Source organism: Crossiella sp. CA198 (assembly GCF_052078295.1).
Lineage (GTDB): Bacteria > Actinomycetota > Actinomycetes > Mycobacteriales > Pseudonocardiaceae > Crossiella.
In genome coordinates this window covers 223,951-336,942 of record NZ_JBQJIM010000006.1, presented here as the reverse complement: position 1 = coordinate 336,942, position 112,992 = coordinate 223,951, and the positions used below count along the sequence as shown (strand labels likewise).

General features: G+C 71.1%; 105 protein-coding genes and 4 riboswitches (2 of these 109 cut by a window edge). Of the genes, 62 read left to right on the top strand and 43 right to left on the bottom strand.

Going from position 1 to position 112,992, the window contains the following annotated elements:
- The 4 genes in view from ACTOWY_RS12730 to ACTOWY_RS12715 are tightly spaced (each overlapping or abutting the next) and all read left to right on the top strand, a layout consistent with a single transcriptional unit that may run on beyond the window.
- Window positions 1-258, top strand: partial view of an ABC transporter permease gene (locus tag ACTOWY_RS12730; RefSeq protein WP_185001382.1) — the end only. 738 nt of this gene lie to the left of the window's left edge; 258 of the gene's 996 nt are visible here — the last part of the coding sequence; its start codon lies beyond the left edge, outside the window; it ends in the stop codon at window positions 256-258.
- Entirely contained in the window at window positions 258-566 is a 309-nt protein-coding gene (locus tag ACTOWY_RS12725) for an L-rhamnose mutarotase (RefSeq protein ID WP_441309797.1), read from the top strand. The genes ACTOWY_RS12730 and ACTOWY_RS12725 overlap by 1 nt, the downstream gene beginning before the upstream one ends.
- The gene (locus ACTOWY_RS12720; protein WP_441309796.1) at window positions 563-1,558 is read left to right on the top strand and encodes an aldo/keto reductase; all 996 of its coding nucleotides are present in this window, start codon (window positions 563-565) and stop codon (window positions 1,556-1,558) included. The genes ACTOWY_RS12725 and ACTOWY_RS12720 overlap by 4 nt, the downstream gene beginning before the upstream one ends.
- On the top strand, window positions 1,555-2,448 hold the full coding sequence (locus ACTOWY_RS12715; RefSeq protein ID WP_441309795.1) for an amidohydrolase family protein: 894 nt from the start codon (window positions 1,555-1,557) through the stop codon (window positions 2,446-2,448). Before ACTOWY_RS12720 ends, ACTOWY_RS12715 begins: the two co-directional genes overlap by 4 nt.
- On the opposite strand, the gene ACTOWY_RS12710 is transcribed toward ACTOWY_RS12715, so the two are convergent.
- Entirely contained in the window at window positions 2,398-3,072 is a 675-nt protein-coding gene (locus ACTOWY_RS12710) for a FadR/GntR family transcriptional regulator (RefSeq protein WP_247761477.1), read from the bottom strand. The genes ACTOWY_RS12715 and ACTOWY_RS12710 overlap by 51 nt on opposite strands.
- A gap of 235 nt (window positions 3,073-3,307) precedes the next feature.
- Between ACTOWY_RS12710 and ACTOWY_RS12705 the strand changes: the two genes are divergently transcribed.
- From ACTOWY_RS12705 to ACTOWY_RS12695, 3 genes are all read left to right on the top strand, one after another.
- Window positions 3,308-4,498: an N-acetylglucosamine-6-phosphate deacetylase gene (locus tag ACTOWY_RS12705; protein WP_441309794.1), complete on the top strand. Its 1,191-nt coding sequence runs from the start codon at window positions 3,308-3,310 to the stop codon at window positions 4,496-4,498.
- Window positions 4,499-4,640: 142 nt separating this feature from the next.
- The gene (locus ACTOWY_RS12700; RefSeq protein WP_441309793.1) at window positions 4,641-5,285 is read left to right on the top strand and encodes a type IV toxin-antitoxin system AbiEi family antitoxin domain-containing protein; all 645 of its coding nucleotides are present in this window, start codon (window positions 4,641-4,643) and stop codon (window positions 5,283-5,285) included.
- The gene (locus ACTOWY_RS12695; RefSeq protein WP_441309792.1) at window positions 5,278-6,036 is read left to right on the top strand and encodes a nucleotidyl transferase AbiEii/AbiGii toxin family protein; all 759 of its coding nucleotides are present in this window, start codon (window positions 5,278-5,280) and stop codon (window positions 6,034-6,036) included. The genes ACTOWY_RS12700 and ACTOWY_RS12695 overlap by 8 nt, the downstream gene beginning before the upstream one ends.
- A 24-nt stretch (window positions 6,037-6,060) precedes the next feature.
- Here the strand turns inward: ACTOWY_RS12695 and ACTOWY_RS12690 are convergent, their stop codons facing one another.
- From ACTOWY_RS12690 to ACTOWY_RS12665, 6 genes are all read right to left on the bottom strand, one after another.
- Window positions 6,061-6,936, bottom strand: coding sequence for an ornithine cyclodeaminase family protein (locus ACTOWY_RS12690; protein ID WP_441309791.1), 876 nt, complete (start codon window positions 6,934-6,936; stop codon window positions 6,061-6,063).
- An 87-nt stretch (window positions 6,937-7,023) separates the two neighbouring features.
- Window positions 7,024-8,079, bottom strand: a complete 1,056-nt coding sequence (locus ACTOWY_RS12685) for an SIS domain-containing protein (protein WP_441309790.1) — start codon at window positions 8,077-8,079, stop codon at window positions 7,024-7,026.
- Window positions 8,076-9,527 carry a glycoside hydrolase family 3 N-terminal domain-containing protein gene (locus tag ACTOWY_RS12680; RefSeq protein WP_441309789.1) on the bottom strand — a complete coding sequence of 484 codons (1,452 nt, stop codon included), beginning with the start codon at window positions 9,525-9,527 and terminating at the stop codon, window positions 8,076-8,078. Before ACTOWY_RS12680 ends, ACTOWY_RS12685 begins: the two co-directional genes overlap by 4 nt.
- A gap of 6 nt (window positions 9,528-9,533) precedes the next feature.
- Entirely contained in the window at window positions 9,534-10,367 is an 834-nt protein-coding gene (locus tag ACTOWY_RS12675; RefSeq protein ID WP_441309788.1) for a carbohydrate ABC transporter permease, read from the bottom strand.
- Window positions 10,364-11,347 carry a carbohydrate ABC transporter permease gene (locus ACTOWY_RS12670; RefSeq protein ID WP_441309787.1) on the bottom strand — a complete coding sequence of 328 codons (984 nt, stop codon included), beginning with the start codon at window positions 11,345-11,347 and terminating at the stop codon, window positions 10,364-10,366. The genes ACTOWY_RS12675 and ACTOWY_RS12670 overlap by 4 nt, the downstream gene beginning before the upstream one ends.
- A 4-nt stretch (window positions 11,348-11,351) precedes the next feature.
- Window positions 11,352-12,632: an extracellular solute-binding protein gene (locus ACTOWY_RS12665; protein ID WP_441309786.1), complete on the bottom strand. Its 1,281-nt coding sequence runs from the start codon at window positions 12,630-12,632 to the stop codon at window positions 11,352-11,354.
- Between the two features lie 225 nt (window positions 12,633-12,857).
- Here ACTOWY_RS12665 and ACTOWY_RS12660 point away from each other — a divergent pair, with 225 nt between their 5' ends.
- From ACTOWY_RS12660 to ACTOWY_RS12640, 5 genes are all read left to right on the top strand, one after another.
- Window positions 12,858-13,610: a GntR family transcriptional regulator gene (locus ACTOWY_RS12660; protein ID WP_185001392.1), complete on the top strand. Its 753-nt coding sequence runs from the start codon at window positions 12,858-12,860 to the stop codon at window positions 13,608-13,610.
- A gap of 44 nt (window positions 13,611-13,654) precedes the next feature.
- Entirely contained in the window at window positions 13,655-15,121 is a 1,467-nt protein-coding gene (locus ACTOWY_RS12655; RefSeq protein WP_441309785.1) for a DHA2 family efflux MFS transporter permease subunit, read from the top strand.
- Between the two features lie 124 nt (window positions 15,122-15,245).
- Window positions 15,246-16,175 carry a hypothetical protein gene (locus tag ACTOWY_RS12650; RefSeq protein ID WP_441309784.1) on the top strand — a complete coding sequence of 310 codons (930 nt, stop codon included), beginning with the start codon at window positions 15,246-15,248 and terminating at the stop codon, window positions 16,173-16,175.
- A gap of 356 nt (window positions 16,176-16,531) precedes the next feature.
- Window positions 16,532-17,656, top strand: coding sequence for a S1 family peptidase (locus ACTOWY_RS12645; RefSeq protein WP_441309783.1), 1,125 nt, complete (start codon window positions 16,532-16,534; stop codon window positions 17,654-17,656).
- Between the two features lie 238 nt (window positions 17,657-17,894).
- Window positions 17,895-19,046: a S1 family peptidase gene (locus ACTOWY_RS12640; RefSeq protein WP_441309782.1), complete on the top strand. Its 1,152-nt coding sequence runs from the start codon at window positions 17,895-17,897 to the stop codon at window positions 19,044-19,046.
- A 109-nt stretch (window positions 19,047-19,155) separates the two neighbouring features.
- Here ACTOWY_RS12640 and thiE read toward each other — a convergent pair whose 3' ends face one another.
- On the bottom strand, window positions 19,156-19,809 hold the full coding sequence (gene thiE / locus ACTOWY_RS12635; RefSeq protein WP_441309781.1) for a thiamine phosphate synthase: 654 nt from the start codon (window positions 19,807-19,809) through the stop codon (window positions 19,156-19,158).
- A 45-nt stretch (window positions 19,810-19,854) separates the two neighbouring features.
- A riboswitch (TPP riboswitch) is annotated at window positions 19,855-19,966 on the top strand.
- Between thiE and thiO the strand changes: the two genes are divergently transcribed.
- The 3 genes from thiO (at window position 19,961) to ACTOWY_RS12620 (ending at window position 22,020) form a co-directional block, all read left to right on the top strand.
- Window positions 19,961-21,061 carry a glycine oxidase ThiO gene (gene thiO / locus ACTOWY_RS12630; RefSeq protein WP_441309780.1) on the top strand — a complete coding sequence of 367 codons (1,101 nt, stop codon included), beginning with the start codon at window positions 19,961-19,963 and terminating at the stop codon, window positions 21,059-21,061. Its footprint overlaps the riboswitch before it by 6 nt.
- Window positions 21,058-21,258: a sulfur carrier protein ThiS gene (gene thiS / locus ACTOWY_RS12625; protein ID WP_185001399.1), complete on the top strand. Its 201-nt coding sequence runs from the start codon at window positions 21,058-21,060 to the stop codon at window positions 21,256-21,258. The genes thiO and thiS overlap by 4 nt, the downstream gene beginning before the upstream one ends.
- On the top strand, window positions 21,259-22,020 hold the full coding sequence (locus tag ACTOWY_RS12620; protein ID WP_441309779.1) for a thiazole synthase: 762 nt from the start codon (window positions 21,259-21,261) through the stop codon (window positions 22,018-22,020).
- Between the two features lie 224 nt (window positions 22,021-22,244).
- On the opposite strand, the gene thiD is transcribed toward ACTOWY_RS12620, so the two are convergent.
- The 4 genes from thiD to ACTOWY_RS12600 all read right to left on the bottom strand — a co-directional run bounded on the left by thiD (window position 22,245) and on the right by ACTOWY_RS12600 (window position 26,512).
- Entirely contained in the window at window positions 22,245-23,093 is an 849-nt protein-coding gene (gene thiD / locus ACTOWY_RS12615; protein WP_441309778.1) for a bifunctional hydroxymethylpyrimidine kinase/phosphomethylpyrimidine kinase, read from the bottom strand.
- Complete coding sequence (gene thiC, locus ACTOWY_RS12610; RefSeq protein WP_441309777.1) at window positions 23,090-24,742, bottom strand: phosphomethylpyrimidine synthase ThiC; 1,653 nt, start codon at window positions 24,740-24,742, stop codon at window positions 23,090-23,092. The genes thiD and thiC overlap by 4 nt, the downstream gene beginning before the upstream one ends.
- Window positions 24,734-24,865, bottom strand: a riboswitch (TPP riboswitch). (Overlaps the previous gene by 9 nt.)
- A 24-nt stretch (window positions 24,866-24,889) precedes the next feature.
- Window positions 24,890-25,903: a hypothetical protein gene (locus ACTOWY_RS12605; RefSeq protein WP_441309776.1), complete on the bottom strand. Its 1,014-nt coding sequence runs from the start codon at window positions 25,901-25,903 to the stop codon at window positions 24,890-24,892.
- Between the two features lie 36 nt (window positions 25,904-25,939).
- Window positions 25,940-26,512, bottom strand: coding sequence for a peptide deformylase (locus ACTOWY_RS12600; protein WP_441309775.1), 573 nt, complete (start codon window positions 26,510-26,512; stop codon window positions 25,940-25,942).
- 133 nt (window positions 26,513-26,645) lie between these two features.
- Here ACTOWY_RS12600 and ACTOWY_RS12595 point away from each other — a divergent pair, with 133 nt between their 5' ends.
- A complete protein-coding gene (locus ACTOWY_RS12595; protein ID WP_441309774.1) occupies window positions 26,646-26,978 on the top strand; it encodes a DUF3263 domain-containing protein in 333 nt (110 codons plus the stop codon).
- A 46-nt stretch (window positions 26,979-27,024) separates the two neighbouring features.
- Complete coding sequence (locus ACTOWY_RS12590; protein WP_441309773.1) at window positions 27,025-27,663, top strand: LytR C-terminal domain-containing protein; 639 nt, start codon at window positions 27,025-27,027, stop codon at window positions 27,661-27,663.
- Window positions 27,664-27,678: 15 nt separating this feature from the next.
- Here ACTOWY_RS12590 and ACTOWY_RS12585 read toward each other — a convergent pair whose 3' ends face one another.
- The 6 genes from ACTOWY_RS12585 to moeA all read right to left on the bottom strand — a co-directional run bounded on the left by ACTOWY_RS12585 (window position 27,679) and on the right by moeA (window position 36,837).
- A complete protein-coding gene (locus ACTOWY_RS12585; protein ID WP_441309772.1) occupies window positions 27,679-29,901 on the bottom strand; it encodes an AAA family ATPase in 2,223 nt (740 codons plus the stop codon).
- 10 nt (window positions 29,902-29,911) lie between these two features.
- Window positions 29,912-30,886 carry a CDP-diacylglycerol--serine O-phosphatidyltransferase gene (gene pssA, locus ACTOWY_RS12580; RefSeq protein WP_441309771.1) on the bottom strand — a complete coding sequence of 325 codons (975 nt, stop codon included), beginning with the start codon at window positions 30,884-30,886 and terminating at the stop codon, window positions 29,912-29,914.
- Between the two features lies 1 nt (window position 30,887).
- On the bottom strand, window positions 30,888-31,601 hold the full coding sequence (locus ACTOWY_RS12575; protein WP_441309770.1) for a phosphatidylserine decarboxylase: 714 nt from the start codon (window positions 31,599-31,601) through the stop codon (window positions 30,888-30,890).
- A 61-nt stretch (window positions 31,602-31,662) separates the two neighbouring features.
- Window positions 31,663-33,567: a M48 family metallopeptidase gene (locus ACTOWY_RS12570; RefSeq protein WP_441309769.1), complete on the bottom strand. Its 1,905-nt coding sequence runs from the start codon at window positions 33,565-33,567 to the stop codon at window positions 31,663-31,665.
- A 113-nt stretch (window positions 33,568-33,680) separates the two neighbouring features.
- Window positions 33,681-35,564, bottom strand: coding sequence for a M48 family metalloprotease (locus ACTOWY_RS12565; protein WP_441309768.1), 1,884 nt, complete (start codon window positions 35,562-35,564; stop codon window positions 33,681-33,683).
- A gap of 55 nt (window positions 35,565-35,619) precedes the next feature.
- Complete coding sequence (gene moeA, locus ACTOWY_RS12560; protein ID WP_441309767.1) at window positions 35,620-36,837, bottom strand: molybdopterin molybdotransferase MoeA; 1,218 nt, start codon at window positions 36,835-36,837, stop codon at window positions 35,620-35,622.
- Window positions 36,838-36,909: 72 nt separating this feature from the next.
- Between moeA and ACTOWY_RS12555 the strand changes: the two genes are divergently transcribed.
- The 10 genes from ACTOWY_RS12555 (at window position 36,910) to ACTOWY_RS12510 (ending at window position 47,894) form a co-directional block, all read left to right on the top strand.
- Entirely contained in the window at window positions 36,910-37,593 is a 684-nt protein-coding gene (locus ACTOWY_RS12555) for a TIGR00266 family protein (RefSeq protein ID WP_441309766.1), read from the top strand.
- Window positions 37,594-37,672: 79 nt separating this feature from the next.
- A complete protein-coding gene (locus tag ACTOWY_RS12550; RefSeq protein WP_185001414.1) occupies window positions 37,673-37,879 on the top strand; it encodes a cold-shock protein in 207 nt (68 codons plus the stop codon).
- Between the two features lie 28 nt (window positions 37,880-37,907).
- Entirely contained in the window at window positions 37,908-39,104 is a 1,197-nt protein-coding gene (locus ACTOWY_RS12545) for a protein kinase domain-containing protein (RefSeq protein WP_441309765.1), read from the top strand.
- 202 nt (window positions 39,105-39,306) lie between these two features.
- Window positions 39,307-40,929, top strand: coding sequence for a chaperonin GroEL (gene groL / locus ACTOWY_RS12540; protein ID WP_247761517.1), 1,623 nt, complete (start codon window positions 39,307-39,309; stop codon window positions 40,927-40,929).
- Between the two features lie 667 nt (window positions 40,930-41,596).
- Window positions 41,597-42,232, top strand: coding sequence for a TNT domain-containing protein (locus ACTOWY_RS12535; RefSeq protein ID WP_441309764.1), 636 nt, complete (start codon window positions 41,597-41,599; stop codon window positions 42,230-42,232).
- 44 nt (window positions 42,233-42,276) lie between these two features.
- Window positions 42,277-42,948 (top strand): copper homeostasis protein CutC, encoded by a 672-nt coding sequence (locus tag ACTOWY_RS12530; RefSeq protein WP_441309763.1) that lies wholly within the window; start codon window positions 42,277-42,279, stop codon window positions 42,946-42,948.
- Between the two features lie 260 nt (window positions 42,949-43,208).
- Entirely contained in the window at window positions 43,209-44,498 is a 1,290-nt protein-coding gene (locus tag ACTOWY_RS12525) for an extracellular solute-binding protein (RefSeq protein WP_441309762.1), read from the top strand.
- Between the two features lie 62 nt (window positions 44,499-44,560).
- Entirely contained in the window at window positions 44,561-45,469 is a 909-nt protein-coding gene (locus ACTOWY_RS12520; protein ID WP_441309862.1) for a carbohydrate ABC transporter permease, read from the top strand.
- The gene (locus tag ACTOWY_RS12515; protein WP_441309761.1) at window positions 45,466-46,308 is read left to right on the top strand and encodes a carbohydrate ABC transporter permease; all 843 of its coding nucleotides are present in this window, start codon (window positions 45,466-45,468) and stop codon (window positions 46,306-46,308) included. The genes ACTOWY_RS12520 and ACTOWY_RS12515 overlap by 4 nt, the downstream gene beginning before the upstream one ends.
- Complete coding sequence (locus ACTOWY_RS12510) at window positions 46,305-47,894, top strand: beta-N-acetylhexosaminidase (protein WP_441309760.1); 1,590 nt, start codon at window positions 46,305-46,307, stop codon at window positions 47,892-47,894. The genes ACTOWY_RS12515 and ACTOWY_RS12510 overlap by 4 nt, the downstream gene beginning before the upstream one ends.
- On the opposite strand, the gene ACTOWY_RS12505 is transcribed toward ACTOWY_RS12510, so the two are convergent.
- The gene (locus ACTOWY_RS12505; RefSeq protein ID WP_441309759.1) at window positions 47,895-48,125 is read right to left on the bottom strand and encodes a PspC domain-containing protein; all 231 of its coding nucleotides are present in this window, start codon (window positions 48,123-48,125) and stop codon (window positions 47,895-47,897) included.
- 98 nt (window positions 48,126-48,223) lie between these two features.
- Between ACTOWY_RS12505 and ACTOWY_RS12500 the strand changes: the two genes are divergently transcribed.
- Window positions 48,224-49,330, top strand: a complete 1,107-nt coding sequence (locus ACTOWY_RS12500) for a CapA family protein (RefSeq protein WP_441309758.1) — start codon at window positions 48,224-48,226, stop codon at window positions 49,328-49,330.
- Here ACTOWY_RS12500 and ACTOWY_RS12495 read toward each other — a convergent pair.
- Entirely contained in the window at window positions 49,299-50,159 is an 861-nt protein-coding gene (locus tag ACTOWY_RS12495) for a PaaX family transcriptional regulator C-terminal domain-containing protein (RefSeq protein WP_441309757.1), read from the bottom strand. The two genes, ACTOWY_RS12500 and ACTOWY_RS12495, sit on opposite strands and share 32 nt — an antisense overlap.
- A 55-nt stretch (window positions 50,160-50,214) precedes the next feature.
- On the opposite strand from ACTOWY_RS12495, the gene ACTOWY_RS12490 reads away from it, so the two are divergent.
- A complete protein-coding gene (locus tag ACTOWY_RS12490) occupies window positions 50,215-51,219 on the top strand; it encodes an alpha/beta hydrolase family protein (RefSeq protein ID WP_441309756.1) in 1,005 nt (334 codons plus the stop codon).
- On the opposite strand, the gene ACTOWY_RS12485 is transcribed toward ACTOWY_RS12490, so the two are convergent.
- Window positions 51,216-52,865 (bottom strand): hypothetical protein, encoded by a 1,650-nt coding sequence (locus tag ACTOWY_RS12485; protein WP_441309755.1) that lies wholly within the window; start codon window positions 52,863-52,865, stop codon window positions 51,216-51,218. The genes ACTOWY_RS12490 and ACTOWY_RS12485 overlap by 4 nt on opposite strands.
- A gap of 190 nt (window positions 52,866-53,055) precedes the next feature.
- Here ACTOWY_RS12485 and ACTOWY_RS12480 point away from each other — a divergent pair, with 190 nt between their 5' ends.
- Complete coding sequence (locus ACTOWY_RS12480; RefSeq protein WP_441309754.1) at window positions 53,056-53,715, top strand: glycoside hydrolase family 75 protein; 660 nt, start codon at window positions 53,056-53,058, stop codon at window positions 53,713-53,715.
- On the opposite strand, the gene ACTOWY_RS12475 is transcribed toward ACTOWY_RS12480, so the two are convergent.
- Window positions 53,708-55,369 carry a DNA repair helicase XPB gene (locus ACTOWY_RS12475; RefSeq protein ID WP_441309753.1) on the bottom strand — a complete coding sequence of 554 codons (1,662 nt, stop codon included), beginning with the start codon at window positions 55,367-55,369 and terminating at the stop codon, window positions 53,708-53,710. The genes ACTOWY_RS12480 and ACTOWY_RS12475 overlap by 8 nt on opposite strands.
- A 253-nt stretch (window positions 55,370-55,622) precedes the next feature.
- Between ACTOWY_RS12475 and ACTOWY_RS12470 the strand changes: the two genes are divergently transcribed.
- The 5 genes from ACTOWY_RS12470 to ACTOWY_RS12450 all read left to right on the top strand — a co-directional run bounded on the left by ACTOWY_RS12470 (window position 55,623) and on the right by ACTOWY_RS12450 (window position 61,255).
- Window positions 55,623-56,618, top strand: coding sequence for a Bug family tripartite tricarboxylate transporter substrate binding protein (locus tag ACTOWY_RS12470; RefSeq protein WP_441309752.1), 996 nt, complete (start codon window positions 55,623-55,625; stop codon window positions 56,616-56,618).
- The gene (locus ACTOWY_RS12465; RefSeq protein WP_441309751.1) at window positions 56,615-57,157 is read left to right on the top strand and encodes a tripartite tricarboxylate transporter TctB family protein; all 543 of its coding nucleotides are present in this window, start codon (window positions 56,615-56,617) and stop codon (window positions 57,155-57,157) included. The genes ACTOWY_RS12470 and ACTOWY_RS12465 overlap by 4 nt, the downstream gene beginning before the upstream one ends.
- Window positions 57,154-58,668: a tripartite tricarboxylate transporter permease gene (locus ACTOWY_RS12460; protein ID WP_441309750.1), complete on the top strand. Its 1,515-nt coding sequence runs from the start codon at window positions 57,154-57,156 to the stop codon at window positions 58,666-58,668. The genes ACTOWY_RS12465 and ACTOWY_RS12460 overlap by 4 nt, the downstream gene beginning before the upstream one ends.
- 80 nt (window positions 58,669-58,748) lie before the next feature.
- Window positions 58,749-59,714: a Bug family tripartite tricarboxylate transporter substrate binding protein gene (locus ACTOWY_RS12455; RefSeq protein ID WP_441309749.1), complete on the top strand. Its 966-nt coding sequence runs from the start codon at window positions 58,749-58,751 to the stop codon at window positions 59,712-59,714.
- Window positions 59,715-59,743: 29 nt separating this feature from the next.
- A complete protein-coding gene (locus tag ACTOWY_RS12450; RefSeq protein ID WP_441309748.1) occupies window positions 59,744-61,255 on the top strand; it encodes a tripartite tricarboxylate transporter permease in 1,512 nt (503 codons plus the stop codon).
- Between the two features lie 9 nt (window positions 61,256-61,264).
- Here ACTOWY_RS12450 and ACTOWY_RS12445 read toward each other — a convergent pair whose 3' ends face one another.
- Window positions 61,265-62,248: an ABC transporter substrate-binding protein gene (locus ACTOWY_RS12445; protein WP_441309747.1), complete on the bottom strand. Its 984-nt coding sequence runs from the start codon at window positions 62,246-62,248 to the stop codon at window positions 61,265-61,267.
- A 516-nt stretch (window positions 62,249-62,764) separates the two neighbouring features.
- Between ACTOWY_RS12445 and ACTOWY_RS12440 the strand changes: the two genes are divergently transcribed.
- The 4 genes from ACTOWY_RS12440 to ACTOWY_RS12425 are packed head-to-tail and all read left to right on the top strand — an operon-like array spanning window position 62,765 to window position 67,743.
- On the top strand, window positions 62,765-66,067 hold the full coding sequence (locus tag ACTOWY_RS12440; RefSeq protein ID WP_441309746.1) for a nitrate- and nitrite sensing domain-containing protein: 3,303 nt from the start codon (window positions 62,765-62,767) through the stop codon (window positions 66,065-66,067).
- Between the two features lie 37 nt (window positions 66,068-66,104).
- Window positions 66,105-66,527: a roadblock/LC7 domain-containing protein gene (locus ACTOWY_RS12435; RefSeq protein ID WP_185001434.1), complete on the top strand. Its 423-nt coding sequence runs from the start codon at window positions 66,105-66,107 to the stop codon at window positions 66,525-66,527.
- Window positions 66,528-66,551: 24 nt separating this feature from the next.
- Complete coding sequence (locus tag ACTOWY_RS12430; RefSeq protein WP_246492477.1) at window positions 66,552-67,157, top strand: DUF742 domain-containing protein; 606 nt, start codon at window positions 66,552-66,554, stop codon at window positions 67,155-67,157.
- Complete coding sequence (locus ACTOWY_RS12425) at window positions 67,138-67,743, top strand: GTP-binding protein (RefSeq protein WP_247797667.1); 606 nt, start codon at window positions 67,138-67,140, stop codon at window positions 67,741-67,743. The genes ACTOWY_RS12430 and ACTOWY_RS12425 overlap by 20 nt, the downstream gene beginning before the upstream one ends.
- Window positions 67,744-67,817: 74 nt before the next feature.
- Here the strand turns inward: ACTOWY_RS12425 and ACTOWY_RS12420 are convergent, their stop codons facing one another.
- The 4 genes from ACTOWY_RS12420 to ACTOWY_RS12405 all read right to left on the bottom strand — a co-directional run bounded on the left by ACTOWY_RS12420 (window position 67,818) and on the right by ACTOWY_RS12405 (window position 71,943).
- Entirely contained in the window at window positions 67,818-68,210 is a 393-nt protein-coding gene (locus ACTOWY_RS12420) for a type II toxin-antitoxin system VapC family toxin (protein ID WP_441309745.1), read from the bottom strand.
- Window positions 68,207-68,467: a type II toxin-antitoxin system VapB family antitoxin gene (locus ACTOWY_RS12415; protein ID WP_441309744.1), complete on the bottom strand. Its 261-nt coding sequence runs from the start codon at window positions 68,465-68,467 to the stop codon at window positions 68,207-68,209. The genes ACTOWY_RS12420 and ACTOWY_RS12415 overlap by 4 nt, the downstream gene beginning before the upstream one ends.
- Window positions 68,468-68,663: 196 nt before the next feature.
- On the bottom strand, window positions 68,664-69,398 hold the full coding sequence (locus tag ACTOWY_RS12410; protein ID WP_441309743.1) for a hypothetical protein: 735 nt from the start codon (window positions 69,396-69,398) through the stop codon (window positions 68,664-68,666).
- Between the two features lie 289 nt (window positions 69,399-69,687).
- On the bottom strand, window positions 69,688-71,943 hold the full coding sequence (locus tag ACTOWY_RS12405) for a helicase-associated domain-containing protein (RefSeq protein WP_441309742.1): 2,256 nt from the start codon (window positions 71,941-71,943) through the stop codon (window positions 69,688-69,690).
- A 73-nt stretch (window positions 71,944-72,016) separates the two neighbouring features.
- On the opposite strand from ACTOWY_RS12405, the gene ACTOWY_RS12400 reads away from it, so the two are divergent.
- From ACTOWY_RS12400 to ACTOWY_RS12385, 4 genes are all read left to right on the top strand, one after another.
- Window positions 72,017-72,202, top strand: a complete 186-nt coding sequence (locus ACTOWY_RS12400; RefSeq protein WP_247761532.1) for a hypothetical protein — start codon at window positions 72,017-72,019, stop codon at window positions 72,200-72,202.
- Between the two features lie 114 nt (window positions 72,203-72,316).
- Window positions 72,317-73,711, top strand: coding sequence for an NAD-dependent malic enzyme (locus ACTOWY_RS12395; protein ID WP_441309741.1), 1,395 nt, complete (start codon window positions 72,317-72,319; stop codon window positions 73,709-73,711).
- A gap of 26 nt (window positions 73,712-73,737) precedes the next feature.
- On the top strand, window positions 73,738-74,223 hold the full coding sequence (gene moaC / locus ACTOWY_RS12390) for a cyclic pyranopterin monophosphate synthase MoaC (RefSeq protein WP_441309740.1): 486 nt from the start codon (window positions 73,738-73,740) through the stop codon (window positions 74,221-74,223).
- Window positions 74,202-75,149: a molybdenum cofactor biosynthesis protein MoaE gene (locus tag ACTOWY_RS12385; protein ID WP_441309739.1), complete on the top strand. Its 948-nt coding sequence runs from the start codon at window positions 74,202-74,204 to the stop codon at window positions 75,147-75,149. Before moaC ends, ACTOWY_RS12385 begins: the two co-directional genes overlap by 22 nt.
- A gap of 73 nt (window positions 75,150-75,222) precedes the next feature.
- Here the strand turns inward: ACTOWY_RS12385 and ACTOWY_RS12380 are convergent, their stop codons facing one another.
- Window positions 75,223-75,897 (bottom strand): transglycosylase family protein, encoded by a 675-nt coding sequence (locus ACTOWY_RS12380; protein ID WP_441309738.1) that lies wholly within the window; start codon window positions 75,895-75,897, stop codon window positions 75,223-75,225.
- A gap of 1 nt (window position 75,898) precedes the next feature.
- A riboswitch (cyclic di-AMP (ydaO/yuaA leader) is annotated at window positions 75,899-76,055 on the bottom strand.
- Window positions 76,056-76,292: 237 nt separating this feature from the next.
- A complete protein-coding gene (locus tag ACTOWY_RS12375; protein WP_441309737.1) occupies window positions 76,293-77,159 on the bottom strand; it encodes a phosphatidylinositol-specific phospholipase C/glycerophosphodiester phosphodiesterase family protein in 867 nt (288 codons plus the stop codon).
- A gap of 133 nt (window positions 77,160-77,292) precedes the next feature.
- Between ACTOWY_RS12375 and ACTOWY_RS12370 the strand changes: the two genes are divergently transcribed.
- Together ACTOWY_RS12370 and ACTOWY_RS12365 are read left to right on the top strand one after the other, a co-directional pair.
- Window positions 77,293-80,502 (top strand): BTAD domain-containing putative transcriptional regulator, encoded by a 3,210-nt coding sequence (locus ACTOWY_RS12370; protein WP_441309736.1) that lies wholly within the window; start codon window positions 77,293-77,295, stop codon window positions 80,500-80,502.
- Complete coding sequence (locus ACTOWY_RS12365) at window positions 80,492-83,476, top strand: BTAD domain-containing putative transcriptional regulator (RefSeq protein WP_441309735.1); 2,985 nt, start codon at window positions 80,492-80,494, stop codon at window positions 83,474-83,476. The genes ACTOWY_RS12370 and ACTOWY_RS12365 overlap by 11 nt, the downstream gene beginning before the upstream one ends.
- 9 nt (window positions 83,477-83,485) lie before the next feature.
- Here the strand turns inward: ACTOWY_RS12365 and ACTOWY_RS12360 are convergent, their stop codons facing one another.
- Both ACTOWY_RS12360 and moaA read right to left on the bottom strand, forming a co-directional pair.
- Window positions 83,486-83,731 (bottom strand): MoaD/ThiS family protein, encoded by a 246-nt coding sequence (locus tag ACTOWY_RS12360; protein WP_308300980.1) that lies wholly within the window; start codon window positions 83,729-83,731, stop codon window positions 83,486-83,488.
- 11 nt (window positions 83,732-83,742) lie between these two features.
- Window positions 83,743-84,786 (bottom strand): GTP 3',8-cyclase MoaA, encoded by a 1,044-nt coding sequence (moaA, locus tag ACTOWY_RS12355; RefSeq protein ID WP_441309734.1) that lies wholly within the window; start codon window positions 84,784-84,786, stop codon window positions 83,743-83,745.
- A gap of 179 nt (window positions 84,787-84,965) precedes the next feature.
- On the opposite strand from moaA, the gene ACTOWY_RS12350 reads away from it, so the two are divergent.
- The 3 genes from ACTOWY_RS12350 to ACTOWY_RS12340 are packed head-to-tail and all read left to right on the top strand — an operon-like array spanning window position 84,966 to window position 87,056.
- Entirely contained in the window at window positions 84,966-85,454 is a 489-nt protein-coding gene (locus tag ACTOWY_RS12350; RefSeq protein WP_441309733.1) for a MarR family winged helix-turn-helix transcriptional regulator, read from the top strand.
- Between the two features lie 49 nt (window positions 85,455-85,503).
- The gene (locus ACTOWY_RS12345) at window positions 85,504-86,274 is read left to right on the top strand and encodes an HAD-IIA family hydrolase (RefSeq protein WP_441309861.1); all 771 of its coding nucleotides are present in this window, start codon (window positions 85,504-85,506) and stop codon (window positions 86,272-86,274) included.
- Between the two features lie 26 nt (window positions 86,275-86,300).
- Complete coding sequence (locus ACTOWY_RS12340; protein WP_441309732.1) at window positions 86,301-87,056, top strand: maleylpyruvate isomerase family mycothiol-dependent enzyme; 756 nt, start codon at window positions 86,301-86,303, stop codon at window positions 87,054-87,056.
- A 2-nt stretch (window positions 87,057-87,058) separates the two neighbouring features.
- On the opposite strand, the gene ACTOWY_RS12335 is transcribed toward ACTOWY_RS12340, so the two are convergent.
- The gene (locus tag ACTOWY_RS12335) at window positions 87,059-87,241 is read right to left on the bottom strand and encodes a hypothetical protein (RefSeq protein WP_247761540.1); all 183 of its coding nucleotides are present in this window, start codon (window positions 87,239-87,241) and stop codon (window positions 87,059-87,061) included.
- 134 nt (window positions 87,242-87,375) lie between these two features.
- Here ACTOWY_RS12335 and ACTOWY_RS12330 point away from each other — a divergent pair, with 134 nt between their 5' ends.
- Window positions 87,376-89,004: an AMP-binding protein gene (locus ACTOWY_RS12330; protein WP_441309731.1), complete on the top strand. Its 1,629-nt coding sequence runs from the start codon at window positions 87,376-87,378 to the stop codon at window positions 89,002-89,004.
- Here ACTOWY_RS12330 and ACTOWY_RS12325 read toward each other — a convergent pair.
- On the bottom strand, window positions 89,001-89,399 hold the full coding sequence (locus tag ACTOWY_RS12325) for an SSI family serine proteinase inhibitor (protein WP_441309730.1): 399 nt from the start codon (window positions 89,397-89,399) through the stop codon (window positions 89,001-89,003). The genes ACTOWY_RS12330 and ACTOWY_RS12325 overlap by 4 nt on opposite strands.
- A gap of 67 nt (window positions 89,400-89,466) precedes the next feature.
- The gene (locus ACTOWY_RS12320; RefSeq protein WP_441309729.1) at window positions 89,467-90,237 is read right to left on the bottom strand and encodes a PhzF family phenazine biosynthesis protein; all 771 of its coding nucleotides are present in this window, start codon (window positions 90,235-90,237) and stop codon (window positions 89,467-89,469) included.
- 32 nt (window positions 90,238-90,269) lie between these two features.
- Between ACTOWY_RS12320 and ACTOWY_RS12315 the strand changes: the two genes are divergently transcribed.
- Together ACTOWY_RS12315 and ACTOWY_RS12310 are read left to right on the top strand one after the other, a co-directional pair.
- A complete protein-coding gene (locus tag ACTOWY_RS12315) occupies window positions 90,270-91,271 on the top strand; it encodes a Gfo/Idh/MocA family protein (RefSeq protein ID WP_441309728.1) in 1,002 nt (333 codons plus the stop codon).
- A 101-nt stretch (window positions 91,272-91,372) separates the two neighbouring features.
- On the top strand, window positions 91,373-91,747 hold the full coding sequence (locus tag ACTOWY_RS12310) for a hypothetical protein (RefSeq protein ID WP_185001453.1): 375 nt from the start codon (window positions 91,373-91,375) through the stop codon (window positions 91,745-91,747).
- A gap of 18 nt (window positions 91,748-91,765) precedes the next feature.
- Here the strand turns inward: ACTOWY_RS12310 and ACTOWY_RS12305 are convergent, their stop codons facing one another.
- Window positions 91,766-92,236 carry an SRPBCC family protein gene (locus ACTOWY_RS12305; protein WP_441309727.1) on the bottom strand — a complete coding sequence of 157 codons (471 nt, stop codon included), beginning with the start codon at window positions 92,234-92,236 and terminating at the stop codon, window positions 91,766-91,768.
- Window positions 92,237-92,336: 100 nt separating this feature from the next.
- Between ACTOWY_RS12305 and ACTOWY_RS12300 the strand changes: the two genes are divergently transcribed.
- Window positions 92,337-93,185, top strand: coding sequence for a helix-turn-helix domain-containing protein (locus tag ACTOWY_RS12300; protein ID WP_441309726.1), 849 nt, complete (start codon window positions 92,337-92,339; stop codon window positions 93,183-93,185).
- Here the strand turns inward: ACTOWY_RS12300 and ACTOWY_RS12295 are convergent.
- Window positions 93,169-94,113 (bottom strand): R2-like ligand-binding oxidase, encoded by a 945-nt coding sequence (locus ACTOWY_RS12295; protein WP_441309725.1) that lies wholly within the window; start codon window positions 94,111-94,113, stop codon window positions 93,169-93,171. The two genes, ACTOWY_RS12300 and ACTOWY_RS12295, sit on opposite strands and share 17 nt — an antisense overlap.
- Before the next feature lie 3 nt (window positions 94,114-94,116).
- Window positions 94,117-94,719, bottom strand: coding sequence for a TetR/AcrR family transcriptional regulator (locus tag ACTOWY_RS12290; protein ID WP_441309724.1), 603 nt, complete (start codon window positions 94,717-94,719; stop codon window positions 94,117-94,119).
- An 83-nt stretch (window positions 94,720-94,802) separates the two neighbouring features.
- Here ACTOWY_RS12290 and ACTOWY_RS12285 point away from each other — a divergent pair, with 83 nt between their 5' ends.
- Window positions 94,803-95,501, top strand: a complete 699-nt coding sequence (locus ACTOWY_RS12285; protein ID WP_441309723.1) for an HAD family hydrolase — start codon at window positions 94,803-94,805, stop codon at window positions 95,499-95,501.
- A 238-nt stretch (window positions 95,502-95,739) separates the two neighbouring features.
- A complete protein-coding gene (locus ACTOWY_RS12280; protein WP_247761550.1) occupies window positions 95,740-96,129 on the top strand; it encodes a cold-shock protein in 390 nt (129 codons plus the stop codon).
- Between the two features lie 49 nt (window positions 96,130-96,178).
- Here the strand turns inward: ACTOWY_RS12280 and ACTOWY_RS12275 are convergent, their stop codons facing one another.
- The 3 genes from ACTOWY_RS12275 to ACTOWY_RS12265 are packed head-to-tail and all read right to left on the bottom strand — an operon-like array spanning window position 96,179 to window position 99,080.
- Complete coding sequence (locus ACTOWY_RS12275) at window positions 96,179-96,661, bottom strand: DUF2771 family protein (protein ID WP_441309722.1); 483 nt, start codon at window positions 96,659-96,661, stop codon at window positions 96,179-96,181.
- 9 nt (window positions 96,662-96,670) lie between these two features.
- A complete protein-coding gene (locus ACTOWY_RS12270) occupies window positions 96,671-98,287 on the bottom strand; it encodes an MFS transporter (RefSeq protein WP_441309721.1) in 1,617 nt (538 codons plus the stop codon).
- A 7-nt stretch (window positions 98,288-98,294) separates the two neighbouring features.
- On the bottom strand, window positions 98,295-99,080 hold the full coding sequence (locus ACTOWY_RS12265; RefSeq protein ID WP_441309720.1) for a glutaminyl-peptide cyclotransferase: 786 nt from the start codon (window positions 99,078-99,080) through the stop codon (window positions 98,295-98,297).
- 56 nt (window positions 99,081-99,136) lie between these two features.
- Between ACTOWY_RS12265 and ACTOWY_RS12260 the strand changes: the two genes are divergently transcribed.
- Both ACTOWY_RS12260 and ACTOWY_RS12255 read left to right on the top strand, forming a co-directional pair.
- Window positions 99,137-100,009 carry a DUF3027 domain-containing protein gene (locus ACTOWY_RS12260; protein WP_441309719.1) on the top strand — a complete coding sequence of 291 codons (873 nt, stop codon included), beginning with the start codon at window positions 99,137-99,139 and terminating at the stop codon, window positions 100,007-100,009.
- Window positions 100,006-102,936 carry a sacsin N-terminal ATP-binding-like domain-containing protein gene (locus ACTOWY_RS12255; RefSeq protein WP_441309718.1) on the top strand — a complete coding sequence of 977 codons (2,931 nt, stop codon included), beginning with the start codon at window positions 100,006-100,008 and terminating at the stop codon, window positions 102,934-102,936. The genes ACTOWY_RS12260 and ACTOWY_RS12255 overlap by 4 nt, the downstream gene beginning before the upstream one ends.
- Before the next feature lie 36 nt (window positions 102,937-102,972).
- Here ACTOWY_RS12255 and ACTOWY_RS12250 read toward each other — a convergent pair whose 3' ends face one another.
- On the bottom strand, window positions 102,973-103,254 hold the full coding sequence (locus ACTOWY_RS12250) for a DUF2530 domain-containing protein (RefSeq protein WP_441309717.1): 282 nt from the start codon (window positions 103,252-103,254) through the stop codon (window positions 102,973-102,975).
- A 54-nt stretch (window positions 103,255-103,308) separates the two neighbouring features.
- Here ACTOWY_RS12250 and ACTOWY_RS12245 point away from each other — a divergent pair, with 54 nt between their 5' ends.
- Window positions 103,309-104,766 (top strand): NCS2 family permease, encoded by a 1,458-nt coding sequence (locus ACTOWY_RS12245; RefSeq protein WP_441309716.1) that lies wholly within the window; start codon window positions 103,309-103,311, stop codon window positions 104,764-104,766.
- Here the strand turns inward: ACTOWY_RS12245 and ACTOWY_RS12240 are convergent.
- Window positions 104,763-107,426 (bottom strand): ricin-type beta-trefoil lectin domain protein, encoded by a 2,664-nt coding sequence (locus ACTOWY_RS12240; protein ID WP_441309715.1) that lies wholly within the window; start codon window positions 107,424-107,426, stop codon window positions 104,763-104,765. The two genes, ACTOWY_RS12245 and ACTOWY_RS12240, sit on opposite strands and share 4 nt — an antisense overlap.
- A 185-nt stretch (window positions 107,427-107,611) precedes the next feature.
- On the opposite strand from ACTOWY_RS12240, the gene ACTOWY_RS12235 reads away from it, so the two are divergent.
- Window positions 107,612-108,043, top strand: coding sequence for a MarR family winged helix-turn-helix transcriptional regulator (locus tag ACTOWY_RS12235; RefSeq protein WP_312986759.1), 432 nt, complete (start codon window positions 107,612-107,614; stop codon window positions 108,041-108,043).
- Window positions 108,044-108,145: 102 nt separating this feature from the next.
- Window positions 108,146-109,408, top strand: coding sequence for an MFS transporter (locus ACTOWY_RS12230; protein WP_441309860.1), 1,263 nt, complete (start codon window positions 108,146-108,148; stop codon window positions 109,406-109,408).
- A gap of 155 nt (window positions 109,409-109,563) precedes the next feature.
- On the opposite strand, the gene ACTOWY_RS12225 is transcribed toward ACTOWY_RS12230, so the two are convergent.
- Window positions 109,564-110,187 carry a superoxide dismutase gene (locus tag ACTOWY_RS12225; protein WP_441309714.1) on the bottom strand — a complete coding sequence of 208 codons (624 nt, stop codon included), beginning with the start codon at window positions 110,185-110,187 and terminating at the stop codon, window positions 109,564-109,566.
- A 114-nt stretch (window positions 110,188-110,301) separates the two neighbouring features.
- Window positions 110,302-110,439, top strand: a riboswitch (cobalamin riboswitch).
- A gap of 28 nt (window positions 110,440-110,467) precedes the next feature.
- On the opposite strand from ACTOWY_RS12225, the gene ACTOWY_RS12220 reads away from it, so the two are divergent.
- The 3 genes in view from ACTOWY_RS12220 to ACTOWY_RS12210 are tightly spaced (each overlapping or abutting the next) and all read left to right on the top strand, a layout consistent with a single transcriptional unit that may run on beyond the window.
- Complete coding sequence (locus tag ACTOWY_RS12220; protein WP_441309713.1) at window positions 110,468-111,445, top strand: ABC transporter substrate-binding protein; 978 nt, start codon at window positions 110,468-110,470, stop codon at window positions 111,443-111,445.
- A complete protein-coding gene (locus ACTOWY_RS12215; protein WP_441309712.1) occupies window positions 111,442-112,473 on the top strand; it encodes a FecCD family ABC transporter permease in 1,032 nt (343 codons plus the stop codon). Before ACTOWY_RS12220 ends, ACTOWY_RS12215 begins: the two co-directional genes overlap by 4 nt.
- Window positions 112,470-112,992, top strand: partial view of an ABC transporter ATP-binding protein gene (locus ACTOWY_RS12210; RefSeq protein WP_441309711.1) — the 5' portion only. 251 nt of this gene lie beyond the right edge of the window; the window shows 523 of its 774 coding nt (coding positions 1-523); its start codon is at window positions 112,470-112,472; the stop codon falls past the right edge of the window. The genes ACTOWY_RS12215 and ACTOWY_RS12210 overlap by 4 nt, the downstream gene beginning before the upstream one ends.

Genomic DNA, 112,992 nt, shown 5'->3' with positions numbered 1-112,992 from the left:
GTGGGCGCGCTCAGCGCGGGCCAGGGCGACCGGATGATCTTCACCGTGTTCGCCGCCGCGGTCATCGGCGGCATCTCCCTGGACGGCGGCAAGGGCACCCTGTTCGGCGCACTCACCGGCGTGCTGCTGCTGGGCGTGGTGGACAACCTGCTCACCGCGGCCCAGGTGCCCTCGTTCTGGATCCAGGCGGTCTACGGCGCGGTCATCCTCGGCGCGCTGATGCTGGCCAGGGTCACCAGTGGAAAGGCGCAGACCTGATGGAGACAGTGCTGCACACCCGGCTCAAGCCGGGCATGGAGGCCGAGTACGAGCGGGTGCACGCGATCATCCCGCCCGAGCTGGACACCGCGCTGCGCGAGGCCGGGGTCCGCTCGTGGCGGATCTGGCGCAGCGGGCTGGACCTGTTCCACCTGGTTGATTGCGCGGACTACGCGGCCATGCGCGCGTACCTGCGCGAGCACCCGGCCAGCGTGCCCTGGCAGGCCAGGATGGCCGAGCTGCTGGAGGTGTCCGACGACTACTCGGGCGCCGAACCCGAGATCCGACTTGTCTGGGAGCTGCCGTGAGGACCGCCACCCTCGGCCGGACCACCGTGCCGGTGACCGCGCTGGGCTTCGGCGCCGCGCCGATCGGCAACCTCTACCGCGCGGTGCCGGACGCGGACGCCTACGACGCGGTCCGCGCCGCCTGGGCCGCCGGGGTGCGCTACTTCGACACCGCGCCGCACTACGGCCTCGGCCTGTCCGAACGCCGCCTCGGCGCGGTGCTGGCCGGGCTCCCCAGGGCGGAGTTCGTGGTCTCCACCAAGGTCGGCCGCCTGCTCGCCGAGTACGAACCCGGCGGCGACGACCTGGACGACGGCTTCGACGTGCTGGCCACCCACCGCAGGGTGTGGGACTTCAGCGCCGACGGCGTTCGCCGCTCGCTGGAGTCCTCTTTGGACCGGCTGGGCCTGGACCGGGTGGACGTGGTGCTGCTGCACGATCCCGACAATCATTGGGCGGAGGCAGCTGGAAAGGGCTTCCCCGCACTGGCCGAACTGCGCGACCAGGGCGTGATCGGCGCGATCGGCGTCGGCATGAACCAGTGGGAGATGCCAGCCAGGTTCATCCGGGAGACCGAGATCGACGTGGTGATGCTGGCCGGCCGCTACTCGCTGCTGGAACAGCCCGCCGCGGCCGAGTTCCTGCCGCTGTGCCTGGAGCACAAGGTGTCCGTGCTGGCCGCGGGCGTGTTCAACTCGGGTCTGCTGTCCCGGCACGAGATCCCGGTGGGCGCCAAGTACAACTACGCCGACGCTCCGCCGGAGCTGGTGGACCGGGCCCGCGCGATCGCGGCGGTGTGCGAGCGGCACGGCGTCACGCTGCCGCAGGCCGCCATCCAGTTCGCCTTCGGCCATCCGGCGATCGCCTCGGTGGTGATCGGGGCCCGCACCGGCGCGCAGATGAGCCAGAACGCCGACCTGGTGGCTAATCCGGTGCCGCCCGCGCTGTGGGCCGAGCTGCGTGCACGGGACCTGCTGGCCGCCGACGTCTCCGGCCCCGGCGAGGACGCGTGAGGATCGACGCGCACCAGCACCTGTGGGACCTGTCGGTGCGCACCCAGGACTGGCTGGCCGGGCCGGAGATGGCGCCGATCAACCGGAGCTTCATCCTGCCCGACCTGCACCACGTCACCGCGGCCACCGGCATCGGGGCCACCGTGCTGGTGCAGACTGTCACGGTGGCCGAGGAGACCCCGGAGTTCCTGGTCTTCGCCGAGGCGTCCGAGATCGTGGCCGCGGTGGTCGGCTGGACCGACCTGACCGCCCCGGACATCGCCGACACCCTGGCGGGGCTGCGGGAAGGCCACGGCGGCCGGTGGCTGCGCGGCATCCGGCACCAGGTGCAGGGCGAGGCCGACCCGCGCTGGCTGTGCCGCCCGGACGTGCGCCGTGGGCTGGCCGCGGTGGCCGCCGCCGGACTGTCCTACGACCTGCTCACCCTGCCGCACCAGCTGCCCGCGGCCGTCGAGACCGCCCAGGCGTTGCCGGAACTGTCCTTCGTGCTCGACCACTGCTCCAAGCCGCCGATCGCCAGTGGCGAGCTGGAGCCGTGGGCGAGTGAGCTGCGGGCACTGGCCGCGCTGCCGAATGTGACCTGCAAGCTGTCCGGACTCGTCACCGAGGCCGACTGGGCACAGTGGACGGTCGAACAGTTGCGCCCCTACACCGAGGTGGTGCTGGCCGCGTTTGGCCCCGAACGAGTGATGTTCGGCTCGGACTGGCCGGTCTGCCTGCTGGCCGCGCCGTACGCCACCGTGCTGGAAACAGCCGAGGTACTGACCGATCGGCTCACGCCGACCGAACGGGCCGCCGTGTTCGGCGACACCGCCCGCCGGGTGTACGCGATCAGCCAGTCATCCGAGGTTGCGCAGCCACTGCTCGACACCGGCAACGTGCACGGTTGACCAGGAGCGGGCCAGCTCCGGCTCGTGCGCGGCCAGTGCGTCCACGATCGCCCGGTGCTCGGCCACGGTCCGGTCCACCGCGCCGCCCTGGGCGATGCCGCGCCAGATCCGGGCCCGCACGGTAGGGCCCGCGAGGGTGTCCAGCAGCTGGGCCAGGTAGGCGTTCCCGGCGGCCTGGGCGATCCGGCGGTGGAACTCCAGATCCAGCTCGACCAGGCGTTCCACCGAGTCGGAGCGTTCGGTCTCCTCGCACAGCTCGCGCAGCGCGGCGATGTCCTTCTCGTCGATGCGCACCGCCGCGATGGCCGCGCAGGCCGGTTCGAGGACCCGGCGGACCTCCAGCACCTCCAGCACGGATTCCTCGCCGCGATGCAGGTCCAGCACGAAGCTGAGCGCGCCGAGCAGCTCGTCCGCGCGCAGGCTGGAGACGTAGGTGCCATCGCCCTGCCGCACATCCAAGACCCGGACCAGCGACAACGCCTTCACCGCCTCGCGCAGCGAGTTCCGGGACAGGCCTAGCCGCTCGGCCAGATCGGCCTCCCTTGGCAGCCGGTCACCCGGCTTCAGCTCGCCGGAGACGATCATTTCCTTGACGCGCAAAATGGCGTCATCGGTGACGGCCACTGCCACCCCCGTTTCGCGAGCCGGTACACACCTCGGATGTTTCCGCCCAGTATGCGGCATCGAACCGGCTCAGTTGCGCATTGCTCCATTTGGCGTAATCTGGGCGCTGCCCGCCTCACCCCGCCCCCTCGGTGAGGCGGGCTCTGTCACGTCCGGGGGCCTTCCGCCCTTCGTAGCTGGACGAGAACGCACACGCCGGGTTACCGTCCTAATGGTCTAAACCATTGGAGGGTCATTGGACGCCGTAGTTGCTGCCCCGAAGGCGCTGTTGGGCAACACCATCTCCGGTCCGGTGACGCTACGCATCCGCGACGGCGAGATCGTCGAGGTCGCGGACAACCCCGGCTACCAAGGGGAAACCGAGGGCCTGCTGAGCCCCGGCCTGGTGGACGTGCAGATCAACGGCGCGGTCGGGGTGGACTTCGCCGACGTGGACGCCGACGGCATGGCCGCCGTCTCCGCCGCGCTGCCGCGCACCGGCGTGACCCGGTTCCTGCCCACCCTGATCACCGCCCCGGTGCCGGAGATCCTGCGCCAGGCGCACCAGGTCCTCGCCGCCGCGGCCGCCCTCCCGGCCGGGTCCGGCGCCCGCCCGCTCGGCCTGCACTTCGAGGGCCCGTTCCTGTCCCCGCTGCGGCACGGCGTGCACAACCCCGGCCTGATGGAACCGCCCAGCCCGGACCGGATCGAGCGCATCCTGGCCGACCCCGCGATCCGCGCCGCGCTGCGCCTGGTCACCCTGGCCCCCGAACAGCCCGGCGGCTTCGAGGCCGTCCGCAGGCTCACCGAGGCAGGCGTGCTGGTCGCCGTCGGCCACACCGACGCCACCGGCGAACAAACTCGCCAGGCAGCGGACCTGGGCGCCCGCATGATCACCCACCTGTTCAACGCGCAACGCCCGCTGGGCCACCGCGAACCCGGCGTCCCCGGCATCGGCCTGGTCGACCAGCGCTACACCCTGGGCCTGATCGCCGACCTGGCCCACGTCGACGGCGACATCTGCCAACTCGTCTTCAACGCCGCCCCCGGCCGCGTCGCCCTGGTCACCGACGCGGTGGCCGCCGCTGGCATGCCCCCCGGCCGCTACCAGCTCGGCGGCGAAGACGTCCTGCTCACCGAAGAGGGCGTCCCCCGCTCCCCAGCGGGCACCATCGCCGGCAGCGCCCTCACCCTGGACCGCGCGGTCCGCAACATGGTCGGCCTGGGCATCCACCCGGGCATCGCCCTGCACGCCGCCACCACCGTCCCCGCCGACGTCCTCGGCGAACCCACCCTGGGCCGCCTGACCCCCGGCGCCCGCGCCGACCTGGTGCTGTGGGACGCGGACCTGCACCCACGCAAGGTCTGGGTCGAGGGCGAACTGGTCTTCGACGCCGAACAATCCGCCCGCAGCACCGTCAACCGCCTGCCCGCCGCGGGCAACTGATCTCCCACTGGATGAGGTGGGGGCGAGAGAGAACACGAGGGCCTCTGCACCGCAACCCGGGCAGGGGCTCTCGCTTATTCCCGGCTTCCACTGCATCATGAGTGGCATGAGCGTAGGGTTGAAGCCTACGGAGGTGCCACTAATGCCCAAGCGTCAACCTGGCCGGTTGCCGTCCCCGCTGCTGCGTCGACCGGTGCGCCTCCTCCGGCCGCAGGACGCAGGCGACTTCTACGCCCACCCGCGTGCGGAGTTCGCGCGTCTGGTGCGGACGGGAGTCCTGCATCGCATCGCGACGGGGTACTACCTGCCCGTCCCCGATGATCACCTCGACCGCGCCTGGCTGCCGGAACTGGAGTCCGTCGCCCTGGGCGCCGCCGCGGCGGATGAGGGCATCGACTCGGTTGCCCTGATGGGGCTCAGCGCCGCCCGGATCCACGGGGCGCTGCCACGGGCCGTGGCGGTGGCCGTGGTGGCGGCATCCCGGCACCGGGCGCCCCTGCGACTGGCCGACCGTGATGCGACCGTCCTCTTCGTACGCCGGGACGTCGCGCGGCTCGACGTCGAGCGCCGTGACCTCGAACTGGGACAGGGCTGGGTGACCACGATCGAGCAGACAGTGCTGGATCTGGCCAGTCGTCCTGAACTCGGCGGCCTGCCTGCCGAAGCAGAGCAGGCGATCCGCGGCCTGTTGCCGATGGCCGATCGTCAGCTGCTGACCGAGCTTGCCACCGCGCAGCGACGGCGTGCCACGCTGAACCGGCTGCCAGGGGAGACCGGCGTTGCTTGATCCGGATGAGGAGTTCGCGGTCGCGCAGGGGTTCGGCGTCGCGCGAAGTCAGGTGCGCCGGGACCACCTGATCTCGCACCTGCTCGCCGCGCTCAGCGATCAGGTCGCCGATCAAGTCGTCTTCTTCGGCGGCACGGCGCTCTCGCGGAGTTTCGTGCCGGCCGGTCGGCTGTCCGAGGACATCGACCTGATCGCGGTAGGACGTCGACGGGACGTCGCCGATGCGGTCGAACGATGTCTCGTGCGGGGAACCCGCCGGGAGTACCCCGGGCTTGGCTGGCGGCAGCGCCTCAGCGAGGTGCGCGATGTCGAGCCCGCGGTGCTCAGTGCCCCGGATGGCACGACCGTGCGCGTACAGCTACTCGGCTCGGTGGGATATCCGCCTTGGCCGACCGCGCCCCGGCCACTTGAGCAGCGATACTCCGATGCCCCTCCGGCCACACTCGTCGTCCCGACACTCGCCTCCTTCGCCGGCTGGAAAACCACTGCCTGGATCGACCGCCTCGCCTCCAGGGACCTGTTCGACCTGTGGTCGTTGGCCGCTCTCGGCGCGATTGACGCCGCCGCCACCGAACTGTTCGCCCGGTATGGGCCGACGAACAGACCGCCGATTCCGGTGATGTTCTCGCGCTGCCCGGAGGAGACCGTGTGGCGCCGGGAGCTGGGCGAGCAGACCCGGCTCCAGATCACCGCCGCCGAGGCGCTGACCACAGTGGCAAAGGCCTGGCGAGACGCGGTCGCCGCGATCTGACGGACACCAGTGGGGCGGATTCGCTCACTTCAGCAATCGGGCCAGCAGGAACGGCTCCGTCCCCGCCAGTCCCACCGAGGCGTACAGCGTGACGTCCTTCGCCGCCCGCCGCCCCGCCCGAGCCCCACTCGCCACCGCCCCCAGCGACACCACCTCCCGCCCGGCCAGCACCGCCGCGGGCCGGTACCCGTCGAGCTGCGCGATCGAGTCGGTGAAGATCCCGGCCGCCCGCTCCGGCAGATCCGGCCCGAACTCCGCCCGCCCGGTCTGCTTCGGTCCCACGGTCGTCACCGCCGTCCCCGGCGAGATCCACCCGGCCGCCAGCACCGGCTCCCCGGCCGAGGTCGCCAGCACCACGATGTCCCGTTCCGCCACCGCCGCCCGCACCGAGTCCACCGCCACCGCGGGCACGCCCAGTTCGGCGGTGATCCGCTCGGCGAAAGTCCGCCGCCGCACCGGATCCCGGCTGAACACCCGCACTTCGGCCAGTGGCCGCACCGCACTGATCGCCCAGATCTGCGTCCACGCCTGCGATCCCGTGCCCACCAGCCCCACGGTCCGCGCCTCCGGGCGGGCCAGCAGATCCATCGCCAGCCCGCCCAGCGCCCCGGTCCGGTGATTGCCGAGTTCCCGTCCCACCGCCAGGCCCAGCAACTCCCCGGACGGCTCGGCGTGCACCGCGACGACCTGGGGGCCGTCCAGATGTGTGGCGTAGGAACGGTAGCCGTACCAGTGACCGGCCAGCCTGCCCGCGGTGAAGGTCTGCACGTCGGCGTGGATCCGGGGCGGGGCAACGAGTTCGCCGCGTTCGGCGGCCAGCACCGCGGCATGCATGGCGGCCACGGCGAGGGCGGGGGAGAGGCGGGACAGCACGGCGGCGTCGTCCAGGACGGTGGTCATGGTGGTGATGCTGCCGCCTCCAGTGTGCTGGAGGTCAAACGCGAACGCGGCGCACCCCGAGCCGGGACGCGCCGCGTTCGTGGGTGTTCAGCGGGTCTTGGTGACCTTGTTCAACCCACGCGGGTTGTCCGGATCCCCGCCCCGCGCCAGCGCCAGACCCAGCGCCAGTCGCTGCACCGGCAGGATCTCCAGCACCGGGGACAGCTCCTCCGCCGTGGCCGGCACGCCGATCCGGAACGCCGCCGCGACCTCATCCGCCGCGGAGCCGACCGCGCAGATGTCCGCGCCCCGGCCCTGCACGACCTCCAGCACCTCGCGCATGGCCGCGCCGCCCTTGCCCGCGCTGGTGATGGCCAGTACCGCGGTTTCGCTGTCCACCGCGGCGACCGGGCCGTGCAGCAGGTCGGCGCCGCTGTAGGCCCTGGCGGAGAGGTAACTGGTCTCGGCCAGTTTCAGGGCGGCCTCGGCGGCGGTGGCCGAGGAGTAGCCGCGGCCGGTGGTGACCACCCGGTTGGCGAAGCGGTAGCGCTGCACGGCTTCGGCGACCGCGGGCTCGGCCAGGGCCAGTGCCGAGTCGGCCAGGTCGCCGATGTTGACCGCGTGTTCGGCGTTGCCGCCGCGGACGGCGTCGATGAGCAGGTACAGGGCGAGCAGGGTGGCGCTGTAGGTCTTGGTGGCGGCCACCGCCAGTTCCTTGCCAGCGCCGATGTCCACCGACAGTTCGGTGACCTGGTTCAGCGGGGAGTCCGGGGTGTTGGTGACGCCCACGGTGAGCGCGCCCCGCTTCCGGGCCGACTCAGTGGCCTCGACCAGGTCGGGGGAGCCGCCGCTCTGGCTCACCGACACCCACAGCACGTCGGTGAGGTCGGGCTGGGCGCCGTAGAGCGTGGTGGTGGACGGGGACACCAGGCCTGCCGGGAGCTGCAGCAGCACCTCGGTGAGGTACTTGGCGTAGAGCGCGCCGTGGTCGCTGGAGCCGCGCGCGGCGAAGAGCACGAACCGCGGGCGGCGGCGCTCGATCTGCGCGGCCACCGCGGCGATCTCGGCCCGGTGGGCCAGCAGACCGCGGAACACCCCGGGCTGGGCCGCGATCTCGGCGGCCATGTGCGCGCCGGGCACGGTCTCGGCCGTAGTCGATGTCATCGCCTGTCCTCCCTCGCCGTGTGATCGGCGAGCAGTTCGGCGGCGGCGCGCAGGCACACGAACGCGCTGCCGTGGGTGTCGATACGGGCGACACTGCCCAGGTCGGGACCTGGCACGCCGGTTTCGACATGCACTAGGTCTAGACCAATGCTAACAAGTTCGACGACGAGTCGCCGCACTTCAGAGTGCCGGTGCGCGTCTCTGGTGACAACAACCACCGGGGAACCATTCACTGAATCGAGGATTTCCTGCTTGCCCTCCGGCCCGCGGCGCAGCACCCGGGTGCCCGGCAGCAGCTCGCTCAGGTGCGGACCGAGGCCCCAGGGCACCGCGCCGACCGCGATGCTCGGGTCCACCTCCAGGTCCACCACCAGCGGCGGACCGGTCAGCTTGAGGTCGCCGCGGACCTCGATCGCCCGCCGGGCGGCACGCAGGCCCAGGTCGCTGTCCGGGACCGGACCACCGGTGACCGGGCCGCCGAGCGAGGCCGCCAGCGCCGCCGCCTCGGTGAGCCGTTCCTCGCTGAGCCGTCCACTGTGGACCGCGGCCACGATCGCCTCGGCCAGCCGGTCCACCACCTCGGCGTCGGCCAGCTCGCCGCCGATGCAGAGCAGGTCCGCGCCCGCGCGCAGCGCCTGCACCGCGCCGTCGCTGAGCCCGGCGGTGCCGGCCACCGCGTTCATCTCCAGGGCGTCGGTGACCACCGCGCCGGTGAAGCCCAGCTCGCCGCGCAGCACCTCGGTCACCGCGTACCGGTTCAGCGTGGCCGGCAGTTCGCCCCAGCCGGGCACCACCAGGTGACCGGTCATCACCGAGCGCACCCCGGCCGCGATCGCGGCCCGGAACGGCACCAGTTCGACCGCGCGCAGCTGCTCCTCGGTCCGCGGCAGCACCGGCAGCTCCCGGTGCGAGTCCGCGGTGGCGGCGCCGTGCCCTGGGAAGTGCTTGGCGCAGGCGGCCACCCCGGCCTCCTGGATGCCCGCGATGAACGCGGCCACCTGCCCGGCCGCGGCCACCGGCTCGCTGCCGAAGGCACGCACGCCGATGATCGGATCCTGCGCGGCCAGGGTCAGATCCGCGCACGGCGCCAGGTCCAGGGTCACCCCGCAGGCGGCCAGCCTGGCGCCCAGTGCCGCGCCGACCTCCCTGGTCAGCGCCAGATCGCCGATGGCGCCCAGCGCGTGCGGACCCGGCAGCGCCGAACCACGCGCGGCGTCCAGCCGGGTCACATCGCCGCTCTCCTCGTCGATGGCCACCACCAGCTCGGGCCGTTCGGCCCGCAGCTGCGCGGTCAGCGCGCCCACCTGCTCGTCGTCGAGGACGTTGCGCCCGAACAGCAGCACGCCGCCGAGGCCGTCAGCGACCCGGCGGCGTACCCAGTCCGGCGCGCTCGTCCCGACGAAACCCGGCAGCAGCACGGCGTCGGCCAAGCGTCGCAGACCATCCACTGTGGACTATCCCTTCACGGCGCCGGCGGTGTTCCCGGCGACCAGGTTGCGCTGGACGATCAGGAAGTAGATGAGCACGGGCAGCGCGAAGACCACCGAGGCGGCCATGGTGCCGCCCCAGTCGGTGCCGAAGACCGTGCTGAACGTGGACAGCCACACCGGCAGCGTCTGGTTGCTCTGGTCCCGCATCAGCACCAGGGCGAAGAGGAACTCGTTCCAGGCGGTGATGAAGGAGAACACCGAGGTGCTCACCAGCGCCGGGCCCAGCAGTGGCAGGGTGACCCGGCGGAAGGCGCCCCAGCGGGAGCAGCCGTCCACCATGGCCGCCTCCTCCAGGTCGACCGGGATGCCGTTGACGAACCCGCGCAGCGTCCAGATGGTGAACGGCAGCGTGGTGGCCACGTTGACCAGCAGCAGCGCGGGCAGCATGTTGAGCAGGCCGACATCGCGCATCAGCAGGTACATCGGGATCAGCAGCGCCTCCAGCGGCGCCAGCTGAGCCACCAGCACCAGCAGCACGAACCCGCGCCTGCCCTGGAAACGCAGCCGGGACAATGGGATCGCGGCCAGGATGCCCGCGGCCACCGCGCACAGCATGGCGCCGACCGCCACGATCAGGCTGTTGGTCAGGAAGTTGGTGAAGCCCGGCCTGGTCACCGCGGTGACGAAGTTGTCGAAGGTGATCGAGGTCGGGAACAGGTCGTACTCGGTGGTCAGGTTCGAGTTCGTCGGCCGCAGGGATGAGTTGAGCATCCAGTAGGTCGGGAAGAAGAACAGCCCGGCCAGCAGCAGCGCGACCGCGGTGAGCAGCGTCCGCTGCGCACGGTTCTTGGTCCTCACAGCGCACCCTCCTGACGCCGGATGAGCAGTCGCATGTACTGCCCGACCAGCAGGGCCAGCACCAGGATCATCAGCACCGCGACCGCGGCGGCCACGCCGAAGTGGCTGCCGGAGATGCCCTTGATGTACTGCAGCACCGACAACGTGGTGCTCTCCCCGTCCGGGCCGCCCTGCCGGATCGCCCACACCTGGGTGAAGACCTTGAAGTCCCACAGGATCGACTGGAAGGTGGCCAGGCCGACCATCGGCGCCAGCGCGGGCCAGGTGACCGCGCGGAAGCCCTGCCAGCCCGAGGCGCCGTCGATGCCTGCCGCCTCGTACAGGTCGCCGGGCACCGAGAGCAGGCCCGCGTACAGGGTGAAGGCGACGAACGGCACCGCCTGCCAGACGATCAGCAGCCCGATCACGGTCAGCGTGGAGGCCCCGGTGGAGAACCAGGAGAAGCCCTGGAAGGAGTCGAAACCGAACAGCACCAGGGTTTTGTTCAGGATGCCGAAGTTCTGGTCGAAGATCCACTGGAACACCGTGGTGGCGGCCAGGATGGGCATCGCCCAGGCCAGCACCAGGCTGATCTGCAGCACCAGCCGGACCACCGGCCCGATCTGGCGCATCAGCAGCGCGATCAGCAGGCCGACCCCGACGGTGGCCGCCACGCAGGCCGCGGTGAACAACACCGTGCGCAGGGTGATCACCCAGAACTCGGGGTCGCCGAGGATCTCCGCGTAGTTGTCGAAGCCGTTCCAGACGATCTCGCCACGGACCAGTTCGCCGAGGTCGAGCTTGCGGAAGCTGATCAGGATGACCTGGATCGCCGGCCAGCCCAGCAGGGCCAGCAGGGCGATGATCGCGGGCGCGATCAGCAGGTAGGGCAACAGGATGTCGCCGAGAGGTCGCCGGCGCGCGCGCCGACCGGGTCCAGCCGCAGACGGTGCCGGCGGGGTCGCCCCCGCCGGCACCGTGGTGTCCACTGTCGCGGTCATCGAGCTACTTGCCCGCGAGCGCCTGCTGGATCGCCGTGTTCGCGTCCGAGGTGGCCTGGTCCAGGCTCTTCACCCCGGTCAGGTACGCGGTCAGCATGGTCTTGATCGGGTTGGCGCCCGCCTCGACCGAACCCCAGTTCGGGCTGGCAGGCACGGCCTTGCCGGAGAGCGCGCCCTTGGCCATGGCGGCCGAGACCGGGTCCTTGTCCAGCGCGCTGGTGTTCTTGGACGAGCCGGGGATCATGCCAGCCCCGACCAGCAGCTGCTGGTACTTCTCGGTGGCCAGCAGCTTCAGGTAGTCCTTGGCCAGGTCGGCGTTCTTGCTGCCGGCCGGGACGGCCAGGTTGGACCCGCCCTGGAACACCGGCGCGGTGCTGCCGGCCTTCTTGCCAGGGATGGCGAAACCGCTGGTCAGGTTCTTGATCTCGGGGTTCTCCTTGGCCGCGGTCGCGACCTCCCACGGCAGGCCGACGATCATGCCGACCTTGCCCTTGCCGAACACACCGGCCTGCGGGGGCTTCTCCTCGTCGGCGTCCTTGGGCGCCTTGGTGCCGGAGACCTCCACCAGCTTCTTGTAGAACTCCAGCCCGGCCTTGGCCTCGGGGGTGTTCAGCGTGGCGGTGAACTTGGTGCCGTCCTGCTTGGCCACGTCACCGCCCTCGTCCCAGATGAAGGACAGCAGGGTGTACCAGTTCTGCCCGGCCAGGTAGAGCGGCTGGAACTCCGGGTCGTCCTTGTTCGACGCCTTGAGCTTCTCGATCGCGCTCAGCCACTCGGCCTGCGAGGACGGCGGCGAGGTGATGCCCGCCTTCTCGAAGAGGTCCTTGCGGAAGAGCACCAGCCGGTTGGCCGCGTAGAACGGCACCGCGTACTGCTTGCCGTCCCAGGTGCCGGAGGCCTTCAGGCCCGCGCCCCAGTTCGCCCCGCCCAGGTCCGCGGAGTTCGCGGTCAGGTCGGTGAGCACCTTCTGCTCGGCGAACTTCGGGGACTGGGTGTTGCCGATCTCCAGCACGTCCGGCGGAGTGGTGCCTGCCAGGGCCGTGTTCAGCTTGTCCTGGATGCCGGTCCACTGCTGGATCTCGTACTTGACCTTGACGCCCGGATGGGCCGCCTCGAACTCCTTGTGCAGCTCATCCGTCATGGCTGTCGGCGCGGAGCCGCTCATCAGCCATACGACGAGTTCCTTGCTACCCCCCTGGCCCGAGTTGCCACCCGAACCGGCACAACCAGACACCGTGAGTGCCGCTGCCACAGCACTCACAGCTACCTTTGTCCAGCGCTTCACCATCGCCGCCCTTCTGAGCCCGGCCGTACCGTGTCACGCTGGCCGGGCGCGCTGAAGTGGTGTAGACCAATGCGCTGAAGAGTGGTCCGGACCACATGTCCTGTCAAGACAGTTGCCAAGACGTTGTAAAGACGTTCCGAGGGCTGGGCGGCCTCGTTATCCGGGCTAAGGGCATGCTTGGAGCACTAGGAAAGGTATGGGGGCGCCAATGCCGAGGAGGAGGACATGCTGGACGTGACGTCGGCTGAGGCGGGCGTGAACCCGCGCACCCAGCGGGAGCCGAAGTACTGGGGTCTGAAGCGACACCTGCTCGATCTGCTGCGGTCGCTGCCGCCGGGTTCGCCGATCCCGACGGAGCGCTCGCTGGCCGCGGACTTCGACGTGTCCCGCACGACGGTTCGGCAAGCGCTTGCCGAGCTGACCGTGGAGGGCAGGCTGCTCCGGGTGCAGGGTAAAGGCACCTTCGCGGCCGCGCCCAAGGTCGCGCAACGACTGCAACTCAGCTCGTACACCGAGGACATGCGGGCCCAGGGCCGCCAGCCGGCCTCCAGGTTGCTGGAGGCCAGCGAACAGCCAGCCGAGGCCGAACTGGCCCGGATGCTGGGTGTGCGGCCGGGGGCCAAGGTGCTCCGGCTGCGCCGGTTGCGGCTGGCCGATGGCGAGCCGATGGCCATCGAGCTGACCCATCTCGCACTGGGCCGGTTCCGCGGGCTGCGGCGCTACATCGGCGCAGGTGGCTCGCTGTACCAGGTGCTGCGCGAGCGGTTCGGGGTGGAGATGGGGCACGCGGACGAGACCATCGAGACCGCGCTGGCCACCCCGGAGGAGGCGGAGCTGCTCGGCGCCGACATCGGCCTGCCGATGCTGCTGCTGTCCCGGCACTCCTTCGACACCGACAACAAGCCGGTGGAGTGGGTGCGGTCGATCTACCGGGGCGACCGGTACAAGTTCGTCGCCCGTTTGAACCCTCCCGGCTGAGCCGGGGCCGGCATTGTGCGTTTCAGGGCCACCGCGGGCGCACAATGCCGGGCATGGAATGGAACAGCAGGCAGGCCCGCGCTGTCCTGGCCACCACCATCCTCGGCTCGGGGATGGCGATGCTGGACGGCACCATCGTCAACGTGGCCCTGCCCGCGATCGGTCGCGAGTTCGGGGCCTCGGTGTCCGGGCTGCAGTGGATCCTGGACGGCTACCTGCTCGCGCTGGCCGCGCTGATCCTCATCGCCGGCGCGCTCGGCGACCGCTACGGCCGCCGCCGGGTGTTCCTGATCGGGGTGGTCTGGTTCGGGCTGGCCTCGCTGCTGTGCGGGGTCGCGGTCAACACCGAGCTGCTGGTGCTGGCCAGGGTGTTGCAGGGGGTCGGGGGAGCGCTGCTCACGCCCGGTTCGCTGGCCATCCTGCAGGCCAGTTTCCCGCGTGAGCTGCGGGCGCGGGCGATCGGCGCCTGGTCCGGGCTGGGCGGGCTGGCCGCGGTGTTCGGACCGCTGCTGGGCGGGCTGCTGGTGCAGGCCGGGTCCTGGCGGCTGGCCTTCCTGATCAACCTGCCACTGGCCGCGGCCTGCGTCTGGCTGGCGATCAAGTACGTGCCCGAGACCTCCTCGGGTGAACACGAACGGGTGGACTTCCTCGGCTCGGCCATGGGCGCGCTCGGCCTGGCCGGGATCACCGCGGCCCTGGTGGAGGGCCCGTCCAGGGGCCTGGCGGATCCGCTGGTGCTCGGCTGCCTGATCATCGGCCTGACCGGGATGACGATCTTCGTGCTGCTGCAGGTCCGCGGCAGGCACCCGCTGGTCCCGCCCGCGATGTTCGCCAACCGGACGTTCGTGCTGGCCAACGGCCTGACCTTCCTGGTCTACGCGGCACTGGGCGGGGTGATGATGCTGCTGGTGCTCCAGCTCCAGGTCTCCCTCGGCTACAGCCCGACCGCCGCCGGCCTGGCCGGACTGCCCATCTCGCTGATCATGCTGCTCTTCTCCGCCCGCTCCGGCAGGCTGGCCCAGCGCCTCGGCCCACGCCTGCAACTGATCATCGGACCGCTGCTGGTCGCGGCGGGCATCCTGCTGTTGCGGCTGGTCGTGCCGGGTGCGAGCTACGTGTTCGGGGTGCTGCCCGGGGTGCTGCTCTTCGGCGCCGGGCTGGCCCTGGCGGTGGCCCCGGTGACCGCGACCGTGCTGGCCGCCGCGCCGGACGCGCACGCCGGGGCGGCCTCCGGGGTGAACAACGCGGTGGCCCGCACCGGCGGCCTGCTCGCGGTGGCGGTGCTGCCCGCGCTGGCCGGGCTGCACGGCGCGGAGTACGCCGATCCGGCCGCGCTCACCGCTGGCTGGCAGATCGCGCTGCTGGTCTGCGCCGGACTGTGCGCGGCTGGCGGGCTGTTCGCCATCGGCATCGACAACCGGGTACTCGCCGAGGAGAAGCCCGCGGACTGCCTCAGTTGCGGGGTGGACGCTCCGCCAACGCATGCCAACACCGCGTCACAAAACGCGTGATTCTACTGTGGACTGTCCATTGAGGACAGTGTGTCGGTCCTCACCATGTGGCAACCCAAGGAGTGTCCGGTCCGTCGTCAACGTTGGCAGGAAGTAACCGGGAAGAGCTAGGCGCAAGGGAAAGATGAGCGGCGAGGAGAAGCGGAACCGTCCGGATGTCACCTTCACCCAGGTGATCGCAGGCGCGCTCGCGGCGGTGACCGCGGCGGCGGCGGGCGCACAACTCGGGGTGGCGGGAACCATCATCGGGGCCGCGGTGGCCAGTGTGGTGAGCACCGTGGGCAGTGCGCTGTACCAGCACTCCCTGGAACGCAGCCGGGCCGCGGCCAAGGCCCTGCGCACCGCCGCCGCACCCACCGCGCTGGCCACCGCGGCACTGGCCGCGCAGGCCGCCGAGCGGACCGACCGGGAGGGCCCGGCGGAGGCCGGGAAGTCCGGCCCGGACGCCCCGGCCAAGCCCGGCTCCGGCGCGCCGACCGCACTCCCGGCCAAGCCTGGCCCGGACGCGGAGACCGTCCTGCTGGCCAAGTCCGGCCCGCACGCCGAGACCGTGCGCCTGGCCAAGCCCGACCCCGCCGCGGACGCCGAGACCGTGGTCCTGCGCAAGCCCGACTCCGCCGCAGACGAGCGCGAAGCCGCGCCCGAGCCGCAGCGGCGGCCCTGGTACCGGCGCTGGCAGCTGGTGGCCGCGGTGACCGCGCTGGTCTTCGCCCTGGGCATGGGCGCGGTGCTGGCCATCGAGCTGGCCACCGGCGCGCCGCTGTCCGGCAAGGACAACGGCGGCCGGACCACCGTCGGCGAGCTGTTCGGACCGGGTGACCGGAAATCGACCCCGACCCCGGGCAACCCAACACCGTCCAGTTCCGTCTCCACTACCGAGAGCACCACGACGCCCGAGGCTCCGACCAGCTCCAGCCAGGTTCCGCCGACCAGCACCTCCGCCCCGCCGCCGAGCACGACGTCCGGCTCTCCCCCCACGACGACCTCGCCTCCGCCGCCGAGCAGCGCGGCGCGCTCGACCACGGGCACGCAGCCCACGCAGACCACGCCCTGATCATCCGTTGGTCAGAACGGCCCAGTCTCGTTACTGCATGTCGCCCACTACCGAGGTCGTGATGTGACACGACACGCCCACGTATGGCCCAGAGCCGACACGTGTTCCTCCTTTCGGCGGATGCCTCGGGTAGGTCTGTGTCTTTAACGTCCCCCAAAAGTGATTCGCGATGACGCACAGTCACTAATGGTCACTGGCGGAGAGGACGGTCCGATGGACCACTCGTTCCCGGTCATGCAACCGATGGCGTCCCGCCGGTGGCCCCACGTTCGTTGAGTTCGACCCCCCACGGGCCGTCGCCCCTGTACCCCCTGCCTGCGACGGCCCGGTGTCTCACCAACACGAGAGGGCTACGAATGAAGATCGCAGTCGCAGCACGCGCCGCCGGCGTGGCGTTGCTGGCCACCGGAGCGGTCGTCGTGGGCACCCTGCCCGCCGCGGCGGAGGGTTTCGCCTCCCCCGAGATGCTGCAGGCCATGCAGCGTGACCTTGGTCTGACCGCCGAGCAGGCGGCCGACCGGGTGAGCAGTGAGAACAAGGCAGCGCAGATCGAGAACTCGGTGCGCGAGGCCGTCGGCGCCGCCTTCGCCGGCGCGCACTTCGACGCGGGCAGCGCCAAGCTGGTGGTCAGCGTGACCGATGCGGCCAAGGCCGCCGCGGTCGAGGCCGCTGGCGCCACCGCCAAGGTCGTCTCCCGCGGCGTGGCCGCCCTGGACGGCGTGAAGTCCGCGCTGGACGCGGCCGAGGCCAAGGCCCCGGCCGGGGTGACCGGCTGGTACGTCGACGTCAAGAGCAACAACGTGGTGGTCAACGTGCAGCCCGGTGCGGCAGCGGCCGCCCGTGCGCACCTGGCCACCCTGCCGGACGCCTCCGCGATCAAGGTCGTGGAGACCGAGGAGGCCCCGGTCCCGCTCTATGACGTGCGCGGTGGCGACGCGTACTACATGGGCGGCGGCCGCTGCTCGATCGGCTTCTCGGTGCAGGGCGGCTTCGTCACCGCCGGGCACTGCGGCCGGACGGGCACCGCGACCCAGGGCTTCAACCGGGTCGCCCAGGGCACCTTCCGCGGCTCGACCTTCCCTGGCAACGGCGACTTCGGCTGGGTGGCCACCAACGCGAACTGGACCCCGCGGGGCGTGGTGAACCGCTACAGCGGCTCTACCACCGTCCGGGTGACCGGCTCGGCCGAGTCCGCGGTCGGCGCGTCGATCTGCCGCTCCGGCTCCACCACCGGCTGGCGCTGCGGCACCGTCCAGGCCAAGAACCAGACGGTGCGCTACCCACAGGGCGCGGTGACCGGCATGACCCGCACCAACGCCTGCGCTGAGCCGGGTGACTCCGGTGGCTCCTGGCTGACCGGCACCAACGCCCAGGGTGTGACCTCGGGTGGGTCCGGCAACTGCTCCTCCGGCGGCACCACCTTCTTCCAGCCGGTGAACGAGATCCTCAGCGCGTACGGGCTCCGGCTCGTCACGAGCTGACCGTAAGGGTGAGGTGGGCCGGCGCCCTGCAAGCCGGCCCACTCGCACCCGCCGGAAGGCGCCCGCGGGATCCCTGCCCCGCGGGCGCCTTTCACTTCGAATTCTTCGAATCACGTTCGTTTGACCCTGGGCAAACTCACAATCCGTCGCTAGCTTTCCCCCGTCTGGCCTAGTGAGGTGGCCCGATAGAGGGAAGGGCGTTCGGATGAAGCGACGTTCCGTCACTGGTCTTGCTGCGGTGGCACTGCTAGCCGGTGGCCTGCTCACGATCGGTGCGCAGTCCGCCTCGGCCCTGCCCGGCGGCCTGACCGCGGCGATGGGCCGCGATCTCGGCCTCAGCCCCGCGCAGGCGAGCGAGCGCCTGCACCGGGAGCGGCTGGCCGAGCGGATCGCCGCCGGACTCCGGGACCGCCTCGGCGCCCGTTTCGCCGGCTCCTGGTTCGATCCGGGCACCGGCGCCGCGGTCATCGGCGTGACCGAACCCTCCGCACTGGCCGCCGTGCGCGCCACCGGCGCCGCCGCTCGCCTGCACACCCACTCGCTGGCCGACCTGGACGCGGCCAAGGCCGCCCTGGACACCCGGCAGGCCCCGCGCGAGGTCACCAGCTTCTACGTGGACGAGCCCGGCAACCGGCTCGTGATCACCACGACTCCCGGCGGCCGGGCCGCCGCCGAGCGCTTCGCCTCGGGCACGCAGGGGGTGCGGGTGGTGGAGAGTTCCGCCGCGGCCACCCCGACCGGCGATCTCGCCGGCGGCGGCGCGATCTACATGAGCGGTGCGGCCGGTGGCCGCTGCTCGGCCGGGTTCACCGCGACCAGCGCCGACGGCCAGCCCCGGCTGCTCACCGCCGGGCACTGCGCGGACGGCGGCAGCCTGGTCAACGCGCTGGGCAACGTCAAGATCGGCGACTTCAGCCGGGTCAACTGGAAGGACCAGAACGACTTCGCCGAGGTGACCGTGGACCCGGCGGCGGGCTGGACGCTGCTGCCCCAGGTCAGCACGCACGACGGCGGCGCGGTGACGATCAAGGGATCCACCGAGGCCGCGGTGGGCGCGAGCCTGTGCAAATCCGGCTCCACCACCAGGTGGACCTGCGGCGTGGTCACCGCGCGCAATGTCACGGTGAAGTACGGTCAGATCGACGGCTCCGCGATCACGGTGCGCGGCCTGGTGCAGCACAACGCCTGCGTGGAACCGGGCGACTCCGGCGGTTCCACCGTCTCCGGCGACCAGGCCCAGGGCATCACCAGCGGCGCCAAGCTCTACGACGCCAACGGCGACGGCCGCAACGACAGCTGCCTGGCCAAGCGCGGCGAGGAATCAGTGTCCTGGCACCAGCCGGTCAACGAGGCGCTCAAGGTCTACCGGCTGACCCTGGCCACCGGCTGAGGCTTCCCGGCGCGCGGTGTGTTGTCAGCCCCCCGACCGCACCGCACCGGGTTGGTAAGACGACAGCGGCGTTCCCGCCTTTCCCGGCGGGAACGCCGCGGTCGTCAGGTCAGCCGAGCCGGGCCTTCAACCGGGCCGCGGCGGCCGCCGGGTCCGCGGCCTCGGTGAGCACCCGGACCACCACGATCCGGTCCGCCCCGGCGGCCAGTACCTCGGGCAGCCGGGTCTCGTCGATGCCGCCGATGGCGAACCAGGGCCGGTCGTGCCGGGCGGCCGCGGTGTGCCGCACCAGGTCCAGGCCGGGCGCGGGGCGACCGGGTTTGGTCGGGGTCGGCCAGCACGGGCCGGTGCAGAAGTAGTCCACGCCCGGCTCGATCGCCGCGGCGTCGGACTGCGCGTTGTCGTGGGTGGAGCGGCCGATCACCACCTGCTCGCCGACGATCCGCCTGGCCAGTGGCACCGGCAGGTCGTCCTGACCCAGGTGCAGCACATCTGCGCCGGCGGCCAGCGCGACATCGGCGCGGTCGTTCACCGCGAGCAGCACGTCGTGCTTGGCGCAGGCCGCCGCGAAGACCTCCAGCAGCCGCAGCTCCTCGGCGGCCTCCAGGCCCTTCTCCCGCAACTGCACGATGTCCACGCCGCCGGCCAGCGCGGCGTCCAGGAAGGCCGGCAGGTCGCCGCGTTCGCGACGGCCGTCGGTGCACAGGTACAGCCGCGCCGCGCGCAGCCGCTGGCGAATCTGATCTCCGTCGAGTCCGGGCACGGTAAGCGAGCCTATGCGCCCCCAGTCCCGGCTGCTACGGTGGAATTCGGTCCGCACGGGAGCCCGGGAGAGCACTGGGCTGAGAGGGAGTCTGCTGACTCCGACCGTCGAACCTGATCCGGGTCATGCCGGCGCAGGGAGCGTGAGATTCGTGTCGAAGGCAGTCGTCGTCGTGGGTGGCGGCGTTATCGGTCTGTCCATTGCCTGGCGAGCCGCCGCGGCCGGATTCCGGGTCCGGGTGGTCGATCCGGCTCCGGGTTCCGGCTCGTCCTGGGTGGCGGGCGGCATGCTCGCCCCGGTCACCGAGGCCTGGCCGGGGGAGGAGGACGTGCTCGCCCTGGGCGCGGCCTCACTGCGCCGCTGGCCGGAATTCGCCGCCCGGCTACAAGCCGAGGCGGGCCGCGATCCCGGCTTGCACACCGCGGGCACCCTGGCCGTTGGGGTGGACGCGGCCGACCGGGACGAGCTGTCCCGGCTGGCCGGATACCTGACCTCGCTGGGCCGGGAGGTGCACCAGCTCACCGGCCGGGAACTGCGCAGGCTGGAGCCCGCACTCGGCCCGGCCGTCCGCGGTGGCCTCAACGTGCCCGGCGACCTGTCCGTGGACAACCGGCTGTTCCTGGCCGCGCTCCGGGCCGCCTGCGCGGCCAACGGGGTCGAGTTCATCGCGGTGGCAGCGGCGGAGACCTTGCCCGGCAAGGTGCTGCTGGACAACGGGTCCATTTTGGACAGTGAGGTGACGGTGCTCGCCGCCGGAGCCTGGAGCGCCCGGCTCTACCCGGGCCTGGCGGGCCTGATCCGCCCGGTCAAGGGCGAGATCCTGCGGCTGCGGCACCGCCGTGGCGCGCTGCCGCCGCCCACTCGCACCGTACGCGGCTCGGTGCGCGGCAAGCCGATCTACCTGGTTCCCCGGCCGGACAACGGTCTGGTGCTCGGCGCGACCCAGTACGAGGCCGGGTTCGACACCGATGTGGTGGCCGGTGGCGTGCGCGATCTGTTGCTGCACGCCGAGGAACTCATGCCATCGATCGCCGAGTACGCCCTGGTCGAGACCGCCGCGGGCCTGCGTCCGGGCAGCATGGACAACCTGCCGTTGCTGGGCTGGCTGGAACCCGGCCTGCTGGTGGCGGCCGGACACCACCGCAACGGCGTGCTGCTCGCCCCGGTCACCGCCGAGGTCGTGCTGGACCTGTTGGCGGGCAAGGAGATCACCCCCGAAGCGAAAGCAGCCGACCCCGGGAGGAGCAGATGAAGGTACGGGTCAACGGCAACGACCATCAGCTGGCCGAGAGTGCCACGGTGGCCGAGGTGCTGACCCTGCTGGCCGCACCCAGCACGGGCATCGCGGTCGCCCTCGACGGCGCCGTGGTGCCCCGCGCGAGCTGGGCGGAGACCAGGTTGCGCGAGGGTTCGGTCGTGGAAGTGCTCACTGCGGTACAGGGAGGTTGAGTGGACGGCCAGCTGGTGATCGCCGAACACGAGTTCGGCTCAAGACTGGTGATGGGCACCGGCGGCGCGCAGAACCTGTCCATCCTGGAGCAGGCCCTGGTGACCTCCGGCACGGAGCTGACCACGGTGGCCATGCGCAGGCTGGACAGCGAGGGCGGCACCGGCGTGCTGGAGTTGTTGCGGCGCCTGGGCATCCGGCCGCTGCCCAACACCGCGGGCTGCAAGAGCGCGGCCGAGGCGGTGCTCACCGCGCGGTTGGCCAGGGAAGCCCTGGAGACCCGCTGGGTCAAGGTCGAGGTGGTCGCCGACGACCAGACCCTGCTGCCCGACCCGATCGAACTGCTGGATGCCTGCGAGCAACTCGTGGCCGACGGCTTCATCGTGTTGCCCTACACCAACGACGACCCGGTGCTGGCCCGCAAACTCGAGGACATCGGCTGCGCGGCCGTGATGCCGCTGGGCTCCCCGATCGGCACCGGCCTGGGCATCCGCAACCCGCACAACATCGAACTGATCGTCTCCAGGGCGAGCGTGCCGGTGATCCTGGACGCCGGGATCGGCACCGCCTCCGACGCCGCACTGGCCATGGAACTGGGCTGCTCCGCGGTCCTGCTGGCCACCGCGGTCAACCGCGCCCAGCGCCCGGAGTTGATGGCCGCGGCCATGCGCGCCGCGGTCGAGGGCGGTCGGCTGGCCCGGCGGGCCGGCCGTATCCCACAGCGATTCTGGGCACACGCCTCCAGTCCGGTCCAGGAGTCCTGAGTCCGCACCAACGGGGAAGACGACGGTCGGCTGTCACATTGGCGCGCTCCGCGCGCGGGATTTTTCGCTCCCCAAGTCGCCTCGCCGTGCATCCGCCCCACGCGAAGCAAGCTTCGGATGGGTCGGACGCACGGCAAGGCGACGCGAAAAATCAACCCCGCCGCTGGCGAACTGCTCGCCGTGTCGCTGGCGCGCCACGCCTTTTCGCAACAAGTGGGCTCTGGTCAGACCTCGTCGATGTCCTTGATCCGCCACAGTCCGGACACCGGTCCGACGCCCCCGCCGAGCGGGTAGGACTGCCGGACCGCTTCCCGCACATAGCGTTTGCCGAAGCGCACCGCCTCCACCAGGTCCCAGCCCTTGGCCAGTGCCGAGGTGATCGCCGAGGCCAGGGTGTCGCCACCGCCGTGGGTGTGCACGGTGTCGTAACGCGGACCGGGCAGCTCCAGGAACGTCTGCCCGTCGTACAACAGGTCCACGCACTGCGGATCGCCGCTGAGGTGGCCGCTCTTGATGAGTGTCCACTGTGGACCATAGGCGTGCATGGCCACCGCGGCGTCCCTGAGCTGGTCCCGGTGCTGGACGTCGATCCCGGTCAGCAGCCGCACCTCGTCCAGGTTCGGCGTCACCAGCGTGGCCCGCGGGAACAGCTCCCGCTTGAACGCCTCCAGCGCGTTGTCCCGCAACAGCGGATCGCCGTGCATGGAGGCGGCCACCGGGTCGACCACGAACGGCGAGCGGCCATCCCGGCCGATGCCGGCCTTGTCAACGGCCTTGGCGATGGCGGTGATGATCTCCGCGTTGGCCAGCATGCCCGTTTTCGCCGCCTGCACACCGATATCGGTGGCCACCACCTCGATCTGGGCGGCCACCGTCTCCGGCGGGATCTCCACGATCCCGGTCACCCCGAGCGAGTTCTGCACGGTGATCGCGGTGATCGCGGTCATGCCGTGCACCCCGCACCCGAGGAAGGTGCGCAGATCGGCCTGGAGTCCGGCCCCGCCACCGGAATCCGAACCGGCGATGGTCAGTGCCCGGGGCGGGGTCGGCGCTCCTGCGTGCTGATCCGTCAACGGTCCACCACAGGCAGGTAGACCTTGTTGCCCTGCTCGGAAAACTCGCCCGATTTCTCCTGCATACCCGCCTCGATCGCCTCCACAGAGGAAAGTCCGTGCTCCTCAGCGTACTTGCGCACGTCCTGGGTGATCTTCATGGAGCAGAACTTCGGCCCGCACATCGAGCAGAAGTGCGCGGTCTTGGCCGGTTCGGCCGGCAGCGTCTCGTCGTGGAAGGAGCGGGCGGTGTCCGGGTCAAGCGACAGGTTGAACTGGTCCACCCAGCGGAACTCGAAGCGCGCCTGGGACAGCGCGTCATCGCGTTCCTGCGCCCGCGGATGCCCCTTGGCCAGGTCGGCCGAGTGCGCGGCGATCTTGTAGGTGATCACGCCGACCTTCACATCGTCCCGGTTGGGCAGGCCGAGGTGCTCCTTGGGCGTGACGTAGCAGAGCATCGCGGTGCCGTGCCAGGCGATCTGCGCCGCGCCGATGGCCGAGGTGATGTGGTCGTAGCCGGGCGCGATGTCGGTGGCCAGCGGGCCGAGGGTGTAGAACGGCGCCTCACCGCACAGCTCCTCCTCCAGCCGCACGTTCTCCTTGATCTTGTGCATCGGCACGTGACCAGGGCCCTCGATCATCACCTGCACATCGAGCGCGCGGGCGATGTGGGTCAGCTCGCCCAGCGTCTTCAGCTCGGCGAACTGGGCCTCGTCGTTGGCGTCGGCGATCGAACCGGGCCGCAGGCCGTCACCAAGGGAGAAGGTGACGTCGTAGCCGCGCAGGATCTCGCACAGCTCCTCGTAGTGGGTGTAGAGGAAGCTCTCCTTGTGGTGCGCCAGGCACCAGGCGGCCATGATCGACCCGCCGCGGGAGACGATGCCGGTGACCCGCTTGGCGGTCAGCGGCACGTAGCGCAGCAACACGCCCGCGTGCACGGTCATGTAGTCCACGCCCTGCTCGCACTGCTCGATCACGGTGTCCCGGTAGACCTCCCAGGACAGCTTGGCCGGATCCCCGTCGACCTTCTCCAGTGCCTGGTAGATCGGCACCGTGCCGATCGGCACCGGCGAGTTGCGGATGATCCACTCACGGGTCTCGTGGATCCGCTTGCCGGTGGAGAGGTCCATCACCGTGTCGGCGCCCCAGCGGGTCGCCCACACCATCTTCTCCACCTCGTCCTCGATGGAGGAGGACACGGCCGAGTTGCCGATATTGGCGTTGATCTTCACCAGGAACTTCTTCCCGATGATCATCGGCTCCGCCTCGGGGTGGCACCGGTTGAGCGGGATGACCGCCCGGCCGATGGCGACCTCGCTGCGCACCAGTTCCACATCAACGCCCTCGCGCACGGCGATGTAGCGCATCTCCGGGGTGATGATGCCCGCCTTGGCGTAGGCGAGCTGGGACACCGCGCCGTTGACCGGCTCCCGCCCGGCCACCCAGTCCGCGCGCAGCTTCGGCAGTCCGCTGTGCACGTCGATGGCGGCCGTGCTGTCGGTGTACGGGCCGGAGGTGTCGTACACGTCGAGGTGTTCGCCGTTGGTCAGGCCCACGCGCCGGAACGGCACCTGGAGCCCCTCCGGTCCCTCGATGTAGACCTTGCTCGACCCCTCGATCGGGCCGGTGGTGACGGTCGGACGGACATTCCGATCGGCAAGTGCCGTCATGGCAAAGCTCCCTACGCCGGCATTACCCGGTCAGGTTCAGGCGGTCGACAGCCCCAGGGTCGAAAAGCCGACACCTAGCTGCCCTCTCAGCCCGTTTCGGTACGAGCTCCCGCGTGTTTTGTTGTGGTGGTGGACCGCACGGGCCCTCTAGGCACCATAGTGAGCGATCGGCGTGCTGACCACACCGCTCGCCGGGTGAAATGTGCGCAGGGTCCCCTCGACCAGCTCGGCGAACCCGCCGGTCGCCGGGTTGTGCGCGGTGGGCCGGATACCCTCCACCAGTCCGATCCGCCGCCCACTCGCCGGATCCCAGGTCTCCAGCCCCCCGGCCCCGCTGACGTGCAATTTCCCCTGGTAGGCCCACATCGGCCCGTCCAGTCCGCGCAGCTCGCCGGTCTTCTCACCGGAGGGCGCGTCGTACAGCTCGGTGGCGGCCGCGGTGCCCGCGACGGTGAGCCGTTGCAGCGCAACGGTGTTGTCGTCCAGCCAGGTCACCGGCATGTCCCACATGCCGTCGGCGCTGTCCAGCCCGCGGTACCGCTCGGGCGCGTGCGTGTGCCCACCCAGCCAGGCCGTCACATCGATCAGCGCGGGCAGCGGGAACGGGTGCCACACCCAGCCGTTGGTCAACAGCCACCGCCCGGACGGACTGGGATGCAGCGACCCGTGGAAATCGCTGATGTGGTTCTCCGGCTCGGGCCCGTCCCGCGGCCACTCGGTGGTGATCTCACGCCCGGTCAGCAACTCACCCCCGGGCAGCGCGAAGGCGTCCACCCGGTTCCAGTCGGTCTGCGCGATCAGCGTGTTGTCCGGCAGGAAGGCGACCCCGTACGGCACGGTGAAGACGTCCCAGCCATCGTCGCGGTACAACGGGAACACCTCGTGACCCGCCGCCAGATCCACCAGCGACCCGTGCCACCCGTAGTCGTCGGTCACCGCCGCGAACCGGCCATCCGCCGAGGTGTGCAACCCGAAGCCCCGCCGCCGGCCCATCCAGACCTCGGGCTCCGTCGCGTACTCCCAGGACACGAAGTCGGCGACCACCTCCGCCGCGCCGGTCTCGCGCAGCCGGACCAGGTGGTCGTTGGCCTCGTTGATGGTCAGCCAGCCATCCGGCAATGGCGCCAGTCGCCGGTGGGTGTGCCGGATCGGGTAGTCCACCAGGTCATAGTCCCGTGGCGGGCCAGCGAATATTCGTCAGTGGCCGAAGGGGTCCTCGACCTCGCCCGGCATCCAGCTCAGCCCGTCCACGCCCCAGCCGTTGGCCTTGAGGGCCTTCTTCGCGGCGCGCTTGTGCCGGCCGGTCAGCCGGTCCAGGTACAGGTAGCCGTCCAGATGGTCGGTTTCGTGCTGGAGGCAGCGGGCGAAGAAGCCCTTGCCCTCGACCTCGATCGGGTTGCCGTCGCCGTCGAATCCGGTGACCTTGGCCCAGTCGGCGCGGCCGGTGGGGAAGGCCTCGCCGGGGGCCGACAGGCAGCCCTCGATGTCCTCTTCCTCATCGGGCATGCCCTCGGGGATCTCGCTGGTCTCCAGCACCGGGTTGACCACGACGCCCTTGAACCAGTTGCCCTCGTCGTCGTGGCAGTTGTAGACGAACAGGCGCTGGTCGACCCCGATCTGGTTGGCCGCGAGACCGACGCCGTTGGAGGCGGCCATGGTCTCGTACAGGTCGGCGATCAGGGTGCGCAGCGCGTCGTCGAACTGCTCGACTGGGCGCGTCGGGTTGTGCAGCACGGGGTTACCGGCGATGACGATGGGGTGCACGGCCATGCCGGAAAGCCTATCGGCGTGTCGGCCGGACGCGCCGGGCTGTGCCCCAGCCTGTGTCAGGGTTACGTGGTGTAATGAGTTAACCGGAAATGACAGCCGTGGGATTCGCTGATCGGTGAGTGCGAGGAGCCGGATGGACGCCGCAGAGGTCAGGGCGCGGTCCTGTGACCAGGACAACGACCCGGCGGCGAAGGCCGGGCGGCCGCCTGCCGACGGGCTGACCGAGCGGGACCACGAAGTGCTCGCCTTCGAGCGGCAGTGGTGGAAGTACGCGGGCGCCAAGGAACAGGCCATCCACGAGATCTTCGACATGTCCGCCACCCGTTACTACCAGGTGCTCAACGCGCTGATCGACAAACCGGCGGCGCTGGCGGCCGACCCGATGCTGATCAAGCGCCTGCGCCGGTTGCGCGCCAGCAGGCAGCGCACCAGAGCCGCTCGGCGGCTGGGCATCGAACCGATCTGACAGTTCTTTCCGCCACTGCTGAAGTCAGCGTTCTCGGAGGCAATGCATGAGCTCGGTGGAGCCGTCCAGCGCATCCCGCCCACTGCGGGTCGCGGGGCTGGCGGCCCTAGGCGTCGCGGCGGTGGCACTTGTGCTGGGCGTGGTGACCCTGTTCGCCAACGGCTCCGAGGATCCGCAGAACGGCGCCCAACCCGGGCCGTCCAGCACCACCTCGGCCGACCCCGCACAGCCGACCACCAGCAGTGAACCGGTGCCGCCGACCAGCACCTCCGCTGAGCCGCCGCCCACCACGACACCCAGCAGCGAGCCGCCGCCCAGCACCTCGGCCCAGCCGCCGCCGGTGACCAGCGCGCAGCCGCCGCCCGCCCAGCCGAAGGCCGCGGTCCGGGTCTACAACAACTCCAACATCAAGAACCTGGCCGATCACGCCGCCACGGACCTGCGGAACGCGGGCTACCCGGTCGAGGAGGTCGGCAACTACTCCTCCGGGATCATCCCGACCACCACGGTCTACTACCGGCCAGGCACCGACGAGGAAGCCGCGGCCAAGGCGCTGGCCAGGAACTTCGGCATCCGGGCCGAGGCGCGTTTCGAGGGCCTCAAGGACGCCAAGCCGGGCCTGATCATGATCGTGACCAGGGAGTACAAGGCAGGCAGCGGCAAGGACGGCGGCAACAGCAAGTAGCCGCCGCCCGGTGGCTCAGCCGCCCTGGCGATGCCGGTCGGCGTAGGCGGCCAGGTTGGCCAGCTGGACCGGGTCCAGGGACGGGCGGACCGCCTTGCGTGCGCTGTCCAGGTGTGCCGGGGTGACCTCGGCGGCGTCCAGGGACTCGCGCATCGCGGTCAGCGCGGCCTCCCTGATCAGCGCGGCGCAGTCGGCGGCGGAGTAGCCGTCGAGTTCCAGGGCCAGTGCGGTCAGGTCGACCTCGGCGGTCAGCGGGGTGTGCCGGGCCGCGGACTTGAGGATCTCGGTGCGCGCCTGCGCGTCCGGCGGCGGCACGTAGACCAGGCGCTCCAGCCGTCCGGGCCGCAGCAGGGCCGGGTCGACGAGTTCGGGCCGGTTGGTGGCGCCGATGATCACCACGTCGTTGAGCGGTTCGACCCCGTCGAGTTCGGTGAGCAGCGCGGCCACCACCCGGTCGCCGACCCCGGAGTCCGAGGACTGGCCGCGGCGCGGGGCGAGCGCGTCCACCTCGTCCAGGAACAGCAGGGTGGGCGCGGCGTCGGCGGCCCGGCGGAACAATTCGCGGACCGCGCGCTCGGATTCGCCGACCCACTTGTCCATCAGCTCGGCGCCCTTGACCGACATGACGTTGACCCGCCCTGACCCGGCCAGCGCGCGCACCAGGAAGGTCTTGCCACACCCTGGCGGCCCGTAGAGCAGCACGCCGCGCGGGGGCTGCACGCCGAGCCGGGCGAAGGAGTCCGGGTACTGCAACGGCCACAGCACCGATTCGGTGAGGGCCTGCTTGACCTCGGTCATGTCGCCGACGTCGTCCAGGGTCAGCCCGCCGGTCGCGAGGGCGTCGGAGGCGGACATGGAGATCGGCCGCACGGCCTGCGCCGCGCCGAGCAGATCCTCCTGGCCGATCCGCGGTTCGGCGGTCTCCCGCTGCCGCAGCGCGGCCCGGACCGCGGCGTCCCGGCGCAGCGCGACCAGGTCGGCGACCACAAAACCGGGGGTGCGTTCGGCGACCACGGACAGGTCGACGCCGTCTTGGAGGGGGGCCTCGCGGAGCAGCACGCGCAGCAGTTCGGTGCGGGTGCGGGCATCCGGCGGCGGCACGGTCAGCTCGCGGTCGACCAGGTCGGGATCGCGCAGCTTGGGGTGGGTGCCCTCGGGAGATGCGGTGGTGGCCACGATGGCCAGGCCGGGGGTGTCCACCGCGGCGTGCAGCGCGTCGAGGACCACGGTGGCCAGCGGCGGCGGGTCGTTGGCCGGCAGCAGCGCCTCGATGTCGGCGATGAGCAGCACGCACGGGGTGCTGCGCCGGGCCTTGGCCACCGCGGCGCTGATCGCGTCGTGCGCGCGCTGACTGGCCGCGGCGGGTTCCAGGGCGGCGGCGCTGGGCGCGATCAGTTCGATCACCTCGGCCTCCACCGCGGCGGCCACCGAGCGCACCAGGGTGGACTTGCCGACCCCTTCCGGCCCGCTGACCAGCACGCCGAGCCTGGCGGACGCGCCGAGCCTGGCGAGCAGTTCGGGGCGGCGGAAGGAGAGTTCGAGCCATTCGGTGAGCCGCCGGGCCGCGTCCTGCGCGCCCACCAGATCGGCCACCGGCACCGGCGGCGCGGCGGGCATGGGCGGCGCGATGGCCACCGGCGCGGGCAGCGTGGGCCGGGCGGCGGCGGGTGGTTCGCCGGTGCGGGCGCCGTCCCGCCAGCTGACCACGGTGGAGGGCTGCACCGCGACCACGCCGCCGGGTTCGGTGGCGGTGATGGTGAGCAGTTCGTTGGTCCAGGTCAGCCCGATCGCCAGGGACAGCTTCCGCCGGGCGGTGCTGACATCGGCTTCGGGCGGCGGGGCCAGGTCCTGGGGCAGCAGGGACACCGCGTCACCGGTGGTGATGACCTTGCCGATCAGCGCCAGCCGCACCGTCTCCGGCGACACCCCGGTGCTGGCCAGCCGGGACCCGGACACGGTGACCGCGCGGGCCGCGGCCACCTGCACCGGCGCCACCACCACCTCCGAGCCCTCGGTCAGGCCCAGGTTGGACATGGTGATGTCGTCGGTGAGCAGCACGCCGGTGGGCACGCCCGCATCGGCGGCCGCGGCCAGCGCCGCGGTCACCCTGGTGCCGGTGAGCCGGACCGCGTCCCAGGCCCGCAGCCCGAGCGCGTCCAGCACCTCCGGGTGCAGGCGCACCACGCCACGGCGGGTGTCCAGGGCAGACGGGGAGTGCCGAACGGTCAGCGTGATCACGCCGCCGAGCCTAGTCGGGCCGCGAGTCCCGGCGTCGGCGTTCGGTGCGGCGCAACCCGAGCTGTCGCCAGTTGCCACGCTGCCCGTCCGGGGGATCCGGGGTCACCAGCAGATCGCCGTCGGCGTTGCGCCTGCCGCGCCGGACCGCCTTGGCCGCGGCGCCCGCCACCCGGCGGCGCAGCGGTGGGCGCAGGCCCAGCCGCCGGGTGCTGCGCCGGATCGCCCGCCGCTCCTTGGCCGGGACGTCCCAGGCCTCGGGGTGACCGGCCAGCCAGTGGTAGCGGTAGATCGCGTACGGCACGTGCGCCAGGTACACGATCGCGGCCACCGCGAGCAGCAGGAACGGGTAGTTGATCACGATCGCGGCGGCGATGCAGACCAGCGCCAGCAGCGGCGCGATGGCCTTCGGCGAGACCTTGACCGTCTTCAGCGACAGCGTGGGCACCCGGCTGATCAGCAGGCCCGCGATGAAGACCATCCAGATGTAGAGCGCGACCGGATGGGTCCACCAGCCCTTGTAGGTCTCCAGCGAGACCACCAGCGGCAGCATCGCCACCAGCGCGCCGGCCGGGGCGGGCACGCCGACGAAGAACTCCTTGGTGAACGGTGGCTGCTCGGTGTCATCCAGCAGGGTGTTGAACCTGGCCAGCCGCAGCACCATGCACACCACGTAGACCAGGGCCGCGGTCCAGCCGGTCGGGTTGCCCTCGAAGCCCCAGACGAAGAGCACCAGCGCGGGCGCGACGCCGAAGGAGATGGCGTCGGCCAGCGAGTCCAGCTCGGCGCCCATCTTGGAGGTGGCGTCCAGCATCCGGGCCAGCCGACCGTCCAGGCTGTCCAGGATCGCGGCCGCGCCGATGGCGATCACCGCGAAGTGGAACTGCTTCTGCAGGGCGAACTGCACCGCGGACAGGCCTGCGCACAGCGCGAGCACGGTGATCGCGTTGGGTAGCAGCCGCACTCCGGGTGCGGTGCGCGCGGGCATCTCAGGCGCCCGCGGGAAGTTCGGCCAGCACCGTCTCCCCGCCAATGGTGCGCTGGCCCTGGGCGATGAGCACCTTGCTGCCCTTGGGCAGGTAGACATCCACCCGGGAGCCGAACCGGATCAGGCCGTAGGTCTGGCCGGCCTCGACCCGCTGACCCGCGTTGACCTGGCACAGGATCCGGCGCGCGACCAGCCCGGCGATCTGCACCACCACGACCTCGGCGCCGGCGTCGGTGCGGATCAGCAGCGAGTTGCGCTCGTTGTCCTCGCTGGCCTTGTCCAGGTCGGCGGAGAGGAACTTGCCGGGCCGGTAGGCCACCTGCCGGATCTCGCCTGCCACCGGCGCGCGCTGCACGTGCACGTCGAAGACGGACAGGAACACGCTGACCCGCTGCACCGGCTCGCTGCCCCAGTCCAGCTCGGCGGGCGGCACCGCGGTGTCGACCAGGTACACGGTGCCGTCCGCGGCCGCGGTGACCACGTCGGTGCGGGCCGGGGCGACCCGCTTGGGCTCGCGGAAGAACCAGGCCACCCAGGCTGTGACGATCATGCCGAGCACCCCCGCCTTGCGGGAGAACCGGCGCAGCAGCAGCGAGGCGAGGAACGCCCCGGCCACGAACGGCCTGCCACCCGGGTGCATCGGCGGGACCGTGCTCTTGGCCAGATCAAGGAAGTGGGCGATCGTGCCGGAGCGGGGTCGCGAATCGTCAGTCATCGGTGTCGGCTCGTCCTGGTGTCGGTGGCGTGGGGACGCCAAACGGTAGCCGAACCGACATTTACGACGTCCCGGCGGCCGCTTCCGCCACCTGCGCCCGGTGGGCGAGCAGGGCGCCCAGGCCCTCATACGGCTCGCCGTGGTCGTTGGTGTCCGTGGTGCTGCGCACACTCAGCTCACCGCCGGTCAGCTTCAGCTCCACCGTCCAGCCCCACGGGCGCGGGCCGAGTTTGCCGCTGACGATGTCCTCGATGCCGATCCACCGGCTGTCCGGGCGTTCCCGCAGCTCACTGAAGCCCTCGGCGAGCAGCGCGTCCAGCCGCTCGGACTCCTGTTTGCCGCCCCGGCCCAGCGCGTCGGTCAGGCCGCGGGTGAGCGCGCCCGCCCGTTCCAGCGGCACCAGCAGCAGGCCGTCGTCGCAGACGAACAGGTCGAACCGGCCGTCGCCGGACTTGACCGCGGTGAACAGCCCGAGCACCTTGGGGCGCAGCTCGAAGTCGACCTGCTCCACCGCCTCGGTCAGCGGCACGCCCAGTCCGGTCAGCCAGTCCCGCAGCCCGGCCAGGTCGTCCTCGGCCAGCGCGGTGACGATCCGCTCGTGCACCTCCAGCTCGGTTCCGTCGGCGTGCCGGACCACCCACTGGCTGCCCCAGTCCAGCTCGAAGCTGGCCTTGCCCTGCCGGACCAGCAGCGTCAGCGCGGTGTCGCCGAGCAGCTGGATCAGCGTGCGCTGGGCCGCCGCAGGTCGCTGACCAGGCGAGAGGCCCTGGCCGAGCAGCGGGTCGACCAGCTGCGCGCCCTGCCCGCGCCGCACCACCTCGAGCAGTTCGCCCAGCGCGCCGGAGGTGGTGAACCCGCCGTCCAGCGCGACCTTGGCCAGCACCCCGGCGTTGCCGGTGACGTGCTTGGTCCCGGCCAGCTCGACGATCTCCGCCCAGCTCGCCCGCGGGCCGAGGCCCTCGGCCAGCAGCTCCTGTTCCAGCACCGGCACCCACTCCGCCGCGCCGAGCAGCGCCCAGGCCGGCCGGACATCGGTCATCGGCGGCACGTCCGGCAGCTTGGCCAGCGCGGCCACCCGGACCCGTACCGGCGGGTGGCTGTCGAAGACCGAGCTGGACTCGGCGTCGATGAGCTGGTCCTGGAACTCGGCGATCCGCTGCTTGCGGTGCTCGTCGCCGAGATAGGCGCGGAACCCGACGAGCAGCTCCGGCGTGCGTCCGACCGGGGGAGCCATGGACACGTAGTCCTCCCGGTAGCCCTCCCAGGCCACGTCCAGCACCGGCAGCCTGCGCAGCGCGCTGGCGGTGGCGCCCTTGCCTGCCGCGGTCACCGAGGCCGCGTCGGCCTGGAGTTCCTGCGCCCGGTTGGAGGCCCCGGCGACCATCGCGTAGAGCCGGGCGTAACCGGAGAGCACCCAGCGCACCGGGCCGTTGCCGAGTTCCTCGACGGTCTTCTCCAGCGCGCCGGTGGCCCGGTAGGTCAGCGCGGACAGCTTGGTGTGCCCGTGGCTGTAGTGGCCCAGTTCGTGCGCGAGCACCGCGCGCAGCTCGGCCACGTTCAGCCCGGCCAGCAGCGGCAAACCGATCATCAGGTACCGGGTGCCGGATTTGAGGCCGAGCAGCCTGCTGTCCTCCCAGACCGCGGCGTTGACCTCGGGCACCAGCCGGATGTCGTCCGGACCGCGGGTGTCCGCGGCCACCGCCAGTTCGTCCACGGTGCGCCACAGTTCCGGGTAGTCCGCGCGCGGCAGCTGGGCGCCGTAGGGCTCGTTGCGCACCTTGAGCACGGTGCGCACGGCCGCGCCGACCGCGATGGCCACCGCGGCCGCGGCGAAGCCGACCTTGATCCCGGCCGGTCCGTGACCACCGGCGAAGAGCCAGATCGCGAACGCGGCCAGACCGACAGTCAGCGCGAGGACCAGGACGAAGAAGCCGACCAACAGCACGAGCGCCGCCGCGGCGCGCATGGGCACACGCACCTGAGACCTCCGGGAGCGGGCAGAGTGACAGGGAGTTCGCCAGCCCCCGATGTACTGGCTGGGGCAGTGTGCCGTCCCGCCGCCGCGCTGGGCAAGTCCTGCTACACAGCGGCCTTGGCCTGGAAGAACGCCCGCAGGCCCGCGTGCGCGTCGCCGTAGTCCTCGGTGAAGTTGGTGATCGCGAACCGCAGCGGGGCGCCCTGGGCGAACTCGATGTTGAGCTGGCCGACGGTGCGCTTGGTGGTGAAGGAGCCGCCGGAGACCTCCTCCAGCGAGATCCAGTCCGCGCCCTTGGCTTCACACAGCGCGGGATGGCCGCGTTCGGTGAGCAGTGCGATTCGCTTGCGCTCCATCCGTTCCGAGCCGCCGATCAGCCCGGCGAACCCGCGTTTGAACCAGACCCAGCGGGACAGCGGCAGCACCAGCAGGCCGCTGGCGTAGACCAGCAGGTCCTTGGGCGCGCGGCCGAGTTGCAGTGAGCTGAACACGCCGACCAGCGCGGGCTCGGTCTCCCGCACCTCCTCCTCCGGGTCGAGCGGGCAGACGAACTGCGGCGGCACACCGAGGGCTTGCAGGTTGCGGCCCAGCGCGTCCACCAGGTTCCGGTCGGCCACCGCCGGGCCGGTCAGCCTGGTCGCGTCGAAGCGGCGGCCGTCGGCCAGCCGCACCTGCCAGGGCCCGCCCCAGTCCAGGTCGTGATAGGCCCGGCCGGACTCGATCAGCGCGGTGACCACCACATCGGCCAGCAGCTCGGCGACCACCTCCTCATCGGTGGCGCCCGGCCAGCGCACCGGCTCGGCCAGCTCCGCCACCCGGCCCCGGCGCAGTGCCTGCACCACCTCGCCGATCGCGCCGGTGCGGCCCTGACCGCTGTCCACCACCGCCTTGGCCAGCAGTCCGGCCCCGTGCCGGGCGTCGGCCGCCCCGGCCAGCCGCACGATGTCGGTCCAGCTGGCCCTGGGTCCCAGTTCGCGGGCGATCAGCGCGGACTCCAGCGTGGGCACGGTGGTGCGCGGTTCGGTGAGCAGCGCCCAGGCCGGACGGGCGTCGGAGTCGTAGGACTGCTCCTCGGCGTCCGCGATGGCGGCCAGTCGGCGGCGCAGGCTGGGATGGGTGTCGAAGGGGGACTCTGGTTCGTTGTCCAGCACCTGTTCGACCAGCTCACCCAGCCAGTCGCGCTGCGCGGGGTGCACCAGGAAGGCGTGGAAGCCCAGCAGCAGGTCCGGGGTGCGGTCGGTCTCGATGGCCAGCCGGGCGTAGCGGCGGTTGAACGCCGCCCAGGCCGGGCCGAGCGTACTGACCGCGCGCAACGCGTTGGCCGTGGCCTCCCGGCCCGCGGTGGCCACCATGACCTGGTCCGCCTGCAACTCCTGCGCGCGGGTGGCGGACTTGGCCACCAGCGCGTACAGCCGGGCGTAGCGGTCGAGCACCCAGCGCACCGGGCCGCGGTCCAGCCGGGCGACGGTGCGCTGCAGTGTCTCCGCGCCGCGGTAGGTGACCGCGGCCAGCCGGGTGTGTCCCCGGCCGTAGTGGCCCAGTTCGTGCGCGAGCACCGCGCGCAACTCGGCCACGGTGAGCCCGGCCAGCAGCGGCAAGCCGATCAGCAGGTGGCGCCTGCCCGCGCGCAGGCCGAGCAGTCTGCTGTCCTCCCGCACGGCCGCGTTGACCTCGCCGACCAGCGTGATCTCATCCGGCGGCCGGGTGCCGGCCAGTTCGGCCAGGTCCGCCACGGTGCGCCACAGCTCGGGCTGGTCCCGCTGGGTCAGTTTCGGCCCGTTCGGCGCGGCCAGCCGGGTGCTCAACGCGCTGACCAGCGCGAAGCCCAGGGCGATGAGCACACCCAGGCCGAGCAGCGCGATCTGCGCACCGGGCCGCCCACCTACCGCGACGCCCGCCGCGACCCCGCCCGCACCCACCCCGACGACGACGAACGGGAACGCCAGCAGCAGCGTCACCGACAGTCCGGCTCGAAAAGCAGCATGCACCCGGCGGAGTCTGGCCCTCACCCTTTCGGGGGACAACCCCGGCGTTAGCAGTCCTTTATCTGGTGAGCAGCACGGTCACCGGATCGCCCGCGGCCAGTTCGGTGACCTCCTCCGGCACGTCGATCAGGCAGTTGGCCTGCGCCATCGCCGAGAGCAGGTGCGAACCGGGACCGCCTGCCATGGCCACCGTGCCCGCCGCCGCGTCGTAGCGGCCGCGACGGAACTGCCGACGTCCGGCGGGTGCCTTGAGCCCCTCGGCCAGCCGGGCGGTCAGCTGCGGCCGCTCGGTGTCCACCGCCCCTCGGGCGGCCAGCAGCGCGGGCCGCAGGAACACCTCGAAGGAGACCAGCGCGCTCACCGGGTTGCCCGGCAGCGAGACCACCGGCACGCCGCGGTACCAGCCGGCGCCCTGCGGCATGCCGGGCTGCATGGCCACCTTGGTGAACTCCACCCCGTGCCCGCTCAGCGCGTCCTTGACCACCTCGTACGCGCCCGCGCTGACCCCACCGGAGGTCAGCACCAGGTCCACCGTGGACAGGTGCGGGGCGAGCGCGGCGTGGAAGGCGTCCACGTCGTCGGGCACGAACCGCAGCAGCTCCGGCTGCCCGCCTGCCTGGCGCACCGCGGTGGCCAGCATGATCCCGTTGGACTCGTAGATCTCGCCGTGCCGCAGCGCCCGGCCCGGCTCCACCAGCTCCGAACCGGTGGAGAGCACCAGCACCCTCGGCGGCCGGAACACCGGCAGCGCGGACACCCCGACCGCGGCGGCCAGCCCCAGCTCGGCGGCGCCCAGCAGCGAGCCCGCGGCCAGCACCCTGGTCCCGGCCAGCACGTCCTCGCCACCGCGGCGGATGTTCATGCCGGGCCGGACCTCGCGGTGCACCCGGACCCTCGGCATGCCGCCGTCGGTCCACTCCACCTGCACCACCGCGTCCGCGCCCGCGGGCACCGGCGCACCGGTCATGATCCGGTGCGCGGTGCCGCCGAGCAGGGACAGCTCGTCGGTGCGCCCGGCCGGGATGTCCTCGGCGACCAGCAGCTCCACCGGTGCCTCCGGACTGGCCCCGGCCAGTTCGCCGGAGTGCACGGCGTAGCCGTCCATGGCCGAGTTGTCGAAGGGCGGCAGGGCCACCGGGGACAGCAGTTCCTCGGCCAGCACCAGGTCGAGGCACTCGGCCAGCGGACGGCGCTCCACCGGGGTGATGCCCAGCAGCGAGCAGACCCTGGCCTTGTGCGCCTCGACCTCGACCAGGGCTGCGGATGACGTGCTCACGTGCTCATCCTTACCTCTCGGATCTCCATCCGGCGAGCCGCCCGGGGTCTGTTCGTGCCAGACTCGGATCTCGTGCAGGTCCGTACTCGTCACACTCCGTATTTCGGCGTCGCCCGGCTGTTGCTGGCCCCAGGCGAGGTCGTGCTCGCCGAACCGGGCCGGATGGTGGCGACCAGCTACGGCATGGCGATCGACGCCCGTGCTCATGGCGGCTTCCTGAAGTCGCTGACCAGGGCCGCGCTCGGGACCGAGGGCCCGGCGGTGGCGCTCTACACCGCGCCCGCCCAGGGCGGCTGGGTCGATCTCGCGCCGAGCCTGCCCGGCGACCTGCACGTGCTGGAGCTGGACGGCAAGATCGGCTGGTGCCTGAGCCGCACCGCCTGGCTGGCCGCCCCGGCCACCGTGCAGTTCGACCCGGAGTGGACCGGCCTGCAGGCGCTCTTCGGCGGCGAGGGCGGTTTCCTCACCCACGTCCTGGGCCAGGGCCCGCTGGTGCTGGCCGCCTGCGGCGCGCTGGAGGTGGTCACGCTCAAGGCGGGCGAGTTGATCACCATGGATCCCGGGCACGTGCTGGCCTACGCCGACACCGTGCAGGTCCGGCTGCGCGCGGCCACCCACAACGGCAGCCAGTCCATCCGCACCGGCGAGGGCCTGGTGTTCGACTTCGCCGGACCGGGCGAGGTGCTCGCGCAGAGCCGCGACCCACGTGGGCTGGCGAGCTGGTTGCGTGGTGCCGCAACGGTTTCCCGCGGTTGAGCCGGTTGTTCTGGCACTGACACCCAGGGCCGTGCTCCGGTAGCGTTGACCGGGTTCAGCGCGTGGCCGGGAGGATCTCGTGGCTTTAGGCACGGTCAAGTGGTTCAACGCGGAGAAGGGCTACGGCTTCATCGCCACCGACGGCGGGGCCGACGTCTTCGTGCACTACTCCGCGATCCAGATGGACGGCTACCGGTCCCTCAACGAGGGTGACCGGGTCGAGTTCGAGGTCAAAGCCGGGCGCGACGGACGCCAGCAGGCCGAAGAGGTACGCAAGGCTACCTAGTTCTGACCTAGCGGCTAGGCTGCGCCCTGTGTCGGAAGACCTCACCGGACGCCGTCTCGGCCATTACCGCATCGACGGAGTCATCGGCCACGGTGGCATGAGCACCATGTACCGGGCCACCGATGTGCGGCTCGGGCGCAAGGTCGCGCTCAAGGTGATCGCCGACCATCTGACCGTGGACGCGGAATTCCGCGAGCGGTTCGTGGACGAGGCGCGCAACACCTCGGCCATCGACCACTCGCACGTGGTGCCGCTGTACGACTTCGGCGAGACCGACGGCTTCCTCTACATCGCCATGCGCTTCGTCGACGGCGCCGACCTGGCCAGCCTGATCAAGGACGGCCCGATCGCGCCGGTGCGCGCGCTGACGTTGCTGCAGCAGGTCGCCGAGGCACTGGACAACCTGCACGGCAAGGGCCTGGTGCACCTGGACATCAAGCCGGCCAACGTGCTGGTCACCACCCGCGAGTCCTCCGGCGAGCACGTCTACCTGGCCGACTTCGGCCTGACCCGCCGCGGCGCCACCGGCCACCGGACCAGGGGCGGGGACTTCCTCGGCTCGCCGACCTACGCCGCGCCGGAGCACCTGCGCGGTGAGCCGGTCGACCCGCGCACCGACGCCTACTCGCTGGCCTGCGTGCTCTTCGCCTGCCTGACCGGCCGCCCGCCCTACCAGGGCAAGGTGCCCGAGGTGATCCAGGGCCACCTGGCCACCGAGGTGCCAGCGGTGACCGGGCTGGTCGTGCTGCCGCCGGCGATCGACGCGGTGGTGCGGCGCGGCATGTCCAAGGATCCGGCCAAGCGCTTCGCCAACTGCCGGGAACTGATCTCCGCCGCCCGTGGCGCGCTCGCCGCGGTGGCCCAGCAGAGCACCCCGCCGCAGGTCCGGGCCCCGGGCAGTGTTCCGCAGCAGGTCACGCCGACCGGCGCGCACCAGGCCCTGCGGCCGCCGACCGGGCCGGTCCCGGTGCAGCAGCAGCCCGTGCACCCGCCCACCGGGCCCAACCCGGTGCAGCCGCCGCCCGCCTACGCCATGCCGCAGCCGGGCTACCGGCCGCCTGGCCAGCCCGCCGAGCCGGTGCGGCTGCGCCCGCCGATGGCGGCGGGGCCGACCGCCTTCGGCAACAGCAGCTCCCGGGAGGTCGGCGGACGCTGGCTGATCCCGGTGCTGGCGGTGGCCGCGCTGATCGTGGTCGTCGTGGTGATCGTCCTCGCGGTGGCCTGAGCTGGGCGAACAGCCCGGCGGCTTGCACTCGCTCCGGTCGAGTGCTAAACACGAACTTGGCACTCGCCGACAGTGAGTGCCAGGTCGGGACGGTGAGGCCGTCGGCATCCCCACCACTGGGGCGCTGCCGTCAGGTCGTCCGTCGCGGGCACCGAGCCTGGCCGTGCACCCGTGTCATCCACTACCGGAGGACCACACCGCAATGGCCAAGATGATCGCGTTCGACGAGGACGCCCGCCGAGGACTCGAGCGCGGCATGAACACCCTCGCCGATGCCGTCAAGGTGACCCTCGGCCCCAAGGGCCGCAACGTCGTGCTCGAAAAGAAGTGGGGCGCGCCGACGATCACCAACGATGGTGTTTCCATCGCGAAGGAGATCGAGCTTGAGGACCCGTGGGAGAAGATCGGGGCCGAGCTGGTCAAGGAAGTAGCGAAGAAGACCGACGACGTCGCCGGTGACGGCACCACCACCGCCACCGTGCTCGCCCAGGCCCTGGTTCGCGAGGGCCTGCGCAACGTGGCGGCCGGCGCCAACCCGATGTCGCTCAAGCGCGGCATCGAGAAGGCCGTCGAGGCTGTCGCCGAGGCGCTGCTGAAGTCCGCCAAGGAGGTCGAGACCAAGGAGCAGATCGCGGCCACCGCGTCCATCTCCGCGGCCGACACCACCATCGGCGAGCTGATCGCCGAGGCCATGGACAAGGTCGGCAAGGAAGGTGTCATCACCGTCGAGGAGAGCAACACCCTCGGGCTCGAGCTTGAGCTGACCGAGGGCATGCGCTTCGACAAGGGCTACACCTCCGGCTACTTCGTCACCGACACCGAGCGTCAGGAAGCGGTCCTGGAGGACCCCTACATCCTGCTCTACGGCTCGAAGATCGCCTCGGTGAAGGACCTGCTCCCGCTGCTGGAGAAGGTCATGGGGACCGGCAAGCCGCTGGTCATCATCTCCGAGGACGTCGAGGGCGAGGCCCTGGCCACCCTGGTCGTCAACAAGATCCGCGGCACCTTCAAGTCCGTCGCCGTCAAGGCTCCGGGCTTCGGCGACCGCCGCAAGGCGATGCTGCAGGACATGGCCACCCTGACCGGCGGCCAGGTCATCAGCGAGGACGTCGGCCTCAAGCTCGACAACGCCGACATCTCGCTGCTGGGCAAGGCCCGCAAGGTGGTCGTCACCCGTGACGAGACCACCATCGTCGAGGGCGGCGGCGACGCCGACGCGATCCAGGGCCGGGTCAACCAGATCCGCGCCGAGATCGAGAAGAGCGACTCCGACTACGACCGCGAGAAGCTGCAGGAGCGCCTGGCCAAGCTGGCCGGCGGCGTTGCGGTCATCAAGGCGGGCGCGGCCACCGAGGTCGAGCTCAAGGAGCGCAAGCACCGCATCGAGGACGCCGTCCGCAACGCCAAGGCCGCCGTGGAAGAGGGCATCGTCGCCGGTGGCGGCGTCGCGCTGCTCCAGGCCGCCGAGACCGCCTTCGCGGGTCTTGGGCTTGAGGGCGACGAGGCGACCGGCGCGAACATCGTCAAGGTCGCGGTCGAGGCTCCGCTGAAGCAGATCGCCATCAACGCCGGCCTTGAGGGTGGCGTCGTGGTGGAGAAGGTCAAGGGCCTGAAGCCGGGCGAGGGTCTGGACGCCGCCACTGGCGAGTACAAGGACCTGATCAAGGCCGGCATCATCGACCCGGCCAAGGTCACCCGCTCCGCCCTGCAGAACGCCGCGTCCATCGCTGGTCTGTTCCTGACCACCGAGGCCGTCGTCGCCGAGAAGCCGGAAAAGAACGCCGCCGCTCCCGCCGCCCCCGGCGGCGGCGAGATGGACTTCTGATCCAGCCTCGCTGAACAACTGAACACAGACACACCAAGCAAGCCCCCGGTCCACCTGCACTGCGACCGGGGGCTTGCTCACGCCCAAACCCGAGTGTTGGCCGATCTCGTACACCGAGTTGGCCGTTCCGGACGCCGAGTTGGCCCAAGTCGTACGCCACGTTGGCCGTTGTGGGACGCCGTGCGAGCACTGCTCTTCGCCTTTGAGTTTCAACCCGAAGATCAAAAAAGGATGGCCTCGCCGGCCGGGCAGACCACCGGAGGGGTGGGGCAGATCAACACCCGGGTGAGCGGGTTGCGGGGCGGGGTTTGGGCTGCCGGGGCCTGATCCAGCGTGGCTCCGAGGGCTCGCGTGTTCTCCGTACGGCCTTCCGCCAGCCAACCACACCCCGATGAGCGGCCCCGGTCGCGTGGGGAGGCTAGGGCGGCGGATTGTGTTGCAGGGGCCGCTCGGTGAGGTGTGGTCTGCATGCTCCAGGCCGTACGGAGAACACGCGAGAACCCTCGTCGTGGGGTTTTCACCCCCAACCCCCCACCCCACCTCTTGCCTGGCGGCGTCGTTCCCCCGCCCGAGTGGTCTTCCCCCTCCGTGTGACCTCATGCACCTCCGTGCCATCCCCGCCCCGCCAGGATGAGCCCGTCGTGATCGTCTTCCAGAAGGAGCGCCTGTGCGGGGTCGTCGATTGCTTGCCACCTTCCTCACCGCCCTGCTCACCAGCCTCACCGTCCTGCTCGGCGCGGCGTCCCCAGCCCTCGCCGACGCGCCACTGGCCTGCGCGGGCACCTACCAGGGTGACAACCGGCTCGGCCCGGAAACCCTGCCCCGGGTAGCGGAACACCCGGTCGGCCGACTGGTCGCGGGCTACCAACGGTTCGGCAAGCTCGACTCGGCCGGCTTCCTCGCCAAGTACTGGGACACCGCAGCCACCAGCTGGAAATACCCGCCGCAGGACGGCTTCCTGCTCCGGTCCGACGGCACGCCCATCAAGCGGGTGCACCGGCTGCTCCCGGGTTACAAGCTGGACCGCTTTGGCAGTGAGGGCGGGCTGGCGCCGCGGGGTGCGCACTACAGCCAGCGGGCGTTGCCGCCGCAGAGCTTGTTCACCTTCGACGCCGCCTACCGGTGCAACTACCACACCTACCAGGTGCGCAAGGAGTTCCCGGTGTGGCAGGGGACCATCGCGCCCTGGTTCGAGCAGCGGGGGCGGGGCAGCCAGATCAAGCTGGATCGGACGTTGTTGCCGGGGGAGGGCCACCTCAACGTTGCCTGGCTGATCGCCAACGGCTACCTCGTTCGCAGCTGAACGGTCGATCCGCGGAAGGTCTAGACCACGTTAGGCTGTCCGGCATGACGTTGCTGGAGGTCATCGCGCTGGACGCCCGGGACGCCGAGGCCGCGCAGGCGGGTGGGGCCGATCGGCTGGAGCTGGTCTCCGGGATGGACGCCGGGGGGCTCACGCCCAGCGCGGCCACCGTGCGTTCGGTGCTCGCGGCCACCGATCTGCCGGTGCGGGTCATGCTGCGGGACGCCCCGGGATACGCGCCCGCGGATCTGGACCGGTTGCGCCGGGACGCGGCGGAACTGCGGGCGGCGGGGGCGACCGAGTTCGTGCTCGGGTTCCTCGACGCGGACGGCGCGGTGGATCTGGTGGCCTGTCAGGCGTTGCTCGGTGAGCTGGCCGGGGCGGCCTGGACCTTCCACCGGGCGCTGGACAACGCGGCCGACTCGGTGGCGGCCTGGGCCGTGGTGGCGGGGCTCGGCTGCGACACCGTGCTGGCCGCGGGCGCCCCTGCTGGCGTGACCGACGGGTTGCCGCTGCTGCGGGAGCTGGCCGACCGGCAGGCGGCCGACGGACTGGCCCTGCTGGTCGGCGGCGGGCTGAAGCAGCAGCATGTGCCGGAACTGCTGGCCGCGGGGGTCAGCCACTTCCACGTCGGCGGACCCGCCCGCGCCGGGGGCTGGGACAGTCCGGTGGACGCCACCGCGGTCGCCGGGTGGCGCGGCCTCGTCGACGGCTGAGCCGTCATCAGGACGACCGACGGCTGAGCCGTCATCAGGGACGACCGACGGCTGAGCCGTCACCCGAACCACCACCCGAACCACCACGTGCGCCCGTGGGACGAACCCTCGTCCCGCGGGCGCGCTGCTGTTCCGGGGCAATTGGGATGGTCTAGACCCTTGTTCGAGCCTGTTTCGGGCCATACCATCGCCTGCATCTCGTTGCTTTATGCGAAATGACCATTGCGCATTTTGCAACATCGCCAGGTGTGGAGGTCTTCATGACGATCAGACGGCTTGCGGCGGTGGCCGCGCTGGTCGGGCTGGCCACGGTCGGCTGTGCGCCGGTGCAGTCCGGTCCGACCGGCTCGGCGAAGGACACCAAGGACGGCACCCTGCGGGTCTGGCTCTTCGACGAGGTCAACCGGGCGCCCAAGGAAGCGGTGGTCAACGAGGCCATCAAGGAGTTCACCGCCTCCCACGCCGGTGTCACCGTCGACGTGCAGTACATCCAGGTCAACAGTAGGGCCGAACGCTTCAAGGCGGCCTTCAGCGACGCCAAGAGCGCCCCGGACGTGGCCGAGTTCGGCAACACCGACCTGGCCAACTACGTGGCCGCCGGTGGCTTCGCCGATCTCTCCGGTGACCTCGGCAGCTGGTCCGAGGCGGCCGATCTGGCGCCCAAGATCCTGGACACCGGCAAGGTCGAGGGCAAGACCTACGGCGTGCCCTGGTTCGTCGGCGTGCGGGCGCTCTACTACCGCACCGACGTCTTCACCGAGCTGGGCCTGCAACCGCCGAAGACCCTGGCCGAGCTGGCCCCGCTGGCCCGGCAGATCCGCAAGGCCAAGCCCGAGCTGTACGGCATCTCCGTCGGCGGCAAGTACACCTACGGCATGCTGCCCTTCGTCTGGTCCGCCGGCGGCGACCTGGCCAAGGCCGACGGCGGCAAGTTCTCCTCGGCCATGGACAGCGCGCAGAGCCGGGCCGGACTGGGCCGCTACGCCGAGCTGATCAGCGACGACATCTGCCCGCCCTCGGCGTGCGCGCCCAACGGCGGCGACGCCAGCGTGCAGGCCTTCGTCTCCGGCAAGGCCGCGATGACCATCGGCGGTGACTTCAACCGCAAGGCGGTGGAGGCCGGTGCGGTGAAGGGCAAGTTCGCCGTGGTCCCGCTGCCGGGGGAGACCGCCGGGTCGATCGCGCCCGCCTTCGCCGGCGGCAACCTGCTCGGCATCACCCGCTCCACCGAGCGGCGCACCCTGGCCAAGGACTTCCTGCAGCTGCTGGCCGGCAAGAAGTACCAGCGCCAGATGTACACCGCGATGGGCAACCTGCCGACCTTCACCGACGTGCAGCGCGAGGTCTCCGGCAACGATCAGTTCACCAAGCCGTTCATCGCCACCTTGGAGGCGGGCACCCGCTTCGTGCCGGTCACCGCGGCCTGGGCCAAGATCGACGCGCAGACCGTGCTGCCCAACATGATCCAGCAGGTGGTCACCAAGGCGAAGACCGTCGACGATGCCACCGCCGAGGCGGCCAAGCTGATGAACACGGCCTTCACTTCGTGAGCCAAGGCACCCTGACCCCGGTGACGGCAGCCGCCCCGCCACCGGGGGCCGCGGGGAAACCTGTGCGGCGCAAGGGAAAACGGGACGGCCGGGCCGCGATCGGCTACCTGCTGCCCACCCTGCTGGTACTGGGCGGGCTGCTCGGCTACCCGATCTACCAGCTGGTGCTGATCTCGCTGTTCGACTACGGCCAGGAACAGGCCAGCGGCGGGGCCGCGCTGGAGTTCCTCGGCCTGGGCAACTACCAGGCGCTGCTGGGTGATCCGCAGTTCTGGCAGGTGCTGCTGCAGACCGTGCTCTTCGCCGGGTTCTGCGTGGTGGCCACGCTGCTGGTCGGCGGGGCGCTGGCGCTGCTGGCCACCAGGGTCCGCGCGGTGCCGCGGATGATCCTGTTCCTGGCCGCGATCGGCGCCTGGTCCACCCCGGCGGTGGCCGGATCCACGGTCTGGCTGTTCCTCTTCGACACCGATTTCGGGCTGGTCAACGAGATCCTGACCGGTGTCGGCCTGGACGGGTTCGCCAGCTACTCCTGGACCTACGACAAGTACGTGGCCTTCGGCCTGGTCGCCGCCCAGGTGGTGTGGTGCTCGTTCCCGTTCGTCATGGTCACCCTCTACGCCGGGATCAAGGCGATCCCCGGTGAGGTGCTGGAGGCCGCGGCGCTGGACGGCGCGTCCACCGTGCGCACCATGACCAGCGTGATCCTGCCGTTGCTGCGGCCACTGCTGATCATCGTGACCATCCAGTCGATCATCTGGGACTTCAAGATCTTCACCCAGATCTACGTGATGACCGGCGGTGGCGGGGTGGCCGGGCAGAACCTGGTGCTCAACGTCTACGCCTACCAGAAAGCCTTCGCCGCCAGCGAATACGGCCTCGGCTCGGCGATCGGCGTGGTGATGACCGTGCTGCTGCTCGGCGTCATCGTGCTCTACCTGCGCGCGCTGCGCAGGAGCGGGGAGGAGCTGTGAAACGACCCGGCCGCACGGTGGCCGAGATCGTCACCGTGCTGATCGCGCTGGTGGTGGCCTTCCCGCTGTACTGGATGGTGCTCTCCGCGCTCAAACCCACCAGTGAGGTGCTCTCCACCTCGCCGCGCCCGTGGACCTTCGCGCCCAGCCTGGAGAGCTTCACCAAGGTCCTCACCGTGGAGAACTTCGGCCGCTACTTCCTCAACAGCGTGGTGGTCGCGCTGGTGGTGGTGACCGTGGCGCTGCTGTGCTCCTTCCTGGCCGCGACCGCGCTGACCCGCTTCCGCTTCAAGGGCCGCACCACGCTGCTGGTGATGCTGCTGGTGGCGCAGCTGGTGCCGGTGGAGGCGCTGACCGTGCCGCTGTTCTTCCTGATGCGCCAGGTCGGCGACGTGGCCCCAGCCTTCGGCCTCAACCACCTCGGCTCGCTGATGCTGGTGCACCTGGCCTTCGGCCTGCCGTTCGCGATCTGGATGCTGCGTGGTTTCGTGGCCGCGGTGCCGGTGGAGCTGGAGGAGGCGGCCACCCTGGACGGGGCCAGCCGGTTCCGGTTCACCTGGCAGGTGCTTTTTCCTTTGGTGGCACCGGGTCTGGTGGCCACCAGCGTGCTGTCGTTCATCCACGCCTGGAACGACTTCCTCTTCGCCAAGACCTTCATCATCTCCGCCGAGGAGAACCAGACGCTGCCGCTGGCCATCCTCACCTTCTTCAAGCCGGATCAGAACGACTGGGGCGCGATCATGGCGGGCTCCACCCTGATGACCATCCCAGTGCTGATCTTCTTCATCTTCGTGCAACGACGGCTCGTCTCCGGCCTGGCCGGAGCGGTGAAGGGATGAGTGTGACCCCGTCCTTCGACGTGCTGCTGCCCCGACCGCACGAGTCCACCCGCGCCCCCGGCGAGTTCGAGCTACGCCCCGGCGCCGCGATCCGGGCCGACCCGGCACTGGCCGCCGCCGCGAACTGGCTGCGGCACAACCTGGGCGCGGCAACGGGTTTCCCGCTTGATTCCGCCGATGTGGACGGTCCGGAGATCCGGTTCGGCCTGGACGAGCGGCTCGGCGCGGAGGAATACACCCTCGACATCACCGAGAAGGCGGTGGACGTGCACACCGGCGCGCTGCCCGGCGCCCGGCACGCCGCGCAGACCCTGCGCCAGCTCTTCGGCCCGGCCGCGTTCCGCCGCTCCACTGTCCACAGTGGAGCGTGGTTGCTGCCCAACGGTCAGCTGCGGGACCGGCCCCGGTTTGGCTGGCGCGGCTGTTTACTCGACGTGGCAAGGCATTTCCTGCCCAAGGACGGGGTGCTGCGCTTCCTCGACCTGCTCGCCGCGCACAAGTTCTCCGTGCTGCACCTGCATCTCACCGATGACCAGGGCTGGCGGATGGAGATCGAGCGCTACCCGCGGCTGACCGAGGTCGGCGGCTGGCGGGAGCGTTCCGGCGTCGGGCCGTGGCAGCGCGGCAACTACGACGCCCGCCCGCACGGCGGTTTCTACACCAAGGACGACCTGCGCGAGATCGTCGGCTACGCGGCCGGACTCGGCATCACGGTGGTGCCGGAGATCGACGTGCCCGGCCACACCCAGGCGGCCATCGCGGCCTACCCGGAGCTGGGCAACCTGGACCAGCCGATCGGGGTGTGGACCCGGTGGGGCATCAACGACAACGTGCTCAACGTCCGCGACGAGACGGTCCAGTTCTTCCGGAACGTGCTCGACGAGGTGATCGAGGTCTTCCCGGCCGAAGTGATCGGCATCGGCGGCGACGAGGTGCCGCTGGTGCAGTGGCGGCGCAGCCCCGAGGCGCAGCGCCGGATCGCCGAACTGGGCCTGGCCGATGAGGCAGGCCTGCACGGCTGGTTCCTGCGTCAGCTCGCCGAGCACCTGGCCGGCCATGGCCGCAAGGCGTTCGGCTGGGACGAGATCACCGAGGTCGGCGAGGTGCCGACCGGTCTGGTGGTGGCCTCCTGGCGCGGCGAACAAGCCGGCGCCACGGCGGCCAAGGCCGGGCACGACGTGGTGATGTGCCCGGAACAGAAGGTGTACCTGGACCATCGGCAGTCCGATCATCCGGAGGAGCCGATCCCGGTCGGGTTCGTCCGCACGGTCACCGATGTCTACGGCTACGAGCCGGTCCCGGCCGGGCTGGACCCGGACGCGGCCGCGCACGTGCTGGGCGCGCAGGCCCAGTTGTGGACCGAGCACCTGGACTCGCCCCGGCGGCTGGACTACGCGGCCTTCCCCAGGCTGGCCGCGTTCGCCGAGGTGGTGTGGAGCCCCGAGGCCCGCGACGAACCGGGGTTCCTGCGCCGCCTCACCGAGCACCACCTGCCCAGGCTGGACGCGCTGGGGGTGGAGTACCGACCCCTCGACGGCCCTCGACCCTGGCAGCGCCGGCCCGATGTGCAGGGCTGGCCGAGGTGATCAGGCGGCGGTCTCTTCGGGCATGACGATCCAGCAGATGAGGTAGATGACGGCGCCGGTGCCGAAGCCCAGCAGGGTGGCGGCCACCAGCACGATGCGGATGATCGCCGCGTCGATGCCCAGCAGCTTGCCGATACCGCCGCACACACCGGCGAGCATCTTGTCGGTCCGGCTCCGGCGCAGCTTCTTCACGGGCTGTCCCGTCTCGCGGTAAGTCGTGTTGTCGAACATGACTCAAGGTTCGCCCGCCCGGCGTTCCGGCGGATCAGGGAGACCCCCGAGCCCGCCCCGGAACCGGCCCGGATGCGGTCAGGGGCTAGCGTCGTGAAATGCGCGGACCCCTGACCGCCGCCCTCGCGGCCGCCACCCTGGTCCTGACCGCTTGCGGCAGCGACGCGGCGCCCCCGCCCGGTTCGACCTCCGCGCAGCCGACCAGCTCCGCCGCGGCCGCCGCCCCACCGCCGCGCGCCTTCACCGTCGCGGCCACCGGCGACGTGCTGATCCACCCGGCGCTGACCGCCCAGGCCACCACCGACGGCAACGGCAGCCGCGACTACACCAAGCTGTTCGAGGGCGTGAAAACCGCGATCAGCGGCGCCGACCTCGCCATCTGCCACCTGGAAGTCCCCATCGCCGCCCCCGGCGGCCCGTTCAAGGGCTACCCCGACTTCAACGCTCCGCCCGAGGTGGTCACCGCGCTGAAGACCACCGGCTACGACACCTGCTCCACCGCCTCCAACCACACCCTGGACCAGGGCCCCGACGGCGTGAAACGCACCCTGGACGCCCTGGACGCGGCAGGCCTGAAGCACACCGGCTCGGCCCGCACCGCCCCCGAGGCGGCCAAACCGGTGATCTACGAGGCCAACGGCGTCAAGGTCGGCCACATCTCGCACACCTTCGGCTTCAACGGCCGCAAACTCCCGGCCGACAAACCCTGGCTGTCCAACCAGATCTCCGCCGAAGCGGTCCTCAAAGCGGCCCGCGCCACCAAGGCGGCAGGCGCCGAGGTCGTCCTGGCCAGCCTGCACTGGGGCACCGAGTACCGCCACGACCCCACTAATGAGCAGAAACAACTGGCCGCCAAACTCCTGGACGACCCGGCCATCGACCTGATCATCGGCCACCACGCGCACGTCGTGCAGCCCATCGCCAAGGTCGCGGGCAAGTGGGTCGCCTACGGCCTGGGCAACCACATCGCCAAGCACGAGGAACCCCGCGGCGTCACCGAGGAAGGCGTGCTGGCCCGCTTCCGCTTCGCCGAGTCCAACGGCGCCTGGCAGGTCACCGCCGACTACCTGCCGACCCTGGTCGACCTGGGCCCGCCGATCCGGCTGCGCACGCTGAAACCGGGGGAGAACGAGGCGGCCAAGCGGATCGACCGCATTGTGCGCAGCGCGGGCGTCACGCCGGCCGACCTGCCGGTGGGAAGCTAGCCCCGGCGTAGGTGCGGAACAGGATCGGCGGCGTCCCGCCGGCCTCCCCCTCGCGCAGCGCCGTCCAGCACCGGGCGAACAGCTCGCGGGCCTGCGCGCCTGGCCACGGGCGGGGCAGCAATTCCGGTGGCAGCAACGGATCCGGCTCCAGCACCCTGGTGAGTTCGGCCGCCAGTTCGATCGCGATGACCAGGAGTTCGTCCGGGGAGAGCGCGGTGGTTCCGGTGAGCCGGGCCAGCCGGGGCTCGGCGATCCGGCTGAGTGCGCGGTAGCCCTCCGCGATCTCCTGTCGCGGCCAGAGGGCGGCGGCGAGTTCGACCGGATCGCTGATCTCGCCGCGGCGCAGGTCGGTCGTGGTGCACAGGGTCAGCGAGTCCGGCACGCCGAGTTCAGCCGCCGCCGCCAGCAGGTAGGGCTCCCAGGCGTTGGCACAGACGTACAGCCCGCCCTGCAGGGGTGCGCCGCCGAGGCGGAGCAGCTGTTCGCGCAGCGCGTCCCTGGCCGGGCGGGCCGATTCGGGCACCGCGAAGGCGGCCAGGTGCCAGCGCCCGTCCCAGGGTTCGAGGCCGGCGTCCTGGCGGTAGGCCAGTCGCAGGAAGTCGAGTTCGGGGGCGAGTTCGCGCAGGGTGTCCGCGCCGGCGTGCAGCACGGCCTTGCGGCCGCGGCCCTGGTGGGTGAAGCGGCCCTCGCCCACCAGGCGTTTCACGCACAGCCGGACCTGCTGCTCGGTCATCCCGAACAGCTCCGCCACCCGGTACAGCTCATCGGCGTCAACCGTGCCGTCCACCCGGATCAGCGCGTGCACCAGCAGCCTGGTGGTCACCTGCATGCCGGTAAAACTATCACATTCACAACGGTCGTATCGCAGGTGATAGTTTTTGCCCATGGGTGTCAAAGTGCTGATCACGGTCCTGGTCGTGGCCCTGGGCCTGGGCGGGCTGCTGCTGTGGCAGCACTCCTACGACCTGCACGAGCAGCAGGTCACGATCGAGCAAGACGGCCACCGGTTGCACGGCGTGCTGGCCACTCCGAGGGACGGCCGGCCGCGGCACGGCCTGGTGGTGCACCTGCACGGCGACGGCCCGGTCGAGGCCACCCACGACGGTGACTACCGGCCGATCTGGGAGGCCAACGCCAAGGCCGGCTACGCCACCCTGTCCTGGCACAAACCCGGCGTGGCCGGCGCGCCCGGCAACTGGCTGGACCAGTCCATGGCCGACCGGGCCGCCGAAGCCCTAGCCGCCATCGCCTGGGCCCGAGCCCGCCCGGACATCGACGGCGACCGGATCGGCCTGTGGGGCGCCAGCCAGGCGGGCTGGGTGCTGCCGAAGATCGCCGCCCAGACCCGGCCGCGCTTCGTGCTGGCCGTCTCACCCGCGATCAACTGGCTCCAGCAGGGCCGCCACCACCTGCTCGCCACCCTGCGCGCCGAGGGCGCCACCGAGGCCAGGATCAAAGCCGAGGTCGCCCGGAGCGACGCCATCCGGACCCTGCTGGCCAGGCAGGCAAGCTATGCGGAATATGCCAAAGCGATGGGCGAGGACCCGAACACCCTGACCCCGGACCACTGGCGCTTCATCACCAGGAACCACACCGCCGACGCCACCCCGGACCTCCCCGCCCTGCGCGGCATCCCGGTCCTGCTCACCCTGGCCGGCCACGACCGCAACGTGGACACCGCGGACACCGAACGCGCCTACCGGGCCGCCCTGTCCGAAGCCGGCGCCCTCACCGTCCGGCACTACCCCGACGCGGCCCACTCCCTGGTCAAGGACAGCATCGAGCGCTCAGACGTCCAACTCACCCTCACCGCCCTGTTCGCCCCGCGCGCCCTGTTCGCCCCTGGCTTCCTGACCGACCAGCAGCGGTTCTTACGCAACCTCGGCTAAGCCGCCTCCGCTCCCCGCTTCCGCAACAGGTCCACCAGCGTCAGCCCGGTGTCCTCGCCGACCAGCGTCTTGGTCAGTTCCGCCCGCGCGGCAAGATCCAGCGGGCCCAACCCCTCGCCAAAGTAGGCGTGCGCGATCCGGTCCAGTCCGGCCCCGAGCAACGGCGCGGCCGTGCGCAGGGTGGCGTCCAGGGTGACGCTTGAGGTCGAGCCACCATGCAGCACGATGTTGCGCGCCCGGTAGAGCCGTCGGAGCGTGATCCGCACTACCGCCGCCAGTTCCCCGACCACCCGCTTCGGCTCGGCCACACACGCCGCCAACCGCTGCGCCGCGACCCGATCGCCGTGCCGCGTGCGCCCGTGGAAACGCAGGTTGGTCACGCCGTTCCTGGTGATCTCGTCGAACAAGACCAGGGCCTGCGCCCTGCTGGTGGTGCAGACGTCCCGGCGCTGGGACAACTCGTCCAGCTCGTCCTTGCGGCCATGCCTGCGCACCAGGGTGGTCAGCTCCGCGCGTGGCCAGGAGCAGGCCACGATCGCGGCGAGGCGGTCCGCGGCCACGGCCTTGCCGCTGCGTTCACCCACGGGGATGGGGTCGCCAGGATGGCAGAGCAGCGACTCGATCGCCGCCCACGCCCCGGCCAGCGCGGTGCCGGGGGCACCGGTCTGGTTCACCGGCGAGGCCAGTTCCAGAGCGTCGTCGACGGGGTTGCGTGGCCGCGCGACGTCGTAGAGCTGACCCTGGTGCGCGAGCGAGAGCACATCCGCATGCCGGGCCGGGCCGACCAGGGGAAGGGGCTCGGGATGGCCGCTGACCCACAGCGTCGGGTAGGCGGTGACCTGGCCCCGGTACCGGCGGGAGAAGAGTGAGCGCGCGACAATGCGTTCGAACAGCTGCCGCGCCTTGTCTGCGGCGCCGTGGTGATCTTGTGCGGAGATCCGGTAGAGGAAACCGCCCTGCGCTCGAATCCCGCTCGTGGAATGCCCTTCACGCTTGAGCCAGTTGATGACCTCTGAATTATTCAGCCAGTCAGGGGTATTTTCTGCGCTCGACCGGTTTGGCATTGAGTTGAGCAGCAACAGAACATGAAAGTTTCGTGGCGGGATGCGAGCAAGTCCGGCCGCGCTGGCAATAATCGCCTCTGTGTGGGTATTTTTCGAACGCAACCCGGACAACCATTGGGTGGCCAGGAACTGCGCGGTGTAGCCGAGGTCGAGCAGATGCGCGGAGAGTGTGCGGGCCAGGCGCTCGGGCTTCACCTGGGCGCCCTCGGCCACCCGGTCGGCCCATCGGTCCAGGTAGCCGTCGCGCGCGTGATCGATCAGCTCCCGCAGCCGCCGGTGCCCCGGACTGGGGTCGGTCAGGGTGTCCGAGTCGAGCAGCTGGACCATCTCCCGGCGCAGTGCCTTGTCGCCCATGCCGAGGTCCGGTCCGAGCAGGCGGGCGAGCTGATGTCGCTGCCAATCAATGGCACTGCCGGAAATGACCTTCCGGGACTGCCAGGTCGCTGATTCCCACAGCTCCTCCAGTGTCAAGATCGATCCGATGTCCCACAGTCTTCTGGTCCACAGCACGCCATCGACTTGGCAGAAGTCGGTGAGGCGGGCGAGCACGTGCTGGGCGTATTCGGGGTTTGCCGGTTGCACGGGATTGAGGTTAGCGGGTATAGTGAGCATCACCCACGGGGGGTCCTCGCCGAAAGGCCAGGCCCCCCGGTTTTTTTATGGGTTCACCAAAGCTGATGCCGGGCTGTTGCGTGCCTGGCTGTCAACAAGCAACCATCTGTGCGCTGAAGTGGTTAGTGATTGCCAGTCCCTGCCAGTGCTGGAGGTCATCATGCGCACAGCCCTGCTCGCCCTAGCCGCCGTGCTCGCCCTCATCCCGGCCGCCCCCGCCCACGCGGCCACCGCCGCCCCACCCACCGCGGCCCAGCTCAAGGCCGCCGTGGCCGCCTGCACCAAGCAGGTCTCCAACGGCAAGTACGCCCACGACGCAGGCGGCGCCCGCACCGTCCCGGTCTGCGCCACCCGCACCGCCGTGCACTGGCGGGCCGATCTGGACATCGACTGCGACGGGCAGCGCACCGCCAAGTGCAACCCCAGCACCGATCCCTACTGGCAGAACGCCACCGCGTTCCCCCAGTCCGACGGCAAGCCGCTCAACGCCGAGACGTTGCCCTTCATCGTGTTGCCGCTGGCCAGCTCGACCTGGAACTACCGCAACTCCGGCATCACCGGCGGCACGGTCGCGGCCGCGGTGTACCGGGACAAGGTGGTCTACGGGGTGGTGGGGGACCTCGGGCCGAGCGCGATCATCGGTGAGGCCTCCTACCGGATGGCGCAGTTGCTGGGCATCAACCCGCATCCGAGCACCGGGGGAGTCAGCGGGGCCGTGGTCGACTTCGTGGTCTTCCCCGGGGTCAAGTCGGTGCCGATCCAGAACAACGCGACCGCGGTCCGCCTTGGTCAGCAGGCCGCGGCCGCGCTGGTCAGCTGATCTCCGGTAGTGCCGGGCCGAGCAGGTCGTCCGCGTCCACGATCTTGTACGCGTAGCCCTGCTCGGCCAGGAACCGCTGGCGGTGGGCGGCGTAGTCGGTGTCCAGGCTGTCCCTGGCCACCACCGAGTAGAAGTGCGCCTGACGGCCGTCGCCCTTGGGGCGCAACAACCTGCCCAGGCGCTGGGCCTCTTCCTGGCGGGAGCCGAAGGTGCCGGAGACCTGCACCGCGACCGACGCTTCCGGCAGGTCGATGGAGAAGTTGGCCACCTTGGAGACCACCAGGGTCCTGACCTCGCCGCGGCGGAAGGCGTCGAAGAGGGCCTCGCGCTCCTTGTTGCGGGTGGAGCCCTGGATGACGGGGGCGTTGAGCGCCTCGCCCAGTTCGTCGAGCTGGTCCAGGTAGGCGCCGATGACCAGGGTCGGTTCGTCCGGGTGGCGGTCCAGGATGGCGCGGACCACCGGGGCCTTGGTGCGGGCGGTGGAGCACATCTTGTAGCGCTCCTCCGGCTCGGCGGTGGCGTACTGCAGGCGCTCGTTCTCGGTCATGGTGACCCGGACCTCGATGCACTCCGCGGGCGCGATCCAGCCCTGGGCCTCGATGTCCCGCCACGGCGCGTCGTAGCGCTTCGGGCCGATCAGCGAGAACACATCGCCCTCCCGGCCGTCCTCGCGCACCAGGGTGGCGGTCAGGCCGAGTCGGCGGCGGGACTGCAGGTCCGCGGTCATCCGGAACACCGGGGCGGGCAGCAGGTGCACCTCGTCGTAGACGATCAGGCCCCAGTCCCTGGAGTCGAACAGCTCCAGGTGCCGGTACTCGCCCTTGGTCTTGCGGGTGATCACCTGGTACGTGGCGATGGTGACCGGGCGGATCTCCTTGCGCTCGCCCGAGTACTCGCCGATCTCGTCCTCGGTCAGCGAGGTGCGCGCGACCAGCTCCCGCTTCCACTGCCTGCCCGCGACCGTATTGGTCACCAGGATCAGCGTGGTCGCCTGCGCCTCGGCCATCGCGGCCGCGCCGACCAGCGTCTTGCCCGCGCCACACGGAAGCACGATCACGCCGGAGCCACCGGCCCAGAACGCCTGCGCGGCGTGCCGCTGGTAGTCGCGCAGTGTCCAGCCGTCCTCGGCCAGTGCGATCGGGTGCGCCTCGCCGTCGACGTAACCGGCCAGGTCCTCGGCCGGCCAGCCCGCCTTGAGCAGCAGCTGCTTGAGGTGGCCGCGCTCGCTGGGGTGCACCACCACGGTGTCCGGGTCCAGCCGGTCGCCCAGCATCGGGGCGATCTTCTTGTTGCGCATGACCTCCTCGAGCACCGCCCGGTCCACCGTGGACATGACCAGGCCGTGCGCGGGGTGGTTGGTCAGCTGCAGCCTGCCGAAGCGGCCCATGGTGTCCACCACGTCCACCAGCAGCGGCTGCGGCACCGAGTAGCGCGAGTAGCGGACCAGCGCGTCCACCACCTGCTCGGCGTCGTGCCCGGCCGCGCGCGCGTTCCACAGCGCCAGCGGGGTCACGCGGTAGGTGTGCACGTGCTCGGGGGCGCGCTCCAGCTCGGCGAAGGGCGCGATCGCGATGCGTGCCTCGTCGGCCAGCTCGTGGTCGACCTCGAGCAGCAGGGTCTTGTCGGACTGGACGATGAGGGGTCCGTCGGTCACGGGGTATCGGGCTCCTGGGCCTCGGCGGAGGGCGGGTGTGCCTTACCAGGGTAGTGACCCCGGTGCCCAGGTGTGTTCTGGCTGGTCCAGCAGGGAAGTGGATCAGAGAAGTTCTGATACTTCCTCGCGTTCGGCGGTAGTGGTATAGGGCGCGGGTGTGCTGGAATGCTCGCCGTTCGTAGCCAGAACATCACTGGGTATCTGAACCGCACTTCCAACCATGCAACTTCCCTCCATGGAGGAAGGACCCCCGATGCTTCGCCAGATCCCGCGACGGCGCGTAGTCGCCGCCGGTGTCGTGACCGTGGTCGCCACCCTGCTCACCGGATGTACCGGCGGCTCGAGTGGCGGAGCGAATCAGCCGGTCACCGGGCTACGACTGATGGCTCCGGCCAAGGCAGGCGGCGGCTGGCACCAGTCCGCGCAGGCCATGCAGGACACCCTGCTCAAGGAGAAGCTGGCCACCGGCGCCCAGGTGTTCAACGTGGAGGGCGCGGGCGGTGTCACCGGCCTCAAGCAGCTGGCCGGGGAGAAGGACGACAAGCTGCTGATGGTCATGGGCCAGGTCATGGTCGGCGGCATCCTCAACGCCAAGTCCGACAAGACGCTCAAGGACACCACCCCGATCGCCAAGCTCACCGGCGAGGCGCTGGTCATCGTGATCCCGTCCAGCCAGCCCGAGGTCAACCTTGAGCAGTTCCTGACCGCCTGGAAGCAGAACCCCAAGGGCACCGTGATCACCGGTGGCTCGGCGGGCGGCGCGGACCAGATCCTGGCCGGACTGGTCGCCGACGAGGTCGGCATCGACCCCGGTCAGGTGAACTACGTGGCCAACTCCGGCGGTGGCGAGGCGGTGGCCAAGCTGCTCTCCGGCGAGGTCAAGGCCGGCATCTCCGGTGTCTCGGAGTTCTCCGAGCACGTCAAGTCCGGCAAACTGCGCGCGATCGCGGTCAGCGGGGACAAGCGCTCCACCCTGCTGCCGGACGCCAAGACGCTGCGTGAGCAGGGCGTGCCGATCTCCTACCTGAACTGGCGTGGCGTGGTCGCCCGTCCTGGGCTGTCCGACAGCGCCAAGCAGACCCTGGTGGACATGGTCACCAAGATGCGTGACAGCGCGGCGTGGAAGCAGACGCTCAAGGCCAAGGACTGGGAGGACGCCTGGTCCACCGGCGCGGACTTCGTGAAGTTCATCGAAGAGGACGAGGCGCGGGTCAAGAAGATGCTCGCCGAGATCGGCGCGGTGAAGTGACCGCTGGCACTGACGAAAGCCCGGCGCTCGGCCGTCCCGGATCCCGGGGCGGCCGAGCCCGCGTCAGCGGCGAGCTGCTGCTGACCGCGCTGCTCGGCGGGCTCGGGGTGTACGTGCTGATCGAGACCCCGACGATCATGGTGCCGCCTGCCGCCGCGGTGGCCGGGCCACGGCTGTTCCCCTACCTCATCGGCGGGCTGCTGCTCGGCGTCGCGGTGCTGCTGACCGTGCAGGTGCTGCGCGGCCAGCAGGCCCCGCCCGAGGAGGGCGAGGACATCGACCTCAGCCAGCGCAGCGACAAGCGCGCGGTGCTGCTGCTGGTCGGCCTGTTCGCCGGGCACGCGGTGCTGATCGAGCCGATCGGCTGGCCGCTGGCCGCCGCGCTGCTCTTCGCGGGCACCGCGGTCATCCTGGGCGCCCGCCGCTGGTGGGTGATCGTGGTCAGCGCGCTGGGCCTGGCGCTGGCGCTGTGGGCGATCTTCGTCTTCGGACTTGGCGCCTACCTGCCGGGCGGGCCGTTGCAGGGACTGATCGGGTGAGCGCGCTGATCCAGGGGTTCGAGAGCGCGCTGGCGCTGGAGAACCTGCTCTTCGCCCTGCTCGGGGTGCTGCTGGGCACCCTGGTCGGGGTGCTGCCGGGGATCGGTCCGGCGATGACGGTGGCGCTGCTGCTGCCGATCACCTACCTGGTCCCGCCGGCCGGCGCGCTGATCATGTTCGCCGGGATCTACTACGGCGGCATGTACGGCGGGTCGACCACCTCGATCCTGCTCAACACCCCCGGTGAGTCCGCCTCCATCATCACCGCGCTGGAGGGCAACAAGATGGCCAGGGCGGGGCGGGGCGCGCAGGCGCTGGCCACCGCAGCCATCGGCTCCTTCGTCGCGGGCACCATCGGCACCCTGCTGCTGTCCCTGCTGGCCCCGCAGATCGCCGAGTGGGCGATCAAGCTGACCTCGGCGGACTACTTCGCGCTGACCGTGCTGGCCTTCTGCACCGTCTCGGCCATGCTCGGCGCCTCCCCGCTGCGCGGCGTCGGCTCGCTGGCGCTTGGCCTGTTCCTCGGGCTGATCGGCACCGAATCGCTGACCGGGCAGAGCCGGTTCGACTTCGGCGTGGACGAGCTGGGCCGCGGTGTGCCGGTGGTGGTCGCCGCGGTTGGCCTGTTCGCCGTCGGCGAGGCGCTCTACGTGGCCTCCCGGATGCGGCACGGGGTGCCCGAGGTGATCCCGGTGAACAAGGTGTGGTGGCTGCCCAAGGAGGACTTCAAGCGGTCCTGGTGGCCCTGGCTGCGCGGCACCGCGATCGGCTTCCCGATCGGCGCGGTCCCGGCCGGCGGCGCCGATGTCACCACCTTCCTCTCCTACGCGGTGGAGAAGAAGCTGGCCAAGAGGCCGGAGGAGTTCGGCAAGGGCGCGATCGAGGGCGTGGCCGGACCGGAGGCGGCCAACAACGCGGCCGCGGCCGGGGTGCTGGTCCCGCTGCTCACCCTTGGCCTGCCCACCTCGGCCACCGCGGCGATCATGCTGGCCGCCTTCACCAGCTACAACATCCAGCCCGGTCCGCTGCTGTTCGAGACCGAGCCGGTGCTGGTGTGGACGCTGATCGCCTCGCTGTACGTGGGCAACGTGATGCTGCTGGTGCTCAACCTGCCGCTGGCCGGGCTGTGGGTGAAGATCTTGCGAGTTCCGCGGCCGTACCTGTACGCGGGCATCCTGCTGTGCGCCTCGCTGGGCGCCTACGCGGCCAGCAGCGCCTGGCAGGGCCTGATCGTGCTCGCCGGGATCGGCCTGCTCGGTTTTGTCATGCGGCGCTACGGCTGGCCGGTCGCGCCCGCGGTGCTCGGACTGATCCTGGGCCCGGTGGCCGAGACCAATCTGCGCAAGGCGTTGCAGATCAGCCAGGGTGACCTCGGCGCGCTGGTGCACACCCCGTTCTCCATCGTGGTGCTCGGCGCGGCGGTGCTCGCGGTCGGCCTGCCGCTGGTGCTGCGGGCCAGGGCGACGCTCAAGAGCCGGTCGAGTCCGGCTGAATCCCCATCGAGATATTGAAAGTTGGTTCTTTTCCAACGTCCTGTCGCGCTATCGCTGTTTGTGGTTGGTTGCTCGCCATGCGTGTTCAACGAGGAACGATGGCCGCGAGCGCGGCACTGCTCGCCGCTGGACTCATCGCGGGCTGTGGTGGCGCGGGCGCCGCCGGGCCAGGGGCGCCGGTGGAGCAGCTGCGCCTGATGGTGCCCGCCAAGGCGGGTGGCGGCTGGCACCAGACCGCCGAGGCCGTGCGCAACGTGCTGCAACGGGACAACCTGGCCACCGGCACCGAGGTGTTCAACGTGGCCGGGGCCAACGGCATCACCGGGCTGAACCAGCTCACCGGCGAGCGCAACGACAAGGTGCTCATGGTGATGGGCAAGGTCATGGTCGCCAGCGTGATCAACTCGAAGTCGGCCAAGACGCTCAAGCACACCACCCCGCTGGCCCGGCTCACCAGCGAGAGCATGGCGCTGGTGGTGCCCGCCAAGTCGCCGTACACCAACCTGCAGGAGTTCCTGACCGGCTGGAAGCAGGACAGCAAGGGCACCGTGGTCACCGGCGGCGTGGTGGCCGATGTGGACCACATCCTGGCCGGGCTGGTCGCGGATGAGGTCGGCATCGACCCCAAGATGGTCAACTTCCTGCCGAACCAGGGCGGCGGCGGCGAGTCGGTGGCCAAGCTGCTCTCCGGCGAGGCGAAGGCGGGCATCCCCGGCGTCTCCGAGTACGCCGAACAGGTGAAGGCCGGGAACCTGCGCGCGCTCGCGGTCTCCGGTGAACGGCGGTCCAAGCTGCTGCCCGACGTGAAAACGTTGAAGGAGCAGGGGGTGCCGATCGCCTACGTCAACTGGCGCGGGATCGTGGGCACCCCGGACCTCGCCGACGGCTCCCGGCAGGATCTGGTCGCCATGCTGACCCGGCTCAAGGACAGCTCGGGCTGGCAGCAGATGTTGCGGGACAAGGACTGGGAAGACGCTTTCCTGGCCGGTCCCGAGTTCGACACCTACATCGAGGCGGAGAGCGCCGCCGCGAAGAAGGTGCTCACCGAAATCGGGCTGGTCTGACCAGCACTCCTTGAGGCAGAGGCAGGGCATTGAGCACGTTCGACTACGTCATACAGGGGTTCGCCGCCGCGGTCACCCCGGAGAACCTGCTCTTCGCCCTGCTCGGGGTGCTGCTGGGCACCCTGGTCGGGGTGTTGCCGGGCATCGGACCCGCGATGACCGTCGCCCTGCTGCTGCCGATCACCTACTCGGTGCCGCCCGCGGCCGCGCTGATCCTGTTCGCCGGGGTGCTCTACGGCGGGATGTACGGCGGGTCCACCACGTCCATCCTGCTCAACACCCCTGGCGAATCAGCGTCGGTGATCACCGCGCTGGAGGGCAACAAGATGGCCAGGGCGGGGCGCGGGGCGCAGGCGCTGGCCACCGCCGCCATCGGCTCCTTCGTGGCGGGCACCATCGGCACCGTGCTGCTGGCCCTGCTCGCCCCGCAGGTCGCCGACTGGGCGGTGCACCTGACCTCCGCGGACTACTTCGCGCTGACCATGCTCGCCTTCTGCACGGTGGCCACCATGCTCGGCGGCAGCGCGGTCCGCGGCTTCGCCGCGCTGGCCCTTGGCCTGGCCCTCGGGCTGGTGGGCCTGGACCCGATGTCCAGCCAGGAACGCTTCACCATGGGCGTGGGCGAGCTGGCCAACGGGGTCGACCTGGTGATCGCCGCGGTTGGCCTGTTCGCCGTCGGGGAGGCCCTCTACACCGCCTCCAGGCTGCGCCACGGCACCCCGGAGGTGATTCCGGTCAACCGGGTCTGGTGGCTGCCCAAGGAGGACCTCAAGCGCTCCTGGAAGCCCTGGCTGCGCGGGGCGGCCCTGGGCTTCCCGCTCGGCGCGGTGCCCGCGGGCGGCCCGGTGATCTCCACCTTCCTCTCCTACGCGGTGGAGAAGAAGCTGACCAAGCACCCGGAGGAGTTCGGCAAGGGTGCGATCGAGGGCGTGGCCGGGCCGGAGGCGGCGAACAACGCGGGCGCCGCGGGCATGCTGGTGCCGCTGCTCACCCTGGGTCTGCCCACCTCGGCCACCGCGGCGGTGATGCTGGCCGCCTTCGGCAGTTACAGCATCGAACCCGGTCCGCTGCTGTTCCAGACCCAGCCGCTGCTGGTCTGGACGTTGATCGCCTCGCTGTATCTGGGCAATGTGATGTTGCTTGTCTTAAATCTGCCGCTTGTTGGCATCTGGGTGAAAATTCTGCGGATTCCGCGTCCATATCTTTATGCGGGCATCCTGGTCTGCGCCTCGCTCGGGGCGTACGCGGGCAGTCAGCAGTACTCGGGTCTGCTGGTGCTGCTGGCCCTGGGCGTGGCCGGACTGGCCATGCGCCGTTACGGCTGGCCGGTGCTGCCCGCCATCCTGGGCCTGGTGCTCGGCCCGATCGCGGAGGAGAACCTGCGCAAGGCGCTGCAGGTCAGCCAGGGCGATCCGGGGGTGCTGGTGGCCAGTCCGTTCGCCAAGATCGTGCTCGGGCTGGCGGTGCTGAGCCTGCTGGTCCCGCTGGTGCTGCGCGGCCTGCGGGCGGCACGCGCCCGCTCGGCCGCGCCGGTCAGCTGACCAGCTCGCTCAGTTGACCGGGCTGGAGGGCGGCAGCAGCTGGAGCACGTCGAGCCGGGTGTTGAGCATCCGGGTGCTCTCCATCATGTCCGCGACCCGCTGCAGCCGGACCGGGTTGATCGACACCGGGTAGGTGCCCACCGCCACCAGGGCCGCGGTCAGGTTGTCCAGCTCGGCGTACTTGACCAGCACCTCCTGCACCTTCAGGTGGTTGGTGCCGAGCAGCTGGGCGTCGGCGAGCACCTTGCGGAAGGCGGCGAAGGTCTTGGGGCTCTCCTCGGCGGACTTGCGGATCGCGGCGTAGCCCGACATCGGGAAGTCCAGGGTGCCGCCGCGGGCGGTGTCGCTGAGCACGACCGCGCCGATGGTCTTCTGGATCCGGGTGATGTGCGGCTCGACCATCCAGGCGGCGTCGATCTTGTTCGCGACAAGCTCGGACTCCATCTTGCTGAAGTCCATCGGCTTGAGGTTGAAGTTCGGCGCGCCCGCCGCGTTCATCACGCTCTTGGTGGTCAGCGCGCCGATGCTGTCCAGCGCGTCCACCCCGATGTTCGGCTTGCTCACGCCGCGGTTGAGCGCGACGAAGTTGGAGTTCTTCAGCGTGACCAGCGCCATGGTGTTGGTGCCCGCCTGGTACGCCTCGCCCTGCAACTGCAGGTCAGTGCCCTCGGAGGCGGCCTTGAAGAAGGTCACGTGGCTGGCGAAGGCGATGTCGATGGTCCCGTTGCGCAGGGATTCCATCGCCTGCTTCTCGTTGTCCTGCGGGATCGCGTCGATGTTGAGGCCGGCGGCGGCGAACTTGCCGTCCTCCTTGGCCATGTACAGCGGCGCCACGTCCACCAGCGGCAGGATGCCCACCCGCAGGTTGGTCTTCTCCAGCACCGGCTTGGTCCCGGCGCCGTCGCCCCCGAACAGCGAGCAGCTCGCCGTGACCGCCACCATCGCCGTGCTCAGCGCCACTGCCATGCCACGTCGCAGCGTCTTGTTCGCCATCGGGAGAGCCTCTCGCCGTCCTGCCTTCGTGCCGCATACCACCACGGCTGACCTACACCGCGGCGCACGCTCTGTCTGTGCGCAGTGTCGCAGTGTGCCGGAAGACGATGCTATCGAGGTAAGCGCCACCCACAAGCAGGACTTCAGATAGAGCTTTGGACACGTTCCGCAATCTTGCCCTTTCGCGCTGTGGGGGATTCCCACTAGGCTCTCCGGCCTAGCCGCTGGTGGTTCAGCTCTGCCACGCGTGTGCTCGGCGCCAACCCCCCTGGCGTCCCGAGTAAGAGCTGTGCTGCAATTCGGCCCGATTCGCGAGTCCAACCTCGGTCCGGGGAGGGACCGGGACACTGCTGCTGGAAGAGGAAGCCCAGGGTGGCCCGTCGAGAGAAAGGTCCCAGCCAGCGTGGCGCGGGGGAAGCCCCGCGCTCGGAGACCCCCGAAAAGGGTGATGAGGCGGCTTCGAAGAGTAACGGGGCCACGCAGGAGCGGGGAACCGCGACACCGGACTCCACACCGGTGAGCACGGGCAAACCGTTGCAGTCCAGGTCGGTCCAGGAGGCGGGCACGGCCCGCTGGCGCCTGCGCAACTGGCGACTGCGGAGCAAGCTGCTCGCTGTCCTGCTCATCCCGACGGTGGTCGCCCTCGTGCTGGGTGGCGTCCAGGTGATCAACGAGATCGACCAGGCCGGCCGGCTGGCCAGGTTGGCGACACAGGCCCAGTTGCAGGGCAGTGTGTCCACGCTGGTGCACCAGATGCAGCGCGAGCGGGACCTCACGGTCCGGTTCGTGGCCTCGTCCACCGACGAGCGGAACGATCAGTCCCCGGTGCTGGACCGTCAGCGCAAGCGCGTCATCGACGCCACCGAGGTGCTGCGCAACCAGCTCAACGAGGTCGGGCCCTCACTGGATGAGACCACCCGGCGCTCCTACATCACCGTCGTACAGCAGCTTGAGCGGCTCAACCGGCTCCGTCAGGTGGCCGGGCTCACCGCGTACCCCGAGACCGAGATCCTGCGCAACTACACCGAGTCCATCCAGGCCCTGCTGGACCTGGGTGAGATCGCGGGCACCCAGGCCGACCAGCCGGAGCTGATCCGGCTGCAGCTGGCCGCGGTCGCCCTCGGCCGGGCCAAGGAGCAGGTCTCCCGCAAGCGCGCGATCCTGCTGGACATCCTCCAGCAGAAGAAGTTCGAGCAGAACCAGACCAGGCAGATCCTGGCCGCGGACGCCGAACTGGAGGCCGCGCGCAACGACTTCCGCAAGTCGGCCACGCCCGAGCAGCGCAGGCAGTACGACGACACCGTCACCGGTCTGATCGTCGACGTGGCCAACAACCTGCAGGAGGCGGTGCTCCAGGTCGCGGCCTCGGCGCAGACTCCGCCCGCCTCGGCCTTCGCCAACCTGCAGACCGACAACTGGGACATGGCAGCGACGCTGACCATCAACCTGAACCAGCGGGTGCAGAACTCGCTCATCGAGCAGTTCAAGGCGGACACCGCGGCCGCGGCGGCGGAGGTGCGCGCCTCGGCGACCACCCGCTCCATCCTGGTGCTTGCCGCGCTCGCGCTGGCGGTGTTCCTGGCGATGCTGGTGGCCTACTCGCTGCTGCGCCCGCTGCGCATCCTGCGCCGCACGGCGCTGGAGGTGGCCGACCGCAGGCTGCCCGAGGCGGTCGAGCGGATCCTGGCCGCGCCGGATCCGGCCGAGGCGGCCAAGACCGCCATCGAACCGGTGCCCATCCACACCCGCGAGGAGGTCGGGCAGGTCGCCCGGTCCTTCGACGCGGTGCACGGCGAGGCGGTCCGGCTGGCGGCCGAACAGGCCCTGCTGCGGGACAACGTGAACGCGATGTTCGTCAACCTCTCCCGCCGCTCCCAGGCCCTGGTGGAACGCCAGCTCAGCCTGATCGACCGGCTGGAGCAGGACGAGCAGGACCCGGACCAGCTCTCCAGCCTGTTCGAGCTGGACCACCTGGCCACTCGAATGCGCCGCAACAGCGAGAACCTGCTGGTCCTCGCGGGCACCGACCTCACCAGGCGGCTCACCCGCCCGGTGCCGGTGGCCGAGGTGGTCGGCGCGGCCGTGTCCGAGGTCGAGCAGTACGCCAGGGTGCAGGTCACCGCGGTCCCCGACCTGGCGGTGATGGGCCGCGCGGTCAACGACGTGGTGCACCTGGTGGCCGAGCTGCTGGACAACGCCACCGCGTTCTCCGACCCGAACACCAAGGTCACCGTGCGTACCGCGCGCACCCGCAAGGGCGAGCTGGCGATCGAGATCAGCGACCGCGGTGTTGGCATGCCCGAGCAGGAGATCAACGACTACAACCTGCGGCTCGCCGAGCCGCCCGAGGTCGACGTCGCGGTCTCCCGCCGGATGGGCCTGTTCGTGGTCGGCAGGCTGGCCCAGCGGCACGACATCCGGGTCCGCCTGCGCAACAACGAGGACATCGAGGGCGGCACCACCGCGCTCGTGGTGGTCCCCGCCGAACTGATCCAGCCGCTCAGCTCGCCTGCCGCGAGCCGCACCTCGGCCGGATCGCTGTTCACCCAGTCGCACACCGGCTCGCTGCCGCCGGTGGTCTCGCCCTACCAGCAGACCGCCGCGTCGGTGATCAACACCGGCGAGCACCGTTCGCTGTTCACCGCGGCCAACGACCCGGTGGAGCAGAGCCAGCCCTCGTTGCCGCCGATCCCACCGGTGGCCGAGCCGGAGCTGCCCGCCGAGATCAGCGCACCGGTGGCGGCCGAGCCCGCCGAGCACACGGACCTGTCCGTGCAGGTGTTCACCAGCCGGGGCGAGCAGGATCCGGCGGCCCCGCCGGAGCTGTCCGCACCGAGGGACATCTTCCAGCCGGTGGTCCCGCCCGCGCCGCAGCCCGAACCGGCGCCGGAGCCCGAGCCCGACCCGCTCGCCGAGCGGACCCAGGCCGGGTACAGCAACCCGATCGTGCCCAGGGCCTCGATCACGCCGCCTGCCTACGGCGCGCTGAACGGGACGGGGGAGCGGCCCAAGGGCGTCGAGTACGACCTGGACGCGCCCACCGAACGGCTGCCGATCTACGAAGCGGTGCTCTCGCAGTGGTTCCAGGCGGTGGACAGCGAGCCGGTCGGCGGGGCAGCCCCCTACCTCGGCTCCGACCGCGGCGACCTGGGCCTCGGCCCGGTCCCGCCGGTGAAGAAGCAGTCCGGCACGCCAGCCCCGGAATCCAGGCCGGAGCCCAGGACCGAGCAGGCCCGCCTGCCCGAGCCGAAGACCGAGCAGGTCCGGCTGCCCGCGCCCGAGCCCAAGACCGAGCAGGTCAAGGCGCCCGAGCCGCAGCGGCCGGTGGAGCCGGAACGTCCGGTGGAGCGCTCGGCGCCGCAGCCCGCGGTGCCGGTGGCGAAGGCCGAGCCGGAGCCGGCAGCGGCCCCGCAGCGACGCCCGGCGGTTGAACGTCCGGCCGCTCGCCTCCAGGATGAGACGGTGACCGCGCACCGGCCCGCCACCGACTGGCACTCGCCAGGCGATGACGGCTGGCAGGCCGCGCAGGCGGTGCTGAGCAGCGCCAACTCGCTGTCCGCGCAGACCACGGCCGGCCTGCCCAAGCGGGTGCCCAAGGCCCACCTGGTACCGGGTTCGGCGGCGCCTCGTCAGCAGTTGCCGTCGAAGGCGCCGGCGTCCGGTCGCTCCGCGGACAATGTTCGTGGGAGGATGTCAAGTTTCCAGCAGGGAATCCGCCGGGGACGACACAGCAGGATCGACGTCCTGACCAACGAGTCGGCACCGAACGATGACGAGACCCGCTCCAACGGGCAGGCGAGGAACGAGGAGCAGCCGTGAACGAGCCAGCCGTGACGGCCCTTGAGGAGGAGTCCGCGTGACCGAGTCAGTCCAACAGCCAGGCAGCTTCGGTTGGTTGATCACTGACTTCGTGCGCCGGGTGCCCGGTGTCGCCCACGCGGTCGTGGTCTCCGCCGACGGTCTGATGCTCGCCGGATCGGAGGGCCTGCCCAGGGACCGGGCGGAACAGCTCTCCGCGGTCTCCTCCGGCCTGATCAGCCTGACCGCGGGGGCCGCGAGGTGCTTCGAGGCCGGTGAGGTGGCCCAGACGGTGGTCGAGATGGAGCGGGGTTACCTGTTCCTGATGTCGATCAGCGACGGGTCCTGCCTCTCCGTGCTCGCCGCGCCGAACTGCGACATCGGCCTGGTGGCGTACGAGATGACCTTGCTCGTGGAGCGGGTCGGCCAGCAACTCACCCCCGAACTGCGCGCCCAGCTCCACGGCGTGGTGCGCAGATAATGAAGCGATGGGGGTGACACAGCGATGACCACAGGTTCAGGCTTCACTGGCGACCGGTTCGACTACAAGGAGTGGGCGCTGGGCGGCTTCGGATACAACGAGCCGGACGACGACGGCGAGCTTCGGGGCGAGCACCCGGACACGCTGTCGCCGCGCGGCGGGCTGGACGGGATGGGTTCGGGCCTCTTCGGCGGCCCTGGCGCGGATCTGTTCGGCGGCGGGATGGTCGAGGACTCCCCCATCCCCCAGCAGGCCGCGCCGGGGGCCGCCTCGGCCGAGCCGGACCCCTTCACCGAGACCGGTTCGCTGGTGCGCCCCTACACCCGGACCGGCGGGCGTACCCGCCCCGACTACGACCTGGCCATCGAGGCGCTGGTGTCCACCAGTGACCACGGCCGGGACGCCGCGGTGCTGCCCGAACACCGCTCCATCTGCGGGCTCTGCCTGGACGCCCGATCGGTCGCCGAGGTGGCCGCGCACCTCCGCCTGCCCCTTGGCGTCGTGCGGGTGCTCATCGGCGACATGGCGGGGCTCGGGCTTGTCACGATTCACCAGGGCGGCTTGGTAATGGGGGACCGGCCGTCGCTTGCGTTCCTGGAAAGGGTGCTCAGTGGCCTCCGCAGGCTCTAATCCCCGCAACACGCCGGACACTCGGCGGGCCACCACCTCGGCCAAGATCGTGGTGGCCGGCGGGTTCGGTGTCGGGAAGACGACATTCGTCGGCGCGGTGTCCGAGATCGTGCCGCTGACCACCGAAGCGGTGATGACCGAGGCCAGTGTCGGGGTCGACGACCTCAGCGCCACGCCCAACAAGGTCACCACCACGGTGGCGATGGACTTCGGTCGTGTCTCACTGGACAGCGACCTCATCCTCTACCTGTTCGGCACCCCCGGTCAGCACCGGTTCTGGTTCATGTGGGACGACCTGGTCCGCGGCGCCATCGGCGCGGTGGTGCTGGTCGACACCCGCAGGCTGGCCGACGCCTTCGCCTCGATCGACTTCTTCGACGACCGGCAGCTGCCCTACGTCGTGGCGATCAACTGCTTCGACGGGACGCTGCACCACCGCGTCGAGGACGTGCGCGAGGCCCTCACCATCGAGGAGGGCGTGCCGATCATCACCTGTGACGCCCGTAGCCGGGAGTCCACCAAGCAGGCGCTGATCCACCTGGTGGAGCACGCCATGCGGCAGTGGATGGCGGTTCGCGCGGGCTGATCAGGCCCGGACAGCACGAAGGCCCCGGCTGGAGCAGCCGGGGCACTTCGGGCTACCGCGTGCCTGGCGATTGGTCACAATGCCGCCATCACATCGGTGTGCACGAAGTCGTTTCCCTTGAACAGCAGTGGTTCCCGATGCTCTCGCGCCAGCGCGTAGGAGAAGCAGTCGCCGAAGTTCAGTCCGGCCGGGTGTCCGCTGCCCTTGCCGTAGTCCCAGTAGGCCCGGCGGGCGATCAGCGCCTGGTTGGCGGTGACCGCCATGATCTCGATGCTCATCCTGGCCAGCAGGTCGTCAAGCAGGCGGGAGGCAACTGGGTCACGGGTGCGTTCAACCACAGCACCCAGCTCGACGTAGGTCGCGGCTGACATACGGCGTTCGGCGGCGCTCTGGATGGCCTTCGCGAACGAGGGGGCATCCGGCTCGCTGTTGAGGATGGCGACGATCGCGCTGGTGTCAATGATCATGCGGGGAGCCCGGTCTCGGAATCGTAGAGCGCGTCGGTGGACAGCGGGGGCCCCGCGAGTCTGGCACTGATCCTCGCGGCGAGGGTGAGCAGATCATCGGCCATGGTGGCGTCCTCCGCCTGCTGGTGCTGGTCCAGCAGGCGTTCCAGTCGCTCGCGCAATGCCACGATGATCGCGGCTGTCTTGTTTTCGCCGGTGAACGCGCCGATCTCGGTGGCCAGCCGTTCCGCCTCGGGGTTCTTGATATTCAGGCTCATCGCGTTCCTCCCAGCGTCGATGTCTACCATTGACTTACTTGGATTCTACCCCATCTTCCTCGGTGTCGTTCTCGGCTGACGGCGGAAGGTCGCCCTGGGTGATGGCCCGCCGGTGATACTCCGCGCGGGCTGATCAGGCCCGGACAGCACGAAGGCCCCGGCTGGAGCAGCCGGGGCACTTCGGGCTACCGCGTGTCTAGCGTGCGGCTCGTTCGGCGATCTTCGCCTTGGCCGCGGCGCGGATGCCCTCCGCCTTGGACTTGCGGCCCTCCCCGTTGCCGCCGACCGTGAGGCCGAGGCCCGCGCCGACGCCGCCGTCGCAGCTGGCGTTGACCGTGACCCCGCCGTTGACCCCGGCGCCGGCGGCGCAGCTCAGGTCCACGTTGGCGTTGCCGACCACCACCGCGTTGATGCTGCCGACACCCGCGCCCAGACTCAGACCGGTGAGGCTCACGCTCCCGGTCGGCTTGACCGCCACCTGCGGAGCGGCATCGCGCGGTTTCGCCTTGGCCTTCGACTGCCGGTCGGCGATCTTGGCCTTGGCCGCCGCGCGGATCCCGTCGCCCAGGCTGACATTCGCGTCCGCCCCGATGTCGGCGCTGAGGTCCACATCGGCGTCCACCGCTCCGTCCAGCGCGTTGATGCCGAGGCCGACGCCCGCGTCGGCGTCCACCGTGGCGTTGAGGCCGATGCCGTCGCTGACGCTCAGGCCGACCCCGCCGTTGAGACTGACGTTCACATCACCGTTCACGCCCAGGTTGATGCTGCCCACGCCCACGCCCAGGCTCAACCCGGTGATCGAGATCCCGGCGCTGGGCCGGACGTTGACATTGGGCTCTTCCGCGCTGGCGAGTCCGGCACAGGCGAGCAGGCCGAGCGATACCGCCGTGAAGCCCGCAGCCGAGCGCAGGGCCAGTCGGGAAATGGTCATGCCATTCCTCCTCCGCAGTCGTTCGTGAAACGGTCCGAAAGACCGCCGGGTCGGAGGTGGCCGGTGCAGGTGGCAACCTCCGCTGCGAGAACGCTAGGCCGGAAAAGGCCACTACAACGGGTGGTCCGCGCGCCCCGTCGAGTGGATCGTCCACAGAGGACCGTTGTGCCTGCGCTGGGCACGTATTCGCAGGGGGGAACGATTCAGTTCAACGTCGTTCCGTATTCGATCTTGGATCGGCCACCATGATCGGCGACCGCCGGAGGGGTGGGTGAGACGCGCAGCGAGATCAGCCGTCCTCGACCACGGCCACCGAGGTGATCCGGTGCACCGGGAAACGGCGCAGCGCGCCATGGGCCTGATCGAAGCCCTCGAGCATGCCGCCGGCCACGCTCACCGGGTTCACCACCCGCTGGCTGGCCACCCCGTGGTTGTCCACAAAACCGAGCCAGACGCTGCGACCCGCCTCGGCGGCCGCGCGCAGCAGGGCCAGGGTGGTCGCGCTGTCCGTCGGGGAGATTGTGGCACCCCGCGGTGTGGCCGCCGCGGCGTCCCCCGCTTTCATCTGCGCGATGACCGCCAGCAGCTGGTCCGCACTCGGCCCGCCGGGCAGCATCGGACGGCGGTTGTGCCTGGTCCGGGCGGTGATCCGGCGGCCGGCCCTGCGCAGATCGAGCACCTGCCCGTCCGGGCCCTCCGCGGCCGGGGCGAACCCGGCGGCGCGCAACCCGTCCAGCACCTCGGCCAGGCTCATCGGACTGATCAGCACCGTCGGCGCGATCCGGCGCAGGTCCAGCCGCTCGGCCGCCGCGCTGGCCAGCACCTCGGCCACCAGCACCGGGTCGTCGCAGCGCAGGAAGGACCCGGCCGCGCCGCCGCGCAGCCGCCCGTGCCGCCGGGCCACGTCGTCGATCAGGTAGGTCAGCGACTGCGGCACCGGGGTGCGCGAGCGGCTGCGGAACAACTCGTGCAGCTCAGCCGCGGTGCGCCCGGCGTCCAGCGCGCGCCGCGCGGTGGCCTCGGTGACCCGGTACACCGTGGCCCCGCCCGCCGACTCCACGTCGGCGACCAGCGCGATGTCCGCGGCCAGATCGGCCTCCAGTGGGCCGGGCGCGACCACGGTCAGGTCGGCCTGCACCAGCACGTGGTCCACCGGCGCGGGCAGCGCCTCGGCCATCGCCTTGGCGGCCGCGATGGGGCCCTCGGTCAGCAGCGTGCGGCCCGGTCCGGCCAGCGCGTCCAGCGCGATCACACCCAGCGCGGTGCCCTCGGTGACGGTCCACTCGACCAGGTCGTCGCGCAGCCTGCCGCCGCGCCGGGGCGCCCGCCAGGCCAGCACCGCGGCCAGCTGCCGGACGTCCTTGACGGTGGCACCCGGCGGCAGGTCGGCCAGCAGATCCAGCACTCGCCGCCGTTCCCGCGGCGCGACCGGGCGGCGCAGCTCCTCGCTGAGCACGCCCAGCGGCCGGTCCTTCTCGTCCCGGCGGCCGTAGAGGCCGGGCAGCCTCGGCAGGTCCAGCCAGGCCTGGGCCAGCGTGGCCCACCGCTGCTCGGGAGCGCTGACCAGCCAGGTGTCGGCCAGCGTGGTGGGCACCCACTCCGGCTCGTTGCCCTCGCTGTCGCCGACCAGTCCGGCGCCGACCACCAGTTCGGCCAGCAGCCCGGCCCGGCGCTCCTCGACCTCGATCTCCTTGGCCAGCCTGCGCAGCTCGCGCACGCCCAGCCCGCCGGAGCGCAGCACCGGCGGCGGCTCCTCGCTCCAGAACCCGATCAGCGCCTCGACCTGGCGGCCCAGCTCCATGGCCGCCCCGGCCGCGGTCGCGTCCACCGTGGACAGCGGGTACGCGCCGGTGTCCAGCCGTGGCTCGGTCACCTCGACGGCGCGGAAGGCCCGGTCCCCGCGCAGCGCCAGCCCGACCTGCCTTGGCAGCTCCACGGTCTCGGCGTCCCGGCGCAACAGCAGACCGCGGGCGAGCAGCTTCTGCACCGGGTTGCGGGCCCGCTCCAGCGGCACCACCACGCCGGCGTCCTTGGTCCGCCCGGTCGGCTGACCACTGGCCAGGGTCTCCAGCAGCTTGCGCTCGCCCTCGTCCAGCCGGTCCAGCAGCGCGGGCAGGTCCACCTCGTCCAACCGCGGGTCCGGCCGCCCCAGCCCCGCCGGGAACAACGTCACCGCCTCGGTGGCCGCGGGCGGCACACACAGCCCGGTGTCCGGCCCCCAGGCCAGCGCGCGGCAGCGCAACAACTCCACCGCGGCCTTGGCGGCCCGGACCGGCACCCCCTTGCCGAGCAGCGCGGACACCTCGGTCAGCGGCCGCGGCCCGAGGTCGGCCCCGGCCAGCAGCAACGCCTCCAGCACGGTCAGCGTGAAGGAGTCCAGGTCCTCGCAGGCCCTGGCGATCGAGGCGCGGATACCGGCGCGGGTGGCCAGCACACTGGTGTCGCCGGGGGAGGGCGTGGCCAGGTCGGGGCGGGCGCGCAGCAGGGCCGCGAGCCTCGTCTCGTCCTGCGCGCGCAGCCACGCGGCTAGTGAAGGACCGGACATCCCCTCCACGGTATCTGCCCGCGCCGGATCGTCGGGCACACTATGGCGCGTACGACGACAGAGGAGGATTGACGTGTCCAAGGCCGAGCGCCACGCGGATCGGATCGAGCCCACCTGGCCCGAGGGTCCCTCCGAGAAGGAGCACGCGGTCAGCGAGCTCGTCAGCCACCTCCAGGGCGCGCAGTCGCCGTTCGGCGAGGTGAGCTTCCCGTTCGAGTCGGTGCCCTACAGCCACCCGACCACGGTGATCAACAAGTAAGAGTGGGGTAGTTCACGCGGCTCGGAACAAATTCAGCCTTTCCGAGCCGCGTGCGTACTTTAAGTAACCCGGGACTACGCTCATCGGTTGAAAGCGTTGTCTTGGAGGCCACCAATGCCGGTTCCTGGTCCTGGGTACTCGATCACCGTCCGCCTTGAGGCGCCGCCGTCGGCGAGCGCGGCTGGCGACATGGCCAGCGCGGTCGGCCGGGTGGGTGGCGTGATCACCGCCTTCGACGTGGTCGAGTCGCACAACGACCGGGTCATCGTCGACATCACCTGCAACGCCATCGGCGCCAACCACGTCAACGACATCACCGACGCGCTGGCGCTGCTGCCGGGGGTGAAGGTCCGCAAGATCTCCGACCGGACCTTCCTGATCCACCTCGGCGGCAAGCTGGAGATCGCCTCCAAGATCCCGCTGCGCAACCGGGACGACCTCTCCCGCGCCTACACCCCCGGCGTGGCCCGGGTCTGCCAGGCCATCGCGGCCAATCCGGAGGACGCCCGCCGCCTGACCATCAAGCGCAACACCGTCGCCGTGGTCACCGACGGCTCCGCGGTGCTGGGCCTTGGCAACCTCGGCCCGGAGGCCGCGCTGCCGGTGATGGAGGGCAAGGCGGTGCTGTTCAAGAAGTTCGCCGGGGTGGACGCCTGGCCGGTCTGCCTGGACACCCAGGACACCGAGGAGATCATCCGCGCGGTGGAACTGATCGCCCCGGTCTACGGCGGCATCAACCTGGAGGACATCGCCGCGCCGCGCTGCTTCGAGATCGAGGCCCGGCTGCGCGAGAAGCTGAACATCCCGGTCTTCCACGACGACCAGCACGGCACCGCGATCGTGGTGCTCGCCGCGCTGCGCAACGCGCTGCGCGTGGTGGGCAAGGAGATCTCCGACACCAAGATCGCGGTCTGCGGGGTCGGCGCGGCCGGGTCGGCCATCATCCGGTTGCTGCTCAAGCAGAAGCCGGGCGACATCATCGCGGTGGACGTGGACGGCATCGTGCACCCCGGCCGCGAGGGCATGGACCCCAATCTCCAGTGGGTGGCCGACAACACCAACGCGGCCAAGGTCACCGGCAGCCTGCACGACGCGCTGGTCGGCGCGGACGTGTTCATCGGGGTCAGCGCGCCCAACCTGTTCGGCGCCGAGCAGGTGGCCACCATGGCCAAGGACGCCATCGTGTTCGCGCTGGCCAACCCGGACCCCGAGATCGACCCCCTCGAAGCCCAGCAGCACGCCGCCGTGGTCGCCACCGGCCGCAGCGACTACCCGAACCAGATCAACAACGTGCTGGCCTTCCCCGGCGTCTTCCGCGGCCTGCTCGACGCCAACGCCAAGACCATCACCGACGAGATGCTGGTGGCCGCGGCCGGTGCGATCGCCGACGTGGTCGCGCCGGAGCGGGTCAACGCCTCCTTCATCGTGCCCAGCGTGTTCGACACCACCGTCGCGCCCGCGGTGGCCGAGGCCGTGCGCAAGGCCGCCGGATCGGCCGTGGCGGGCTGAACCGGTCAACGGCCTAGCATTCGCTTGTGAGCGAACGCGGTGAGCTGACCCACGTCGACGCGGCCGGGGCGGCCCGGATGGTGGACGTCTCCGGCAAGGAGATCACCAGCAGGGCCGCGGTGGCCTCCGGCGTGCTGCGCACCACCACCGAGGTGGTCGAGCTGCTGCGCCGGGACGGGCTGCCCAAGGGCGACGCGCTGGCGACCGCGCGGATCGCCGGGATCATGGGCGCCAAGCGCACCCCCGACCTGGTGCCGCTGTGCCACCCGATCGCGCTCTCCGGCGTCAAGCTCGACCTGACGCTGGGCGAATCCGAGGTGATGATCACCGCGACGGTGCGCACCACCGATCGCACCGGGGTGGAGATGGAGGCGCTCACCGCGGTGGCCGTCGCCGGGCTCACCCTGCACGACATGGTCAAGGCGGTGGACCCGGCCGCGGTGCTCGACGCCGTGCGGGTTGACCGCAAGGAGGGTGGGAAGACGGGACTATGGACGAGACCGCAGCCGTGAACCCGCGCAGCGCCAGGGTGATCACCGCATCCAACCGGGCCAGCAGCGGGGTCTACGCCGACCGCACCGGCCCGGTGATCGTGACCTGGCTGCGCGAGCGCGGCTTCTGGGTGCCCGAGGCCGAGGTGGTGCCCGACGGCGATCCGGTCGGCCAGGCCCTGCGCAAGGCGGTCACCGAACGGGTCGACGTGGTGATCACCACCGGCGGCACCGGCATCAGCCCCACCGACCGCACCCCGGAGGCCACCAGGGCGGTGCTCGACTACGAGGTGCCCGGCCTGGCGGACGCGATCCGGGCCGCCGGGCAGCCCGCGGTCCCCACAGCGGCTCTCTCGCGCGGGCTGGCCGGGGTGGCCGGTCGGACCCTCGTGGTGAACCTTCCGGGCTCCACGGGCGGTGTGCGGGACGGTCTGGGGGTGCTCGAGGGCGTGCTGGACCACGCGGTGAGCCAGCTTCGCGGCGGCGACCACACCCCCGGCGGGCTCCCGCGGACGGGTCCGGCGGCCGCCGTGCTGCGTGCCGAGGTCACCGAGGACCCCGTTGACGTGGAGGAACACGCCCGCCTGGTGGCCCACCCGGCCGCGGGCGCGGTGGTCACCTTCGCCGGCGTGGTCCGCGACCACGACGAGGGCCGCGGCGTGACCGAGCTGGAGTACACCGGCCACCCCAGCGCGGCCGAGGTCATCGCCGAGGTCGCCGCGGAGATCGCGCTCCGGCACCAGGGCATCAGAGCCATCGCGGTCAGCCACCGGATCGGCCAGCTCAAGATCGGCGACGCCGCACTGGCCTGCGCCGTGGCCGGGGAGCACCGCGGGGAGGCCTTCGCCGCCTGCGCCGACCTGGTCGACGAGGTCAAGCGCCGCCTGCCCATCTGGAAGCGCCAGCTCTTCACCGACGGCGCCGAGGAATGGGTCAACTGCCCCTGAACACACACGAAACCCCCGGTCGCCACGTGAACGACCGGGGGTTTCGCGGAGCGTGCCTAGCGAGTCGCCAGACTCACTTCACGTCGAGCTGCTGGCCCGGGAAGATCAGGTCAGCGTTCTTGACGATGTCCTTGTTGCGCTCGAACAGCGCCTTCCAGCCACCGTTCACCTGCAGCTTCTGCGCGATGGTGGACAGCGTGTCACCCGCGACGACGGTGTAGTCAGCACCGTTGCGCTCGGTGGCGACCGGAGCGGACTGGACCGGCGCGGCCGGCTTGATGACCGGCTTGGCCACGACAGGCTTGGGAGCGGCCTGCTTCTTCACGACCGGCTTGGCCGCGGCGGGCTTCGGGGCGGGCTTGGCGTTGCCGCCGCCACCACCGTGGCCAACCTTCCGGCCGCAGGACGGCCACGGCTGGAGCTTGCGAGCCGCGTACAGGCGCTCAGCGACAGCGATCTGCTGCTCGCGAGTGGCCTGGTGGGCGTACGGGGCGTACGCGCCGCCACCGTTGGAGAGCCAGGTGCCACGGTCGAACTGGAGGCCGCCGTAGAAGCCATTACCGGTGTTGACATTCCACCGGCCGCCGCTCTCGCACTTGGCCAGAGCGTCCCAGTTCACGCCACTCGCGGCGCTTGCGGTACCGGCCACTGCCATCGGGGCGGCAATGACGGCACCGGCCACGACAACGCGGGCCACGGTGCGGGTGATGTTGGACTGCTTGCGGTGCTTGCCTCGGTAAGAAGCCATGTCCCTCTCGCCAACCGCGCCTACGAGGTGAGCTGTCGGGTTCGAGCCGATGGAGCTGGCCCGGCCGGTTCGCACCGGCTTCACCCCAAGGACGCTGACTGCTCGCCCGGAAGTGGTTCCCCCGCCCCTGTCCAGTTGAAGTTTCGCTCGGGGTTTGGTCGGGAACCCGCTTGGACAGGGCTTGGCGCTACAGGTTCCCGTCGTGCTGGCCGGTTCGGGGCCGACCGAGAAGCGACCGTACGTAACCCAGCAGGGGTCCGCCAAACCTTCTGGACTGTGACCGTAGTCACTGTAACGTTTGGCGGAGTTCTGCGATGTCGGGTGTCGCGCCAGGTCAGCCTGCCGTTACCGCGCCGTGTCCTTACCGAGATCAATCACCGTCGGTGAGGCGTGGCTCACCTCGTAGCGGCACCCGAGTGACCCCGTAGGAACGCGGAGAGCCCCGCAAGATCATCGGTATTGAGGTGATCCACCCCGGCCGCCGCCAGCTCCCGCCAGAGCGCCGCGCGGGCCGGCCCCGCCGCGTCCGGGGTCGCCCAGAACCGGAGCCGCTGCCCGCCCGCGTGCACCCGCTGGACCAGTTCCCGCAGCTTGGCCCGCTCGGCGGCCGGCATCTCGCCCACACCCCGCCAGGCGAACAACTTCGTCCAGTTGTCGGACACCAGCGGCGCCAGCTTCGGATCCGCGCCAGGCCCGAGGTCGTTCGGATCGGTGAGGCGTCCGTCATAGAAAGCCAGTCGATCCCGCTGACCAGCCATAGCGGCCCGCGGCCGGTCCCCGGAGATGACCGCGGTCACAGCCCCGCGCAGCACGAACCCGTGCAGGTACCGGCTGAACAACCAGGAGTACCGCGGCGACCGCAGCACCCGGTCCAGCTCCGCGTAGGCCGCCACCCCGTTGGTCTTGATGTCCACCAGCAGCTGGAACAAACCGCCCCGACCCGGATAAACGCGTCCGCCATTGGCCAGTGCCCGCTTCCGCAGCGGCTCCAGGTACAGCGCCTGCAGGGTCCGCTCCGGCCGCAGGTCCCCGGGGTCGTGCCCGACCAGCAGTGCCCCGTCCACCAGGTAGATGTCCGCCTCGACACTGGTGAATCCGTGGTCCAGCGCGTCCAGCAACGGCCGCCCGTGCTCGTAGTCGTTGTGCGCGTGCGCCTGCGCGAGGGGCTTGACCCGCCCCGCCGCCCCGGCCTGCGCCACCGACCCGCCGAGCAACCCGGCCACCGCCAGGAGCACCAGCACCGCCCGCAATCCGATCCGCACACGAACCTCCCGAGTGAGTCTGGGGCGGAAAGTAAAGCGGACGAACGACCTGCCGGTGAACGGGGACCGGCCGGTTGATTGCCGTGCCAGGGACATCCGGCCGTGCGACCATCGGCTGGGGGCAGGGGGGCTGATGGGACCGGAGATCGAGTTTCGGGTGCTCGGACCGCTGGAGGTCCGGGTCGGCGGCGCGCTGCTGGTGATCGGCGCCGCCAAGCAGCGGGTGCTGCTGGCCGCGTTGCTGTTGCAGGCGGGCGATGAGGTCCGGTTCGAGGAGCTGATCGGCACGCTGTGGGAGTCCGCGCCGCCGGCCAGTCCGCGCGCCACGCTCCATACCTATGTGCGCCGCCTGCGCCAGGCCCTGCCCGGACCGGATCTGATCAACACCACCGAACACGGCTACCGGGTCGACCTGGCCCCGGAACAGCTCGACCTGTTCCGGCTGCGGAGCCTGATCGCCGGTGCTGAACGGGCCCGCGCCGCCGAGGACGCCGACTCCGAGCGGGCCTGCCTGGCCGAGGCCCTGGATCTGTGGCGGGGCCCGGTCCTGGTGGACATCCCGTCGGAACCGTTGCGCCAGACCGACGCGGCCCGGCTGAGCGAACAGCGCCTGGTGCTGCTGGAACGCCGGATCGAACTGGACCTGGACCTGGGCAGGCACCGTGAGCTGGTCGGCGAGCTGACCGAACTGACCACCCAGCACCCGCTCCGCGAACGCTTCTGGGAACAGCTGCTGCTCGCCCAGGTCCGCGGCGGCAGGCAGGCCGAGGCGCTGCGTGCCTTCGGCCGGATCAGCGCGCTGCTGAAGGCGGAACTGGGGGTGCGGCCCGGCGCCGCGCTGCGCGCCCTGCACGAGGCGATCCTGCGCGCGGACACCTCTCTCTATACGCGCGCGCAACGCCAGCCCGCGCCGCCCGGTCCGGTGCCGGCCCAGCTCCCGGCCGACATCCCCGACTTCATCGGCCGAGCCGCCCTGACCGAACAGATCGGCGACGCCCTCACCGGCTCCGGCCTGGTCGCCCTGTCCGGCCCGCCGGGCGCTGGCAAGACCGCGCTGGCCGTGCACACCGGGCACCGTCTGCGTGAGCACTTCCCGGACGGCCAGCTGCACGTGAACCTGCGTGGCTACGCCCCCGAACCCGCACTGGCCCCGGAGCAGATCCTGGCCAGGTTCCTGCGCGCGCTGGGCGTGCGGCCGGAACAGGTGCCGATCCGGGTCGAGGCGCAGACCGCGATGTACCGGCGGCTGCTGGCCGACCGCCGGGTACTGGTGCTGCTGGACAACGCGGCCGACCCGGCCCAGATCGCCCCCCTGCTGCCCGAGTCCGCTGGCTGCGCGGTGCTCGTGACGAGCCGGACCGAGTTCCCGCACTCGATCCCGGTGGGCATGCTCGACCCCGCCGAATCGGTGGACCTGCTGAGCAGCATCCTGGGCCAGGACGCGGTGCGAGCCGAACCGGAGTCGGTGGCGGCACTGGCGGAAACCTGTGCCCACCTGCCGCTGGCCCTGCGGGTGGCCGCGGCGAACCTGCTCGGCCACCAGGTCGGCGACTACCTGGACCAGCTGCGCCAGGGCGATCGGCTGGCCAAGCTCGCGGTCGACGGCGATGGCACGGTGGCGGTCCGCTGGGCCTTCGACCTGTCCTACGCCGAACTCGACCCGGACAGCCGGTACGCCTTCTGCACCCTCGCCCTGGCTCCCGGCACCGATCTGGGACTGCCAGCGGCCGCGGTGATGCTCGGCTGGCCGGTCAACGCGGCCAGGGTGATCCTGGCCAACCTGGTCAGCGTGAGCCTGCTCCAGGCGACCGGCCCGGACCGCTACGGCTACCACGACCTGATCCGCCTGTACGCCAGGGAAAAGGCCGAGCCGGACGGCGAGGCGCTGCCCAGGCTCTACGACTACGTCCTCGGGGCCGCTCACGACGCGGCCGAGATGATCATGCCGGAGCCGTTGTCCGCGGAACTGGACCGGCCGGGGGCGCGCGGGATCGAGCAGTTCGGGCACCTTGAGGAGGCCGTGTCCTGGCTGGACACCGAGCGCGGCCTGATCCTCGCGATCATCCAGGCGGCCGGGGAGTCCGATCGTCCGTGGGTTTCCTGGTCACTCGCGCGGGCACTGCGGAACTACCTCTACTTCTACGGCCATCGCGCCGAGTGGCTCATCGCGGCGGAAGCGGCACTCCGCGCGGCCGAGCGCACTGGCAACACCCTGGTGGTCGTGTCCATGTTGGACGGTCTCGGCACCGCGCACTGGAGTGTCGGCGACTACGAACGCGCGCAGCGCGCTTACAGCAGGGCCCGGGAACTCATCGCGGGCGGGGCGGGCGACGAGGTCCGGCCCGTGGTGTTCCTGCACCTCGGGATGCTGGCCTACGAGTCGGGCAGCCTGGCCGAGGCCGGCGCGCACATCACCGAGGCGCTCACCCACTGGCGAGTCGCCGGGTCGGACAAGCACATCGCGCAGGCATTGGTGAACCTCGGCCTGGTCAAGGGCAGGCAAGGCCGGCTGGACCAAGCTGTCAGCCTGCTGCTGGAGGCCTTCGAGCTGTGCCGGCGCATCGGCGCCCGGTTCGGTGAGGGGCTGTGCGCGCAGAACCTGGCCAACGCCTGCCTCGACGCGGGCGACTACTCCGCCGTCGCGGAGTGGTGCAGGCAGTCCCGGACCATCAACGCGGAGCTGGGGCGGCAGGAAGCCGACACCAGCGATCACCTGGCGACGTTCCACTGTGCGCTGGGACGACTCGACGAGGCGGCCGCGGCGGCCGCCGACGCCCTGCGCATCGCCGGTGATTCGGGCGATCGCCGGGCCGAGATCGACGCGACCAACACCATGGGCCTGATCAGCCTTCGCCGGGGTCAGGTCCCGGAGTCCCTTGACCTGCACACCGAGGCGTTCCGTCAGGCCACGCTGATCGGCTATGTCTTCGGCGAGGTCAAGGCGGTGATGGGGATGAGCACCGCGCTGGGCAGGCTGGGGCGCCACGGCGAGGCCGCTGACCACGTTGGGCGGGCCAGGGCACTCGCGTCCCGGCGGGGTCTTGTCCTGGAAGAAGGACAGGCGTTGACCGTGCTGGCGGAGGCCCGGCTGGGGGCTGGGCTGGTCGATGCGGCCGGAGAGCTTGCGCGCCAGGCCATCGGCACCTTGGACGGCACCGGTCACCGCCCGGGACAAGCCGCCGCCCGGCTGCTGGCGGGACATGTTCACCACCGGCTCGGTGACCTGGGCTCGGCGCGGCGGGAGTGGGAGACGGCGCTGGGGCTCTTCGTCGACATGGGTGTGCCCGACGCCGAGAATGTCCGGGGGCTGCTGCTCACGGCGAGGGACGGCGATGCGGGCTGAGACGGAGTTTCGGGTGCTCGGGCCGTTGGAGGTGCGGGTGCGCCAGGCCGCGGTGCCGATTGGGGCGGCCAAGCATCGGGTGTTGCTGGCGAGTTTGTTGTTGCATGCCAATGAGCCGGTCAGTGCCGAGGAGTTGATCGGGAACCTCTGGGACGGGCCCACGCCGGTGCGGCCGCGGGGGTCCTTGCACACCTATGTCACCAGGGTGCGGCAGATGCTGGGGGATCCTGGGCGGTTGCGGATCACCGGGCAGGGCTATCTGCTGGATGTGGAGCCGGAGCAGTTGGATTTGTTCCGGTTCCGGCGGTTGGTGCGGCGGGCCGAGCAGTCGCAGGCGGCGGGGGATGTGGCCGCGGAGGCGATGTTGCTGGGGGAGGCCGTGGGGCTGGTGCGGGGGCCGGTGCTGGCGGATGTGCCGTCGGCGGCGTTGCACCGCAGTGAGGTCGCGTTGCTGACCGAGGCCCGGCTGGCGTTGCTGGAGCGGTGGATCGAGGTGACGCTGGAGCTGGGGCGGCATGGCGAGGTGATCAGTCGGTTGATCGCGCTGACCGCCGAGCATCCGTTGCGGGAGCGGTTCGCGGAGTTGCTGATGCTGGCCCGCTACCGGGACGGGCGGCAGGCCGAGGCGCTGGCCGGGTATCAGCAGACCGCGCTGGTGTTGCGGCGGGAGCTGGGGGCCGGGCCGGGGCCGGGGTTGCGGCGGATGCAGGAAGCGGTGTTGCGGGCCGACCCGTGGTTGCGGGTGCAGGCGAAGCCGGTGGCGCGGGCCGCGCGGGTGCCCGCTGAGCTGCCCGCGGGGGTGGGGGACTTCGTCGGGCGGGGCGAGCTGGTGGCGGAGTTGGGTTCGCTGCTGGGGTCTGGCGCGGTGGTGGCGGTGAGTGGGGCGCCGGGGGTGGGGAAGACGGCGCTGGCGGTGCGGGTGGGGCATCGGTTGCGGGGGCGGTTTTCGGATGGGCAGCTTTTTGCCAACCTGCGGGGGTATTCGGCGGAGCCGGCGGCGACGGCTGGGCAGGTGCTGACCCGGTTCCTGCGCGGGCTGGGGGTGGCGCCGGAGGACGTGCCCTCGGCGGTGGATGAGCAGTCAGCGTTGTACCGGCGGTTGCTGGCCGGGCGGCGGGTGCTGGTGGTGCTGGACAACGTGGCCGAGGTGGATCAGCTGGCGGTGCTGTTGCCGGGGGATCCGGGGTGCGGGGTGTTGATCACCAGTCGGCGGGGGTTGCCGGAGCGGCTGGGGGAGCAGCCGGTGCGGCGGATCGCGCTGGGGTCGCTGGCCGAGGACGAGTCGGTGGAGTTGTTGCGGCGGGTGCTCGGGACCGATGACGCGGCGCTGGGGGAGCTGGCGGCGGTGTGCGCGCGATTGCCGTTGGCGTTGCGGGTGGCGGCGGCCAACCTGGCGGCCCAGCCCGCGCCGGATGTGGCCGGGTACGTCGGGTTGTTGCGGGCCGGGAACCGGTTGGCGGAGCTGGCCATCGACGGGGACGGGGCGACCGCGGTGCACAGCGCGTTCGACTCCTCCTACCGGGCCCTGGAACCGGCCGCGCGGACCGTGTTCCGGCGGCTCGCGCTGGTGCCGGGGGCGGATTTCACCGTGGCCGCGGCCGCCGCGCTGGTGGCGGGGGAGCCGGCGGCGGAGCTGGCGGGGCTGGCCGGGATGAGTTTGCTGGAGCGGTCTGCGGCGGATCGGTTCGCTTTTCATGACCTGATCCGGCTTTTTGCCACGGAGCGGGCCGAGGCGGAGGAGTCGACTGGGGAGCGGGCGGCGGCGCTGGGGCGGTTGTACGAGTACTACCTGGCCACCACCCGGCAGGCCGTCGCGCTGATCACGCCGGATGTGCCGTTGCCCGCGGCCCCGGACCTACCGCCCGCGCCACCGTTCGCCGAACGGGCCGCGGCGGTGGCCTGGCTGGACGCGGAGTTGCCGAACCTGGTCGCCGCGGTGCGGGCGGCGCCGGGACTGGGGCTGCACCAGCGGTCCTGGCCGTTGGTGCGGGTGCTGGGCGGCTACTTCTACTTCCGGCTGCACCGCACCGAGTGGATCGAGGCGGCCCGGGTGGCGCTGGCCGCGGCGCGGGAGGTCGGGGATCTGGCGATGGTGGGCGCGATGCTGGACAGCGTGGGCACCGCGCTGTGGGGGCTGGGTGATTTCGAGCAGGCGCTGCGGTACCACCGCGAGGCCATCGAGACCCTGGCGCACACCGATGCCGCACCCGAGGTCGAATCGGACGCGCTGCTGCACCTGGGCATCGTCTACATGGAGATGGGCAGGCTGGCCGCGGCCGCCGACTGCTACCAGCGGGTGCTGCACCGGCACCGGCCCGAGGGCGGCAACCGGGCCAAGGTGCTGCTCAACCTGGCCGCGGTGCGGATGTACGGCGGTGATCTGGCGGCCGGGCTCGCACTGGCGCGCGAGGCGCTGGCGATCTGCCAGGAGCAGGGCATCGCCTTCGGGGAGGCGCTCTGCCTTGGCAATCTGGCGGTGGCCGAACGGCTGCGCGGCAACCCGGTGCTGGCGATCAACCTGGCCCGCCGGTCCCGGGAGATCTACCAGGCCCTCGGCCAGGACAACGCCGACCCGGTGGACGCCCTGGCCGCCGCGCTGCTCGCCGCCGACCGGGCCGAGGAGGCGCTGCCGCTGGCCGAGCAGGCCTGTGAACTGGCCGCCACCATGCACGATCGCCGGGCCGAGGCCGATGCCTACAACACCCGCGCTGCCTGCTGCGCGGCACTGGACCGGCCGCGGGAGGCCGAGCGGCACCACACCGAGGCGCTGCGCATCGCCACCCTGGCCGGGTACCTGCTGGGCGAGATCAACGCGCTGGCCGGGCAGGGCGCCGTGTTCGCCGGGCTGGGGCGGCTGCACCAGGCCAGGGACCGGTTGCGCGGCGCCGCGGCCGCCGCGGCCCGTGGCGGGTTCCGGCTGGAGGAAGATCGGGTTCGGGGACTGCTCGCCGAGCTGCCGGATACCTCTATATAGAGAGGTGTGTCAGCCGCCGGCGAATGGCGGCAGCACGTCCAGTTCGGCGGCGTCCGGCACCACGGTCTCCTGGTCGCGCACGGCCACCCCGTTGAGCAGGAAACTGCACGCAGGCAGCACCTCGGAGAGCCGGACCGGATGCCGCCCGCGGACCAGGTCCAGCACATCCGCCACGGTGGACACGCCGCTCAGCTCCACGGCCTCGTCCGGCACCCCGGCCGCGGCCCGCGCCCCGGCGAAATAGCGCACGGTCACCGACGCCACGTTCAGCCTCCGATCGCACTCATCGGGCGCGCCGGCTGGGCGAACCCGACCTCGTTGATGCCGTGCCCGGCGGGCTTGGCCCACATCGCGGCCCGCCAGCGCTCGGCGAGCTGCTCATCGGTCGCGCCGGCCCGCATCGGCCCGCGCAGGTCGGTCTCGTCCTGGCCGAACAGGCAGGAGCGGAGCTGGCCGTCGGCGGTCAGCCGGGTCCGGTCGCAGGCCGAGCAGAACGGCTGGGAGACCGAGGCGATCACGCCGACGGTGGCCGGTCCGCCGTCGATCTGCCAGCGTTCGGCGGGCGCCGCGCCGCGTTCGGCGGTGTGCGGGGTCAGGGTGAACCTGGTGCGCAGGGCGGCCAGGATCTCCGGCCCGCTGACCATTTCCGCCCGGTCCCAGCCGTGCTGCGGATCCAGTGGCATCTGCTCGATGAACCGCAGCTCGTAGCCGCCGTCCAGGCAGAACTCCAGCAGCGGCACCGCCTCGTCCTCGTTCACCCCGCGCATCAGCACCGCGTTGACCTTCACCGGCGCCAGTCCGGCCGCCTTGGCCGCGCGCAACCCGGCCAGCACGTCCGGCAGCCGGTCCCGCCTGGTCAGTTCGGCGTAGCGGTCCCGCTGGATGGTGTCCAGGGACACGTTCACCCGGTCCACCCCGGCCGCGGCCAGCGTCTCGGCTCGCCGTTCCAGGCCGATCCCGTTGGTGGTCAGCGAGAGCAGTGGGCGCGGGCTCAGCTCCGAGGAGGCCCGCAGCACTTCTTCCAGGTCCTTGCGCAGCAGCGGCTCGCCGCCGGTGAAGCGCAGCTCGGTCACGCCGAGCTTGAGCACCGCGATCTCGATCAGCCGGATCAGCTCGCCGGTGTCCAGCAAAGCCGATCTGGCCAGCCAGTTCAGGCCCTCGGCCGGCATGCAGTAGGTGCAGCGCAGGTTGCACCGATCGGTCACCGACACCCGCAGGTCGGTGGCGATCCGGCCGTAGGAATCCAGCAGGACGGGCGTGTCCGGCCGACCGGCGGGCCCGGGGGGCGGACCGGTAGTTATCGAGGGCATCCCGAGATGCACCGCTGTCACCCCGCCGAGGGTAATCGTTCCCCCTGACTGTCCGGTTCGCGGTTGACGACTGACCAACACGTCAGCGTCTAGTCTGTGTCGACTGAGAACTGAGCCATTTGCTAAGTCTCTTAGTTATAGAGGTACCTCTGTAGCCGGGAGTAGAGGTGGGAACGGGCATGAGCACTGAGAGCGCGACGACGACGGACGGCCGCAGCCAGGCGGCCATCACCCTGGCTGAGCTGGGGCGGGAGCTGAGCGCGGTCACCCTCGGCTTCCACGCGGCCGCCGCCGAGCGGATGGGCCTGTCCGGCACCGACCACAAGTGCCTGGACCTGGCCATGCACTCGCCAGGACCGCTCACCGCCGGCCGGATCGCCGAACTCTCCGGCCTGTCCACCGGCGCGGTGACCGGCGTGATCGACCGGCTGGAACGCGGTGGTTTCGTCCGCCGGGTGCGTGACCCGCACGACCGGCGCAAGGTGCTGGTCGAGGTCACCGCCTGCGACGACGGCCGCCACGACCACATCTTCCATGGCCTGGTCGAGGGCGTGGCCGAGATCGTCACCCGCTACCGGCCGGAGGAGGTCGAGGTGATCACCCGGTACACCCGCGACTCCATCGAACTCATGCGCGCCCAGATCGCCAGGCTGCACAACCTGTCCTGAGTGGGGGATCATGGTGGCCGTGACCGAGACCTCGCGCTGGAACTACCTGATGGACATGGACGGCGTGCTCGTGCACGAGGAGCACCTGATCCCCGGCGCGGATGAGTTCCTCACCGAACTCCGCGCGCACGACATCGGGTTCCTGGTGCTCACCAACAACTCCATCTACACCCCGAGGGACCTGCGGGCCCGGCTGCGGCGCACCGGGCTGGATGTGCCGGAGGCGGCCATCTGGACCTCGGCGCTGGCCACCGCCAAGTTCCTGGACTCCCAGCGCCCCAACGGTTCGGCCTACGTCATCGGCGAGGCCGGGCTGACCACCGCGCTGCACTCCATCGGCTACGTGCTCACCGACCGCGATCCGGACTACGTGGTGCTCGGCGAGACCCGCACCTACAGCTTCGAGGCCATCACCAAGGCCATCCGGCTGGTCGAGGCAGGCGCCAGGTTCATCGCGACCAACCCGGACGAGACCGGCCCGAGCCGGGAGGGCGTGCTGCCCGCGACCGGGTCGGTGGCCGCGCTGATCGAACGGGCCACCGGCCGCGCGCCCTACTTCGTGGGCAAGCCGAACCCGCTGATGATGCGGTCCGCGCTGCGTTCCATCGGCGCGCACTCCGAACGGGCGCTGATGATCGGCGACCGGATGGACACCGATGTGCGCTCCGGCCTGGAAGCCGGTCTGCACACCATCCTGGTGCTCTCCGGCATCTCCACCGTGGACACCGCGGACCGGTTCCCGTTCCGGCCCACCCGGGTGATCGATTCCATCGCGGACCTGGTCGGCAACGCGAACAACCCGTTCCCCGACGGAGTCTGACCGCAGGGCCTGGCTAATCTCGCCCGATGACCTCCGAGCTGACCATGATCGACTACCCGGCGGTGGTCGCGGCGCAGATCGCCGCGATCACCGCCGCGGTGCGCCGCCCCGGCGTGCTGGACCTGTCGGTCCCCTCCTGCCCCGGCTGGACGATGACCGAGCTGGTGACCCACGCCGGCGAGGTGTGCCTCTGGTGGACGCATGCGCTGGCCGAGGGCGGGCTGGAGCCGGAGGAGGAGGTCGTGCAGAGTCTGGCCACCCCCGGCGCCGACCTGCTCGGCTGGTGGGAGGTCCGGAGCGCGGCACTGGTCGAGGTGCTGCGGGCCACCCCGCCCGAGGCGATGGCCTGGTGCTGGTGGCGGCCGGAAGAGCGGGCGCCGGTGGCCGAGGTTGCCGGATGGGTGGCGCACGAGCTGCTGACGCACCGCTGGGACGCGGAGAACGCGGTCGGCGCGGCGAGTCCGGTGCCCGCCGAGCTGGGCGCGGCCGGGATCACCGAGTTCGCCCTCCGGATGCTGCCCGCCCAGGAGGCGAGCTGGGAGGAGGCCACCGGGCTGATCCGGCTGCACGCCACCGACCTGGACCGGACCTGGGACTTCCGCGCGAACCAGGACGGCCCGCGCCTGCTGACCGAACCCGGCGGCGAACCCGCGGTGCTCGTCGCCGCCACGGCCGGGGAGCTGGACCTGCTGCTGTGGCGCAGGCTGGAAGCCGACGCGGTCACCATCACCGGGGACGCCGCGCTGGCCACCGCGTTCCTGGACTGGGTCGACTTCAGCTGAGGTCAGGGCCCGCCGAAGTACTCCCGGTACCCGCCAAGCTCGGCCTCGGTCTTGCTCTGCGGGCGGTCATTGGCCGGGCCGCCCGCCGGGCTCGCGGCCGGGCGCGCCCCGCGGCGGATGAGTGCGATGGCCAGCAGTGCGATACCGCCGAAGGCCCCGATGCCCAGCACGATGAACTCGCTCATGCACCCACTGTCCCACCTCGATTCGCCGCCGTGGGCTTCGCCGGCCGGATTTCCGGGGCGGCGCCGGGTCGACGGGGACGGCCGGGGACGTGAGGATGGGGTGGTCTGGTCGCCGGAGTCGCGGAGGTGTTGTGGTGCCTGGGGTTGCTAGTTACGCCTCCGGGGTCTCGGATGTCCCGCTGCTGGGCGACACCATCGGCGACAACTTCGACGCGACCGTGGCGCGCTTCGGCGACCGGGACGCGCTCATCGAGCGGGTCACCGGGCGGCGCTGGAGCTACCGCGAGCTGGCCGCCGACGTGGACGCGGTGGCCATGGGCCTGCTCGGGCTCGGCGTGGCCAAGGGGGACCGGGTCGGGATCTGGGCGCCGAACTGCGCCGAGTGGGTGCTGGTGCAGTACGCCACGGCCAAGATCGGCGCGGTGCTGGTGAACATCAACCCGGCCTACCGGGTGCACGAGCTGGAGTTCGTGCTCAACCAGTCCGGGGTGCGCACCCTGGTGGCGGCCGCGGCGTTCAAGACCTCCGACTACGCCGGGATGATCGAGCAGGTCCGGCCGGCCTGCCCCGGCCTGCTCGACGTGCTGCTGCTGGGCGGGGCGGACTGGGACGCGCTGGTCGCGGCCGGGCGGGACGGTGATCCGGCCGGGCTGGCGGCGGTGCAGGGCGGGCTGTCCGCGGACGATCCGATCAACATCCAGTACACCTCGGGCACCACCGGTTTCCCCAAGGGCGCGACCCTCTCGCACCACAACATCCTCAACAACGGCTTCTTCGTCGGCGAGCTGTGCGGGTACACCGAGATCGACCGGGTCTGCCTGCCGGTGCCCTTCTACCACTGCTTCGGCATGGTCATGGGCAATCTGGGCGCCACCTCGCACGGGGCCTGCGTGGTGATCCCGGCGCCCGCCTTCGAGCCGAAGGCCACCCTGGCCGCGGTGCAGGAGGAACGGTGCACCTCGCTGTACGGGGTGCCGACCATGTTCATCGCCGAACTCGCCGACGAGGGCTTCGACGGCTACGACCTCAGCAGCCTGCGCACCGGGATCATGGCCGGATCACCCTGCCCGGTGGAGGTGATGAAGCAGGTCATCGAGCGGATGGGCATGCGCGAGGTGACCATTTGCTACGGCATGACCGAGACCTCGCCGGTGTCCACCCAGACCAGGGCCGATGACTCCATCCAGCGCCGGGTGTCCACGGTGGGCCGGGTGCATCCGCACGTGGAGGTCAAGATCGTGGACCCGGAGACCGGGCTGACCGTGCCGCGCGGCATCCCCGGCGAGCTGTGCACCCGCGGTTACTCGGTGATGCTCGGCTACTGGGCGCAGTCGGACAAGACCGCCGAGGCGATCGACCCGGCGCGCTGGATGCACACCGGCGACCTCGCGGTGATGGACGCCGACGGGTATGTCTCGATCACCGGGCGGATCAAGGACATGGTGATCCGTGGCGGCGAGAACATCTATCCCAGGGAGATCGAGGAATTCCTCTACACCCACCCGGATGTCCTTGACGCACAGGTGATCGGGGTGCCGGACGCGAAGTACGGCGAGGAACTCATGGCCTGGGTGCGGTTGCGGCCCGGCGCGGAAACCCTGACCGCACAGGCGGTCCGCGAGTTCTGCACCGGGCGGCTCGCGCACTACAAGATCCCGCGCTATGTGCACGTGGTGGAGGAGTTCCCGATGACGGTCACCGGCAAGATCCGCAAGGTGGAGATGCGGGAGAAGTCGGTGGAGTTGTTGGGGCGCGAGGACTAGACGTCGAAGACGTGGCCGGTCTTGCCGCGCAGCACACAGCCGTTGCCGTAGGTGTGCTGGTAGGCCAGCGGCTGACCCTGCCAGATTCCCTTGAGCGTCACCGTGACCGGCCGGTAGTCCATGGTGCACACCTGGGATTCGGGGTCACCGGCCAGGTTCGCCACCTGGCCCTGGGCGGCGGAGAGTTGCGCGCACGCCTGCGCCCGGTGCTGGTGGGTGCCGCCCGCCGGGTCGCAGTTCAGCGTGGCGACCTTGCCGGGTGGGGTGCCCGCCTCGCCTTCGGCGGTGGTCACGGTCAGCACGGTTTCCTGGCTGACCGCGGCGGCCGGTCCCGCGCCGAGCAGGACAACCGCCAGCACGGAGAACGCCAGGGTCAGTACACGTTGAGCAGCCATGCTTCCGGCATACCCCGAGATCAAACCTACTGGGCGGTTCTTCACTAGTTGGCGCGCCCAGGTTCACTCAGACGAGCAACTGTCCCTTGAGGACGGTTACCGCGCGTCCGGACAGGCTGACCCGGTTGTCACGCAAGGTCATTCGCACGATCCCGCCGCGTGGCGAGGCCTGTTCCGCGGTCAGCGGGCCGTCGCCGAGCCGGGGTGCCCACCAGCTGGCCAGGGTGCAGTGCGCGGAGCCGGTCACCGGATCCTCCGGAACGCCGAAGGCCGGGTAGAAGCAGCGGCTGACCACGTCCAGGCCCGGCCGGTCACCGGGCGCGGTGACGATCACGCCGCGGTTGGGGATGCGGCCGATCGCGGCCAGATCGGGCACGAGCGCGCGGACCTCGGCAGCCGTGGCCACCTCGACCAGGATGTCGCTGACCGCCTGCGCGGTGGCCTGGATGGTCACCCCGGGCAGTCCGGCCAGCAGGTCAGGGCCCGGTTCGATGGGCACCGGCCGGTCGGCCGGGAAGTCCATGGTGATCGAACCGTCCTCGGCCGGGGTGCAGCTCAGCTCGCCGCTGCGGGTGCTGAACCGCTGCTCGCCGCCGAGCACGTGCGCGGTGGCCAGGGTCGCGTGCCCGCACAGGTCGACCTCCATGGTGGGGGTGAACCAGCGCAACGGTTTCGCGCCCTCGGCCGCGGGATCGACGAAGGCGGTCTCCGCGTGCTTCATCTCCGCGGCCACCGCCTGCATCCATTCGGCGGAACGCGGTTGCGCCAACAGCACCACCCCGGCCGGGTTTCCCCCGAAGGCGGTGTCGGTGAAGGCGTCCACCACAAAGATCTCCACGACCGCCAACGTACCGGGTAGCGTCCGGGCATGTGACCGAGAATCTGCGCTGGGGCGTGGTGGCCACCGGCGGCATCGCGTCGACGGTGACCGCGGATCTGTTGCTGGTGCCGGGGATCGAGGTGCACGCGGTGTCCTCCCGGTCCCCGGAACGGGCCAGGGAGTTCGCCGGCCGCTTCGGCATCGCCAAGGCCTACGGCGACTACCACGAGCTGCTGGCCGATCCGGACGTCGACGTGGTGTACGTGGCCACCCCGCACAGCCAGCACCACGAGGTGACCTCGGCCGCGTTGCGGGCAGGCAAGAACGTGTTGTGCGAGAAGGCGTTCACCGTCACCGTGGCCCAGGCCGAGGAACTGATCGCACTGGCCGAGGAACGCGGGTTGTTCCTGATGGAGGCCATGTGGACCCGGTTCATCCCGTTGGTGCGCAGGCTGCGCGCGCTGCTGGCCGATGACGCGATCGGCGAGATCCGGTTGGTGCGCGCGGACTTCGGTGTGCAGGTGCCCTACGATCCCGCGCACCGGCTGTGGAATCCGGCGCTGGGCGGCGGCGCGTTGCTGGACCTCGGTGTGTACCCGGTCTCCTTCGCGCACATGGTGCTCGGCGTGCCCAGCGCACTGCACGTGCACGGTTCCCGCGCGGGCACCGGGGTGGACGCCGAGGCCGCGCTGCTGCTGGGTTATCCCGATGGCGCACAGGCGTTGCTGAGCACCTCGCTGCGCGCCCAGACGCCGATCACCGCCGAGGTGATCGGCAGCACCGGGCGGATCGAACTGGGCTCGCCGTTCTACGCGCCGACCCGGATGACCTTGCACCGCAACGGCGCCGACCCGGAGACCTTCCGCGCGCAGCTGTGGGGATCGGGTTACACCTACCAGGCGCGGGAAGTGGTGGAGCAGATCACCGCCGGTGAGGTGGAATCCCCGGAGATGGCTTGGGCCGACACGGTGAACGTGATGCGCACCCTGTGTGCCGCACTGGGCCGGATGGGGGTCGCGCACCCGGCCAGCAAGACGAGTTCTGCCCCCTGACGCTTCAGGTCTCTGGGTGCCCGGCCGATAGCCAACGGGTGGAACGGAGATCACTAGACGCCCTCGTCCACTCGCAAGACCTCGTCGAGGCGGCGCTCCGGATGGATCACGCCATCGGCGCGGACGGTCTGCCTCGCGCCAACGGCCGTGGCCTTGTGCACGACGTGATGCGCACGGCGGACCTGCTCCAGCGGGTCGCCGACGACCTGAAGGACACCGCGCTCACCTGGGTGGACGCCCAGGACATCAGCGAGGACGAGTACATCACGGTGTGCCAGCACCTGGACGAGATGATCCAGGGGCTGCAGGCCACCTTCGTCTCGGCGCAGGCCGCCTACCACGCGCTGGGCACCGAAGCGCGGGAAAGCCCCACGGCCGCGGCCATGGCCGCCCTGCTGGCCGTGACCACCCCGCTCGGGGAGGGCTTCCGCCCGCCCGCGCCCCGGCGCGAGATCCACAACGGGGCCGCCCGTTGACCCTGACAACTCAATCCGTCAGGCGGCCTGCTCGCTGACCCAGCGGGACAGCGCCAGCAGCGTGCTCTCCGCGCTGTCGGCCATCACCTCGCGGAAGCCGAGCACCGCCTCCCGGGTGTCGCCGAGACGCGGGTCCACCCGCAGCACCTGCCAGTGCTGGGCGACCACGGTGCCCGGCCCGTCCGCGGTGAAGGTCCAGCGCCAGCGCACCAGGCCGTCGGCCAGGCCGCCGACCACGAAGGCGAACTCGGCGCCCGGTTCGGCGGTCTGCACCTGCGACCGGCTCTGCCAGGACCGCTCACCGTGCTGGTTGCGCCCGGAGAACCAGGCACCCGGGCGCGGTCCGGCGCCCTCGTCGTAGTCGGCGCCGATCGCGATCGGGCTCCAGTTGCCGATCTGGGAGACGTCGCTGACCAGGTCGTACAGCGAAGCGGGGCTGGCGGGCAGCCAGGCCCGGCGGGTGAAGGTCAGTTCGTCGAGGGAGATCATGCCGCCACCGTGTCGGCAGGCTGCCGGGTTATCCAGCCCGGCGTTGTCCTACCACTGACAGTGTCACCCTCGGCCCGGCGATCACCCGGATACTCGGGGGATGGACTCCGGACTCGCCGATTTCCTGCAGGCCCGCCGGGCCCGGCTGCGGCCACAGGACGTCGGCCTGCTGCCCGGTGACCGGCGCCGGGTGCCCGGCCTGCGCCGGGAGGAACTGGCCCAGCTGGCCGGGGTGAGCACCTCCTACTACGTGCGGCTGGAGCAGGGCCAGTCCCGCAACGCCTCGGCGGAGGTGATCGACGCGCTGGCCAGGGCGTTGCGGCTGGACCCGGATGAGCACCAGCACCTGCGCGACCTGGCCGGCGCCGGGCAGCGCGGGCCGCGGGTGCGCAGGCCGCCGGTGGAACACGCCTCGGCTGGCACCCTGGAGCTGCTGCACGCACTGGGCGACACCCCGGCGCTGGCCATCGGCCGGGCCTCGGACGTGCTGGCCTGGAACCCGATGGGGCACGCGCTCTTCGCCGGGCACCTCGACTTCGGCGCGCCGCTGCGCCCGGACCGGCGGCCCAACATGGCCCGTCAGGTGTTCCTGGACCCGCACACCCGCGAGCTGTACGCCAGCTGGGACGAGAAGGCATTGGCGCTGGTGGCCACCCTGCGGCTGCGCACCGGCCGCTACCCCGGCGACCCGCTGCTGACCGGCCTGATCGGCGAGCTGTCCACCCGCAGCGCCGAGTTCGCCACCCTGTGGGCCAGCAACGAGGTCGCGGCCTGCAACGGCGCGGTGTACCGGCTGCGGCACCCGCTGGTCGGCTCGTTCAGCGTGCTCCAGCAAACGCTGATCCCGGTCGGCGAGTGGAACCAGACGCTGGTGGTGAACACCGCCAAGGACGAGGCGGCGCGCAGCGCGCTGGCCCTGCTCGCGCACGAGGTCAGCTCGCGCCGGTGACCGCCAGCGCGGCCGCGTCCTCCTGGCCGAACTTCTCCTCCAGCTCCTCCGGCGAGTAGTCCAGGTCGATCTGCGCCACCGGCACGCCGCGGGCGGACTCGATCGCGCCCAGCCGCCGCTGCGCCCGGTTGGCCGCGTAGGCCACGAACTCGTCCACGTCGAAGTCATACGGCTGGGTCTCGAACTGGTCCTGCACCCACTGGATCGAGGCCAGCGCGTGCGGCAGCAGCTCGCCCATCACCTGCTGCACCAGGTCCCAGTTGCGGTCGTCCGCGGCCACGTGCCGACGGCAGGTGAAGGTGCCCCAGGCCATGTGCCGCCGCTCGTCGTCGCCGATCTTGCGGATCAGCTCCTGCATGCCGGGCAGGATCCCGTTCTCCTGGCAGACCTTGTTCCAGGCGTGGTAGCCGGTCAGCGCCAAGGTGCCCTCGACCACGTGGTTGTAGGTGACGCTGGCCCGGATCTGGTTGGCCGGGCTGGGATCCTCGGCCACCGCGTGCAGGGCGGCGGGCAGCGCGTCGTAGAAGATCGTTCGGTAGCCGGGGTTGCCGTCCACGTAGCGGTGCAGGTCCTCGGTCAGGCCCACCGCGTCCAGCCAGCGGCGGAACACCTCGGTGTGCTTGGCCTCCTCGAAGGCGAACTGGGTCAGGTACATCTCGTCGGCGATCCGGCCCTCGGCGGCCATCGCCCGGATGAACGGCTGGATGTCCTCGGTCACCGCCTCCTCACCGGCGATGAACATCGCGGTCAGGTAGGTGCCGCTGGCGCGCTGGTCCTCGCCCATCGCGGCCCAGTCCAGCGCATCCTGGCTGAAGTCGATGTCCGCCGGGTTCCAGAACCGGGCGTTGCCCTTGACGAACAGGCGCAGCGGGAAGGAATCCCAGTTGAGCCCGCCCTGGCGTAGCGAGTGGAAACCCTGTCGCGTCACGTCTCACTCCTTTGTGGACAGATAGGGACCGAGCATCGCCTCGGCGACCGTGGCCACCGCCGCGGCGGCGTGCCCTGGTTCGCCGGAGGGCAGCAGCAGGTGGCTCACGGTCAGCCGCACCGCGGTCTCCGCGTACAGCTCGGCCAGCGGCGCGGGCAGTCCGGGCAGCCGGGCGCGGGTGTGCTGGCAGACCAGTTCGGCCGCCGAGGTCAGCACCGGGGCGCCGCGGGTGGTCAGGAACGGCAGCATGTCCTGCGCGTCCGCGCCGGTGAGCATCGCGCCGATCAGCCGGTTCTCCGCGGCGTGGATCAGGATGTAGCCGGTGGCCGCGCGGATGCCGTCGAGCAGGTTCTCCTCGCGGTCCAGCCGCTCCGCGGTGTCGGCCAGGAACTGCGCGGTCAGCCGCAGCGCGACCGCCTGCACCAGCGCGTCCTTGTTGCCGAACTCGTTGTAGACGGTCTGCCTGCTCACCCCGGCCGCGGTGGCCACCTCGGCCATCCGCAGGCCCTGGTAGCCGCCCTCGGCGAGCAGGTTGGCCGCCGCGTCCAGCAGCGTCTCCCGCAGCGAGGCCTTGACCCTGGCGCTGAAAGGTGTGATCTGAGCCACGGTCCGAGTTTGACACGAAGACGCTCGGTGTCAAGTGGTTGGACAGGGCTAATTCGGTTGTCAAGCGACGTACGGTAGGAGCCGTGGCTGACCTGACCGTGGGTTTCGACCTGGACATGACGCTGATCGACCCTCGGCCCGGCATGGTGCTGGCCATGGACGAGGTGCGCAGGCGCACCGGTTTCCCGGTCAATGGGGAGCGTTTCGCGAGCAACCTCGGACCGCCGCTGGACGGCTACTTCCGCGGCTGCGGCCTGGACGAGGAGCAGATCCTCGCGGGCGTGCGCGAGTTCCGCGCGCTCTACCCGGAGATCGTCATCCCGCGCACCGTCGGGCTGCCCGGCGCGGCCGAGTCACTGGCCGCGGTGCGGGCCGCAGGGGGATCCGCGGTGGTGGTGACCGGCAAGTACGGGCCCAACGCGCAGCTGCACCTGGACGCGCTGGGCTGGGAAGTGGATCACCTGGTGGGCGAGCTGTGGTCGACCGGGAAGGCGGTGGCGTTACGCCGGTTCGGGGCCAGTGTCTACGTGGGCGACCACATCGGCGACGTCAACGGGGCCAGGGCGGCCGGCGCGTTCTCGGTGGCCGTGCCCAGCGGACCGTGCACCGCGCAGGAGCTGCTGGCCGCGGGCGCGGACCTCGTGCTGGACTCGCTGACCGAGTTCCCTAGGTGGCTCGCCGGGTCAGCCGCGGTCCTCGCGGGACTGCCGGAACACCGCGAAAACGCCGAGCGCGAGACCGATCGGCAGCAGCAGACAGGCCAGGTTCAACCACAGGGGTAGCTCCGTCCGGCCGCTGGCGAACAGGTCGAACGTGCTGACCACGGCCAGCAGCCCGATCGCGAAAACCACGATGGCTACCGGTATCAGCTTGATCTTCGGGGCGGTCACGGCCACGCTGGAAGCTTAGACGTTCACGCGGGGACAACGAGTAGCGCGACTGACTCGGCTACTCTGGAGAACACGCGCCTCTCGGTTTCTTGAGGCGCGTTTGTCGTGACTTAGGGAAACGGTGAGGACAGTGCCGAGCGGCAGGGTCAAGTGGTACGACGCGGAGAAGGGCTTCGGCTTCGTGACCCAGGACGGTGGGGAGGACGTGTACGTGCGCGCCTCCGCCCTACCCGAGGGGGTAACCGCGCTCAAGCCCGGCATGCGGGTGGAGTTCGGTGTGGCCGACGGCCGCCGGGGCCCGCAGGCGCTCTCCGTCCGGCTGGTCGACCCGGTGCCCTCGGTGGTCGAGGCCCGCCGCCGCCCGGCCGAGGAACTACACGGCCTGATCGAGGACATGATCAAGGTGCTGGAGTCCACCGTGCAGCCGGACCTGCGCCGCAACCGCTACCCCGACCGCAAGGTGACCAAGCGGATCGCCGACGTCGTGCGCGCGGTGGCCAGGGAGCTGGACCCGAACTGATCTTGGCCTGGACGGCCGCGGCGATCAGCCGCTGTGCACACTGCGCGGCTCAGCCGCGGTCGTCCACCGAGACAACCCAAGTACCGCGCGTCCCGAAACTCACGCCGCCCTCGGTGTTGGCGCTGATCGCCGCGCCGAACTGATGCACCTCGATGGTCTCCAGCTGCGAGGTCGCCTCCGGCAGCTTCAGCGTGTACGCGAGCTGCTTGTTCGGCGCGAACACCTCGCTGCGCCCGTCGATCCGGCCGTTGTCCGGCTGCCGGTAGCGGAAGACCACCTGCCAGGGCGTCTGGCCGATCCGCGGGTCGACCGAGATGGTGACCTCCTGGCCCTTGGGCACCCGCAGCACGGCCGCGGCCTTCGGGTCGGCCTGGCAGTTCTCCACCTTCACGTCGCAGTACTGCGTGGGCTTGGCCGCGATCGACTTGCTCGCGGCGAAGAAGGTCACCTCCGGCGGTCCGACTGGGCTGGCACAGGCGGCCACGCCCAGCGCACCGGCGGTGACAAGCAGCAACGACAGTCCTCTACGCACAAAACGAGCCTATGTGGTCGCCGGACGCAGCGGCCGATCGCCTCCGAAGCCGGGGATCAGCGAGGAGCCGCGACCGGCCAGCAGGGTCTGGGTGAAGCCGACCGCCAGCAGCACCGAGACCACGGTGAAGCCGAGCCAGTACTCCGGCGGCAGCAGCAGGCCGACCGCGCCGCCCAGGGTCCAGGCCAGCTGCAGCACGGTCTCGGAGCGGCCGAAGGCCGAGGCCCGCGACTCCTCCGGCATGTCCCGCTGCACCACCGCGTCCAGGCAGACCTTGGCCAGTGCCGAGGCGGTCGCGCCGACCAGGCCGACAATGGCCGCCGTGGTCAGTCCGCCGAAGATCGCGGCCACCACGGTGGCCGCCAGCGTGGAACCCACGCACACCAGCAGCAACTGGTCTGGTTTGGTGAAGCTCAGCCGCGCGCCCACCGCGCTGCCCAGGAAGTTCCCGATGCCGGCGGCCGCGCCGATGATGCCCAGCAGCAGCAACTGCATCACCGGCTCGCCCTGGGTCTGCGCCTTGACCGCGAAGGCGGCGAAGAGCATCAGGAACCCGGTCAGCACCCGGATGGTGGCGTTGGCCCACAGCGTGACCACCAGCACCCGGCCCATTGGCTGCCGGGCCCGCTTGGGGTGCGCGCCGACCGTGGCGGGCACCTCGCCCTCGGTGACCTCCACCCAGGCCGGGATGCGCACGCAGGACCAGACGCCGACCGCGCAGATGGCCGCGGTGAACCAGAGCGCGCCCTGCGGACCGAAGAGCTGGCCCAGCCCGGCCGCGATCCCGCCGAAGGCCACGCTGGCGACCAGGCCGAACACGGTGAGCCGGGAGTTGGTCTTGACCAGATCCAGCTCATCCGGCAGCACTCTGGGCGTCACCGCGGCCTTGAGCACGCCGAAGGATCTGGACAGCACCATGCAGCCCAGCGCGGCCGGGTAGAGCGCCCAGCTGTCGAAGTTGAGCGCCATCACCGCGGCCAGCGCGATCCGGCCGGCGAAGGAGACGCCCAAAGCCAGCCGCCTGCCCTGCTGCAACCGGTCCAGCAGCGGACCGACCACCGGGGCGACCAGCGCGAACGGGGCCACCGTGATCAACAGGTAGAGCGCGACCTTGCCCTTGCTCTCCGCGCTCGCCGCGGAGAAGAACAGCGTGTTGGCCATGGCCACCGCGATGGCGGCGTCCACGGCGTAGTTGAGCATGGTGGCGTAGGTCAGCGCGGACAGGCCGGACTCGCGGGCCCCGTCGGCGTGCACCCCGCGGCGGAAGGCGCGCACCGCCTGCTGGGTCAGGTGCTTGCTGCGCCACATCATCACCCGGGTGACGGTGATCTTCTTCGGCGGCGTCGGGCCCTCCGGCTGCGGTTGCGGCGCGGTGGGCTCCTCGTACTGCTCGTCCGGGTAGTACGGCGAGGGCGGCGGCCGGTGCGGCCGGGTCGAGCGCGGTGGCGGCGGCGGAGGCGGGGGCGTGCGGCGGCGCACCGGCTCGGTGAGGCGCTCGCCCTGGTAGTCCGGGTCGTCCTGCCACGGATAACTCCGGCCGCCGGAGTTGGTGGAACTCGGCGGTTCGTAGCCGCGCGTGCGCCCGCGACTGCCGTTGCGGGTCGGCTCGTCGGGTCCGGGTCGCATCACACTCCTAATCCTGCCGTACCGGAACGAACTTGACCCGGAACAACGCAGGCCACAGCTTGCCCGTGACCAGGAACTCGTCCGTGCCCGGGATCGCCGCGATGCCGTTGAGCACGTCCGCGCCCGCCTGCTGCTCCGGCCGGAGCAGCCCGCTGGCGTCCACTGTGCCGGTCACCGCGCCGCTGGCGGGGTCGATCCGCAGGATCTCGTCGGTCTGCCACACGTTCGCCCAGACCACGCCGTTGACGCACTCCAGCTCGTTGAGGTTGCTGACCGCGGCCCCGGCGCGACGCACGGTGACCGTGCCGGTGACCGCGAAACTGCCGGGGTCGCGGAAGGTCAGCTGGTTCGAGCCGTTGCTCATGACCAGGCGGGCGCCGTCGTGGCAGAGGCCCCAGCCCTCGCCCTCGTAGTTCGCCTGGCCGGTCTGGGTGAGGGTCTGCCGGTCCCAGCGCAGCGCCAGGCCCTGCTGCCAGGTGAGCTGCCAGATCCTGTCGCCGATCACGGTGATGCCCTCGCCGAAGTGGTCGGCTGGCAGGTCGGCCCGCTGCCGGACCACACCGGTGACCGGGTCCACCCGGCGCAGACTGGAGGAGCCCTCCCGGCCGGTGCCCTCGTACAGCGCACCGTCGGCCAGCTCCAGGCCCTGGGTGAACGCGCCCGGATCGTGCGGCCGGGTTTCCAGCAGTTCCACCCGAAGTTTTTCCGGTGGGGGCAGCGGCGCGTCGGCCTGGCTCACCGCGGAACAGCCGGAAAAGACCAGGACCCCGCACAGCACCGCAAGGACTCGCACCGCTTCAGGGTGGCATGCCGCATCGGTGCCTGCCGAGATGCGGCACAATCTGCTATGTGACCCCAACCTCCACTCCAGCCGAGCACCGGACCGACTCGATCGACGGCACGCCGGAGAGCACCGCCCTGGTGAACGCGGTTCCGCTGGCGCAGGCCGCGGCCGAGGAGGCTGCCGAGGGCGAGGAGGTCGGCGGGCACGTCGGCATCTCGGTCGAGGACCCGGCTGCGGTCACCCACTTCTTCGAGGCCGCGCACCCCGGCTACAGCGGCTGGCGCTGGGCGGTCACCGTCTCCCAGGCAGGCGGCGAGGAGCCGGTCACGGTCAGCGAGGTCGTGCTGCTGCCCGGCCCGCAGGCCCTGGTCGCGCCGGACTGGGTGCCGTGGAACCAGCGGGTCAAGGCTGGCGACCTGGGCGTCGGCGACCTGCTGCCCACCGCCCCGGACGACCCCCGCCTGGTGCCCGGCTTCCTGGCCAGCGACGACTCCGCGGTGGAGGAGGTCGCCAAGGAGATCGGCCTCGGCCGGATGCGGGTGCTGTCCTGGGAGGGACGCGCCGAGGCGGCCGAGCGCTGGACCGGCGGCGACTTCGGTCCCGGCAGCGATATGGCACGCAGCGCGCCGGGCTCCTGCGCGGGCTGCGGGTTCTTCCTGCCGCTGGCCGGGGCACTGCGGGCGGCCTTCGGGGTGTGCGGGAACGAGTACGCGCCCGCCGACGGCCGGGTGGTGCACGCCGAGTACGGCTGTGGCGCGCACTCCGAGGCCGAGGTGGACACCACGCCGCTGGTGCCGGTGGCCGAGGTGGTCTACGACGACTCGATGCTCGACGTCGAGCACACCGTGCTGACCGGGCAGGCCCCCGAGCCCGAGGCCCCCGCCGCCGAGACTGCCGAGACCGAGGCCGACGCCGCCGCGAACGAAGCACGGGAGTGAACGAACTCTTCCGCGCCGACGAGCTACGCCAGGCGACCCTGGCCGCCTGGGCGTCCTCGCCGACCCGGTTCCGCGAGGACGCCAACGCCGAGGACGACCTGCGCTACGGCGGCTACCGCGACCGGCTCTTCGTCGAACTCGCGCAGAACGCCGCCGACGCCGCGGGCGCGGGCGGCATCCTGCGCGCCACCGTGGCCGAGGGCGAACTCCGGGTGGCCAACACCGGCGCCCCACTGGATGCCGAGGGGGTGGCCGCGCTCGCCTCGCTGCGTGCCTCGGCCAAGCGATCCGGTGGCGTCGGGCAGTTCGGCGTCGGGTTCGCCGCGGTGCTGGCGGTCAGCACCGAGCCGAGCGTGCGCTCGGCAGCCGGTGGCGTGCGGTTCTCCGCCGCGGACACGCTGACCGCGGTCCAGGCGCTGCCCGAGCTGGCCGCCGAACTCGCCGACCGGGACAACGCGGTGCCGGTGCTCCGGCTGCCCTGGCCGGTGGATCCTGCGCCGCTGCCGCCCGGCTTCGACACCGAGGTGTGCCTACCACTGTCCGATGTGGACGGTCAGGCGTTACTGGATCAACTGGCCGGTCAGGCCGAGGACCTGCTGCTCGCGCTGCCCGGACTGAGCCGGATCGAGGTCGCCGACCAGGTCTGGACCCGCACCGACCACCCCGACGGCACCACCGAGCTGCACACCCCCGACGGTCCGAAGCGCTGGGCGCTGCACCGGGAATCCGGGCAGCTCGGCGAGGAGGTCCTGCTCGGGCTGGGCGTGGAGGCGCGGCGGCGGACCGGCTGGACGGTGTGCTGGGCGGTCCGGCTGGACGAGTCCGGTCAGCCGCGACCGGCCGGGTCCGACGTGCTCTACGCGCCGACCCCCACCGACGAGCGGCTCTCGCTGCCCGCGCGGTTGTTCGCCGGGCTGCCGATCGAGCCCTCCCGGCGGCGGCTGGCGCCGAGCCCGGCCGCGGACGCGGTGCTGCGCGCCGCCGCCGCGTGTTACCCGCGACTGCTGCTCGCACTGCCGCCGACCAGCCGGACCGCGCTGGTGCCGCTGCCGGAGTTCCCGCTCTCCGAGGTCGACGAGAAGCTGCGTGAGCTGGTGCTCACCGCGCTGAGCAACGCCGAATGGCTGGTCGGGGCGGAGGAGGACACCGTGCTGTCCCCGCGCCAGGCCTGCCTGCTGGACGTGGCAGCGCCGGAGCTGGTCGAACTGCTCGGGCCCTCCCTTGGCGGGTTGCTGCCCGCCGAGCTGGCCGAGGCCGGGCACCTGCGCGCGTTGCAGGCTGTCGGTGTGCGGCGGATCCGGCTGCCCGAGGTGGTCGCCACCGTGGCCGGGGTGGACCGCGCGCCCGAGTGGTGGCACCGGCTCTACACCGCGCTCGCGCCGGTGGCCGAGGTCGACTCCACCGCCCGCGAGGAACTCGGCGCGCTGCCGGTGCCGCTGGTGGACGGTCGCACCGTGACCGGCCCGCGCGGGGTGCTGCTGCCCGAGGTGGCCGCGGACATCCTCACCGCGATGTCCACAGTGGACATCGGCCTGCGGGTGGTGCACCCGGACGCGGCGCACCGGCTGCTGGAACGCCTTGGCGCCCGGCAGGTGGGCGCGGCCGAACTCCTCGATGAGCTGCGGCCCGCGGTGGAACGCAGTGTCGAGGACCTGGAAGCCGGACTGGACACCACCGCGCTGACCGAGGTGGTGCTGCGGCTGGTGGACCTGGCCGGACTGCGCAGGGGCGAGGCGCCCTGGCTGTCCGCGCTGGCCCTGCCGGACGAGCACGGCGACCCGCGCCGCGCGGACGAACTGCTGCTGCCGGGCTCGCCGTTGCGCGCGGTGCTGGGCGAGGACAGCCCGCTGGGCGTGGTCGCGGCCGATGTCGCCGAGCGCTGGTCGCCCAGCCTGCTCACCGCGATCGGCGTGCTCGACTCCTTCCCGATCATCGTTGATGAGAACCCGGCCGGGCCCGAGCACGACCTGCCGGACGAGCAGGAGTGGTGGGACGAACTCGCCGCCGCGCACCCGGCAGGGGAAGGCCCTCGGCAGATCATCGCGGTGGGCGATCTGGACCTGGTCGCCGAGGAGCACTGGCCGGCGGCGCTGCGGCTGCTCGCGGCGGATCCGCTGGCCTGGCAGGCACTCCGGCTGCGGGACGGGCACACCGCGTGGTGGCTGTCCCGGTTCGCGCTGATCGGCGGCCGCCCGCCGCGGGATTGGCGGCGGGCCGACGTGGACGAGCTGAACGGCCTGTACGAGGTGGTGCCGGCCGAGGGCCTCAGCGACGAGCTGCTGGCCCTGCTCGGCGTCCGCGATTCGGTGGAAGTGTCCGATGTGGACGATGCCATCGACGTGCTGGCCCGGCTGGCCGACCCGGACCGCCTGGTGCGCGAGGGCGTGGTGCTGCGCGCGCACGAGGCCCTGGCCGACGCGGTCAGCGAAGGCCGGGTCGATCCGGCCGAGGTGGACCCGCCCGCCGCGGTGCGCTCACTGGCCGGGACCGTGGTGGCCACCGAGCGGGCGCTGGTGCTGGACGGCCCGTGGTGGCTGGCCGTGCTGGACCCGGCCGAGGTGGTCGCGGGCGGCGAGGCGTCCCCGCTGGCCGATCTGCTGGACCTGCCGACCTCCGACGGCGACGAGGTGGTCAGCGACAGCCAGGTGCAGCCGTGGGCGGAACTGGACGGCGTGGTCGAGTCCTGCGACCTGCTCGGCCTGGACTACCCGGACGGCGACCTGCACGTGCACCAGGAACTCGTGGTGCTGGTGGACGAGGTCCGGCACACCGTGCCCTGGTGGCTGGACCCGGACGGCGACCTGCACACCACCGAGGAACCGCAGGGCCTGGCCCGCGCGCTGGCCTGGACCCTGGACCGCTGGGAGGACCGGCACCTGCTGGCCGCCCTGCTCGCCGATCCGACCGCGCCGACCCTGTTGCGCTGAGCCGACGGCGTCGCCGCCCACCGGGGTGGCGACGCCCTAGACCCCGGTCTGCGCCGTGCGGGATCCGCGCCGGGCCGCGGCCCGCTGCCAGGCGATCACGGCCAGCCCGGTGAACCCGAGCAACCCGCCCACCAGGCAGGTCCAGGTCCAGGTGGACTCGGTGCCGCGCAGCACCAGCAACACCACGAACGCGGCGAAGAAGATCCCGGTGCCGACCGAGACCGCGGGCACCGCGTCGGTCAGACCGCGCGGCAACGCCGGCGGCGGCGGTGGGGTTTGCCTGTTCGTAACCGGGCTGGGTTCGCTTCTCTCGGCCACGTCAGGCAGGCTACCTGCCGAAACGATCGCCAGTGGCAGCAGGGAGGAGCCGCGATGGCCAAGACGTGGGTGCCGTCCGGTCTGGACCGGTTCTTCAAGATCTCCGAGCGTGGTTCCTCAGTCAGCCGGGAGGTCCGCGGCGGCCTGGTCACCTTCGTGACCATGGCCTACATCGTGGTGCTGAACCCGCTGATCCTGGGCAGCTTCTCGGCCCAGGACGCCGCGGCCAAGAAGGACGTGCTCGGCGAGATCCTGCCGGTGCCGCAGGTGGCCGCGGTCACCGCGCTGGTCGCCGGGGTGATGACCATCCTGTTCGGACTGATCGCGAACTACCCGTTCGCCATCGCCACCGGCCTCGGCATCAACAGCCTGGTCGCGGTCACCATCGCGCCGCAGGTCACCTGGCCGGAGGCGATGGGCCTGATCGTGGTCAACGGCCTGGTGGTGCTGCTGCTGGTGGTCACCGGGTTCCGCACCGCGGTGTTCAACTCGGTGCCACCACCGCTGAAGGCGGCCATCGCGGTCGGCATCGGCCTGTTCATCTGCCTGATCGGCCTGGTCGACGCCGGCTTTGTGCGCCGCGTCCCGGACGCCGCGGGCACCACCGTGCCGGTCGGCCTCGGCATCGGCGGCTCGATCGCCTCCTGGCCCACCCTGGTGTTCGTGGTCGGCCTGGTGCTCACCGGGATCCTGGTGGCGCGCAAGGTCCGCGGCGCGATCCTGATCGGCGTGCTGGGCAGCACCGTGCTGGCCATCGTGATCGAGGCCCTGGTCAGCGCTGGCCCGTCCAAGGGCGTCAACCCGCGTGGCTGGAACCTGGGTTACCCCGCGCTGCCGGAGAGCTTCTTCAGCCTGCCCGACCTGTCCCTGGTCGGCGAGGTCTCCTTCGGCGCCTGGACCCGGCTGCCCGCGCTGGCCGCCGCGATGCTGGTCTTCACCCTGGTGTTGACCGACTTCTTCGACACCATCGGCACCATGACCGGCCTGGGCAAGGAAGCCGGTCTGGTGGACAAGAACGGCCAGCTGCCCAACACCAGCAAGGCCCTCTTCGTCGACGGCGTGGCCGCGGTCGCCGGCGGCGTCGCCTCCAGCTCCTCCAACACCGTCTACCTGGAGTCCGCGGCCGGCATCGCCGAGGGCGCCCGCACCGGCCTGGCCAACGTGGTCACCGGCCTGCTGTTCCTGGCCGCCATGTTCTTCACCCCGCTCTACCAGGTGGTGCCGGTGGAGGCGGCGGCTCCGGCGCTGGTGATCGTCGGCGCGCTGATGATGACCCAGATCACCGACATCGACTTCACCGACTTCACCATCGCCCTGCCCGCCTTCCTGACCATCGTGGTCATGCCGTTCACCTACTCCATCGCCAACGGCATCGGCGCAGGCTTCATCAGCTACGTCGCCCTCAAGGCGGCCACCGGCAAGGCGCGCACCATCCACCCCCTGATGTGGGTGGTGGCCGCCGCCTTCCTGCTGTATTTCGGCATCGGGCCCCTGCGCGCGCTGTTCGTCTAGCCGAAGCCCCAGAACTGGTTCAGCCCGCGGTGGACGTGGTAGACGACGATGTCCGCGCCGTTGTTCGGGTTGAAGTTGCCCACGTCCACCGCCAGCCCGTTGCCGCCCGCGCGCAGTACCCGGGTGGCCGGGTTGTAGGTCCAGACCTGGCCGTCGCCGCCGCAGGGCTGCACGGTCACCAGCTGCGGGGCCGGTGGGTTGTCCGGGCCGTGGTCCAGGCAGCCGCCGCTGCCGATGGCCATCCGGCCGTCCGGGCGGTGGGTGAAACGCTGGGCGGGGCTGCCGTTGCAGTCGTAGAGCTGGATCTTGGTGCCGGGTGCTGACGAGCCGCCGGCGGCGTCCAGGCAGCGGGCGCCGTCCAGGTCGGTGTGCAGCAGGGAGTTGTCCGGGCGCGGGCCGCCTGCCGGGGTCCAGGTCTGGTTGGGGTTGCCCAGTGGGTGCCACAGGCCCAGTTCGGCGCCGCCGTCGCTGCGGTTGCCGAAGACGTCCAGGACCAGGTTGTTCGGCGCCAGCAGGGCGCGTTTGGCGGTGTCGTAGGTGAAGACCTGGCCGTCGCCGCCGCAGTCCTGGATGGTGACCACCCGGCCGGCGGCGGCCTGGTCGTCGCCGTAGTCCAGGCAGCCGCCACTGGCCACCGCCAGCCTGCCGTCAGCGCGCAGGCTGACCCGCTGGGCGCTGCTGCCGTTGCAGTCCCAGATCTGCACCTTGGTGCCAGGGGTGTTGCGGGCGCCCGCCGCGTCGATACACCGCTCGCCGGGCTGGTCGGTGGTGACCGGCTGCTCGGTGAAGGTGGCCCGGCGCGGGGCCTGCGGGTCGAACCGGACCGGCACCGACACACTGGGCGCGCCGGTGGCGGTGAGCAGGAAAAGCATGTGGTAGCCGGGTAACGCGGCGGTCGCGTCGGCCGGGGCGCGCAGCGTCATTCGACCGTCCACTGTGGACTCAACGGTCAGTTCCACGTGCCGCTGGGTGGTGTTGAGCGAGTGCGTGGAGGCACTCGGGGCGACCAGCACCGCGCGGGTGGCCGGAGCCTCGCCCTGGTAGTCCACGGTGAAGGACTGCCCGTAGGACAACACCTCCGGCGCGTGCGTGATCGACGGGCGCGGGCCGCGGAAGAGGTTCGGCGGCTGGTAGACCTCGATCGAACCGAGCAGGTTGTCGTTCTTGTCCGGGTCGCGGGTCATTTGCTGGAACTCATCGCCGGTGACCAGCACCCGGCCGTCGGCCAGCAGCACCGCGTTGGAGTGGTAGCCGCGCGGCATCGCCGAGGACGGGCCCAGCCGCCAGTTCTTGGCCGCCGGGTCGTACAGCTCCACCTGCCGGTACCGCTGATCGCCCTCGGCCACCTTGTACCCGGCGCCGTAGTCGCGCAGCGCGCCGCCGGTCTCGCCGTTGACCGAGAGCACGCCGCCGTCAGGCAGCAGCACCAGGTTGTCGTTGTTGCGGCTGAACGCCCTGGTGCTGTCGGTGACCCACTGTCCGGTGGCCGAGTCCAGCCGCAGTGCCTTCGGATCACCGGTCAGACCACCGGCCAGCAGGGCCTGGGTCGGGCCCTGTGGCCCGCCGGGCAGCGCCACCGCCGGGCCGTAGCGCCGGATCATCCCGTCCGGCCGGTCCGCCAGCCGCTGGATCGACCAGGACGTGGTGTTGATCCGGTGCTGCTGGTCGGCGCCGCGGCCGAGCAGATAGGTGGAGCCGTCGGCCATGGTGAAGGCGTGCGGGTAGTCCCAGGCGAAGACCTGCATGGGCGCGGTCTCACCGGGCAGGTTCGTCTGATTCCGTTGGGTGACACCGGGAATCGGGGTGTTGCGGGCCGGGAACAGCTCGGTTTTCGAGGTGAGCCAGCCGTTCTCGTCCTCGCCGGAGACGGTGCCGACCCGGCCGTCCGGGGTGAGGAAGGAGGTCGGGTACCAGCGGCCGACGGAGAGGTCCTGCTGCCGGTGCCAGGTCTCGGTCCACGGGTCGAAGGTGAACACCAGCCGGGCCCCGGACAGCTGGCCGTTCTTGGCCAGGTTGCCGCCGAAGACGGCCAGGTTCCCGTTGGGCAGGAACACCATCCCGGTGCAGAACAGCGGCGCGGGCCGGGCCTGCCCGGTGCCGTCCGGCATGTCGATCACCGGTGGCGGCACCGATTTCCACGCGTTCGCGCCGGTGCCCGCGCTGGGGTCCCAGAGGTGCGCGCGACCGCGGTTGCGCACCCCGACGGTGTAGGTCGGACTGGTCTCTTCCTGCGGGTTCTTGGTGACCTCGTCGAAGCTGAAGCTGAGCACCTTGCCGGTGGGCAGCACCGCCACGTGCACGCCGTAATCCGGCGAGGGCTGGGCGGTCCCGCTGGTCTCGAACCGGCCCACCTCGTGCGCCGGACCGGGTGGCGGCGGGGTCTCACCCGGCGCGTCGAACCTGGCGTGCGGATCGGCCTTGCGCCCCTCCCGCAGTGAGCGCTTGCGTGCCTCCAGGTGCTCGCGGGCGTGCTGCTCGCCGAGGATCTTGCGTTCCTGCTGGTAGAGGTACTCCGGGGTGTCCCGGTCCGGGCTGGCTCCCGGCGGCTGGCCATGGCTGTGTGAACCGTGGTCGTGCGCGGTGTGCTCGTGCGGTGGGGCGGCCAGGGCCGTCCCGGTGAGTAGTACGGACAGCACCAGCCCAGGCAGGATTTTGCGCACGCCGAATACACCTTCCGTTACGGAGTGGATTGGGCGTGAGTTCCCCCCGACAGGCCTTGCCGCCCTGCACTCAGTTGACGGTGCAACTGCTGTTCTGGGTAGAGCCGAATGGCCGCAACCAGCCGTCTTGTGTCGTAGGTCAAACAGCACAGCCGCCGGCGAAAGTCGTGAGGTATGCTAAGGATGTGTCGGAGTTTGAGACAGAGCCCACTCTCGCCAGCCGGTTGCGGCTGTCCGTCGTGCGGCTCAACCGCAGGCTCCGCGCCCAGCGCACCGATTCCACGGTCACGCTGACCCAGCTCTCGGCGCTGTCCTGCCTGTTCAAGTGCGGACCGCTGACCCCGGGTGAGCTGGCGGCCAAGGAAGGCGTGCAGCCGCCCTCGATGACGAGGGTCATCGCCGCGCTGGAGGACCACCGCTTCGCCACCCGGCGCCCGCATCCCACGGACGGCAGGCAGGCGATCGTGGAGATCAGCGATCAGGGGCGGGCGTTCATCCGGGCCGATGTGCAGGCGCGGGAACGCTGGCTGGACAAGCAGTTGGCCGAACTCGACGACTCGGACCGGGAAGTGCTGGCCCGTGCGGCCGAGATCATAGACAGGATGGCGGGGCAGTAACGAGTGACGACCTACGCGGAACGTGAGCCGGAACAGTTAGACCGTTCACCCAACGACTCCCCACCCCCGCGTAGCAGTCCATCTCCCGTGCGGCGCAAGGGCATGTTCGCCTCGCTGCGCACCCGCAACTACCGCTACTTCGTCGCAGGCGCGAGTATCTCGCTGATCGGCGTCTGGATGCAGCGGGTCGCCCAGGACTGGCTGGTCCTGGATCTCTCGCACGGCAGCGCGGTCGCCCTCGGCATCGCCGCCGCCCTGCAGTTCGCGCCCACCCTGGTGTTCTCGCTGTGGGCGGGCGTGCTGGCCGACCGGATGGACAAGCGCAAGCTGCTGATCGGCCTGCAGACCGCGATGGGCCTGTGCGCGCTGGCGCTGGGCCTGCTGGTGGTCACCGGCGCCGCGCAGCTCTGGCACGTCTACGCGCTCTGCCTGGCGCTGGGCTGTTTCACCGCGGTGGAGACGCCGGTGCGGCAGTCCTTCGTGGTGGAGATGGTCGGCAAGGACCAGGTGACCAACGCGGTCGCGCTGAACTCGATGAACTTCAACCTGGCCCGGATCACCGGCCCGGCCATCGCCGGTGTGCTGATCACCCTGATCGGCACCGGCTGGGTGTTCCTGCTCAACGCGGCCACCTTCGTCGCGGTGATCCTCGGCCTGTTCCTGATGAACCCGGCCCAGCTGCACCGCGGCACGCCGGTGCCCAGGGCCAAGGGCCAGCTGCGCGAGGGCCTGCGTTACGTGCGTGGCCGCAAGGACCTGGTCGTGCTGATGGTGCTGGTGTTCTTCGTCAGCACCTTCGGCCTCAACTTCAGCACCACCCTGGCCGTGGTGGCGCGCAACGTCTTCCAGCGCGACGCCGACGGCTACGGCCTGCTCTCCACCCTGCTGGCGGCAGGCACCTTCCTGGGCGCGCTGCTGGCCGCCCGGCGCAGCACCAAGGGCAAGCCGCGGCTGCGGGTGATGATCGGCGGCGCGATCGTGTTCGGGATCCTGGAGATCGTGGTCGGGCTGATGCCCACCTTCACCGCGCTGGGACTGATGCTGATCCCCACCGGCATCGCCGTGATGACCTTCACAACCACGGCCAACTCGACCGTCCAGCTGGCCGTCCGGCCGGACATGCGCGGCCGGGTGATGGGCCTGTACATGCTGGTCTTCCTGGGTGGGACCCCGTTGGGCAGCCCGGTGATGGGCTGGGTCGCGCAGGAGTTCGGCGGCCAGGCGCCGCTGCTGGTGGGCGGGATCGTGTCCCTGCTGGCCGCAATCGTGTGCGGAGCCGTTCTCGCAGGTCGCGGCGGCATGCGCTGGCCGGTCGGCCGATGGTCACGCTTTCGGGTGCGCCGCCGGGGCTTGACGACGGAGTGAAGTAAGCCTAACCTAAGTCTTGTCCGCTTCGTGGTGGGAGCGGCAGTCAGTTCGGGAACAGAGTGAGGCCCCGGCTCCGTAAGGAGTCCGGGGCCTCACTCTTTCGGCGACGTCAACTTGTCGGAGCATCCACCGCCGAAGTTCTGGGGCAACGATCAGGGCAGCAGCAGACCGTTCTTGCCCGCGCGGGCGTCCTCGAAGCGCTTGCCGACCTCGGCCCAGTTCACGATGTTCCACAGGGCGTTGATGTAGTCGGCCTTCACGTTGCGGTACTGCAGGTAGTAGGCGTGCTCCCACACGTCGAAGACGACTAGGGGGGTGGTGGCGATCGAGAGGTTGGAGTGGTGGTCCTTGAGCTGCTGGGTGATCAGCCGCTGGCCGATCGGGTCCCAGGCGAGCACGCCCCAGCCGGAGCCCTGGATGGTGGTGGAGACGGCGTTGAGCTGGGCGCGCAGCTTGTCGAAGGAGCCGAACTCCTCGTCGATCGCGGCGGCGAGTTCGCCGGTGGGCTTGTCTCCGCCGTTGGGCGAGAGGATCTTCCACCACACCACGTGCATGGCGTGTCCGGCCAGGTTGAAGGCCAGGGTGTGCTCCAGGCCGACGATCGAGCCGAAGTCGCCCTTGTCCCGGGCCTCGGCGATCTTGTCCAGGGTGTCGTTGGTGCCCTTGACGTAGGCCGCGTGGTGCTTGCTGTGGTGCAGCTCGTTGATCTCGCCGCTGATCGCCGGCGCGAGCGCGGAGTAGTCGTAGTCCAGATCGGGCAGGACGTAGGCGCCCATCAAGAGCCTCCCCATGTGAATGGCAGTCAGTTCATGAGAGTGCTGTGCAACTACAAGTTACTTGCAACAAGCCATGGTCACGAGTTGGGGTCGGCAGTTTGACCTGGCTTGTCCTGCCGGGTGAGCATCAGCGGCAGAAGTCCGAATGTTCGCCTTCAAGCAGGGGAAGCCGGTCGAAATCCGGCGCTGACCCGCAACGGTGGGCCGCTTCACGCGGTGAGCCCGAGTACCTGCCGAGGGTGCGATCACCGAACTCCGTCGAGGCTCGCGGAAGGTGTCCATGAAGAAGTCGTTGCTTGCCGCTGTGTGCGTGCTCACGCTGTCGTTCTCGGCTTGTGGGAGCCCGGCGGCCGCCCCGCAAACCCCGGCCGGGGCCGCGCAGGAGATCGTCAACTGCGGCCGGACGCAGAAGTTCGACGGCCGGCCCCAGCGGATCCTGAGCATGAACCAGCACGCCACCGAGGTGCTGGTGGCGCTGGGAGTGACCGACCGGATCGTGGGCACCGCCTACCCGGACACCCCGGACGTGCCCGCGGCCATCGCCACCGACTACGCCAAGGTCAAGACCATCTCGCAGAAGTACCCGACCCTGGAGCAGCTGCTCGGCACCGAGCCGGACCTGGTGGTCGGCGGCTACGCCAGCGCCTTCGCCGAGAAGGACGGCCGCGGCCGGGACGCTCTGGAAGCCAAGGGGATCCGCACCTTCCTGCTCTCGGAGAACTGCCCGGACGCCACCGCGGCCATCGGCACCTACACCGATGACCTGGGCGTGCTCGGCCGGCTGCTCGGCGCGACCGAGCAGGCCACCAAGCTGATCGGGGAGACCAGCAAGGCCGTGGACGAGGTGACCGCCAAGGTCGCCGCCGCGAACAAGCCCGCGGTGCCGGTGTTCTTCTACGACAGCGGCGAGCAGGCCCCGTTCACCGTCGGCGGGCGCGGGCTGGGCAACGACCTGGTCAAGCGGGCAGGCGGCCGCAACATCTTCGCCGACGTGCCCAAGGTCTTCGGCGACGCCAGCTGGGAACAGGTCGGCGACCGCGCGCCCGAGGTGATCGTGCTGGTGGACTACCTCGGCGACAACGGCGGCGTGGACGCCAAACGCCGCTTCCTCGAAGGACATCCGCTGGCCAAGGGCACCCCGGCGGTACGGAACAAGCGGTTCGTCACGCTCACCCTGCCCGACCTGATCGAAGGCATCCGGCTGCCCGCGGCGCTGCGCACGCTCACCGCCGGGCTGCACCCGGACCTGGCCAAGTGACCAGGGTTCCCCTCGGCCTGACCCTGCTACTCGGTTTCCTGGCGCTGCTCGGCGCCGCCAGCCTGGCCCTGTCCTTCGGGTCGGTGGCGGTGCCGGTCGGCCAGGTCTGGCGGATCCTGCTGCACTGGGCCGCACCCGGGCTGGTCGAGGCCGACTGGACCCCGGTGCGGGCCTCGATCATCCGCGAGTCCCGGCTGCCCAGGGTGGTGCTGGCGGTGCTGGTCGGCGCGGCGCTCGCGCTGGCCGGGGCGGTGGCCCAGGTGGTCACCCGCAACCCACTGGCCGATCCGTACCTGCTGGGCGTCAACTCCGGGGCCGGGTTCTTCGTGGCCGTGGTCATGGTGCTGGGCATCGGCGCCGGGGTGCTCGGCGCGGCCACCGTGCCGATCGCGGCCTTCCTGGGCGCGCTGGTGGCGTTGCTGCTGGTGCTCACGGTGGCCGGGCGGTTCGGTTCGGTGACCGCGCTGGTGCTCGGCGGACTCGGCGTGGCACAGATCTTCGGCGCGGGCATCCTGATGGTGATCTTCCTGGCGGCCAAGGGCGATCAGGCCAAGCAGGTGTTGTTCTGGCTCAGCGGCGGACTCGGCGATGCCCGCTGGGGGAGCATGGTCGTGCCAGGGGTGGTGCTTGTGCTGGCGCTGGCCGCGGGCATGGCGGTCGGGCGCTGGCTCAACCTGCTCTCCGCGGGTGACGACGGGGCCGCCGCGCTCGGCGTGGATCCGAAGAAGCTGCGGTTGCTGGCCCTGATCGCGGTCGCGCTGCTGGCCGGGACCTCGGTCACGGTGGCTGGCGGCATCGCCTTCGTCGGTCTGATCATCCCGCAGGCGGCCGCGTTCCTGGTCGGCGCGGACGCCCGGCGGCTGCTGCCGGTGGCCGCGCTGCTCGGCGGGGTGTTCCTGGTCGGGGCGGACCTGCTGGCCAGGGTGGTGATCGCGCCGCTGGAGATCCCGGTCGGCGCGGTCACCTCCTCGGTGGGCGGGCTGGTGTTCCTGGTGATGCTGTACCGGCGGCGGGGGAGGGCGGCATGAGCGTGCGCACCGAGGGCGTGCGGGTGGCCCTGGGCGGGCGGATCGTGGTGGACGGCGTCGATCTCGAACTGCGCGCCGGTGAGGTGCTGGGGCTGGTGGGGCCCAACGGTTCCGGCAAGACCTCGCTGCTGCGCACGCTGTACCGCGCACTGGCCCCGGCCGATGGCGCGGTGCTGGTGGACGAGCGGCCGGTGACCGGGTTCGGGCGGCGGGAGCTGGCCAGGACACTGGCCGCGACCACCCAGGAACCCGAGCACGCGGCCGCGCTGACCGTGTCCGAGGTGATCACCCAGGGCCGCACCTGCCACCGCGGCTGGCTGGAGTCACTGCGTGCCGAGGACCACGCCGCGGTCGGCGAGGCGATCACCCTGGCCGACCTGGAAGCCTTGCGGGACCGGGATGTCCGCACTCTCTCCGGCGGCGAGCGGCAGCGGGTCTCCATCGCTCGCGCGCTCGCCCAGCAGCCCCGGATCCTGGTGCTGGACGAGCCGACCAACCACCTCGACCTGCGGCATCAGC

What these genes read in the sequence shown, in the direction of transcription:
- ACTOWY_RS12725 (WP_441309797.1), top strand. Translation starts at nt 258, where the DNA reads ATGGAGACAGTGCTGCACACCCGGCTCAAGCCGGGCATGGAGGCCGAG.
- ACTOWY_RS12700 (WP_441309793.1), top strand. Translation starts at nt 4,641, where the DNA reads ATGCCCAAGCGTCAACCTGGCCGGTTGCCGTCCCCGCTGCTGCGTCGA.
- ACTOWY_RS12690 (WP_441309791.1), bottom strand. Translation starts at nt 6,936, where the DNA reads ATGACCACCGTCCTGGACGACGCCGCCGTGCTGTCCCGCCTCTCCCCC.
- ACTOWY_RS12685 (WP_441309790.1), bottom strand. Translation starts at nt 8,079, where the DNA reads ATGACATCGACTACGGCCGAGACCGTGCCCGGCGCGCACATGGCCGCC.
- ACTOWY_RS12670 (WP_441309787.1), bottom strand. Translation starts at nt 11,347, where the DNA reads ATGACCGCGACAGTGGACACCACGGTGCCGGCGGGGGCGACCCCGCCG.
- ACTOWY_RS12660 (WP_185001392.1), top strand. Translation starts at nt 12,858, where the DNA reads ATGCTGGACGTGACGTCGGCTGAGGCGGGCGTGAACCCGCGCACCCAG.
- ACTOWY_RS12655 (WP_441309785.1), top strand. Translation starts at nt 13,655, where the DNA reads ATGCCGGGCATGGAATGGAACAGCAGGCAGGCCCGCGCTGTCCTGGCC.
- ACTOWY_RS12650 (WP_441309784.1), top strand. Translation starts at nt 15,246, where the DNA reads ATGAGCGGCGAGGAGAAGCGGAACCGTCCGGATGTCACCTTCACCCAG.
- ACTOWY_RS12645 (WP_441309783.1), top strand. Translation starts at nt 16,532, where the DNA reads ATGAAGATCGCAGTCGCAGCACGCGCCGCCGGCGTGGCGTTGCTGGCC.
- thiS (WP_185001399.1), top strand. Translation starts at nt 21,058, where the DNA reads ATGAAGGTACGGGTCAACGGCAACGACCATCAGCTGGCCGAGAGTGCC.
- thiC (WP_441309777.1), bottom strand. Translation starts at nt 24,742, where the DNA reads ATGACGGCACTTGCCGATCGGAATGTCCGTCCGACCGTCACCACCGGC.
- ACTOWY_RS12600 (WP_441309775.1), bottom strand. Translation starts at nt 26,512, where the DNA reads ATGGCCGTGCACCCCATCGTCATCGCCGGTAACCCCGTGCTGCACAAC.
- ACTOWY_RS12595 (WP_441309774.1), top strand. Translation starts at nt 26,646, where the DNA reads ATGGACGCCGCAGAGGTCAGGGCGCGGTCCTGTGACCAGGACAACGAC.
- ACTOWY_RS12590 (WP_441309773.1), top strand. Translation starts at nt 27,025, where the DNA reads ATGAGCTCGGTGGAGCCGTCCAGCGCATCCCGCCCACTGCGGGTCGCG.
- pssA (WP_441309771.1), bottom strand. Translation starts at nt 30,886, where the DNA reads ATGCCCGCGCGCACCGCACCCGGAGTGCGGCTGCTACCCAACGCGATC.
- ACTOWY_RS12575 (WP_441309770.1), bottom strand. Translation starts at nt 31,601, where the DNA reads ATGACTGACGATTCGCGACCCCGCTCCGGCACGATCGCCCACTTCCTT.
- ACTOWY_RS12570 (WP_441309769.1), bottom strand. Translation starts at nt 33,567, where the DNA reads ATGCGCGCCGCGGCGGCGCTCGTGCTGTTGGTCGGCTTCTTCGTCCTG.
- groL (WP_247761517.1), top strand. Translation starts at nt 39,307, where the DNA reads ATGGCCAAGATGATCGCGTTCGACGAGGACGCCCGCCGAGGACTCGAG.
- ACTOWY_RS12530 (WP_441309763.1), top strand. Translation starts at nt 42,277, where the DNA reads ATGACGTTGCTGGAGGTCATCGCGCTGGACGCCCGGGACGCCGAGGCC.
- ACTOWY_RS12525 (WP_441309762.1), top strand. Translation starts at nt 43,209, where the DNA reads ATGACGATCAGACGGCTTGCGGCGGTGGCCGCGCTGGTCGGGCTGGCC.
- ACTOWY_RS12510 (WP_441309760.1), top strand. Translation starts at nt 46,305, where the DNA reads ATGAGTGTGACCCCGTCCTTCGACGTGCTGCTGCCCCGACCGCACGAG.
- ACTOWY_RS12505 (WP_441309759.1), bottom strand. Translation starts at nt 48,125, where the DNA reads ATGTTCGACAACACGACTTACCGCGAGACGGGACAGCCCGTGAAGAAG.
- ACTOWY_RS12500 (WP_441309758.1), top strand. Translation starts at nt 48,224, where the DNA reads ATGCGCGGACCCCTGACCGCCGCCCTCGCGGCCGCCACCCTGGTCCTG.
- ACTOWY_RS12495 (WP_441309757.1), bottom strand. Translation starts at nt 50,159, where the DNA reads ATGCAGGTGACCACCAGGCTGCTGGTGCACGCGCTGATCCGGGTGGAC.
- ACTOWY_RS12490 (WP_441309756.1), top strand. Translation starts at nt 50,215, where the DNA reads ATGGGTGTCAAAGTGCTGATCACGGTCCTGGTCGTGGCCCTGGGCCTG.
- ACTOWY_RS12480 (WP_441309754.1), top strand. Translation starts at nt 53,056, where the DNA reads ATGCGCACAGCCCTGCTCGCCCTAGCCGCCGTGCTCGCCCTCATCCCG.
- ACTOWY_RS12470 (WP_441309752.1), top strand. Translation starts at nt 55,623, where the DNA reads ATGCTTCGCCAGATCCCGCGACGGCGCGTAGTCGCCGCCGGTGTCGTG.
- ACTOWY_RS12455 (WP_441309749.1), top strand. Translation starts at nt 58,749, where the DNA reads ATGGCCGCGAGCGCGGCACTGCTCGCCGCTGGACTCATCGCGGGCTGT.
- ACTOWY_RS12445 (WP_441309747.1), bottom strand. Translation starts at nt 62,248, where the DNA reads ATGGCGAACAAGACGCTGCGACGTGGCATGGCAGTGGCGCTGAGCACG.
- ACTOWY_RS12430 (WP_246492477.1), top strand. Translation starts at nt 66,552, where the DNA reads ATGACCACAGGTTCAGGCTTCACTGGCGACCGGTTCGACTACAAGGAG.
- ACTOWY_RS12420 (WP_441309745.1), bottom strand. Translation starts at nt 68,210, where the DNA reads ATGATCATTGACACCAGCGCGATCGTCGCCATCCTCAACAGCGAGCCG.
- ACTOWY_RS12415 (WP_441309744.1), bottom strand. Translation starts at nt 68,467, where the DNA reads ATGAGCCTGAATATCAAGAACCCCGAGGCGGAACGGCTGGCCACCGAG.
- ACTOWY_RS12410 (WP_441309743.1), bottom strand. Translation starts at nt 69,398, where the DNA reads ATGACCATTTCCCGACTGGCCCTGCGCTCGGCTGCGGGCTTCACGGCG.
- ACTOWY_RS12405 (WP_441309742.1), bottom strand. Translation starts at nt 71,943, where the DNA reads ATGTCCGGTCCTTCACTAGCCGCGTGGCTGCGCGCGCAGGACGAGACG.
- ACTOWY_RS12395 (WP_441309741.1), top strand. Translation starts at nt 72,317, where the DNA reads ATGCCGGTTCCTGGTCCTGGGTACTCGATCACCGTCCGCCTTGAGGCG.
- ACTOWY_RS12385 (WP_441309739.1), top strand. Translation starts at nt 74,202, where the DNA reads ATGGACGAGACCGCAGCCGTGAACCCGCGCAGCGCCAGGGTGATCACC.
- ACTOWY_RS12380 (WP_441309738.1), bottom strand. Translation starts at nt 75,897, where the DNA reads ATGGCTTCTTACCGAGGCAAGCACCGCAAGCAGTCCAACATCACCCGC.
- ACTOWY_RS12370 (WP_441309736.1), top strand. Translation starts at nt 77,293, where the DNA reads ATGGGACCGGAGATCGAGTTTCGGGTGCTCGGACCGCTGGAGGTCCGG.
- ACTOWY_RS12365 (WP_441309735.1), top strand. Translation starts at nt 80,492, where the DNA reads ATGCGGGCTGAGACGGAGTTTCGGGTGCTCGGGCCGTTGGAGGTGCGG.
- moaA (WP_441309734.1), bottom strand. Translation starts at nt 84,786, where the DNA reads ATGCCCTCGATAACTACCGGTCCGCCCCCCGGGCCCGCCGGTCGGCCG.
- ACTOWY_RS12350 (WP_441309733.1), top strand. Translation starts at nt 84,966, where the DNA reads ATGAGCACTGAGAGCGCGACGACGACGGACGGCCGCAGCCAGGCGGCC.
- ACTOWY_RS12345 (WP_441309861.1), top strand. Translation starts at nt 85,504, where the DNA reads ATGGACATGGACGGCGTGCTCGTGCACGAGGAGCACCTGATCCCCGGC.
- ACTOWY_RS12340 (WP_441309732.1), top strand. Translation starts at nt 86,301, where the DNA reads ATGACCTCCGAGCTGACCATGATCGACTACCCGGCGGTGGTCGCGGCG.
- ACTOWY_RS12335 (WP_247761540.1), bottom strand. Translation starts at nt 87,241, where the DNA reads ATGAGCGAGTTCATCGTGCTGGGCATCGGGGCCTTCGGCGGTATCGCA.
- ACTOWY_RS12325 (WP_441309730.1), bottom strand. Translation starts at nt 89,399, where the DNA reads ATGGCTGCTCAACGTGTACTGACCCTGGCGTTCTCCGTGCTGGCGGTT.
- ACTOWY_RS12310 (WP_185001453.1), top strand. Translation starts at nt 91,373, where the DNA reads ATGGATCACGCCATCGGCGCGGACGGTCTGCCTCGCGCCAACGGCCGT.
- ACTOWY_RS12305 (WP_441309727.1), bottom strand. Translation starts at nt 92,236, where the DNA reads ATGATCTCCCTCGACGAACTGACCTTCACCCGCCGGGCCTGGCTGCCC.
- ACTOWY_RS12300 (WP_441309726.1), top strand. Translation starts at nt 92,337, where the DNA reads ATGGACTCCGGACTCGCCGATTTCCTGCAGGCCCGCCGGGCCCGGCTG.
- ACTOWY_RS12270 (WP_441309721.1), bottom strand. Translation starts at nt 98,287, where the DNA reads ATGCGACCCGGACCCGACGAGCCGACCCGCAACGGCAGTCGCGGGCGC.
- ACTOWY_RS12245 (WP_441309716.1), top strand. Translation starts at nt 103,309, where the DNA reads ATGGCCAAGACGTGGGTGCCGTCCGGTCTGGACCGGTTCTTCAAGATC.
- ACTOWY_RS12230 (WP_441309860.1), top strand. Translation starts at nt 108,146, where the DNA reads ATGTTCGCCTCGCTGCGCACCCGCAACTACCGCTACTTCGTCGCAGGC.
- ACTOWY_RS12225 (WP_441309714.1), bottom strand. Translation starts at nt 110,187, where the DNA reads ATGGGCGCCTACGTCCTGCCCGATCTGGACTACGACTACTCCGCGCTC.
- ACTOWY_RS12220 (WP_441309713.1), top strand. Translation starts at nt 110,468, where the DNA reads ATGAAGAAGTCGTTGCTTGCCGCTGTGTGCGTGCTCACGCTGTCGTTC.